The 114,658-nt window shown below is 54.1% G+C and carries 104 protein-coding genes, 1 tRNA gene and 17 pseudogenes (1 of these 122 running past the window's edge); 60 read left to right on the top strand and 62 right to left on the bottom strand.

Annotated features, from left to right (window positions below; translation table 11 throughout):
* The first annotated feature begins 41 nt into the window (after positions 1–41).
* The 8 genes from V6L79_RS13770 (at position 42) to V6L79_RS13735 (ending at position 8,390) form a co-directional block, all read left to right on the top strand.
* Entirely contained in the window at positions 42–1,154 is a 1,113-nt protein-coding gene (locus tag V6L79_RS13770) for a polysaccharide biosynthesis/export family protein (RefSeq protein ID WP_338580321.1), read from the top strand.
* A gap of 13 nt (positions 1,155–1,167) precedes the next feature.
* Entirely contained in the window at positions 1,168–1,827 is a 660-nt protein-coding gene (locus V6L79_RS13765) for a YjbF family lipoprotein (RefSeq protein ID WP_338578966.1), read from the top strand.
* Positions 1,828–1,859: 32 nt separating this feature from the next.
* Positions 1,860–2,606, top strand: a complete 747-nt coding sequence (locus V6L79_RS13760) for a capsule biosynthesis GfcC family protein (protein WP_405046646.1) — start codon at positions 1,860–1,862, stop codon at positions 2,604–2,606.
* Entirely contained in the window at positions 2,603–4,684 is a 2,082-nt protein-coding gene (locus V6L79_RS13755) for a YjbH domain-containing protein (RefSeq protein ID WP_338578965.1), read from the top strand. The genes V6L79_RS13760 and V6L79_RS13755 overlap by 4 nt, the downstream gene beginning before the upstream one ends.
* Positions 4,685–4,740: 56 nt before the next feature.
* Complete coding sequence (locus V6L79_RS13750; RefSeq protein WP_405046645.1) at positions 4,741–5,076, top strand: VanZ family protein; 336 nt, start codon at positions 4,741–4,743, stop codon at positions 5,074–5,076.
* A gap of 193 nt (positions 5,077–5,269) precedes the next feature.
* On the top strand, positions 5,270–5,974 hold the full coding sequence (locus V6L79_RS13745) for a helix-turn-helix domain-containing protein (protein ID WP_338578963.1): 705 nt from the start codon (positions 5,270–5,272) through the stop codon (positions 5,972–5,974).
* 89 nt (positions 5,975–6,063) lie between these two features.
* A complete protein-coding gene (locus tag V6L79_RS13740) occupies positions 6,064–6,720 on the top strand; it encodes a helix-turn-helix domain-containing protein (protein WP_338578962.1) in 657 nt (218 codons plus the stop codon).
* Between the two features lie 353 nt (positions 6,721–7,073).
* On the top strand, positions 7,074–8,390 hold the full coding sequence (locus V6L79_RS13735) for an undecaprenyl-phosphate glucose phosphotransferase (protein ID WP_338578961.1): 1,317 nt from the start codon (positions 7,074–7,076) through the stop codon (positions 8,388–8,390).
* A gap of 166 nt (positions 8,391–8,556) precedes the next feature.
* Here the strand turns inward: V6L79_RS13735 and V6L79_RS13730 are convergent, their stop codons facing one another.
* The 4 genes and pseudogenes from V6L79_RS13730 to V6L79_RS13715 form a co-directional block, all read right to left on the bottom strand.
* Positions 8,557–8,961: a hypothetical protein gene (locus V6L79_RS13730; RefSeq protein WP_338578960.1), complete on the bottom strand. Its 405-nt coding sequence runs from the start codon at positions 8,959–8,961 to the stop codon at positions 8,557–8,559.
* A pseudogene (locus V6L79_RS13725) lies at positions 8,949–9,668 on the bottom strand (agmatinase); the annotation flags it as partial. The pseudogene V6L79_RS13725 and the gene V6L79_RS13730, both read right to left, overlap by 13 nt.
* A gap of 206 nt (positions 9,669–9,874) precedes the next feature.
* A complete protein-coding gene (locus tag V6L79_RS13720) occupies positions 9,875–10,261 on the bottom strand; it encodes a cupin domain-containing protein (RefSeq protein ID WP_261742004.1) in 387 nt (128 codons plus the stop codon).
* A gap of 33 nt (positions 10,262–10,294) precedes the next feature.
* Entirely contained in the window at positions 10,295–11,158 is an 864-nt protein-coding gene (locus V6L79_RS13715; protein ID WP_261742003.1) for an AraC family transcriptional regulator, read from the bottom strand.
* 223 nt (positions 11,159–11,381) lie between these two features.
* Here V6L79_RS13715 and V6L79_RS13710 point away from each other — a divergent pair.
* A pseudogene (locus tag V6L79_RS13710) lies at positions 11,382–11,518 on the top strand (hypothetical protein); the annotation flags it as partial.
* Between the two features lie 6 nt (positions 11,519–11,524).
* On the opposite strand, the gene V6L79_RS13705 reads toward V6L79_RS13710, so the two are convergent.
* The 8 genes and pseudogenes from V6L79_RS13705 to V6L79_RS13670 all read right to left on the bottom strand — a co-directional run bounded on the left by V6L79_RS13705 (position 11,525) and on the right by V6L79_RS13670 (position 20,927).
* Positions 11,525–12,739, bottom strand: coding sequence for an aldose 1-epimerase family protein (locus tag V6L79_RS13705; RefSeq protein WP_261742002.1), 1,215 nt, complete (start codon positions 12,737–12,739; stop codon positions 11,525–11,527).
* 374 nt (positions 12,740–13,113) lie between these two features.
* Entirely contained in the window at positions 13,114–13,542 is a 429-nt protein-coding gene (locus V6L79_RS13700; protein WP_321836285.1) for a MarR family transcriptional regulator, read from the bottom strand.
* Entirely contained in the window at positions 13,539–13,964 is a 426-nt protein-coding gene (locus V6L79_RS13695; protein WP_321836284.1) for an SRPBCC family protein, read from the bottom strand. Before V6L79_RS13695 ends, V6L79_RS13700 begins: the two co-directional genes overlap by 4 nt.
* A gap of 365 nt (positions 13,965–14,329) precedes the next feature.
* Positions 14,330–14,653 (bottom strand): annotated as a pseudogene (locus tag V6L79_RS13690) (citrate-proton symporter); the annotation flags it as partial.
* Positions 14,637–15,794 carry a tricarballylate utilization 4Fe-4S protein TcuB gene (gene tcuB / locus V6L79_RS13685; RefSeq protein ID WP_261741998.1) on the bottom strand — a complete coding sequence of 386 codons (1,158 nt, stop codon included), beginning with the start codon at positions 15,792–15,794 and terminating at the stop codon, positions 14,637–14,639. The gene tcuB and the pseudogene V6L79_RS13690, both read right to left, overlap by 17 nt.
* Positions 15,781–17,235, bottom strand: coding sequence for an FAD-dependent tricarballylate dehydrogenase TcuA (gene tcuA / locus V6L79_RS13680; RefSeq protein ID WP_338578959.1), 1,455 nt, complete (start codon positions 17,233–17,235; stop codon positions 15,781–15,783). The genes tcuB and tcuA overlap by 14 nt, the downstream gene beginning before the upstream one ends.
* Positions 17,236–17,402: 167 nt before the next feature.
* Positions 17,403–18,341 (bottom strand): LysR substrate-binding domain-containing protein, encoded by a 939-nt coding sequence (locus tag V6L79_RS13675; protein ID WP_261742414.1) that lies wholly within the window; start codon positions 18,339–18,341, stop codon positions 17,403–17,405.
* Between the two features lie 1,626 nt (positions 18,342–19,967).
* Complete coding sequence (locus V6L79_RS13670; RefSeq protein ID WP_338580319.1) at positions 19,968–20,927, bottom strand: helix-turn-helix domain-containing protein; 960 nt, start codon at positions 20,925–20,927, stop codon at positions 19,968–19,970.
* Positions 20,928–21,023: 96 nt separating this feature from the next.
* Between V6L79_RS13670 and V6L79_RS13665 the strand changes: the two genes are divergently transcribed.
* From V6L79_RS13665 to V6L79_RS13650, 4 genes are all read left to right on the top strand, one after another.
* A complete protein-coding gene (locus V6L79_RS13665; RefSeq protein ID WP_338578958.1) occupies positions 21,024–21,395 on the top strand; it encodes a tautomerase family protein in 372 nt (123 codons plus the stop codon).
* Between the two features lie 392 nt (positions 21,396–21,787).
* The gene (locus tag V6L79_RS13660; RefSeq protein WP_321836275.1) at positions 21,788–22,378 is read left to right on the top strand and encodes a TetR/AcrR family transcriptional regulator; all 591 of its coding nucleotides are present in this window, start codon (positions 21,788–21,790) and stop codon (positions 22,376–22,378) included.
* A gap of 121 nt (positions 22,379–22,499) precedes the next feature.
* Positions 22,500–23,699: an efflux RND transporter periplasmic adaptor subunit gene (locus V6L79_RS13655; RefSeq protein ID WP_321836274.1), complete on the top strand. Its 1,200-nt coding sequence runs from the start codon at positions 22,500–22,502 to the stop codon at positions 23,697–23,699.
* The gene (locus V6L79_RS13650) at positions 23,696–24,274 is read left to right on the top strand and encodes an efflux RND transporter permease subunit (RefSeq protein ID WP_338578957.1); all 579 of its coding nucleotides are present in this window, start codon (positions 23,696–23,698) and stop codon (positions 24,272–24,274) included. Before V6L79_RS13655 ends, V6L79_RS13650 begins: the two co-directional genes overlap by 4 nt.
* Before the next feature lie 179 nt (positions 24,275–24,453).
* Here the strand turns inward: V6L79_RS13650 and V6L79_RS13645 are convergent.
* The 4 genes and pseudogenes from V6L79_RS13645 to V6L79_RS13630 all read right to left on the bottom strand — a co-directional run.
* Positions 24,454–24,573: pseudogene (locus tag V6L79_RS13645) on the bottom strand (glycoside hydrolase family 19 protein); the annotation flags it as partial.
* Between the two features lie 196 nt (positions 24,574–24,769).
* Entirely contained in the window at positions 24,770–26,896 is a 2,127-nt protein-coding gene (locus V6L79_RS13640) for a TonB-dependent receptor (RefSeq protein ID WP_338578956.1), read from the bottom strand.
* Between the two features lie 198 nt (positions 26,897–27,094).
* A pseudogene (locus V6L79_RS13635) lies at positions 27,095–27,172 on the bottom strand (integrase); the annotation flags it as partial.
* A 37-nt stretch (positions 27,173–27,209) separates the two neighbouring features.
* Positions 27,210–28,079 (bottom strand): annotated as a pseudogene (locus tag V6L79_RS13630) (LysR family transcriptional regulator); the annotation flags it as partial.
* 99 nt (positions 28,080–28,178) lie between these two features.
* Here V6L79_RS13630 and V6L79_RS13625 point away from each other — a divergent pair.
* Both V6L79_RS13625 and V6L79_RS13620 read left to right on the top strand, forming a co-directional pair.
* Positions 28,179–29,435 (top strand): FAD-dependent monooxygenase, encoded by a 1,257-nt coding sequence (locus tag V6L79_RS13625; protein WP_338578955.1) that lies wholly within the window; start codon positions 28,179–28,181, stop codon positions 29,433–29,435.
* Between the two features lie 109 nt (positions 29,436–29,544).
* Positions 29,545–29,805: pseudogene (locus tag V6L79_RS13620) on the top strand (transposase); the annotation flags it as partial.
* A gap of 67 nt (positions 29,806–29,872) precedes the next feature.
* Here the strand turns inward: V6L79_RS13620 and gstA are convergent.
* On the bottom strand, positions 29,873–30,502 hold the full coding sequence (gene gstA, locus V6L79_RS13615) for a glutathione transferase GstA (protein ID WP_338578954.1): 630 nt from the start codon (positions 30,500–30,502) through the stop codon (positions 29,873–29,875).
* Between the two features lie 150 nt (positions 30,503–30,652).
* Here gstA and V6L79_RS13610 point away from each other — a divergent pair, with 150 nt between their 5' ends.
* Positions 30,653–31,042, top strand: a complete 390-nt coding sequence (locus V6L79_RS13610; protein ID WP_338578953.1) for a helix-turn-helix domain-containing protein — start codon at positions 30,653–30,655, stop codon at positions 31,040–31,042.
* Here V6L79_RS13610 and V6L79_RS13605 read toward each other — a convergent pair.
* Positions 31,005–31,226 (bottom strand): annotated as a pseudogene (locus V6L79_RS13605) (transposase domain-containing protein); the annotation flags it as partial. The gene V6L79_RS13610 and the pseudogene V6L79_RS13605 sit on opposite strands and share 38 nt — an antisense overlap.
* 448 nt (positions 31,227–31,674) lie before the next feature.
* On the opposite strand from V6L79_RS13605, the gene V6L79_RS13600 reads away from it, so the two are divergent.
* Positions 31,675–32,685, top strand: a complete 1,011-nt coding sequence (locus tag V6L79_RS13600) for a proline dehydrogenase family protein (protein WP_338578952.1) — start codon at positions 31,675–31,677, stop codon at positions 32,683–32,685.
* 131 nt (positions 32,686–32,816) lie between these two features.
* Here the strand turns inward: V6L79_RS13600 and V6L79_RS13595 are convergent.
* Positions 32,817–33,123: pseudogene (locus V6L79_RS13595) on the bottom strand (transposase domain-containing protein); the annotation flags it as partial.
* 145 nt (positions 33,124–33,268) lie between these two features.
* Here V6L79_RS13595 and V6L79_RS13590 point away from each other — a divergent pair.
* Positions 33,269–33,985, top strand: a pseudogene (locus V6L79_RS13590) (class I SAM-dependent methyltransferase).
* 80 nt (positions 33,986–34,065) lie between these two features.
* Here the strand turns inward: V6L79_RS13590 and V6L79_RS13585 are convergent.
* Both V6L79_RS13585 and V6L79_RS13580 read right to left on the bottom strand, forming a co-directional pair.
* Positions 34,066–34,950 carry an SMP-30/gluconolactonase/LRE family protein gene (locus tag V6L79_RS13585; protein ID WP_338578951.1) on the bottom strand — a complete coding sequence of 295 codons (885 nt, stop codon included), beginning with the start codon at positions 34,948–34,950 and terminating at the stop codon, positions 34,066–34,068.
* A 1-nt stretch (position 34,951) separates the two neighbouring features.
* The gene (locus V6L79_RS13580; protein WP_321837695.1) at positions 34,952–35,797 is read right to left on the bottom strand and encodes an SDR family NAD(P)-dependent oxidoreductase; all 846 of its coding nucleotides are present in this window, start codon (positions 35,795–35,797) and stop codon (positions 34,952–34,954) included.
* 225 nt (positions 35,798–36,022) lie between these two features.
* Between V6L79_RS13580 and V6L79_RS13575 the strand changes: the two genes are divergently transcribed.
* Positions 36,023–36,961, top strand: coding sequence for a LysR family transcriptional regulator (locus V6L79_RS13575; RefSeq protein ID WP_338578950.1), 939 nt, complete (start codon positions 36,023–36,025; stop codon positions 36,959–36,961).
* A 360-nt stretch (positions 36,962–37,321) separates the two neighbouring features.
* Here V6L79_RS13575 and V6L79_RS13570 read toward each other — a convergent pair whose 3' ends face one another.
* The 6 genes from V6L79_RS13570 to V6L79_RS13545 form a co-directional block, all read right to left on the bottom strand.
* Entirely contained in the window at positions 37,322–38,515 is a 1,194-nt protein-coding gene (locus tag V6L79_RS13570; protein ID WP_338578949.1) for an MFS transporter, read from the bottom strand.
* Between the two features lie 131 nt (positions 38,516–38,646).
* Positions 38,647–40,194: a diguanylate cyclase gene (locus tag V6L79_RS13565; protein ID WP_338578948.1), complete on the bottom strand. Its 1,548-nt coding sequence runs from the start codon at positions 40,192–40,194 to the stop codon at positions 38,647–38,649.
* A 233-nt stretch (positions 40,195–40,427) separates the two neighbouring features.
* Positions 40,428–40,739 carry an AAA family ATPase gene (locus tag V6L79_RS13560; RefSeq protein ID WP_405046592.1) on the bottom strand — a complete coding sequence of 104 codons (312 nt, stop codon included), beginning with the start codon at positions 40,737–40,739 and terminating at the stop codon, positions 40,428–40,430.
* Between the two features lie 1,101 nt (positions 40,740–41,840).
* On the bottom strand, positions 41,841–42,632 hold the full coding sequence (locus V6L79_RS13555; protein ID WP_321837691.1) for a hypothetical protein: 792 nt from the start codon (positions 42,630–42,632) through the stop codon (positions 41,841–41,843).
* A gap of 313 nt (positions 42,633–42,945) precedes the next feature.
* Positions 42,946–43,206 (bottom strand): hypothetical protein, encoded by a 261-nt coding sequence (locus tag V6L79_RS13550; RefSeq protein WP_261741973.1) that lies wholly within the window; start codon positions 43,204–43,206, stop codon positions 42,946–42,948.
* Between the two features lie 496 nt (positions 43,207–43,702).
* Positions 43,703–44,059: an MmcQ/YjbR family DNA-binding protein gene (locus tag V6L79_RS13545; RefSeq protein ID WP_261741972.1), complete on the bottom strand. Its 357-nt coding sequence runs from the start codon at positions 44,057–44,059 to the stop codon at positions 43,703–43,705.
* A gap of 529 nt (positions 44,060–44,588) precedes the next feature.
* Here V6L79_RS13545 and V6L79_RS13540 point away from each other — a divergent pair.
* Positions 44,589–45,158: a MepB family protein gene (locus tag V6L79_RS13540; protein ID WP_338578947.1), complete on the top strand. Its 570-nt coding sequence runs from the start codon at positions 44,589–44,591 to the stop codon at positions 45,156–45,158.
* Positions 45,159–45,273: 115 nt separating this feature from the next.
* Here the strand turns inward: V6L79_RS13540 and V6L79_RS13535 are convergent.
* A pseudogene (locus V6L79_RS13535) lies at positions 45,274–45,472 on the bottom strand (hypothetical protein); the annotation flags it as partial.
* Between the two features lie 124 nt (positions 45,473–45,596).
* On the opposite strand from V6L79_RS13535, the gene V6L79_RS13530 reads away from it, so the two are divergent.
* On the top strand, positions 45,597–46,094 hold the full coding sequence (locus V6L79_RS13530; RefSeq protein ID WP_338578946.1) for a lysozyme inhibitor LprI family protein: 498 nt from the start codon (positions 45,597–45,599) through the stop codon (positions 46,092–46,094).
* Positions 46,095–46,508: 414 nt separating this feature from the next.
* On the opposite strand, the gene V6L79_RS13525 is transcribed toward V6L79_RS13530, so the two are convergent.
* Positions 46,509–48,032 carry a diguanylate cyclase gene (locus V6L79_RS13525; RefSeq protein ID WP_338578945.1) on the bottom strand — a complete coding sequence of 508 codons (1,524 nt, stop codon included), beginning with the start codon at positions 48,030–48,032 and terminating at the stop codon, positions 46,509–46,511.
* Positions 48,033–48,399: 367 nt separating this feature from the next.
* Here V6L79_RS13525 and V6L79_RS13520 point away from each other — a divergent pair.
* Positions 48,400–48,620 (top strand): annotated as a pseudogene (locus tag V6L79_RS13520) (hypothetical protein).
* Here the strand turns inward: V6L79_RS13520 and V6L79_RS13515 are convergent.
* Positions 48,583–49,476, bottom strand: coding sequence for a LysR family transcriptional regulator (locus V6L79_RS13515; RefSeq protein WP_321836260.1), 894 nt, complete (start codon positions 49,474–49,476; stop codon positions 48,583–48,585). The pseudogene V6L79_RS13520 and the gene V6L79_RS13515 overlap by 38 nt on opposite strands.
* A gap of 128 nt (positions 49,477–49,604) precedes the next feature.
* On the opposite strand from V6L79_RS13515, the gene V6L79_RS13510 reads away from it, so the two are divergent.
* Genes V6L79_RS13510 through V6L79_RS13500 form a run of 3 tightly spaced genes read left to right on the top strand, consistent with a single transcriptional unit; the run spans position 49,605 to position 52,377 of the window.
* Entirely contained in the window at positions 49,605–50,792 is a 1,188-nt protein-coding gene (locus V6L79_RS13510) for an MFS transporter (RefSeq protein ID WP_338580318.1), read from the top strand.
* A 27-nt stretch (positions 50,793–50,819) separates the two neighbouring features.
* Positions 50,820–51,323 carry a cyclophilin-like fold protein gene (locus V6L79_RS13505; protein WP_338578944.1) on the top strand — a complete coding sequence of 168 codons (504 nt, stop codon included), beginning with the start codon at positions 50,820–50,822 and terminating at the stop codon, positions 51,321–51,323.
* A gap of 25 nt (positions 51,324–51,348) precedes the next feature.
* A complete protein-coding gene (locus tag V6L79_RS13500) occupies positions 51,349–52,377 on the top strand; it encodes an alpha/beta hydrolase (RefSeq protein ID WP_338578943.1) in 1,029 nt (342 codons plus the stop codon).
* Positions 52,378–52,799: 422 nt separating this feature from the next.
* On the opposite strand, the gene V6L79_RS13495 is transcribed toward V6L79_RS13500, so the two are convergent.
* Positions 52,800–54,332, bottom strand: a complete 1,533-nt coding sequence (locus V6L79_RS13495; protein WP_338578942.1) for an MFS transporter — start codon at positions 54,330–54,332, stop codon at positions 52,800–52,802.
* Positions 54,333–54,504: 172 nt separating this feature from the next.
* On the opposite strand from V6L79_RS13495, the gene V6L79_RS13490 reads away from it, so the two are divergent.
* Entirely contained in the window at positions 54,505–55,392 is an 888-nt protein-coding gene (locus tag V6L79_RS13490; protein WP_261741963.1) for a LysR family transcriptional regulator, read from the top strand.
* A gap of 363 nt (positions 55,393–55,755) precedes the next feature.
* Here the strand turns inward: V6L79_RS13490 and V6L79_RS24750 are convergent.
* The 3 genes and pseudogenes from V6L79_RS24750 to V6L79_RS13480 all read right to left on the bottom strand — a co-directional run.
* A pseudogene (locus V6L79_RS24750) lies at positions 55,756–55,860 on the bottom strand (transposase); the annotation flags it as partial.
* A 184-nt stretch (positions 55,861–56,044) separates the two neighbouring features.
* Positions 56,045–57,676, bottom strand: coding sequence for a sensor domain-containing diguanylate cyclase (locus V6L79_RS13485; RefSeq protein WP_338578941.1), 1,632 nt, complete (start codon positions 57,674–57,676; stop codon positions 56,045–56,047).
* A gap of 442 nt (positions 57,677–58,118) precedes the next feature.
* Positions 58,119–60,518: a membrane-bound PQQ-dependent dehydrogenase, glucose/quinate/shikimate family gene (locus V6L79_RS13480; protein WP_338578940.1), complete on the bottom strand. Its 2,400-nt coding sequence runs from the start codon at positions 60,516–60,518 to the stop codon at positions 58,119–58,121.
* Positions 60,519–61,397: 879 nt separating this feature from the next.
* Between V6L79_RS13480 and V6L79_RS13475 the strand changes: the two genes are divergently transcribed.
* Together V6L79_RS13475 and V6L79_RS13470 are read left to right on the top strand one after the other, a co-directional pair.
* Positions 61,398–62,690, top strand: a complete 1,293-nt coding sequence (locus V6L79_RS13475) for a carbohydrate porin (RefSeq protein ID WP_338578939.1) — start codon at positions 61,398–61,400, stop codon at positions 62,688–62,690.
* A 93-nt stretch (positions 62,691–62,783) separates the two neighbouring features.
* Positions 62,784–63,299, top strand: a pseudogene (locus V6L79_RS13470) (tyrosine-type recombinase/integrase); the annotation flags it as partial.
* Positions 63,300–63,513: 214 nt separating this feature from the next.
* Here V6L79_RS13470 and V6L79_RS13465 read toward each other — a convergent pair.
* The 4 genes from V6L79_RS13465 to V6L79_RS13450 all read right to left on the bottom strand — a co-directional run bounded on the left by V6L79_RS13465 (position 63,514) and on the right by V6L79_RS13450 (position 67,590).
* A complete protein-coding gene (locus V6L79_RS13465) occupies positions 63,514–65,373 on the bottom strand; it encodes a DUF3732 domain-containing protein (RefSeq protein WP_338578938.1) in 1,860 nt (619 codons plus the stop codon).
* A complete protein-coding gene (locus tag V6L79_RS13460; protein WP_338578937.1) occupies positions 65,370–65,828 on the bottom strand; it encodes a three component ABC system middle component in 459 nt (152 codons plus the stop codon). Before V6L79_RS13460 ends, V6L79_RS13465 begins: the two co-directional genes overlap by 4 nt.
* A 2-nt stretch (positions 65,829–65,830) precedes the next feature.
* Positions 65,831–67,045, bottom strand: a complete 1,215-nt coding sequence (locus tag V6L79_RS13455; protein ID WP_338578936.1) for an ABC-three component system protein — start codon at positions 67,043–67,045, stop codon at positions 65,831–65,833.
* 410 nt (positions 67,046–67,455) lie between these two features.
* Entirely contained in the window at positions 67,456–67,590 is a 135-nt protein-coding gene (locus V6L79_RS13450) for a hypothetical protein (protein WP_007968539.1), read from the bottom strand.
* Between the two features lie 714 nt (positions 67,591–68,304).
* On the opposite strand from V6L79_RS13450, the gene V6L79_RS13445 reads away from it, so the two are divergent.
* Complete coding sequence (locus V6L79_RS13445; protein WP_338578935.1) at positions 68,305–68,514, top strand: hypothetical protein; 210 nt, start codon at positions 68,305–68,307, stop codon at positions 68,512–68,514.
* Between the two features lie 54 nt (positions 68,515–68,568).
* Here the strand turns inward: V6L79_RS13445 and V6L79_RS13440 are convergent, their stop codons facing one another.
* On the bottom strand, positions 68,569–68,778 hold the full coding sequence (locus tag V6L79_RS13440) for a hypothetical protein (protein WP_322151346.1): 210 nt from the start codon (positions 68,776–68,778) through the stop codon (positions 68,569–68,571).
* A gap of 503 nt (positions 68,779–69,281) precedes the next feature.
* Here V6L79_RS13440 and V6L79_RS13435 point away from each other — a divergent pair.
* The 3 genes from V6L79_RS13435 to V6L79_RS13425 all read left to right on the top strand — a co-directional run bounded on the left by V6L79_RS13435 (position 69,282) and on the right by V6L79_RS13425 (position 71,366).
* A complete protein-coding gene (locus V6L79_RS13435; RefSeq protein ID WP_338578934.1) occupies positions 69,282–70,163 on the top strand; it encodes a DUF2971 domain-containing protein in 882 nt (293 codons plus the stop codon).
* Between the two features lie 72 nt (positions 70,164–70,235).
* On the top strand, positions 70,236–70,757 hold the full coding sequence (locus V6L79_RS13430) for a hypothetical protein (RefSeq protein ID WP_338578933.1): 522 nt from the start codon (positions 70,236–70,238) through the stop codon (positions 70,755–70,757).
* 60 nt (positions 70,758–70,817) lie between these two features.
* The gene (locus V6L79_RS13425; protein ID WP_338578932.1) at positions 70,818–71,366 is read left to right on the top strand and encodes a hypothetical protein; all 549 of its coding nucleotides are present in this window, start codon (positions 70,818–70,820) and stop codon (positions 71,364–71,366) included.
* A gap of 247 nt (positions 71,367–71,613) precedes the next feature.
* Here V6L79_RS13425 and V6L79_RS13420 read toward each other — a convergent pair whose 3' ends face one another.
* The gene (locus V6L79_RS13420) at positions 71,614–74,136 is read right to left on the bottom strand and encodes a DEAD/DEAH box helicase family protein (RefSeq protein WP_338578931.1); all 2,523 of its coding nucleotides are present in this window, start codon (positions 74,134–74,136) and stop codon (positions 71,614–71,616) included.
* 50 nt (positions 74,137–74,186) lie between these two features.
* On the opposite strand from V6L79_RS13420, the pseudogene V6L79_RS13415 reads away from it, so the two are divergent.
* Positions 74,187–75,040 (top strand): annotated as a pseudogene (locus tag V6L79_RS13415) (IS5 family transposase).
* Here V6L79_RS13415 and V6L79_RS13410 read toward each other — a convergent pair.
* The 11 genes and pseudogenes from V6L79_RS13410 to V6L79_RS13360 form a co-directional block, all read right to left on the bottom strand.
* On the bottom strand, positions 75,024–75,458 hold the full coding sequence (locus V6L79_RS13410) for a DEAD/DEAH box helicase family protein (protein ID WP_338578930.1): 435 nt from the start codon (positions 75,456–75,458) through the stop codon (positions 75,024–75,026). The pseudogene V6L79_RS13415 and the gene V6L79_RS13410 sit on opposite strands and share 17 nt — an antisense overlap.
* Before the next feature lie 183 nt (positions 75,459–75,641).
* Positions 75,642–76,169, bottom strand: a complete 528-nt coding sequence (locus tag V6L79_RS13405) for a lysis system i-spanin subunit Rz (RefSeq protein WP_338578929.1) — start codon at positions 76,167–76,169, stop codon at positions 75,642–75,644.
* Positions 76,166–76,711, bottom strand: a complete 546-nt coding sequence (locus V6L79_RS13400) for a glycoside hydrolase family 19 protein (protein ID WP_338578928.1) — start codon at positions 76,709–76,711, stop codon at positions 76,166–76,168. Before V6L79_RS13400 ends, V6L79_RS13405 begins: the two co-directional genes overlap by 4 nt.
* Before the next feature lie 56 nt (positions 76,712–76,767).
* Positions 76,768–77,379 (bottom strand): annotated as a pseudogene (locus V6L79_RS13395) (phage late control D family protein); the annotation flags it as partial.
* Positions 77,357–77,542, bottom strand: a complete 186-nt coding sequence (locus V6L79_RS13390) for a holin (RefSeq protein WP_338580317.1) — start codon at positions 77,540–77,542, stop codon at positions 77,357–77,359. The pseudogene V6L79_RS13395 and the gene V6L79_RS13390, both read right to left, overlap by 23 nt.
* Before the next feature lie 580 nt (positions 77,543–78,122).
* Positions 78,123–78,506, bottom strand: a complete 384-nt coding sequence (locus V6L79_RS13385) for an antiterminator Q family protein (RefSeq protein WP_338578927.1) — start codon at positions 78,504–78,506, stop codon at positions 78,123–78,125.
* A gap of 2 nt (positions 78,507–78,508) precedes the next feature.
* Entirely contained in the window at positions 78,509–79,804 is a 1,296-nt protein-coding gene (locus V6L79_RS13380) for a site-specific integrase (protein ID WP_338578926.1), read from the bottom strand.
* Entirely contained in the window at positions 79,801–80,010 is a 210-nt protein-coding gene (locus tag V6L79_RS13375) for a hypothetical protein (RefSeq protein WP_338578925.1), read from the bottom strand. Before V6L79_RS13375 ends, V6L79_RS13380 begins: the two co-directional genes overlap by 4 nt.
* Positions 80,003–80,698, bottom strand: coding sequence for a replication protein P (locus V6L79_RS13370; protein WP_338578924.1), 696 nt, complete (start codon positions 80,696–80,698; stop codon positions 80,003–80,005). Before V6L79_RS13370 ends, V6L79_RS13375 begins: the two co-directional genes overlap by 8 nt.
* A complete protein-coding gene (locus tag V6L79_RS13365; protein WP_338578923.1) occupies positions 80,695–81,468 on the bottom strand; it encodes a DnaT-like ssDNA-binding domain-containing protein in 774 nt (257 codons plus the stop codon). Before V6L79_RS13365 ends, V6L79_RS13370 begins: the two co-directional genes overlap by 4 nt.
* 233 nt (positions 81,469–81,701) lie before the next feature.
* Positions 81,702–81,923: a Cro/CI family transcriptional regulator gene (locus V6L79_RS13360; RefSeq protein WP_086797730.1), complete on the bottom strand. Its 222-nt coding sequence runs from the start codon at positions 81,921–81,923 to the stop codon at positions 81,702–81,704.
* A gap of 96 nt (positions 81,924–82,019) precedes the next feature.
* Between V6L79_RS13360 and V6L79_RS13355 the strand changes: the two genes are divergently transcribed.
* The 7 genes from V6L79_RS13355 (at position 82,020) to V6L79_RS13325 (ending at position 87,355) form a co-directional block, all read left to right on the top strand.
* A complete protein-coding gene (locus V6L79_RS13355) occupies positions 82,020–82,775 on the top strand; it encodes a S24 family peptidase (protein WP_338578922.1) in 756 nt (251 codons plus the stop codon).
* Positions 82,776–82,801: 26 nt separating this feature from the next.
* Positions 82,802–83,890, top strand: coding sequence for a type I restriction endonuclease (locus V6L79_RS13350; protein WP_198822801.1), 1,089 nt, complete (start codon positions 82,802–82,804; stop codon positions 83,888–83,890).
* A 602-nt stretch (positions 83,891–84,492) separates the two neighbouring features.
* Positions 84,493–84,876, top strand: coding sequence for a LuxR C-terminal-related transcriptional regulator (locus V6L79_RS13345; protein WP_338578921.1), 384 nt, complete (start codon positions 84,493–84,495; stop codon positions 84,874–84,876).
* 387 nt (positions 84,877–85,263) lie between these two features.
* A complete protein-coding gene (locus tag V6L79_RS13340; RefSeq protein WP_338578920.1) occupies positions 85,264–85,602 on the top strand; it encodes a hypothetical protein in 339 nt (112 codons plus the stop codon).
* Between the two features lie 81 nt (positions 85,603–85,683).
* Positions 85,684–85,932, top strand: a complete 249-nt coding sequence (locus V6L79_RS13335; protein WP_095031176.1) for a hypothetical protein — start codon at positions 85,684–85,686, stop codon at positions 85,930–85,932.
* 385 nt (positions 85,933–86,317) lie between these two features.
* Complete coding sequence (locus V6L79_RS13330) at positions 86,318–86,443, top strand: hypothetical protein (protein WP_338578919.1); 126 nt, start codon at positions 86,318–86,320, stop codon at positions 86,441–86,443.
* A 579-nt stretch (positions 86,444–87,022) separates the two neighbouring features.
* On the top strand, positions 87,023–87,355 hold the full coding sequence (locus tag V6L79_RS13325) for a hypothetical protein (protein ID WP_338580350.1): 333 nt from the start codon (positions 87,023–87,025) through the stop codon (positions 87,353–87,355).
* 40 nt (positions 87,356–87,395) lie between these two features.
* On the opposite strand, the gene V6L79_RS13320 is transcribed toward V6L79_RS13325, so the two are convergent.
* Positions 87,396–87,602: a hypothetical protein gene (locus tag V6L79_RS13320; protein ID WP_338578918.1), complete on the bottom strand. Its 207-nt coding sequence runs from the start codon at positions 87,600–87,602 to the stop codon at positions 87,396–87,398.
* An 88-nt stretch (positions 87,603–87,690) separates the two neighbouring features.
* Between V6L79_RS13320 and V6L79_RS13315 the strand changes: the two are divergent.
* Both V6L79_RS13315 and V6L79_RS13310 read left to right on the top strand, forming a co-directional pair.
* Positions 87,691–88,100: pseudogene (locus V6L79_RS13315) on the top strand (DUF4406 domain-containing protein).
* A 221-nt stretch (positions 88,101–88,321) separates the two neighbouring features.
* Positions 88,322–88,759, top strand: coding sequence for a hypothetical protein (locus tag V6L79_RS13310; RefSeq protein WP_338578917.1), 438 nt, complete (start codon positions 88,322–88,324; stop codon positions 88,757–88,759).
* A 213-nt stretch (positions 88,760–88,972) separates the two neighbouring features.
* On the opposite strand, the gene V6L79_RS13305 is transcribed toward V6L79_RS13310, so the two are convergent.
* Positions 88,973–89,410 (bottom strand): hypothetical protein, encoded by a 438-nt coding sequence (locus V6L79_RS13305; protein WP_338578916.1) that lies wholly within the window; start codon positions 89,408–89,410, stop codon positions 88,973–88,975.
* Between the two features lie 121 nt (positions 89,411–89,531).
* Here V6L79_RS13305 and V6L79_RS13300 point away from each other — a divergent pair, with 121 nt between their 5' ends.
* The 5 genes from V6L79_RS13300 to V6L79_RS13280 are packed head-to-tail and all read left to right on the top strand — an operon-like array spanning position 89,532 to position 91,888.
* Positions 89,532–89,864, top strand: coding sequence for a hypothetical protein (locus V6L79_RS13300; RefSeq protein ID WP_338578915.1), 333 nt, complete (start codon positions 89,532–89,534; stop codon positions 89,862–89,864).
* A complete protein-coding gene (locus tag V6L79_RS13295) occupies positions 89,861–90,010 on the top strand; it encodes a hypothetical protein (protein WP_338578914.1) in 150 nt (49 codons plus the stop codon). The genes V6L79_RS13300 and V6L79_RS13295 overlap by 4 nt, the downstream gene beginning before the upstream one ends.
* A 56-nt stretch (positions 90,011–90,066) precedes the next feature.
* Positions 90,067–90,552 carry a hypothetical protein gene (locus V6L79_RS13290; protein ID WP_338578913.1) on the top strand — a complete coding sequence of 162 codons (486 nt, stop codon included), beginning with the start codon at positions 90,067–90,069 and terminating at the stop codon, positions 90,550–90,552.
* Positions 90,553–90,594: 42 nt separating this feature from the next.
* Entirely contained in the window at positions 90,595–90,837 is a 243-nt protein-coding gene (locus tag V6L79_RS13285) for a DUF4224 domain-containing protein (RefSeq protein WP_338578912.1), read from the top strand.
* Position 90,838: 1 nt separating this feature from the next.
* Complete coding sequence (locus V6L79_RS13280) at positions 90,839–91,888, top strand: tyrosine-type recombinase/integrase (protein WP_338578911.1); 1,050 nt, start codon at positions 90,839–90,841, stop codon at positions 91,886–91,888.
* A gap of 99 nt (positions 91,889–91,987) precedes the next feature.
* Here the strand turns inward: V6L79_RS13280 and V6L79_RS13275 are convergent.
* Together V6L79_RS13275 and V6L79_RS13270 are read right to left on the bottom strand one after the other, a co-directional pair.
* A tRNA-Cys gene (locus V6L79_RS13275) sits at positions 91,988–92,061 on the bottom strand.
* Positions 92,062–92,255: 194 nt separating this feature from the next.
* Positions 92,256–92,819, bottom strand: a complete 564-nt coding sequence (locus tag V6L79_RS13270; protein ID WP_321836240.1) for an XRE family transcriptional regulator — start codon at positions 92,817–92,819, stop codon at positions 92,256–92,258.
* Positions 92,820–92,834: 15 nt separating this feature from the next.
* On the opposite strand from V6L79_RS13270, the gene V6L79_RS13265 reads away from it, so the two are divergent.
* The 7 genes from V6L79_RS13265 (at position 92,835) to V6L79_RS13235 (ending at position 100,108) form a co-directional block, all read left to right on the top strand.
* On the top strand, positions 92,835–93,842 hold the full coding sequence (locus V6L79_RS13265) for a DMT family transporter (protein WP_405046591.1): 1,008 nt from the start codon (positions 92,835–92,837) through the stop codon (positions 93,840–93,842).
* Between the two features lie 169 nt (positions 93,843–94,011).
* Entirely contained in the window at positions 94,012–96,954 is a 2,943-nt protein-coding gene (locus tag V6L79_RS13260) for a monovalent cation/H+ antiporter subunit A (RefSeq protein WP_261741951.1), read from the top strand.
* Entirely contained in the window at positions 96,954–97,298 is a 345-nt protein-coding gene (locus V6L79_RS13255; protein ID WP_003446102.1) for a Na+/H+ antiporter subunit C, read from the top strand. Before V6L79_RS13260 ends, V6L79_RS13255 begins: the two co-directional genes overlap by 1 nt.
* Positions 97,295–98,980 (top strand): monovalent cation/H+ antiporter subunit D, encoded by a 1,686-nt coding sequence (locus V6L79_RS13250; RefSeq protein WP_261741950.1) that lies wholly within the window; start codon positions 97,295–97,297, stop codon positions 98,978–98,980. The genes V6L79_RS13255 and V6L79_RS13250 overlap by 4 nt, the downstream gene beginning before the upstream one ends.
* Positions 98,977–99,465, top strand: a complete 489-nt coding sequence (locus V6L79_RS13245; protein ID WP_261741949.1) for a Na+/H+ antiporter subunit E — start codon at positions 98,977–98,979, stop codon at positions 99,463–99,465. Before V6L79_RS13250 ends, V6L79_RS13245 begins: the two co-directional genes overlap by 4 nt.
* Positions 99,462–99,740, top strand: a complete 279-nt coding sequence (locus tag V6L79_RS13240) for a K+/H+ antiporter subunit F (RefSeq protein WP_261741948.1) — start codon at positions 99,462–99,464, stop codon at positions 99,738–99,740. Before V6L79_RS13245 ends, V6L79_RS13240 begins: the two co-directional genes overlap by 4 nt.
* Complete coding sequence (locus V6L79_RS13235) at positions 99,737–100,108, top strand: Na+/H+ antiporter subunit G (protein WP_338578910.1); 372 nt, start codon at positions 99,737–99,739, stop codon at positions 100,106–100,108. The genes V6L79_RS13240 and V6L79_RS13235 overlap by 4 nt, the downstream gene beginning before the upstream one ends.
* 136 nt (positions 100,109–100,244) lie before the next feature.
* On the opposite strand, the gene V6L79_RS13230 is transcribed toward V6L79_RS13235, so the two are convergent.
* The 6 genes from V6L79_RS13230 to V6L79_RS13205 all read right to left on the bottom strand — a co-directional run bounded on the left by V6L79_RS13230 (position 100,245) and on the right by V6L79_RS13205 (position 108,467).
* Positions 100,245–101,735 carry a DASS family sodium-coupled anion symporter gene (locus V6L79_RS13230; protein WP_338578909.1) on the bottom strand — a complete coding sequence of 497 codons (1,491 nt, stop codon included), beginning with the start codon at positions 101,733–101,735 and terminating at the stop codon, positions 100,245–100,247.
* Positions 101,736–101,945: 210 nt separating this feature from the next.
* Positions 101,946–102,716, bottom strand: a complete 771-nt coding sequence (locus V6L79_RS13225; RefSeq protein WP_261741945.1) for a TonB family protein — start codon at positions 102,714–102,716, stop codon at positions 101,946–101,948.
* Positions 102,713–103,159 (bottom strand): protein TolR, encoded by a 447-nt coding sequence (tolR, locus tag V6L79_RS13220; protein WP_261741944.1) that lies wholly within the window; start codon positions 103,157–103,159, stop codon positions 102,713–102,715. The genes V6L79_RS13225 and tolR overlap by 4 nt, the downstream gene beginning before the upstream one ends.
* Positions 103,160–103,173: 14 nt before the next feature.
* The gene (tolQ, locus tag V6L79_RS13215) at positions 103,174–103,884 is read right to left on the bottom strand and encodes a protein TolQ (protein WP_261741943.1); all 711 of its coding nucleotides are present in this window, start codon (positions 103,882–103,884) and stop codon (positions 103,174–103,176) included.
* A gap of 47 nt (positions 103,885–103,931) precedes the next feature.
* Positions 103,932–105,848 (bottom strand): phytase, encoded by a 1,917-nt coding sequence (locus tag V6L79_RS13210; protein ID WP_338578908.1) that lies wholly within the window; start codon positions 105,846–105,848, stop codon positions 103,932–103,934.
* An 84-nt stretch (positions 105,849–105,932) separates the two neighbouring features.
* Positions 105,933–108,467 carry a TonB-dependent receptor gene (locus V6L79_RS13205; RefSeq protein ID WP_338578907.1) on the bottom strand — a complete coding sequence of 845 codons (2,535 nt, stop codon included), beginning with the start codon at positions 108,465–108,467 and terminating at the stop codon, positions 105,933–105,935.
* A 417-nt stretch (positions 108,468–108,884) separates the two neighbouring features.
* Here V6L79_RS13205 and V6L79_RS13200 point away from each other — a divergent pair, with 417 nt between their 5' ends.
* Both V6L79_RS13200 and V6L79_RS13195 read left to right on the top strand, forming a co-directional pair.
* The gene (locus V6L79_RS13200) at positions 108,885–109,805 is read left to right on the top strand and encodes a GGDEF domain-containing protein (protein WP_261741940.1); all 921 of its coding nucleotides are present in this window, start codon (positions 108,885–108,887) and stop codon (positions 109,803–109,805) included.
* Positions 109,802–110,836, top strand: coding sequence for an AraC family transcriptional regulator ligand-binding domain-containing protein (locus V6L79_RS13195; protein ID WP_321836235.1), 1,035 nt, complete (start codon positions 109,802–109,804; stop codon positions 110,834–110,836). The genes V6L79_RS13200 and V6L79_RS13195 overlap by 4 nt, the downstream gene beginning before the upstream one ends.
* Positions 110,837–110,902: 66 nt before the next feature.
* Here the strand turns inward: V6L79_RS13195 and V6L79_RS13190 are convergent, their stop codons facing one another.
* The gene (locus tag V6L79_RS13190; RefSeq protein WP_321836234.1) at positions 110,903–111,913 is read right to left on the bottom strand and encodes an Ldh family oxidoreductase; all 1,011 of its coding nucleotides are present in this window, start codon (positions 111,911–111,913) and stop codon (positions 110,903–110,905) included.
* Positions 111,914–112,046: 133 nt separating this feature from the next.
* Between V6L79_RS13190 and V6L79_RS13185 the strand changes: the two genes are divergently transcribed.
* The 4 genes from V6L79_RS13185 to V6L79_RS13170 all read left to right on the top strand — a co-directional run.
* Entirely contained in the window at positions 112,047–112,922 is an 876-nt protein-coding gene (locus V6L79_RS13185) for a MurR/RpiR family transcriptional regulator (RefSeq protein ID WP_338578906.1), read from the top strand.
* A 13-nt stretch (positions 112,923–112,935) separates the two neighbouring features.
* The gene (locus V6L79_RS13180; RefSeq protein ID WP_261741936.1) at positions 112,936–113,691 is read left to right on the top strand and encodes a transporter substrate-binding domain-containing protein; all 756 of its coding nucleotides are present in this window, start codon (positions 112,936–112,938) and stop codon (positions 113,689–113,691) included.
* A 104-nt stretch (positions 113,692–113,795) separates the two neighbouring features.
* A complete protein-coding gene (locus V6L79_RS13175) occupies positions 113,796–114,515 on the top strand; it encodes an ABC transporter permease (RefSeq protein WP_261741935.1) in 720 nt (239 codons plus the stop codon).
* Positions 114,512–114,658, top strand: partial view of an ABC transporter permease gene (locus V6L79_RS13170; protein WP_261741934.1) — the 5' portion only. It continues 564 nt past the right edge of the window; 147 of the gene's 711 nt are visible here — the first part of the coding sequence; it begins with the start codon at positions 114,512–114,514; its stop codon lies beyond the right edge, outside the window. The genes V6L79_RS13175 and V6L79_RS13170 overlap by 4 nt, the downstream gene beginning before the upstream one ends.

Here is a 114,658-nt window from a genome sequence, read left to right as displayed (position 1 = left end):
CATTTGATTTTGATGTGTTTCCTTTACAAGTGTCCTCAATGATGATTCGTAGTTTGTCGCTCGCGGTACTTGCAGGGTTCGCCCTGCAAGGTTGTATGTTTGCGCCCGGTCAATACCTGGATACCAGTGCGATCGGTCAAGAGGGCTCGCCTGAGAGCAGTCGGGTCGAGCTGATCCCCATCACCCCCAAGCTGATTGCGCAAAACGCGGCGACATACGTCTCAAGCTCGGTGCCAGCAGAACTGCTGGCATTCAAGCCTGCGTCTTACCGGATCGGCGCCAACGATGTGCTGTATATCACCGTTTGGGACCATCCCGAATTGACGGCACCCTCGGGCGCACAACAACAGATTGATGCCAACGGACGCCTTGTGCGTCCGGACGGCACGATCTTTTACCCCTATATCGGCCAGGTCGATGCCGCGGGTAAAACCATCGAAGAGCTACGCTCGACAATCGCTGAACGCCTTAAGCAATATGTAGACAGCCCGCAGGTTGATTTAAGCGTTTTGCGCTTTGCCAGCCAAAAGGCGGTTCTTGCTGGTGCCGTGCTAAAAGCAGGGCCGATGCCGATTACCACGTCACCGTTAAGTGTGGTCGAGGCTATTGGAGCTGCTGGTATCGAACCGGGGAATGCCGATCTGTCCGGACTGACTCTGACCCGCGATGGTCGTGAATTTGTACTGGATATAGACTCCCTCAACACCTCCGGATCGCAGTTGCAGAACGTGTTTTTGAAAGACGGCGACCAACTGTACCTACCTTACAATGATCGTAAAAAAATCTATGTGATGGGCGAAGTCCTGATTCCTCAGGCAATCCGCTTTAAGACCAAGAACATGAACCTGGCAGATGTAGTCGGCTCGGTTGGCGGTTTGAATCAAACCACCTCAAACGGCAATGCACTGTATGTCATTCGTGGCGCCGATAACTTTGAGACCGAACCGGCCAAGGTTTATCAGTTGGATGCCGAGTCACCAGTGGCCTTTGCAGTTGCCAGCCACTTTCGACTGAAACCACAAGACATCGTTTATGTAGGCCCGGCCCAGGTTACCCGCTGGAACCGTCTGATCAGTCAGTTGCTGCCATCGGCAACTATTTTGGGTACTGGCGCCGCCGCGGGTAACAACCTCAGTGAAGCCAACAGCCGATAAGGTTTGAGCCGTTTTGAAAACTCTTCGTAACCGCTCATGCCTGGTGGCGTGCCTGCTGCTGTGTGGCTGCAGCCCTCTGATGCAAGGCTCCATCGACACCCTCAAGGCCGCCGTCGACAACACCGAACCGCTGCAATTAACAGCAGCTGATGTTGCTGCGGTGCCTTATGCACAAATTTTGGTCACCACGCCCTCCAGCGAGGGGGTGATGGCCAAGCTGCGTCAGCAAGGCGATCTGCAGTTCTGGGTTGCCTCTGGCAAGCAAGTACTGTTGATCCGTGACGGACTGGTGGTGCGCTCGGTAGGGTTGGAGCCCAGCCTGGATGGCACGCGTTTTGATGGCGATTCGCCTTTTAAACGCGGCCTGCAACAAATTACCGACGGTGAGACCAGCACCCGCTGGATCGACATCTATAAAGGTGAGCAGATAGGCCTGGCGTTGAATAGCCGCTTTCGCCGCAAGGGCCTCGAGACCGTGACCATTCTCGGCCAGCCCCACGTGCTACAGCGCATAGATGAAGCCATCGAGATCCCGGCACTGGGGTTTAGCGCCACCAACCGATTTTGGGTCCGCCCAGACAATGGCCTAGTGCTGCAGAGCGAACAACACCTGACACCGGAGCTTGCGTTGAAGATTGTGCATCTGCGCCCAGACTGGGAGACCGCACGGTGAGCCATTTGAAGAAGCTGAGCGCCTGCCTATTATTGAGCTGCTCAATACTGTGCCTGAGCATAGAAAGCCAGGCAGCTGTGACAGTGAGCGGTGACGTGGGTAAGCCTGGCAACCTGGCATATACCCCTGGCATGCGCATGCAGGATGCTATCAACCAAGCCCTGCCAAACCCTGAAGGTTATTGGCTGGCTGGCGCGTGGCTGCACACGCCGCTGCTGGAACAGCAGATACGGCTCAAGGCCGGAGTACTGTTTGATCTGAAGATGCTGCAACGTGGTGCCTTGCTTAATAATAATGACGCCCTTGCCGCCTTGGCTGCGCGCCTGTTTGATCAGGTCAACCAATTATCCGTTACCGGGCGTAAAGTCGCCGTGCTTGACCCGATTGCACTGGAAGTCGGCTTTGCTCGCAACTATCTGCTGAGCGATGGCGACCAGCTGATTTACCCTGCTCCGACTAACAGTATCAAGGTACTGGGCGCAGTGAAACAGCCCTGCACCCTGCCCTTTCGCGCCCAGCAAGAAGCTCGCGACTACCTCGATAGCTGCCCGCGATTGGCCGAAGCCGAGGCCGACTTTTTATGGCTTATCCATCCCGACGGTCGCTACCAGCGAGTCGCAATTGCCGCTTGGAATCGACAGGACGGCGTATATGCGGTCGCCGGCAGCACGATTCTGGTGCCGGTGCGTAACGACAATGCTGATTTGCCCACACCCGATTTAAATGAGCAGCTGGCCCAGTTTCTAGCCACTCAACCGCTGGCCGAGGTTGCCCCTTGAAGTTACGTTTTGCTGCTGTTGTATTACTGCCCTGCAGTCTGGCCCATGCCGAGCCGCGCTATACCCAGAATGATTTTGGTGGCGTCGGGTTGCTGCAAACCCCGACGGCACGTATGGCGCCTGCTGGCGAGTTGAGCTTCAATGCCAACCGTACCGATCCGTATTCGCGCTATAGCATTTCGTTGCAACCCCTCGACTGGCTTGAAGGAACCTTTCGCTACACCGCTATCAGTAACGTCAAGTACGGCTCCGAAGCGTTGAGCGGCAACCAAAGTTACAAGGACAAGGCGGTCGACGCCAAGGCCCGGCTTTGGCAGGAAAGCCACTGGCTGCCTGAGGTTGCGTTAGGCTTCAGGGATATCGGCGGTACTGGCCTGTTTTCCAGTGAATATTTTGTTGCCAACAAGCGCTATAAAGACCTGGATTTCAGCCTAGGGATTGCTTGGGGTTATATCGGTAATCGTGGCGACCTGAATAACCCTTTAGGTTATATCGATGATCGCTTTGACACCCGGCCACAGATAACAGGTACAGGAGATGTCAACACAAGTTCGTATTTTCGAGGTAGACCAGGACTGTTTGGCGGCATCGCTTATCAGACACCCTGGGAACCCTTGAGCCTTAAGTTTGAGTACGATGGAAACGACTATAAACACGAACCAAAAAATAATAATCAGGTCCAAGACTCCCCGATCAATATCGGCGCAGTTTACAAGCTAAACGAAAATATCGACCTGACAGCAGGCTGGGAGCGCGGCAACACCGCCCTGTTCGGCATTACCCTGCACACTAATTTCGTCAGCCGCAAAGCACCGGCCAAAACCTACGACCCGCCCGCCCAGCCATTGCCAACTAATACGCCAACCGTAGGGTTGGACCAGGTTGACTGGGCTGAGGTGTCGAAAAAACTGGAAAGCAATGCCGGCTATAAAGTCGAGCGTATTGCCCAGCGTGATTCCGAGCTGATGGTGTATGGCGAGCAGTCCAAGTATTTCTACGCAGCCAAAGGCGCAGGCCGGGCCAGCCGAATTCTGGACAATAGCGCCAATGATGAGATCCAGTGGTTTACCATGGTAAACAAGCGTTATGACATGACGGTGGAAGAAATCAGCGTGCCCCGCGCAACCTTCCGCAATGTGGTCAATAACGAGCAAGATCTGGTAGATCTGCACCGCGCCACCGAGGTCAACCGCGCGACCGCACACGTTGATAAAACTTTGTATCAACAAAAGCCAAATCCTTTCACCTATGGTTTTGGCCTGGGTTACCAGCAAAACCTGGGTGGCCCCGACGGTTTCCTGTTGTATCAGGTAAGCGCCTATGCCGAAGGGCAATACCGCTTTACCCCTAATACCTGGGCGAGCGGTGGCGTCAGCGCCAACCTGTTCAACAATTATGACAAGTTCAAATACGACTCAGCGAGTAATCTGCCGCGGGTGCGTACTGACTTGCGCCAATATGTCACCACCTCAGACGTGACCATGCCAGCCTTGCAACTGAACCAGGCCCGCAAACTGGACCAGGACCTGTATGGCATGGTCTATGGCGGTTATCTGGAACCGATGTACGCCGGGGTCGGCGGTGAACTGCTGTACCGCCCGATGGGTGAACGCTGGTCGGTGGGTGCCGACTTGAACTATGTGCGCCAAAGGGACTTTGACCAAGGTTTTGGCCTGCGCGACTACAGAACAGTGACCGGCCATATTACCTCCTATACAAAACTGCCCTTTGATCTGGACGCGGCAGTCAGTGTGGGCCGTTATCTCGCTCGCGACTGGGGTACCACCATCGATATTTCCCGCGAATTTACCAATGGCGTGAAGTTCGGTGGCTGGGTGACTCGAACCACTGCTTCAGCAGAAGAGTACGGCGAGGGCAGTTTTGACAAAGGGATTTATATCTCGATTCCGTTCGACGAAATCATGAGTGTGTCAACCATGAGCCGAGCCAATATCGCCTGGGCTCCGCTGACTCGAGACGGTGGCGCTATGCTTCATCGTCAGTACTCACTGCATACCATGACCGAGGGCCGCAACCGCGATGCGTTTTATGAGAACTTCGAGAAGATCACCGAGTGAGTCTACTGATCCAGCGCCTTGTTGAACTGCCATCCTGGCTGCGCACCCTGTTGTTTATGGCAGTGTGCGCGGGCCTGCTGACCGCTGGGCTGCGCTCTCGGCCGATTCCGCAGTTTTTTGTCCAGGAAGATAAGCTGCATCACTTTATTGGCTTTTTTGCCCTGTCATTCAGTTGCCGACTGACATTTTTGCAGATCAAGTTGTGTTGGATCGCCAGCGGATGCGTACTGGCAGGGGTGCTGATTGAATATGCTCAAGCGCTAATGCCTTTACGCACCGCATCGTTTTACGATGCGCTGGCTAACACGGCTGGGGTGACTCTGGGCTTGGTAGTGGCATGGTATTTCACTCGCAACCAGAAAATAAATCTTGAACAAAAAACCGTCACGTGATCTACCCTACCTTAAGCAAGCCAGTTATTAATACACGCAAAACCCAACCTCATAAAAATCGATCTTCGATATCAGAGAGTTGATAAGTGCTAGATCTGATGACATCACATGTGGAAAATGTTACAAAATGTCCGATTCCATATATTCTTGTATGGCAAAATCCAATAGCCTTTAAGTATTTGGGTTAGGTGATATGCTTTTCGCAGGATGCAAGACCGATATTTTGGCCCCAAAAGCGCTCAATTTTGTACACAGCAAAGCGCTGGCCGACGATATTGAACAGCTCATCACTTCTGGCGTGAGGCATCTTGATGCCTGCGACGCCAAGACAAACCTGACCTGCGATTTTAATCAGGTAGAGGCTGTTTTTATTGAGGTTAATTCTCCAGAAGCTATTAACGACAGCCTCGAACTGGTAAAGCACATCCGCCTGATCAATCAGGTTGCGTGTATTTTCATATTGGCCACCCATAACAAGTCATTTACCAGTATCAACTATTATCTGGCAGGCGCCGACCACTGCATAAAGTTGCCTGCCGACCCACTAGATAAATCGAGATTATTATCGCGTACTCTCGAAGAGTCACACTGGAAAACAACCACCAAATTAACTCTTGACCGCACACGTCTTTTATTATGCGGCGCCGCAAAAAAACTTGAAATTTCATATACCGAAATGACAATTATCGATGCCCTGATACATGCACCACAGCATGTATTAAGCCAGGACAGTATTGCTAAAACCCTGGACCCTAATATTGTTTTCTATGACCCGCGAGCACTGGAAAAAACCATTAGCCGCCTGAGAACAAAGATCAAAAAAGCCTACGAACTTGAGTTGATTTTTAGTGTTCGCGCGTTTGGCTATCGCCTGCGCCGAGGGACGATTAGCGAATAGGCATTACCTGACTTCATGCACTGCTCTGCAGACCGCTGTAGTTCGCCAACTGGCACCAGCCTGACACCGACGAATGGAGACGTTGAAGCATGAAGGTAACACTCGGACATTCCAGTTATATGGCACCTGCAAATGATCATTCGTCTGCACCAAAAAATAGCCTGCTACAAGATAAAATCAAATATCACCCAGCAAACCAACATGCTACCCAATGCATAGATCAGCAGTGGCGCGCTACACACGCTGCTTCCTGGGCACGATGGGCAAGTGACCAGCCAGGCTTTGCACCGGCAAACAAGTGCGCCAGTGAGCTATCCAGCTTGATAACGGTAAAAAAAGCTCAACCATTGAGCATCCATTCATGCTCCTCGGACCTTACTGCCAGTCTAACTTTGGAAACAACCTCGACTCTTCCTGCCCAAGCAGCAGATTTACTGTATTCGGAAAGCCCTGATATCTGGTTATTTTGCTCTGCAGCACAAAAACTGTGCAATAACAGCATCTGCATTCAGCTTACAACTATTGAATCGTTACTTATCAAAACACTAACACTCAGAGAAGAGCGCATCTGCAGCAAGCAAGAACTTGTTATCGGTATAAATAAAGATCCGCACAATTACAGTGGCCTGGAAATGTGCCTGAGCCGACTTCAGAGTAAATTCAGAGATGCTTTTGGTGAGCGCCTGTTTCGTTCAGTACGCAATCGCGGGTATTGCCTGGTTCAGGATGTTCGAATCGCGAGATAGATGGCACTTTACAATCATATGAGAGCAATAACCGGACGCGACGCTATCACTACGACATCACGGCACCCTTTAGATTATTATTCTATTGAAAATAGCACCTCCCGCCTCACTGTTATAAAACGTCGAACCATTATTGCTGATAACCCTTATTATCAGTGTTTCGTGCGGCAATTACCTATTCCAGCAATAGCGCCGCTCGACGCCTGCACATGGAAGAGTGCTGTGACCTATCCCCTCCAGCCGCTCCCCTATAGTCAAGTACTTATCACAAGGCTGCTACCTTGATACATACACGTCTAGATCGCAAAACCGTAGCCAGAGGGCTTACTTTTTGGGGGCAGTGGTCCGTTGCCATGACCTTTGTCATCGCATTGTTATTAGCACTGGTCTATACCAAATTCGGCACCATTGATTTCCATTACCGCATGCTCGCCATTTTGACCATGCTCGTATCAGTACCGGCCTATTCAGCCACCCACGTTTATTATAAAAGACACAAGGCTTTTAACGGCTCCATCCGCTTGTTTCTCGGGTGGACACTAACACTGACATGCCTGAGTACCATTGGATTTATTACAAAATCTGGTGAATTATTTTCTCGCGAGACCCTTCTCAGCTGGGCCTTCCTGGGTTACCTGATTCAAATCCCTCCTTATTTGATTTTGCACCGACTCTCCAAGTTCTATCACCAGCGTAATAACCATCATTACAACAGCCTTATTATTGGCTCCGATGGCGTCGCTCTCAAGCTGGCTGACAGTTTTATTCAACAAAACCAATTCCCGCTCATTGGCGTTGTCAGTGCTAGCCCCTTTGAGGATTCAACTAATTCGCCACTTATCGTCGGAGAACTGCCACAACTGCGCTCGCTGATCGCCGAACATAATATACGTCGACTTTATATTTCGCTGTCTCTGCAAGAAGCCCAACGCATTGAAGCGCTCTATATCGATCTGCTTGACTTGAACGTGGACGTCGTCTGGGTGCCAGACCTGGATAGCATGATGCTGCTCAACCATTCAGTTAGCGAAATTGGTGGCCGGCCGGCCATCCACTTGAATGAAAGCCCCCTGACAAGCTACCCCACTGCAGCTATTAGCAAGGCATTGATGGAACGCTCGCTGTCACTTGCTGCCATTATCTGCCTGAGCCCCCTACTCGCAGCCATTGCGCTGGCAGTAAAACTCTCGTCACCAGGCCCGATCCTGTTCAAGCAGCATCGCCATGGCTGGAACGGCAAGGTTATTAAAGTTTGGAAATTTCGTTCGATGCAGGTGCACGACGACAAGCAAGTGAAGCAGGCAAGTCGCAATGATTCACGAGTAACAGCGGTAGGTCGCTTTATTCGACGCACATCGCTGGATGAATTGCCGCAACTTTTCAATGTGCTACATGGCGATATGGCTTTGGTAGGGCCACGGCCTCACGCAGTTGCCCATAACGACTACTACACCGGCAAAATACACGCCTATATGGCTCGTCACCGCATCAAGCCCGGAATTACAGGTCTGGCACAAATCAGTGGTTGTCGCGGCGAAACCGACACCATTGAAAAGATGCAGAAACGGGTTGAGATCGACCTCGACTACATCAACAACTGGTCGCTGTGGCTCGATATAAAAATCATGATCAAGACCCCGCTTACCTTGATCTCGAAAGACATTTACTGACGCCAAAGCCCCCTCCTAGGGGGCTTTTACGTAACCTACGACTATATTCCCCTAAATCGAACCGGCAGAGCGGCATTACAGCTCTTGGTAATTCCCTTGTAAATCAGATGACTATTTTTTCAGGGAGGCCACAAGCTTCCTCGAAATGATCATTCGTACCCGTCAACTAGAAGGCTGTAGGAGAGATGTCCTGAGCCCCACCAGTAATGACAGAAATTCTTCGCCTAACAACTTCTCCAGCCTTCACTTCGATCTCGCGCTCTACGACGCTTCCGCCGCCGCACGCCCCGCTATAGGTCGAGCTCAAAATGTGTCGTCCTGCTGACAAGCCAAACCTGGCCACTTCACCCGCCGCGAACTCAGCGGCAAGCGTACCGTCGATATAAAAGCGATAATTACAACCGGCCCCGTACAGACCGCCATCACGGACGACAATTAGCTGAGCATCACTTTGCCCCTCATATGCATACAGTCTTTTCGCTGGAACGGGGTCCGCTCGGTCAGATGACACAGGTGAACTTCCACAACCGGCTAAAATTACAAACGCAAAAGCTCCAATCAAAACACGCATGTATAGTCCCTTAGTGGCAAATCTCTGGCTGCGTCAGCGTGAAAAAAACTGTTGATACCGCGCAAGCCCCGCAGGATTTCCAGCGCCTGATGGGTGGTCAACCCACCGCATACCGGGGTGCCTATGCCAGGGGCGAAGGCCGGGGCCAGGCAATCAATATCGAACGTCAGGTAGACCGGGTTATCCCCTACCCTGGCGCGGATCATTTCGGCAATGATTTCTGGCGTATTGCGATGCACCTCACGCGCTTCGATCACCTGGAATCCCATGACGTCGTCGTTGGTGGTGCGCAGGCCGATTTGCACTGAGCGCGACGGGTCGATCAGGCCTTCGCGGGCGGCGTGGTAGAACATGGTGCCGTGACTGATGCCCTGCTGGCTATCATCGGCATCAGGCCAGGTGTCACTGTGGGCATCAAAATGCACCAGGGAGATTGGCCCGTGTTTTTTAGCGTGGGCCTTGAGCAATGGGTAGGTGATGAAATGATCTCCGCCCAGGGTCAGCATGGCGCAACCCGCGTCGAGGATGCGCTCGGCATGGGCCTCAATGGCGGCCGGGGTCTTTTGTGGCTGACTGTGGTCGAAGTCGCAGTCACCGTAATCGATCACGGCCAAATGGTCGAAGGGGTCAAACATCCAGGGATAGTGGCGCTCCCGGGCGCTCTGCACTGATGCGGCGCGAATGGCCCGAGGGCCACATCGGATACCTGCCCCGCCACATTGCCGCACCCTGGCATGCACGCGGCCATGTGCAACCACTTGGTCCGGAAACGCTGGGTTTTAATGTGCAATTTCATTTAGCCAACCATCGCGGGCGCGAGTCGAGTGAGGCACAGCTCGCCTTGGTGGAAGATTTGAAGCTAGCGTTTGCCGATAACCCAGAGACACCACCAAGGTCTTGAAAACCGTAGGACCTAGATCCAGACGTCGCTGTCGGCCGTACGCTCCCCCCCCTCATGGCCGGTATTCAGTATCCCGCGAGGTTCGATCATCATGAGCTTGGTTTCGCTTTCGGCAGCTGTTCTGTGTTCGACCCCTCGCGGCACTACATAAAGCTCTCCCGGAGCGACATACACGCTGCCATGGGGTAGATCGATGCGCAGCTTGCCCTCTATTACAATAAAGGCTTCATCGGTTTCCGGGTGTGAATGCCAAATGAACTCCCCCTCGATGCGTACCACCTTGAACTGGTACTCGTTCATTTCGGCGATTACTCGAGGGCTCCACTGCTGCTCAATGAGGGAGGCTTTTTGGGCAAGATTGATGGCGTGTTCGCTTGGTTGCTGTTGAGTGTGGCGCATGACGGATTCTCTATACATTAGGGAGCCATCACACTAACGAACGGGCGCGGGTCCCGGCTTGTACGATCCTGCAAGCTGACGCTGGGCTCGGATACGCTCAAGCCAGCGCATCGGTGGTACTCCGTAACATATGGTGAAATGCCGAGTCATATGACTTTGGTCATGAAACCCCGCTGCCAGTGCCGCATCCACGAGGGTGAATTGATCAAGGATCAGTGCGCGAAAAAGATCGAGGCGACGCAACGTAACAAAGCGGTAAGGGCTTGTACCAAATAGCGCCCTGAAGTCTCGCGACAGGCTCCATCGTTCTCTGCCACTGGCATGCTCAAGCATCCCCAGAGTGATAGTCATATGAAGATTGGCCATGATGAAATCCCGCGCTCGCTTGGTAGCCTGGTAGTCCAACATCTTGCGCCCGCGCGGTTTGCCTGCGACAGCGCGCAGCGCCATGGCGAGGTCAAACAAAGCGTCCTGTTCCTCAAGGGAGTCGAGCGGGTGGTCCATTGCCTGCACGAAAGGTTGGCTTGCGTTATACAGGCGTAAATCGTCCGACAGCCCACCCGGGACATAGGGCAGTGACTCACCTCCCAACACCTGCTGAATCAAGGCAGGGTCCACATAGGCCATCCTGTAGCGGAAGCCCGCTTCGGTCCCGGCCATGCCGTCATGCAACTCGTCCGGGTGTAACACCAACGTATTCCCCGGTATACCGTGGCGCATAGAACCTTTGTAGTGAAAGCTCTGTACCCCCGACATCGTCCGACCGATGGAGTAGGTATCATGGCGGTGCGGATCGTAGCCATGCCCCCCGAACCATGCCTCGATTCGTTCTATTCGCCCTGGTTCGGTATTACGCAGAACCCAATCTCTAGCGGGCAAAGATTTATCCCGATCCATGAATAGATTTCCGATAGACCTTGGTGGGGTGATGGTCCGTTCTGGACTTGAGTGGAAAACTGTACCTGCGAATGTAGAGAGGCGCAGGTGACTTTAACAGCGGCAAATCACGATTAATGCTTTGATGACGCAATGACAAGAGCTGCACGATATACAAGCCCATCTGACGCACCAGGCTTGTAATGCAGATCCAGGGTATGAATAACAGGCAGGTATCCGCCACGAGGGTTTAACTCTATCGTTGCGAGCAGCCATCGCCTACTCAAGGTCGCGCACACGCTGGCGGACCTTGAGCAAACCGATGTGACTAGACGCAAGCATATGCTCGATACACTGCAATATCGGCCGACAATGCTCTAGCCGGTGTTACCCCTTGGTCAGATCAACCAACGGCGTCTGCCGCACCTCAGTCTCCCGCCCACCCTGAATCTCGCTCACCTGCTTCAAGGCCTTATCCACAGCCGCCTTGTCTGCTAACAAGCTGTAGCTGATGCGGAACTGCTTGTGCTCCTTCGGCCCAATGGTCGGCACCAGGTTCAGTGGTCGCTGATAACGGCGGTTGTAGGAAAAACTGGTCCCTGGTTCCAGACCCGTGACATAGCCCTGCCCTTGGGTATCGGTGTTTTTCCACAGAGAAAACACCGGCAGCGTCTGAGTGTTGAAACCGACCGAAACACCCAGGCTGCCGGCCTTGTTATGCAACACGGTCAACGTATCGCCTTTGGCATCGGCATACGGCACCACGTTGTAAACCGTTTCGTCGTAGTCCTTGGTCGGTGCGCGGTAGGTTTGCCAGTCGGGCAGATCGCCCTTGGCCTTGTCGTTGAACGGCGACACCTGTTTCACCGGCGCGGCGAAACGAGCACCCTGCTCCAGGAACGGAGTGCTGAAGTTACTGTGATACAGCGCCTGGTATTCCTTCGGATAATCGCCGTTGTTGGTCAGGGTGTCGTTGAGGGCGAACACTACGCTGCCGGGTTCGGTGACCAGCTCGGTCGCGACGGAGAAGTCGACCTTCTTGAACGCCTGCTCTTTCAGTTCGCCGCGCAGGGTGATGGCATACGGTGGTTTCTCATCGATGTGCAGGGTGACTTTGTTCGCAGGAATGTTGGCGGCCCGACCGTGCAGGGTCAGCAGTTCGCCGTTGTCGAGGCCGGGGTGGCCAACCCATTCGTATCCGCAGCGGGCGACCAGTTCATTGAAACCTTCCAGCCAGCCCAGGCCACCGCGGCCATTGAGTTCGACGAAGGACGGATTGACCACTTCCTTGACCGGCGAATCCCAGCCCATACGCACATTGCCGACCGAAGCCTGCAAGACGTTCATTCCGCGAGTCGGTACTACCGACAGTTTCATCGTACCGTTGTCGATGTCGACGATGCTGACACCCTCCTGCCGCCCACCGTGCAAGGTGCGCAGGGTGACGCTGAAGGGTTTGTCGGTTTTTACGCCGAGTTGCTGGCTGGTGATCTGCCAGTTCTGGGCGGCATGATCGGTGTCGAGCAGAACGTAGTCCCAGGCCATGGCGTGGGAAGCAGCGGACAGTGCGCTGAGGGCAACAAAGAGTTTAAGCGGGGTCATGGCAGCAGCCTTTCTTGGAGTTGTTCCGCTTTATAAACTTGAAGAAACGTTTCAGCAAGTTTAAACAGTGACATCGATACGGAAAGTGCCACGAAGGATTTAGCTTATCTGTTGCGTTGACCGGTTAAATCCACAGCCGATTGCTTCCTGTCACAAGGGGCTGCAATCGACATGATCCGGTGATACGGAGATTATGAGGCCGGTGCTCAGAGGTTTGGACGACTTCAATCGAACCTGGCATCAAACCCGGACCGTATCCTGGGGTAATCCAGAACCGCTCAAACACGTCGAAGGGTTCATCCTGCGCCAAGCGGACACAAAGCCCCGCACTAGGCGAGGCTCGGGGGTATCACATAGGGTTCTGAAACAGGCATTCAGCTGTCATGTTTTAGAAAAAACTCTCTGTCGAATGCTTCAACAACAGGCATAGCCGTACACAATCGACGGTGGCCCTCTTCGCTAAGTGACACCAAGTTTGCTCGCTGGTCTTGCGGGTTTGTTTGCTTCCCAATAAGCCCATCTTTCTCCAAGCGAGATATGATTTGCGAAATATGCATGCGATCCATACCGGTAAAGCTGGCGATGCCATGCTGAGTGATCTGCTCGCCCTCTCTCGTCAGCCAACCACTGACAGCCAGGATCGCGAATTGCGGCTGAGTAAGCCCCAAAGGTTTCAAGCGCGCATTGAGTTGACGCTGCCAGTCTAAAAAATCGCGCCATAGTCTGAATCCAGGACTCTCGCTCGGCCCCGCGAAGGCCGAACCACTCCAGTTCTTCTCGACGCTATCCTTGTTCGCACTCATGAGCAACTTGCCTGGGCTTCACTGAACTTTTTGAGCCCCTGCATCGTGTTGGGTAGCGATGCCTGAATGGATCTACCAACCAGGTATCGAAACAGAAAGCTCAGTGGCCCGGAGAATTCAACCCAGTGGGTTGCGACCGTCCCCCCCTCTTTTTCCGTTAGCAAGTGCCCGAATTCCATACGGCATAACGGCAAACGGCTTTGCGCCGAAAAAGACATGCCCTCGGTCATTTCGACAATCTGAATGTTGGCTTTGGGTCCGACCCTTGGTTTAAGCCAACCTTTCGCACCCAGCTCAAGACCACCAGGCAAGCTTGCACAACTCACCTCTGGGTCCCAATCGGTCCAGCGCGCCGCATCCCTATACAAACGGAACACCTGCGCAGGGGTCGATCTAATTTCAATAGACTCTTTGATTTCCATGGCCTTTGCCTTACGTCAGTAGCGTCGGAATAATTGTAAATGCATTTACAATATAAAACCACGCGCCAAGCACAGCTCATAAAAATCGCTACTTACTCGATGCCCAGTGGTCCAAATAGTTGTGCAAGTGATCGTCAAATCGCAGGCAATAAAAAAGCCCGTAGACCTTGATCTACGGGGCTTTTGAATGTGGAGGACGGAGCCGGAATCGAACCGATGTGGGCGAATTTGCAACCCGGTAGGTAAATTCAAGAAAGCCTTGGGCTGTAGCGATATTCCTTTCCGAAACTCTGGCTGATTGGGTGCTGCGGCCGCTACTCACGCACCGTCGCTACCGAGTAGTAGCGACGGCTATCGAGCGGGAACTAGACGAGTTTGACCGCTAATGTTTTTTGCTTGCGATAGAGAACCGTTGTCGCCGTAAACCCGCACACCGCCGCGAACATAAGCCAGTAAGCTGGCGATGCTTTATCCCCTGTGGCCTGGACAAGCAGGGTCGAGATTGCCGGGGTGAAACCGCCAAACACAGCAGTTGCCAGACTGAACGCCAGCGAGAAGCCAACCACACGTACGTTCTGAGGCATTACCTCAGTTAATGCTGCGACCATAGCGCCATTGTAAATACCGAAAAAGAACGAGAAGTACAGCAGGACGGCAAGTAATCGCTCGAAGCTAGTCGTTGCCGGCAACGACCGGGTTGGGTTGGCGTTTCTCGATGGCGTGTTTGAGCAGCGCTGCGCTGCGGAAGATTCCATGGGCGAACTTGCTGTAGGGCATGGTCAGGAAAAACGCCATGACCAGACCGAGATGAATAGCCAGCATCAAGCCCAAGGCGCTGGTTTCTCGAAGCGCCAAAAGCGCCAGGCCGCTTGCGCTAACCAAAAACAGCAACGCGATGAAACCGCGATCCATAGGTTTCTGATTCTCGTCACCGTGCGCGGGGTTGCGGCGCAGGTTCAGCCAGAGCAGACCTGCCGGGCCGATCAGCAAACCGATACCACCGACAATGCCCAACATCACCGGCAAGCTGAAGATCGGATAAGGGGCCGACCAATTCAGCAAATAGTGAAAAAGCGTGGCCACACCCGTGGCGGCGAAGCACAGCATGAAACCGTAGAAGGTGAGATGGTGGAAGCGACGACGCCAGAGGGTGAATTGATCGTCGGCGTTGTTGCAGCCCTTACCGTGGCCACCGTCCAGATATTTGAGTTTCGCGACGTTGGCCGTAGCTTCCAGTGCCGCGGACGCTCTTACTGGCAGAGACGCTGCCACTGGTGAGACGTTGCGCCAGAAGCGTCGCACTCCAATGGTTAGCGCGAGTACCGAAAAGCCGAACACTGCGCCGAACATCAACGCCAGGGTGTTGTGCGGGAAAATTTTGTAGAAGTTACCTCCCGGAATCGTGACGAAGAGGTTTCCCATGATCAACAGGGTGAGACATAGAAACAATGCCAAGCCTGCTCCCGAAGCCAGCGCCAGGGTCATACCGTTTCGCTGATACAACTTGCCCATCACCCGTGGCCATGCGTATTCGGCGTAAGTATCAAGGCGCACCTTGGCCATTGCCTTCGGTACATTGACCTCGAATTCATGGGGGGCGGAGTACTGACAGGCGTGCAAGCACGCACCGCAGTTGTGGCAAAGGTTCGCCAGGTAATGGATGTCCGCCTGATTGAACTCCAGGCGCCGGGTCATTGCCGGAAATACCGCACAGAAACCTTCGCAATAACGACAGGCATTGCAGATGGTCATCTGCCTCTCGACTTCACTTTCGTCAAGATTGAGCACCGGGATCAAGTCGCCCGAAGCTTTGGGATCAAACAGTTGCATGTGAGGACTCCGTATTCACTGATGAAGCGTCAAAGCCCACAGCGGCGGCCGCTTGTGCACCGGCTATACGGCCGAACGCTGTACCGATGGCCATGCCGATACCTGCGGTGTAGCCCTTGCCCAGAACATTGCCGGCCATCATTTCTCCGGCTACGAACAGGTTGGGGCTTGCCTCTCCGTTGAAGTGCACGGCGGCGGTTTCGTCGGTGGCGAGGCCGAGGTAGGTGAACGTGACACCGGGTTTCAGCGGGTAGGCGTAGAAAGGCGGTTTCACCAATGGCCGCGCCCAATGAGTTTTGGCCGGGGTCAATCCGTGGGTGTGACAGTCGTCCAGTACCGTGTGATCGAACGTACCGACGCGGCAGGCGTTGTTGTAACCCTCTACGGTCCTTACGAATTGATCTTCGGGTAGCTTCAATAGACGGGCGAGTTCTTGCAGGGTATTCGCGGCAGTCCCTGGAAAGACGGGAGGCATGAAGCGCCCGATGGCTTGTTGATCGATGATCGAGTAGGCCTGCTGCCCTGGTTGTCCGGCGACCAGGCGCCCCCAGATCGCATAGCGTTTAGGCCAGAAATCCTCACCTTCGTCGTAGAAACGTTCGCCGTCGCGATTGACCACTACGCCCAGTGATACGCAGTCGATTCGCGTACAGATACCGCCGTCGTAGAGTGGCGCGCGGGCATCGATTGCCACCATGTGTGCTTGCGTCGGATCGCCGATCACGTCAGCACCAAGATCAAGCATGCGCCGCAGCAAAATACCGGTGTTGAATCGGGTGCCGCGGATCAGGAAGTTGTCAGCAGGCCATTCACCGCGTTCGTTCTGGCCCCAGGCTTCGCGTAACCACTCACGATTGGATTCGAAACCACCAGCAGCCAACACGCAGGCCCGGGCTTCAATACGCTCTGCGGCTACGCGCTGACCGTCGACTTGATGCTCGCCAATGTGGGCCGCGACGAACTTTCCATCGTCCAATTCAATGTCGGTGACCTGGGCGTTGTAGCGGATTTTCACACCCAACCGTTCGGCGCTGCGGAAGTACGCATTCACCAGCGCCTTGCCGCCACCCATGAAGAAAGCATTGGTACGGGCCACGTGCAGCGCACCTGACAGAGGTGGCTGAAAATGCACCCCATGTGAGCGCATCCAGTCGCGGCAAGAAGAGGATGCCCGAATGGCAATGCGTGCAAGCTTCTCATCAGTCAGACCGCCGGTAACCTTCAACAGGTCTTGCCAGTATTCCTCTTCAGGATAGGCGTCGATCAATACATCCTGCGGCTGGTCGTGCATGCACCGCAGGTTACGCGTGTGCTGGGAGTTTCCACCGCGCCAGATTTTCGGAGAGGCTTCCAGCAGCATCACGCTGGCGCCAGCTTCTCTCGCCATCAGAGCGGCGCATAAGGCTGCGTTGCCGCCCCCTATAATTAAGACATCGATCATCATCGCTCCTCGATCTGCAAGGAGGCTGGAACGAACTGCTCCTTGCGTGTGGGGGAACGATAGAGAGGGAGCCCGATAGTCGAAAGGCTGCTTTTGACACGGGGTGTTTAGTTTCCCTAAACACTTTGAGTCCTTCCGAAGCGCATACGGCCGTGATTGAGCGCACGCTATTGCACGTCTAACTCTTCAATCCAGGTTGCGCCTGGCCACTGTTTGTCGATAACCAGTTGGCGTGCGACATCGACGATAACCAACCGGGTTGCCAATGCCGCTGGAGACAGTTCGTCATCAGCCAACGTCGCCAGCAAATTGCGCCGGCCCACATGTGGATCGGTAATTTTAACCAGTGAAAGTCCTGACTCGTCCTTCAATGCAGCTGCTGCCCCGGGTTGTATCGTTGCAGCATGACCGGCGCGCACGGCGTTCATCAGTACCGCGAGACCATCCACTTCCATGATGACATTGGGGGTTAATCCGACCCGCTCGAATGCGCTCATCAATGCCGAACGTAAACCATGCTGGGCACTGGGCATCACTAGCGGCAAGCCGCCTAGGTCGGCTAGCTGCACACTGTCACCACGAGGCGCTTGCGGTAGTTTTGGCGAGGAGATAACAAACAGCTTTTCATCCAGCAAGGGAGTTACGCTCCAACGTTTACCTCCTTCGAGCTGGAACAGAATTGCTAGGTCAATCTGCCTGGCGTTTAGCTGGCCTGCCAAGTGTCCGGAGAGCATTTCCACCAAATGGAGTTGGATATCCGGATAACGGCTACGCATGGCGTTGATCAATGGCAGAGCGAGCACCGTCGCGGTAGTAGGTGGCAGGCCGACACTGACATAGCCACTCATGCGCCCGCGATGGGCTGCCATGATGGCGTTCTCTGCTTGGCGCAGGGTCAGCTGGGCATGGTGTAAAAATGCGAATCCAGCGCTGGTAGGCGTTACGCCCGTAGTGGTGCGATTCAAGAGGCGGGTGCACAACTCGCTTTCGAGCTTGGAAATCTGCTGACTGAGGGCCGACACGCCCACGTCCAACTCGAGTGCCGCCCGCCCTAGACTGCCATGCTCAATGATTTTTACGAAATAACGTAGTTGTCTTAATTCCAATGCTGTCGCTTCCCGCAAAAAGGCTAATCGAAACTTGAATGTTGTCACGCAAATACGCAACGACAAACCTGATAACAGCTGTTCCTTCCTGCTCAAGTTCAGGCGAAAGCCTTGGGCAGCGACGTGAATATCGGCGGGTGGCGTGATGCCGCACATTAGGCAGCTGGCCCAGTGCCTAATGGCCTCTTCCAGGTGCGTCCCTCTCCTCGACGTGACGGGGCCTCACTCAATTCCAGTCATTTCTCATAGGCGGGGGATATTACAATGCCCGACTCTGCCCTATCGCCACCGTCAACTATGGGCCGAAGTGGACAATCCTGAAAGGCTGCTTCTGGCCGAACTCCAAACTCAGATGAGGCTCCCCTCTCAGTTGTGACCCGTCCCCAGCAGGAGGGTTTTATTGTGCCTGCCAGGCTTTTCTCATTATCAGAGGAAACACGACGGCCGCCCTTCCCTACGACCCAACACCGGCCCTGATAGCTGGGTGTTGACACCGTTTTTGGGCGACTCATTTAGTGGGTACCTGAAGTCTCTCTGATGTAGACCTGAAGCGCGATCAGTCCTTGATCGCCGTCGCCGGTGATTCCGATAATTCAATGAGCATTCGCTGGGTCAAGTTGGGCTCTACGGGGCCCACAGGTACTGTAAGACAGCAATACCAAACAGATAAAAATCGAAATATTTTTTAAAGCATTCATCTATATTCCCTACAACAAAAGGCAATTAAAAAACAAAAAAAACGCTACAAACACCTCTTATATCAAAATAACCAATACGGAAAATCCACAATCTCGATTCGATATCAAACCTGGCCCAGGATAACTTGCGAACTTACCATCTCAGGGCTAAGTTAAGCCCTATTGGTAATCACCAACAAATACTCAGGATGAGGCTATTGTGATGAGCGACTGCACTTGCAAGGAACATAACAAATTAGCATCCAGCGAACATATCCCTGATTACACGACTGTCGGGTTCGGCGTTACGGCTGATTCCCCCCCGACATTTGAGGGTGTGCTAGCGCTGAGGATGTCAGTCTGTGTTGGGGCCAGCTATAATCAGGCAACCAACAAAATCTGCTTTACCCTCCCGGTTTTCGGTGACTACTGTGTAAATTCACCGATTTCAATCCCGATCAGTGGCCAGTTAAAAGTTTGCGCAGAAACATGCGGTACATTTATGCCTACCGGCCTTAAAGCAACGATATACCTAAACGGTAGTGTACTCCTCACTGTGATGCTCTTTGGACTATGCTAAGCACTACGGCATAACCAGCGGATTCCGAAGAGACACTACAACCTGTATCTCTTCGGATTATTACCAGCCGCTTATTCATAGACACAAACAACATCTCCACTGTCAGCCCCTTAAAACAAATTTATTACATCGACATATCACTATCAAAATCTTTTTAAACAAACCAGTATCAAGAACAACTATCACGTGAGCTCGAAAGCGCATGTCACTGCCCAGCGAAGTGATACTCAGGGTCCGATTTCTTTCAGAGGTCAACTCACACACATCGACGATGTTTGACGCGCCCATCAGCACTGGGAGCTGGTAGCCCCACTCCTCACCTGGCAAGTGCCACAGGCTCACTGCTTATTGGGCGACTGCTTTGTCGACTTAACGCAATTGCCGAGGTGTGGCATTAAGCATTTTCTTCATCAATCGCCGCAAAGATGTGGCATCCCGGTATCCGACGCGCTCGGCAATAGTATCGACCGAGTATTTACTGTTTGCCAGCAACTCACGGGCCTTATTGGCCTGGACACGCTGGATCAGCCGTAACGGGCTATAACCGGTAGCCTTGTGTATGTGTCGAGATAACGTTCGCTCTGACAAGCCAAAGTCGAATGCAAGTGTACTGACGCTAATGGTCGCGGGTAGCGAGGCTTCGATATGAGCCGTCAGCTTTGCGATCAGTTCATTTCCCTGAGCCATCATTGCCGGGACCATGAAGGGCGATTGCAACTGTCGGGCGTCTATCAGTAGCGTTCGTGCAACGGCATCTGCCAGCGCCGGGGAAAAATAACTGCGCAGAAGTTGCAGCATCAAATCGCTGTGACCTAACGCTGCGCCTGCGGTAAGCAACGGGGGATCAGAGATGACCATGCGATCAGCATCTACCTGGCACTCCGACGCCCACTGCTGAAGCAAGGGTGCCATCCACCAGCAAGTGGTAACGCAGCGCCCAGCGAGCACATTCGCAGCCTGCAACACGAATACTGCAGAACATGAGGCAGCTACGGTACCCCCAGCCCTTATATGAGCCTGTAATGCCGGTACCAGCGATGTAATGTCCGGCTGTTGCAACCGCTGCTCAATCAAGGCTACGTCCGCTATGCCGATGCCCGGAATGATCCAGCATGAGCGGTCATCAGCGTCGGTAACCAAAGGCTGAAGAAAAATGTGCATGCCTTGGCCGAGCGGAACGCGATCCGTACTCAGTCCACAGACTTGCCAACGTGGGGTGGCAATGCCCAATCGCTTGGCGAGGATCGCTGCCGTCGAAAGGATATCCAGGGTCAGTGCGACACTGGAGGCAAAGGCGCCTTCAACTACAACAATTTTAAAATCATTCATTGGCTGATTATGCACGAAAGATGTCAATTCGGTCGCTGGCTGCGGCGCTTCAGTGCTGGCTCAATAACGACTCCATTTCATTGAGCGTTAATCTGTATGCCCAATATTCTAATCAAAGTGCCTCAAGGTTCATTTACTTACGAACAACAGGCACTGCTTAGCGAAGCGATTACGAAAGAAGCAGTCGAGGTCGAGCAAATGGGCAGCGATCCACGTCAACGGAGCTTGTGCTGGACGCTAATTGAAGAAGTGCCTAGCGGTTCCTGGAAATGTGGTGGGGTGGATGTCAGCGCTCAAGCCATTCCTTGCATCATCCAGGTCAAAATCCCCAGTGGAGTACTTAGCAAGGCCATGCGAGACGACTACGTCCAGCGCCTGCATCAAGCGGTAAGCCAAAGCGTACCCGCCAGGAGTAATCCATTGGCTTCGAATGAAAAAGGCTCGCTTACTCTGCGATCCAGACCATAAGTATCAAGCCGCGAGAGAACAAAAAAAGCGATAGCCATGACGAGACAAACAATGGAAATCAACCATCCGCGATAGCGCTTCATCCAGATTACTTTATGCATAGTCACTACCTTTCAGGTTTCATGAGCTGCAGCCAATCGAGCCAAATTGTCAGTACCGGATCAAGCCGAGCTTATGGTTTGTTACGCCGCGCCAGGGCTGCGTATTGCCATGGGCAACCATGCGTTGGGCGGCCGCAATAGATGGAGCCTTTGCCAAATATGGGATGTCGCCTGTCGGCTTACAGAAAGATCCTTTTGCTGCATTGCTTGACTCTGCGTGGGAGCTGCCAAATAATAGACTAAGTAGTCTATCTAGTAAATAAAGATACAGCCCTGCACCGCGGAGATGACATGAGAAAAGTTGATCCTGATAAATACCAGGCCAAGCTGCACCAGATCCTCGAGGCAGCTGTAGTGTGCTTCGCCGAGAAAGGCTTTCGCGGCACTTCGACCAACCAGATCTGTTCAGCTGCGGGTATGAGCCCTGGCAACCTGTTTCACTACTTCCCCAGTAAACAGGCAATCATTGAGGCCATAGCGGAGGAAGATCGACGCGAAATGAGCGAGCGCTTCGCCCAACTTGCCGCAGAACCCGATGCAATCGTGGCGATTGAGCGCTTGGTCAACAGCCTCTTGCTGCAGTGCGCCGATCCGGTCTACGCCAAGATCGGCGTTGAGGTGGTCGCCGAATCCATGCGCAACCCTGAAATAGCAACGCTGTTCGCTGCCAGCGAAGCAGCAATCAAAAACGATCTGGTCGCGCTTCTGCAACGGGGCATCGTCCAGGGTCAGATCGATGCCACCCTAGAGCCGAAGTTTGCCGCCACTTGGCTAATAGCCCTCATTGATGGTGCAGTCACCCGCTCTGTGCTGGATCCGGACTTCGAGCTCAGTACCTATACGCCAACGCTGATGCGCATGATCAGACGATTTCTTGAATAGGCCATTTCTCTAGGTTCACTGCCTGCTTGACGCCCCTTCTCCAGTAAACGCTGGGGCGGCACGGGTGCGCGCGTCAAGCCCTACTCTCCGTCATTGCGACGTGCTTTTTCGGACTACCTCAATGAAAACTCCGATGAACCCGAACCTCGCCCTTGCTAGTGCGTCACGCTCTCACCGCTTGTGGCTTTGGGCGGGTGTCAGCCTGCTGCTGGTCAGCTTGGGAGCATGGCTCCTCTGGCCTTCCTACGAACCAGCGGCATCGGTAATACCTCCACTGCGCGTCAGCACAGTCACGGCAGGCCCTGCGATGCTCGATAGCTCTTTGCTCCTGAATGGAACGCTCGCTGCACGCGAGGAAATTGCGATCAGTTCCTCCTTGCCGGAGCAGCGTGTGGCAGAGGTAAAAGTAGAGGAAGGAGACAGTGTCCAGGCTGGTCAGTTGCTGGCGAGGCTGGAAACTCAAAGCCTGGACGCGCAAGTTCGTCAAGCCAAAGCAGTGTGGGCGCGTGCCTGTGCAATAGTCGCCCAGCAGGAAGCTGTCAAAGCTGAGTCAGAAGCCAGCTTCAAACGCATCGAACTGCTGAGCGGAAGCGGAGCGGTCAGTGAGCAGCAGGTAGATCAGAGTCGTGCTCAAGCGTTCACTGCAGCGGCTAGTCTTCGTGCAGCACGCGCCGAAGTTGAACAAGCGTTCGCGCAACTGGTCGACGCTCGCCACCAGCGGAGCAAGGCCGACATCCAGGCGCCCTTTGCAGGCGTTATCGCGGAGCGCACGGCACGTGCAGGCTCGTTGAGCGGTGGCGATCCCCTGTTCCGCTTGATTAGAGAGGGGCTCATCGAATTCGAGGGTGAGGTGGCGGAAACCGATCTGATCGACATTGAACCAGGACAAACGCTTCACGTTCAAATTACCGGGATTACTTCCCCCGTGAAGGGAACCCTTCGATTGGTCGCCCCAAAGGTTGATGCCAGATCCCGGCTCGGCCGCGTGCGCATTGCGTTGAGCGACTCTCAACTGCTTCGCGTCGGCACCTATGCTCAAGCGACGCTAGGCCTGGAACGACGCAAGCTCGACGTGACATTGCCGGCTCGGGCGGTTTCTGTCATCGATACCAATCTTGCCTCCGTGATGCAGGTCGATGACAAGGGGATCATCGTGCGCAGGATGGTGACAACCGGTCGGCGCAGCGGTGCCTTGCTGGAAATCACCTCGGGCTTGCAGGCGGGCGAGCGGGTAGTGGCAAATGCGTCCGCTTTTGTGCGCGAAGGAGATGTTGTGACCACCTCCGACGCCGATGCACATCTGACCGAGGAAACACCGTGAATTTCCAGATGTCATCTTGGGCCATTCGCCAGCCCATTCCCACGCTGGTTCTGTTCTTGTTATTGGCTGTCGTCGGCATAAGCGCATTCATCGACTTACCCAGCCGAGCATTGCTCACGACACCCGGCGTACAGCGGGTACAGCGCATGGGAGGCGTGAACCGTGAAATCCTGATTGAACTCAAGCCGGATCGTCTTGCAGCACTAGGCATCAGCGCCGAACAGGTCAACACACAATTGGTGCAGAGCAATGTGGATGTACCTGGCGGACGCATCATTCTTTACGGCCGCGAACAAACCATTAGAACGCTGGGTAGCGCCGCAAGCGTAGAGGCGCTCGCGACTCGTCCAATTTCTCTACCAGGGGCGCGGTGGGCCACCTTGGGCGACCTTGCGACCGTGCGCGACGCCAGTAGCGAGAGCCGGGAACTTGCCCGGTTAAATGGCCGGGAAGTTGTCGGCTTTCCGGTGGTGTTCACTTATATGGACGACTTGCGAATGTATCTCGCACAAAAATTAACCCGATTGACCTCGGTCACCGAGATGGATCGCAAGGAAGATGATTCGTTAGTGTAATGATGGACCACTTGCGTATTTCATCGACCTGGAGTTGGCAGTCTTGGACGTTACTATGGCGCATCTGTGTGGCTAATCGCAGCAGGCGCTAGCCTGCCACGCCCGTGCAGCCCATTCGCTGCCCGCCATCAGGGCCAGGATGATCAGCAGCACCCCGCCCCACTTCACCGCATCGATCTTCACGCCAACACCTTAAGCGCTCTGGCATACAGCGCCTGCCGATCGGCCGCGCCGTTCTGGCCACCGTTGATACGCTGGGTGATCTTGTCGAACTGGCCAGCGTCAGCAAGCATGTTCAAAGCAATGGAACACTTCACTTTCCTGCGCTCAATAAAAAGCCCCGTAGAACAAGGTCTACGGGGCTTTCGAATGTGGAGGCCGAAGCCGGAATCGAACCGGCCTTTCGAAGGGCAATTTCGCTCAAACCGAAATTACCCGGTCACAACAGACTCAATGAAGCCGAGGGGTGTTTTCTCGACGCAATGACCTATCAATTTACAACGTGTACGAGATTCCGACCTGCACGGTTCTCGGCGACCCCGGATAGGCGTAAACGTTGCCGAACGAACCCTCCTCATAGTCCTCGTCAGTCAGGTTTTTAACATCCAGATTAAGCCTGATCTGGTCGTTGACCTTGTAGTAGCTCAGCAGATCGACGACGGTATAGCTGCCCATCGAAAAAGCTATGTTGGCCGTCTGCCCCGCACGCTCATCGACGTACTTCAGGCCGGTGCCAAGGCCAAGGCCCTTCAGTGCGCCATCCTGGAACTCATAGACATTGAGCAGGCTGAAACTGTTTTTCGGAATGTTCGCCAGGCGGGTACCGGACTGGATGACGTTGTCCTTGGTCACCTCGGCATTAACATACGCATAGCCACCGATTACTCGCCATTGCGGGGTCAGGTTGCCGGCAATGTTCAGGTCGAAACCACGGCTGCGCACCTCGCCCGCTGCCACGCTGAAGGTCGAGACCACAGGATCGGTGGTGAGCACGTTGCTCTTTTCGATCTGATAGATCGCAGCGTCGACACTCAACTGATCGTCCAGCGCTTCCCATTTGATACCAAGTTCATACGACTTGCCCTTTTCCGGATCAAAACCACCGCCCTGGCGACTGGCACCGGTATTGGGTTTGAACGAGCGAGCCGCGTCGGCATAGATGGCCACGGTGTCGGTGAGGTCATAAGTCACTCCCACGCGCGGGGTCACGGCATTACCGCTGGCTTCCCAGCTTTTGCCGTCCTGCACGAAGGTTTCATAGTCATGATCAAAGCGCTCGAAACGAGCACCGGCCAGGAGTTTCAAGCGCTCGGTCAAGACCACCTGATCCTGAAGGAAAGTGGCGTAGGTCTTGAGGTTTTCCTTGTCGTTCGTCGGGGTTCGGGTCAATGCAGGACGAGGTTGACCATACACCGGGTTGAAGATATCAATCGGGTAGGCACTCACTTCCCCGCTGGAGCGCTGGATGATCGACTTGTAGTCGTAATCTTCGTACTCGATTCCTATCAGCAACGTGTGATCAAAGCCGCCTGCGGTGAAGTGCCCGGTGAGGTTGAGCTGGGTGTCCTTGTCCGTCCACTCCAGCTTGCGGTAGTTGAAGTTACGGCCCAGGGTACGTCCGTCTGGGGCCACACCGTTGGCTTCAATGGCATTCCCCTTCAGGGTGCCGTCGAGCCATTGGAACCCACCGCCCAACGTCCAGTTATCGCTCAACACGTGCTCGAAACGCAGCTGCGCCATGTTGTTGTCGTTGTGCAATTTGCCAACGTCTTTTTCGCCGAAGAAGGTGTCGCGTGAAGCGGTGCCGATTTGATTGGGATAGCGCGTCACACCGCGATCCAGCGGGTGATTATTGCGCATGAAGTCGCCTTCAAAAATCACTTTGGTATCGTCAGTGGCCTGCCAGGAAATGACCGGCGTCACGCCGTATCGTTCGCCCTCGACATGATCACGAAAGGTGTCACCCCCCTCACCCACCACATTCAAGCGATAAGCCAGACGCCCTTCTTCGTCGAGCGGGCCGGACGCATCCAGCGTGCCACGTTTCATTCCCTGGTCATCGAGTTGGCTACCCAGGGTGACCGTTGGCACCGCCAGCGGCTGTTTGGAAATGACGTTGAACGTACCGCCCGGATCTCCACGGCCATAGAGCATGGTCGCCGGCCCCCGGAGCACTTCGAGTCGCTCGATAGTGTTCGCATCCGGCATGTTTGGGTAGCCACGGTTGATCGGGAAACCGTTGCGATAAAACTCACCGGTCGTAAACCCGCGCACCGTAAACGTGGTTAGGCCCTGGCCACCAAAGTTGTTGGCACGCCCCACTCCGCCTGCATAATCCAGCGCATCCTGCAATCGCGTGGCACTGATGTCCTCTACAACATCTTTGCTCACCACGCTGATGGACTGCGGTGTCTCATGGATCGAAGTGTCAGTACGCGTGGCGCTCGCCGAACGGCTTGCGCGATAGCCGTCCACTGGCCCCAGCGCGGTTTCAAAGTCTGGTGTGCCGACGACTTCAGTGGCCTGCAACTCCAGGCTGGGTTTATCGGCTGCAGGTTGCTCTGCCCAAGAGGAAGCGGAAAACGCCTGAAGCACACAGATGGAAACCAGAGTACGACGCATCGAGGGAACCTTGTGATATAGCCATATAGGACGGCATACGTGCCAATTTAACGCGGCGTATGTTATATCCAAACCACATGTACTGATACGCATTTGTATTTGATTTTTTCTGAATAGGTGCTGTTGCGGTCATTCTTGGGCAACAAAACACAACTCTTCATTCGTCAATCAATGCAACTGCCCGCTATGGGTCGGCTAGCGAGTGGATAGATGGTCTGAGGTATGCAGCCGGCTAGGGAAAAGGCAGTTCTCGCTGCGTAGCTGGGCCTGTTGCACCGCTCCCAACTCGTTCCAACCGCAGCTGTATAAATTCCAGCAATGCCCGAACCCGCGCCGTCACGGAATGCCGGTGGCTGTACGCGCCAAGCAATTGCAGCGGCGCTGGGCGCAAGTCCAGCGACACTTCCCGCAATCGGCCCGCGGCAAGATCTTCCTGGCATGGATGGGCTGCTACTATCGCGAAACCGATGCCTTGCCGCGCGCCTGCCAACGCAAGTTCTCCGCTGTTGACACGATAGCGACTACGCACAGATACCTTCACGATTTCACCTGTGGCGTCGAGAAACATCCAGGGCTGGCCCTTCAATGCGCTCAGAGTAGTAATGCACGGCAAGGACTCAAGCTCGCGCACTTGGCGCGGAGTTCCCGTTTTGGCTAACAGAGCGGGCGCCGCAACCACAATGCTGGGTAGCGTAGCGAGTTCGCGGGTGATGATGGTGCTGTCATCCTGGCGACCACGATGGAAGACAATGGAGAGGTCCACGTCTTCCCGTAGCGCTTCTATACCGGTCAGGCGCGTGTCGCACTCCAGTTCGACGCCGGGATGGAGGCTACAGAATTCGGCCAGGATAGGGGCTAGTAGCCTTGGCGCTTCGCCTGGCATGCACATCCTTAAGGGCCCCCGCAGTTCACGCTGCACCGCACCAAGCTCTTCCTCAGTGGAGAGCAAGGAGTCGAGCAAAGGTTTGGTACGTTCGTAGAGAAGTCTGCCGGCTTCAGTCATGCGCAGGTGACGAGTACTGCGCTCCAGCAAGCGGACGCCCAATCTGCGTTCCAGCGAGGCGACGTGGCGGCTGACGTTAGAGGATGGCAGGGACAGTAGGCGCGCCGCACCGGCAAAGCTTTGTGCATCGACGACCGCCACGTATACACGGACGGTGTTCAGGTCGAGGGCATTGCGCATGATTGTCCCGATCAAGGTATTAAAGTCGCCCATTTTTACATAATAGTTCTCCACATTGACGGAATCTAAGATGCCGTCTCGTCCGATGGGTTGTCGCCGATGACGCGTCGGGACGGATTGAATAGGAGATCCAGCGTGGAAATCGGAATACTTGGCGGCGGAATTGCGGGGTTGAGCGCGGCGCTTGCCTTGCGCAAACGGGGACACAGCCCCCGGGTATATGAGCGCCGGGCCGGGCCAGCAACTATGGGGGCTGGCGTGACGCTCTGGCCCAACGCTGGCCTTGTGCTGGAGGAGCTGGGCCTCCTCCAGGACATCGCGGCAGCGGGTGGCCGGCCAGTGGTAGTGCGCCGCCAGGACGCTGCGGGCAATTCGTTGGGGGGCATCGATATCGCGCTGCTGGACCAGACAATGGGATATCCGACTCATACCATTTTGCGAAGGGACTTGCAGGCAGTGCTGCTGAACCATGCGGCACAGGCCGGAATCCCGGTGGAGTTCGGGCATCGGGCGGTGGGGATCGATCTGGAGACAAATGGCAAAGCGGTGGCGCGCTTCGAGAACGGGGTGAGTATCCGTCCAGATCTGCTTATCGGCGCCGATGGCCGTATGGGGTCGGTGGCACGCGAGTTCGTTGCGGGGGATAACACGCCGGTTTATCAGGGATTTGTGAACTGGATCGGGGTGGCACAAGGAGAGCGTGCGTTAGTGAGCGATATGGCGATTCAGGATTATTGGGGTTCGGGCAATCGCTTCGGTTGCGTGGCGGTCCGGCCGGAGTTGGTCTACTGGGCAGCGGCGCAGGCGCGGCCATTGTCAGGGGCGACGCCCGCAGACGATATGCGCAAGGAGATCGAGGATCTGTTCGCGGGATGGCCAGAGCCTATCGCCCGTATCATCCAGGCGACGCCGGCGCACGCCATCCGAATGATTGCCGTACACGACTTGGAGCCGCTGCACACATGGAGCCGAGCCAATGTGCTGCTAGTGGGAGATGCGGCGCACGCGCCGTTACCGACATCGGGCCAGGGCGCTTGTCAGGCGCTGGAAGACGCTTGGCATCTTGCCAGGTGCCTGGAAGGAACGGACGGCCTTGATGAAGCCTTGCAGCGCTTCGCGGAGATCCGCGGGCCGAAGACAGCCAAACTGGCCGAGCAGGGTCGAGTCTTCGCTCGCGGTCTGTTTGCCACTGATCCTGAAACCTGCCGCATTCGAAATGAACGCGCCAAGGCGTCCGATCCCTTGCGTGACGTGCAAGCCTTGGCGGCAGGATGGTCACAGGGTTTGCCGATGACGGGCTGCACGGACAGCACGCCGATGGATGGCGCTGACTTAGGCAGTCTGTACCGCCTCTGAAAGACTGTGGCAATCTGGACACCGCATGGCGTCTCCGGCCCCGAGACGCCTCACTGTAAACCGAGCCCCATGACGTTGCCCACCGCGCTGGAACGCCAAGTTTAGCCTGGCTTACCACCCCGCTACTCTGCTGAAGATCTGTATCTACGGTTATCTGAACCGCCTTCAGTCGAGCCGGCGCCTGGAACGAGAAGCCCAACGCAACGTCGAGCTGATGTGGCTGACCGGACGTTTGATGCCCGACTTCAAGACCATCGCCAACTTGCGAAAAGACAACAGCCAAGCCATCCGAGGCGTCTGTCGACAGCTTGTTGTGCTGTGTCAGCAGTTGGGATTGTTTGGGGAGAATCCTTGTCACGTTCATGGCAGCTATCAACTACGAGCGGACGTTAGCCCTTCCATTGTCGATAACCCTCTCAATCAGCACGCATCTGCCGTCACACAAGACCCTCTTCTCGCAGCGCTTTCTGAACCGAGGGACGAACTTTAACCCGTTCATACCATGCACGAAGGTAATGCAAATCGTCGAAGTGTATGTCGGCCTTGTAATAGCTGGTCAACCAGTCGGCCTGACCCCAGCCTATTAATGCGAACAGATAGGCGTCAGCCACAGTGAAGGAGTCACCCATGAGATATGGTCGGGTAGTCAACTGTTCGTCAATCCAGGCGAAACGCTTCTCCAACTTTGGCTTGGCAGTGTCTACGTACTTACCCGCGAGTGTTGAGTACTGCAAGGGAATGTACCCCTTGTGTATTTCAGACGTCAGGAAGCTCAACCATTCTTGAAGTCGATATCGATCAAGGGTGCCATGAGTGGGAACAAGTCCAAGCTCCGGCTTCAGGTCACCCAAATACTGCACGATTGCTGGCCCTTCACGCAGGAGAGTGCCGTCGTCCAGCTCGATTGCAGGTACGTAGCCAAAGTTGTTGACCTCAAAGTAATTGGCGCCCAATTCGGTGAGGTGCTTCTTGTGATCGACTTTAATCAGTGTGGCATCTAGACCAAGCTCATTCAGGACGATATGTGGCGAGAGGGAGCAAGACGCGGGGATGTAGTACAGCTTCATTTGCAGACTCCAGAGCATGAGTAAGCGCTGTCAATTCCAATTGAGAGACGGCTTCAGCTCATTCTAGATATCCGGTATAAAATAGGAAGAAGGCACTATTTTGTAGTATAGGTACAAAAAGTATACCTAAACCAATGCAGGACTCTGACCATGAAAGACAACATCTCAGGCTGCTCGGTCGAAGAAGCGATGCGTTTGCTAGGTGGCCGTTGGCGCCTGCTTCTTGCATCCTACCTGCTCGATGGGCCAAAGCGTTTTAATGCGCTTAGGCGGGACATTCCCGCTATTTCGCAACGAATGCTGACCATTGATTTACGCGCCCTTGAGGAAGCTGGACTCGTAAAACGTACAGTATTTCCCACCGTGCCCGTCACGGTTGAATACGAACTCACCGTTGACGGACGGCGGTTAGAGCCTGTTGTTGAGGTAATGAAACAATTTGGGCTATGGGTCAAGAGTCGCCAGCCCCTTGATAGCGTCTGTCCAGCTCACCTTGCGTCAGTTAGCGGGGTTTCCTCCGATGCCGCAGTAGCTGGCTGATATCACTCGCGCGCTGCGTAGGCAGTCGCGTGAGAACATCCTTTAGATAGGCGTACGGGTCATGCCCGTTGAGCCGCTCCAACTGGATCAAGCTCATGATCGCCGCCGCCCGTTTGCCGCTGTGTAGCGATCCGGCGAAGAGCCAGTTCTTGCGTCCAAGGGCCCATGGTCGGATCTGGCTCTTGTTCGTTGCGTGCAACTCGAAGAACTTGGGGACGAATGCAGGTGTCAGCGCCGTGCTTCTCTGCGCGTGAAACCGAATCCATTAGTGGACGAGGTTTGCGTTGAGGCTGAGCGCGATACTGGCAATCGAAGCGCCGGGCTGGACGCACTCTTGAATGACCAGGGCCTTGAAGGACTTGGAACAGGAGCGGCGTGTTGGCTGCATGAAATACCCATTTGAAAGTAAGCGTACGCCCAACTCGCCTTGCTTTTTTTTGTGGTATGGATCAACGTTCAGCACCCTTCAAGCTCTACAAATAGCTTGGGCAATACTGGGGCAACAACATTTGACGTTAGCAAACACCTAGAGAAGAAAGCATGCACGCCGCCGCCTGGCCCCCATCGATGAACTGAAGTTCGCAGTAGACGCTGCCGCTATGTACTGACACATACGGTTGTGACTCTGCTTCATGCTGCTCCCCAAAGGAGTGGTGGCTTTGCTTCGTCCGTGGTTTTTCGACGCTTTGGCTCGAAGAAATGGAAGTTGGCTGCTTTTCGTCTCAGGTATTGATATGCAAATTTTTAACGCTTTGATGGCTCGTGCCATCCCTTTTATTCCTCGCGCAATTATCCAAAAAATCTCCCGCCGCTACATTGCTGGTGCCACGCTAGGCGAAGCCCTTGCGCGAGTTCAACAGCTAAATGAACAAGGTTTTTGTGTGACCCTCGACGTGTTGGGCGAGACTGTTTCGACTCCACAACAGGCTGAGAATACGGCGATCGATTACATTGATTTGCTTGAGGCGATTCAAGCCAACGGATTAAAAGCCAATATTTCGATCAAGCCATCCTCGCTTGGATTACTCCTCGACATGCAGCAATGCGCACGTCTCGCAGAGCGCATTCTTGAAGCCGCAGAGGGTCATCAAAACTCTGTTTGCATAGATATGGAAGATGTTAACTGCACCCAAAAAGAAATCGATCTGTTCCGCCAGTTGAGAATAGGCCATGACAATGTAGGGCTGGCATTGCAGGCTTATTTGAAGCGTACTTATCAGGATATTGAGGCGCTCACATGTGAAACAAACACGTTTCGCATCTGCAAGGGTATCTATGTGGAGGAACGATCGCACCTTGTAAACGGCTCATGGAGTGACCGTACCGCCATCAATACTCATTTTTTGAATCACGTTATGCGCTGCTTTAACACCGGCAGCTTTGTCGGTGTGGCCACGCATGACGCTGCATTGATCGAGCAAGTTATTGCGCTGGCCCGAGACAACGGTATCGATAGCACCCAGTTTGAATTCCAGATGCTGCTAGGTGTTTGCGAACCCTTGCGTGACAAGGTGTTGAAAATGGGATTCAGCGTGCGCATTTACGTACCTTTTGGGATGGACTGGTACGGTTACAGCACGCGCAGACTGAATGAGAACCCTAGTATCGCGGGCCATGTCGCCAAAGCGCTTATCGGCCTCTGACGAGCGAGTAAAACGACAGGGTCGCTGCATTCAGTAAGTGCGATGGGATGCCTCCCTCCAGTGAAAACTGGAGGGAGACATCGCTTTTCGTGAAGGCTTTTTGTGAGCATCTGCCCATCACGCCAGCGTCATTAAACGGGCATCCACTTATGTGGCAAAAGCTCGGTGATCTCACTAGCCCGCTGTGTCGGCAGGCGCATGAGAACGTCCTTCAAATAAGCGTACGGGTCATGCCCGTTGAGCCACGCAGACGGGATTAAACTCATGATCGCCGCCGCCCGCTTGCCGCTACGCTCCGAGCCTGCCAAGAGCCAGTTCTTTCGCCCTGGCGCCCAAGGCCTGATCTGGTTCTGCGCCCAATTATTGCCAATGTGTACGGCCCCGTCATCGAGAGTGCGATAGCGCCGTCCAGCGTTTCAAGCTGTAATCCAGCGCTCTCCTGATAGAGGTCATCTTTCGCCCCATAACTGTCTATCGCGAAGGCGAGGCAAGCATTCCCCTGAGGAATGCATACCATAAAACTAATGAATTTTTATTATGAAACTCTCTGGCGTAACTTAATTCAAGGACACGGAGAAGCGCCTTGAAATCATCCCATCTAAACGCAGCTGAAAAATTTGATACCTCACGGGCCAATGAGTACGGACGACAGAGCCGTATCGCATTAGCTGGGTATGACGCCTGCCATGATCTTGCTGCATGCATGCTGTCGGCAAGCCTCGGCAATGCACGCTCCGCAAAAGTGCTAGTCGTTGGCGCTGGCGGTACGGCTCAGGAAATTATTGCGATGGCAATGTTGGAGCCAACATGGCGCTTCACTGCCGTTGATCCATCCGAGCCGATGCTGGAGGTTGCGGCGCAGCAGCTGGGGGCAAACAATTTGCTCGAAAGAACAAGCCTGCATCTTGGGCATGTTGAAGACCTGACAGCGGACGAGTCATACGACGCAGCGACCTTGATCGGTGTGCTCCATCATCTCGATGGGGAGGTTGCGAAGCGAAAAATTTTACGATCGATTCGGGCTCATCTAAAACCGGGCGCGCCGCTGATTGTGGCTGGCAATCAATATGCTTATGCCAGCCAACCGTTATTGCTGGCCGCTTGGGGGCAAAGGTGGCGACAACATGGCGCCAGCCCGGATGAAGTGAAGACCAAACTAGGAAAAATTCTCCAGGGAGCTGACCCGCCACATTCCTAGGCAGCAGTTCAACAATTGATGCATGACTCAGGATTCGGAGACGCTACTCGTTTCTTCAGCAGTCTGTTCTGGGGAGCTTGGCTAACGCAGAAGCCCCTTTAAAACGGAACCGATAGACTGCTCACGCCCGTTAGCCGGCGGAGCCTCGGACCAACCGCCAACGCAAAAGAGCCGTAAACGCCTCAAAGCTCCTTGAACCGGTGCCGGGGCACGCCAGGGATCGGCAGTCGGATGCTGTAGATATTCCCGGCTGCGGGGAAGTCGGCCTGCTCGGCGGGCGACATCCCGAATTTGGCACTGGTGATGAACAATGTGCGCATGTCGGCCCCGCCGAAGCAGCAACTGGTGGGGCGCGGGACCGGCATCTCAATCGTCCGGGTCAGCTCACCGTGGCGATCGTACCTGAGCAGGCAGCCGCCATTGAACTGACACACCCAGATGCCCCCTTCCGTGTCCATTGCCAACCCATCCGGGCGGCCGAGGTCTGGCGGTGTATGGGCAAACACCGACACCTGCTCCAGATAGTTGCCGGTAGCCGGATAGCGGGCGCGATAAATCGTGCGGGCCACCGAATCGACAAAAAACAGTTCACTGCCGTCGATTGACCACACCAGGCCGTTTGGCAGGCCGATATTGTCCAGCACTACCGAGGCATTCAGCCCTGCATCATATCGATACAGTTTGCCGGTGTTTTTGCTGTGAGCTTCGTCCATCAAACCGGTGATGAAGCGTCCTTGAGGGTCGCAAGCGCCGTCATTGAAACGATAGGACGAGGGCGTGATGGCTAATTTCGTGTTGTTGCTCACCTGAAGGCTGGAGCGATTCAGAATGGCGACGCCGGCATTCCGGGTAAAAATCAGGTTACCGGCATTGGTCAATGCCAACGCGCCGATCCTTGATGGGGACTCGTAAAGCCGCGTAAGGTTGGCCTGTTCGTCCAGGACGTTTATCTGCCCACCTGAGATGTCCACGAACAATAGGGAATTACAGGCTTGGTCCCAGACCGGGCTTTCACCCAGATCAGACTGACACGGTGAAAAAAGACGCAGCGCTTCCTGAGCAGGCATATCAACACTCCTTGATGTGGTCCCACAATTGAGCAATCTGCTCGGCGCTGGATGCCTTGACCCGAGCCAGGTCGACGGGATAGTCGACGCCCTTATTCTCGGCAAACCGCGTAGCGGTGAATTGGCCATTGCTGGCCCGCAGAATGTAGCCGGTGTCCTGACACAGTTCCGAGGCCAGAAAGATCACACCGGGAGCCACCCACTGAGGCTTCAGGTTGTCCGGTTCCCCGGTCACGCCCCACATTCTGGTTTTGGCGACCGGCGATACCGCGTTGACCAGAATGCCATCTGTCGCGCCTTCCATGCTCAGCGCATTCATGATGCCCAGTTGCGCCATTTTGCCTGCTGCATAAGCCACCAGGCCCGGCTGAGCATATTGCTGATACATCGCCCGATCCGAAGAGGTCAGTACCACGCGCGCAACAGCAGATTGCCTGAGGTATTTCCAGGCATGCTTACACAACCAGATGGGCGTATAGATATTGATATCGAGCGCGCGTTCAATGAATGACGACTCCGCCTCTTCAATCGATTGATAACCGACCCAACCGGCGTTGTGAATCACGATATCAAGTTGCCCATACGCCTCGATGGCCGTCTCGATCAATTGCCGGCAACCCTGCTCGCTGGCCAGATCGCCGTGATGACCGACAACGCTATACCCCTCGGACTGGAGCGTTCGTGCGGCATCGAGGGCAATGGATGTATCCGCACCATCGCCGATGTTGTCCGCCCCGATATCACTGATCACGACATTCGCGCCCAACCTTGCCAATTCCCGTGCATAGATGAAACCCAGGCCTCGGCCAGCGCCCGTTACAATTGCAGTCTTTCCTGTAAAGTTCATTGATTTTTCCTCTTGATTGCCACCTCACCTTAACAATGAATATGTGGGTTGTTTAATACTAATCAGGACCGAAGTTGATACCCTGCTCATATCAAACTATTGCTTAAATCCCGTGACCTGTTTAGGGAACATATCCCTTGATCAACCACGGAGTTCGATATTGACCAAGTACATGCCGCCCCTCCACGGGTAACACAGATCAGTTCAAATGAAGGAACGGAAGAAATGATCGAAACCCGACTGCTCAGGCAGTTCATCGCAGTGGCTGAAGAACTGCATTTTCACAAAGCCGCGATTCGCCTGCACATGGCCCAGCCCCCCCTGAGTCAGGCCATCAATCGCCTGGAAGGTAAACTGGGTTTCAGCCTGTTCACGCGTAACAAACGCGAGGTGAAACTGACACCCGCAGGCAGTGCCTTTCTGAGCGCCGCCTATAGCACACTCAAGGAACTGGAACTGGGGATGGAACACGCCCGCCAAGTGTCCGAAGGCATCGCCGGCAAACTCACTGTCACCACGGTGTCCATCGCTTACTACGAGTCGTTGCTCAACACCCTCAGGCAGTTTCGCGAAACCTTTCCCAAGGTCCAGTTAATCATCAAGGAAATGCCCTCCTCCAGCCAGGCCAAAGCGATTTTGTCCGCAGAGGCAGATATCGCCTTCATGCGCAGGCTGCCCATTTCGGCGGAAAACGTCGAATCGCGCTTGTTGCTCGATGAAGAAATAGTAATGGCGCTGCCCACGCATCATCCAAAAGCACAGACCGGGCAAATCGACCTGCGGGATTTCGCCGGCGAAGACTTCGTGTTCACACCCGAAGCCCTGGGCCCCGGCTATCACAGCCAGCTCATTGCCTTGTGCGAAGCCGCTGGCTTTTACCCAAAAGTGGTGCAGGAAAGCGCGCAGATCCATACCTTGATCGGCCTGGTGGCCTGCGGCTTCGGCGTAGCCCTGGTACCCGAATCCATCGCCAACTCGATCATGCTCGACAAGGTTCTGATTCGCAGAATTTCCCCTGTGACAGAGTCTCCCAACCCTGCCATCGGGCTGTACATGAGCTGGCATACCCACAACGAATCACCGCTGATAGACAGTTTCATTTCCATGCTCGACTTCAGCAGAGGGCCTCAGGTCGAAGGTGCTCTGGCCGAACAGGTTCGCTAGAGCGCAAGGTTGTAGTGCTTGCGCCAAGCCCCCGGGAGAACCACTGAATCGGTGGTCGCTATCGGCCAATTTCTGTTTGCTGCGACTGACCGGTTTGGGTCGCTCGTAGCCGGTCGCGAGAGACCGGAACCGGCCGAGGCTGTGTAAAAACGTTTTTGAGCGCGACATGCAGTCAAAACCGAACGGGGAATCGCGCGGCTACGCAAAATCTACATATGCTGACGTGCCGATAAATTTCAGATTTAACGTAGACGCGTACACCTCATTTTTGGCGAACCGTTTTTACACACTCGGGGCCAAAAGCAGCCTCTCAAAGGCGTCTACGAAACTAGGGGCGATTCAGTAATTAGCAGACGTTACCTAGCTTGTTCGTTCCTGAGTTGAATATCTGACGCGATGCTCGCTCAGTATCAACGTCGCCATAGCAACCAGTACAGGTACAGAGGCAAGCGCACAGATAACGGTCCAACCGTATCGATTCAATATACCTCCCGATGCAAACGAGCCGAGCACCACGGCGCCAAAGACAATGAAATCATTGAGCGCCTGGACACTGTTTCTTTCGCTTGTTTTATGGCACTGAAGGACGAGCGCAGAGGCGCCGACAAAACCAAAATTCCAACCGATCCCTAGAAGCACCAAACATAGATAAAAGTGAGAGGACTGCATGCCGGCAAGCCCGACAGCAATAGCAGCGCCGGTTAGCATCATCCCCATAAACACAACGCGATTTGCCCCAAAACGGCGGATCAGATTTCCAGTGAAAAAACTGGGTGCGTACATTGCAATTATATGCCACTGCAATGCCAGATTCGATGACTCTTGTGAAAGACCCTCATTCTTCATTGCTAGTGGGGCCGACGTCATCAGGAAGTTCATCAAAGTGTAAATTACGACACCAAAGAGCATGGCCTTGATGAGTCGAGGCTGCCGAACAATCACCGCAAGCGGACGACCTGAAGTACGAACAGCCGCCTCATGGCGTGGAAAATCGACACCTAGCAGCACCGCCGCCGAAACCACCGCCATTAATGCGGCTGCAACATAAGTAACGACAAACAGGTGGGACTCCCATAGGTCCATCGTATAGGTGACCGTCTGTGGACCAAGTACACCTGCTACTAGCCCGGCAGCCATGACGATTGAAAGCGCCCAGGGTTGCCTGTTTTCTGGAACGCATTCTGCGGCGGCGAAACGAAACGTCAGCACCACTGCGGCATAAGCGCCACCAAACAGCATCGCAGCACAGAAAATGAAGAAGGAAGACAAATAAATGCCAATCGCAGCCAGCACTCCCATCAGGATGCCGCACAACGCTCCCAGCATAAATACGAGACTGCGCCCATGGCGCTGCGCAATGGCGCCGGCAGGTAGCGTGCAGCTCGCCATGCCCACGACAAAAATGGAGATAGGCAGCGTCGCCAATGCTTTATCCGGTGCAAGCATGTCCCCCACGATAGCGCCGGTTGCGTAGACGATGACTGAGTTACCGCCCGCCAATGCCTGGGCGGTTGCCAGTCGAAAAATGTTGCTGTTTCCAGATGTGGCTGACACGACTTCTCTCCCTTGAATTATTTGTCCCTGAATACAGGTGCAGCGTGCCGATCATCAATGAAAACTAACGGCCGCGCCGCCCCTGACGATATTCAAGCGCCGGCACCGGCTTGCGTCATTTCTGGTGATAGTTAATGCTGTATTTTAAAAACCTTGTAACAGTTTCGTCCAGAAGCTTTTGCCTCATACATTGCCTTGTCAGCCGCTTCAATTAACATCAACTCATTCCTTATCAACTCCCCCCCCTCCATACAGGCCACGCCGATACTTACAGTAACCCTGCCAAGCGGGCTCCGGACATGGGCAACACCCAATCTGTACACTGCATCAAGGGCATTTTTAGCTATTGAAATAGCGCCCAGAATATCTGTATCAGGCAAAATAATTGCTATCTCTTCACCTCCATATCGCGCAACAAAATCAAGCTCTCTAGTTGAACATCGCTTAAGCACCAGGCTAATTTTTTTCAAACATTCATCACCAAGCAGGTGACCATAAAAGTCATTAAAGCGTTTAAAATAATCAACATCTATAATTAGTAGAGAGAGTGAACATCCATCTCGACATGCACGCAGAGAAGCCTTTGAAAGAGCCTCATCAAAAGACCTACGATTAAACAACCCTGTCAAATGATCGATAGAAACAAGCTCTTCCAACTCATTATTGACCTTGAGTAACTCCTCACGCGCATCAATCAGGTCGCTTTCCACCTCATCCCTATTCTTTACATTTACAATCAACACAACATTTATTAGCCCAACAAACAGCATCAATATCAGTACAGCGCTTGCTATGCGCTCAGCGTCTAAACGCCAAGATGCAAGAGACTCTTCCACACCAACAGCAACCGTCACCACCAAAGGAAGGTTTCTATTTTTACGGAATGCATAAATACGCTCTACTCCATCAACACTTGAAACCAAACGTGTTGAGGCAACCATGCTATCAACAAGATACCCAAGGTGAATTATGGACTCCGAGAAGCTCCAGCCTACACTCTGCTCATAGAGCGGATAGCGAACTAACGTTCTGCCGTCACCATTAGTCAGCACAACAACACCATCACTGCCCAGATCAACAGCTCCAAAAACACCCAAAAAATCCTCGACTGCTAAAGTAATTACAACCACACCCGCAAAACGTCCATCCTTATCATTAAATCGTTTACTTACTGTAACCACCCATTGAAATGCAGTGAGCCGCTCAGCAGGAGGGCCAATAAATATATTCTCTGTACGATTATTTAGATGGTATGAAAAAAATTCCCGATCACTGCTATTTACCTCCTTGAGCATTGACCCAGCTGAGGACATAACCCAGCCCCCTTTCTCATCATAAATAGTCACACTACTACTGGGTGCCATTAGATGCTGTCGATTATCCACCAGATCCCGCAAGCGAATTATTTTTTGAAACTCAACTCCATCTTTTTCCAGGTGATCCACCAAATCATAAAGCAACAAAGAACTTTTGTTAATAACACTTTCTGCGTAGCTATCAAGCGCCTTAGCCAAATTCAGAGCGCGAAGCTCAGCGTCATTTAAAACCCGACCACGAGATAACCAAACACTCCAAATCGACAACATAGCCAAAGAAAGGCAAGCAACAAACAACAGAAAGACAACCAAGTTAGTTTCGCGCTTACGACTTGTCTTTTTAAAAAATACATGTGCCGCCATCCTTACAGCCCCCACACTACATGACGGTTTTTCTCAACCCATTTGTATAATGCTAGCTTTTGACTGTCCTAAACCGCAACACCAACAAAAAGCCGAGTTTAATTAATTGCATAGCGAACGATAGCAGGCCAAATGTAACTCCCAGTGTTAGTGAATAACAGGACGATATCTCCACCCTCATACACCGAAAAAATTAGCCTTTAGACCGTCCAACAAGTCTTACTAAAAAAACTCTAACTGCGTAGACGACAAATGCGACGAACTCTGCATACCTGATGCCGACTGAGCAATGCCCCCCCGCCAGGACCTCGTACTAGTACATCGGACAATTGACAGCGACTCTCAATTAAATCGACAAGCGTGTATTTTGAAGTAACCCCCAAAAGAACACCTATATTCGGTAAACCCGGATCAGCTTCTAGCAATATAAGTCGTCTCCAGAGCTCCGGCAGCGCCAGGGAGAGATTTATGGCTACAGCTGTCTTCCCCACCCTGCCTTTGCCGTTGGCTACTGCGACAACTTGTACTAAATGCCCATGTTCCATATTCCTGCTCCCTACCGCTCGCGACTTGAGATCATCCCCGCAGACCTGGAGACAATCTACTACGTTAGCGGACACACCTAAGTTATTCCGTTAGCTCTTGAGGAACTAGAAATCCATTCAAGACAAATAGCCATTGATCCTAATTGACAAGTAAATCAGAGAAAAGTCCCAAAAAAAAATAAAAAAATACCAACCTTAAACTTGCCAACCTAATGGCGCCAACAACCAGTCAAACAAACGTTTCAAAGAAGTAATTACTGTATAAAAAAGGGACACATCGTGCGCACCAACAAGCCAAACATATGACGCCAATAATTGGTCACTCTAAAGACTCTTAAGAGCACACCTCTAAAATCGATCAAAAAATAACTGCCCCCATCATTGTCAACTCCAACGCTCCGCCTCTGAATACGCAAATATGTCGACTTCTAGTTTTACCCTCCCGCCGGAACGTCGATACTAAAAACAAGACGCGCTCTGATAAATTCAATACCGCGGCCCGGCGCGCCGTTTTATGAAATATTTGCGGGCCAGCGCCATCGACTTAGCGCGATTGAAGAAACTTTCGACACTCATCAGGTTTACTTAGCCGCAGAAATAACCAAGGGCTTTGGCGACGCTCTAGAAGCGTTCAGTGTGTTGAGTCAGGCTGACAGGTTCAGGATTTATCAGATGATAGACAACAGTGACTCAAGCCCGAACCATGGTGCTAATGCTGTGATCTGTAATGTTCTTCTCAACGACGCGATGAATTACCCAGTTCAGTAGGGCATCGAGGAAAAACATCATGTACAGCAAGATGTATGCTCCCGCATACAGAAACGTTCCACCTCTTCTCCTGCATCGTGCGACCAGACACAATCGCCCTATCGCAGTAGTGAACAATTGACACGTGGCCGCTAATCTCTGTACCAGGTTCGCCAGACATAAAGAAATGGAGGCGAAAATAGAAGCCCTAGAATCGCGAAACTCCGGGGTTTTGCTTTTCTGTCATGTCCTCAAACACTCAATCAGTGCTATTAGAAATCCAAGCCAAACAATTCCAAGCACACCCAATAGTAGGCAGTTGTACCCTGCACACAAGATAGACAGTTTCATCAACTACAAAGTTAGCCCCCCATGCTTCAGAGTCAATACGAGAGCCCTCAAATTATCGGGCGATACTTGTATAAGGCCTTTCCCTGGAACATCAATTTCCGCAATCATAAATAATGCCAGCGCAGTAAAAACCGGCATAATACAAACCAGCGTATTACCCCTCGAACTTCCTCTGGCATTGTAACCAATTAAAAAATTAGAACACGCAGCACATAAAACCAACAACACCCACGCCACCCCGGGTATTTGACGCCGCCAACTAGACATCGTCTTTTGTTGTGATACATACAGCTCACCACTTGCATTAAGAACGCTTAGAATTACCGAGCCCGACTTCTCTTTTGCGATCTTGCTGATTAAAGCCCACATATGTGATTGCGCTTTAATTGATTCCATTCGGATAGCCGCTCTTTTGCTGTCATCGTTCGTCTCAAAAAACGAAATACGCAGCGCCAAATAGTCCTGCAACATTATCTCAGCTTTTTGTTGCTGGGACTCACTAAGCAACGTCGTACGCTGGAATGCATTCCCGATTGCAATCGCTTCATTTTCTTCTGCAACCACGCGAGTATTTAGCCCGCTAATTGCAAACGAAAGAATAAACCCTATAAGTAAACCAAGCATAGACAACGTACCACCCAGCACTACTTTTAACTCATCATCAAAATCAACATTACGACCAGTTTTAGCCCCCCATGTGATTTTCCCTGCAAAAGCTGCCAAACACAGACCCAGCAGCAGAGAGATCAACAGGCACCAAGAGTAGACATCAATAGAATTTAAGATAGAAAGCATATGTCACTTTTGATTGTGATTTTGATTTAAACCCTTATAGCACGACTACAACTGCACCAGCATGCTTTGTACATCATAGATGATACTGGAACAGCTATCACTACTGCCCCCCTCAAACCGAACGAACGGCTTTAAAACTATAGCTCAAGAGGAGGTTCTTGCTCATGGAGATGAAGTTGTATTAACGAGAAGAGAGTGGCATCTCATGCGAGACCAACGGCGGCGAGATTTATGGCAAGGCTCGTGAATCCCAGCCCCTCCTCCGCAAAGCATGGACGGCTACCTAAGTGACGTAGCCGTCCAACGCCCTCCGTTACTGGCCTTTTTGTGAGTTCACAACATCCTGCAGCGCTTTGTTGGTCAGACTGATGCATTTCTGCGTATCACCTTCAGCCTGTGCTTTTTGTGCCTCAACTCTCGCGTCGTGGATCTGTCCAAGCAGTGGCTGCCCCAGAGTGCTGGCCGTGGCCTTGTAGTCGGACAGCTTCTGCAGATTTATGGTGCACATATCATCAGCAGCAAAAATTGGAGTCACGACAAAACCTGCTAAGAAAAACAAAACTGAACGTTTCATAAGACACTCTCTTATTAGGGGGAAGCTTCACTATAGCCGCGGATGAACGTATCTGTGATGCCAACCGTAAGGCCGAGTATCAACCACTACATTTTACGGCCCATACCTTCAGAGCCCGGGCATTTCCAGCCGCACACCTGCAGTCGAGCGGTTGAACACCGCTAAACGCGCCTTGGCAGCCTGTTCGGCGGTGGTCAATCTGAACACCAATTCTGGCCAGAGTGTGTAAAAACGCGTCGCCAAAATTGAAGTGGGCGCTTCTACGTTAAATCTGGAATTTATCGGCACATCTGCAGATGTGGATTTCCCGTAGAAGCGCGACTTCCAGCCTGGTTTTGAGTGCCTGGCGCACTGAAAAACGTTTTTACACCGCCTGAGCCATAAGCAGACGTTCGTGCAAGGTTGCAGCCGGTCAAGACAGCCAAACACCACCCGATGCGGGGGGTGCAAATACAATCTGTGGAGCCGAATAACTATGATTCGTCAGCTCGAGCCGCTACTTGGTTAACTCGTAACTATCTTGAATGAGTTCGTGTATGTGTTCGGTTGCGACAGTGCCGTCCAAAACCACGCTTATCCAGTGCTCTTTGTTCATGTGGTAACCCGGAAGAATACCCTCCATTTGACGAAGTGAACCCACTTTGCCCGGATGGCATTTCACATCCAAAATATCAAGCTCCCCCTCGCCTGCAAGACCTAGCTTTTCCTTGGGTACGTTCATCACTATTCCAAACCATTTCTCAGACCCCGCGTGCCTTAGGACGGCATATTTGGGGAATTTAGCCCAAGGGTAATCTGGCTGAATATCGAACTCTTTCGCAACATAGCTCAATACGGCTTTTCTAGATGACATGGGGCTCTCCTTGCTCATTGATTATTTGGTGGCTGAGGAGCCATCTGGCATTCGGCAGTGTGGCAAGCTCGGCTGGAAAGAATTCCTCTCAGAGGCTGATGCCTTAACCGTGAGATTACAATCGCGGCAGCAAAATACCGGAATTGTTCCTGACGCTGTACGACGCTCCCGACAACGTTCAATTTCTTGCCCTGCTCGGCTATACGTCGCACACCCTGCTCCAGCGCCTGCGCACTTATATGCCCAGAGTAATACCCAAGGTGTAGCTCATCCGAACCTAGCACAAATAGCGCGTCCTTTAGCTCCGAGGCCTGCACGGCGATAGGTGCCTCGCTGGAATCGAAACTCACCATTTCGCGTGACTGGATTACTCCACAGCTCGCCCTTGGCGAGTGCGAGCCATTCCTAACCGCCTGGCTATCCCACCTTGCGTTCACGAGATGTCGTAGTCCGCTTTGGCATGTCGAAGGGAGTAACATATGCTCTGGAATGGATCGTGTGGTCATGAGTCGTTAAGGAGTTGTTCCCGTTGAAATCCGTTTTAACTGAACTAGACACAAAATATTCAGGCGCGGCAGACCCTGCCCTCGGCCATATTCCGAGCGAATTGATAGCTGCTATCCAGGATGTGTACAAGCCGGCGGGAATGCAATTGACGGATCTGCCTCTACGCGAGGCTGAGAGTGCCGAGTATGGTGCCTCCCGCTTTGGCCTGGACGGACACACCATTGTCTTCCGCGTGGCTAAAACAACGCCGACGAAGATTGGACAGTTCGTCACAATATGGAAGCGCCCGAGCTCAGGCAGCACCATTGCGCCTCTCGATGTCGATGACGGTGTAGCTTTTGTTGTTGTGAGTGTGTCCGATGCAACTCATCGCGGACAGTTTGTTTTCGACCATACGATACTGGCAGCAAAGGGCATCATGGCGATTAACGGTAAAGGCGGTAAGCGCGCCATCCGCGTTTATCCACCTTGGGTCAAACCACTCGCCAAAGAGGCCGTCAGGACACAACAATGGCAACTACGATACTTCCTTTCTCTTGAACAAAGCGCAAGCGCCGATTCCGTGCAGGTGCGTCGGCTATTTGAAGTTTAAGACCCTTATCCGTCACTCATGAGGTTCTGGGTAAGGTCGATGTTGTCCCGTATTTTTAAGTGGACAACATCGACCTTATCGCTGGGATCAGCGCCAACCATACCTCGATGACTCACTCGGCAAAGGCGTCCAGGGACATGACAGCCTTGATGACGGCGCACGAGTCGCGGCCCCATTGCTTGGCGTCGATCAGAGCTTGGCCGATGCACCCATCCAGCCCCCCTTAGAGATGATGTATTTACCGGACGCCAAAACTGTTGCTGATGCTTGTTCTTAGCGGTGTTGAACAGTTTGCCCTGTATGCAGTCAAACAGGCGCTGGGACTGTGAGCCCTATAAGACTTCAATGGGCCTAATCATGCGCACCTAGCACACAATTGGCCTAGCACTCAAAGCTGTTTCTGCTCCTCGAGAAAAACTTTCCAAAGGATAGATAAAAATGAGAAAACTCATTTCTGTGGTCGTTGTAGCGACTTCATTTGCTACTGGTGCGGCATTCGCTCAAGTACCCGCGAAACCTGATGTGAATCCAGTTACAAACGGCGCGGTCAATATGGCATCTACACCTACTACCACCACAGCAAAAACTGCGGTGACCAGCGACGCTGGAGCATTGAAAGAATGTTACGACGCCATTGGCGATGATCAGCCACGGACAGCGTTGCAGCCTTGCCTTGAGCGTAAGACTCGCGAAGTCACGTCACAAATGAATATCGCCTACAAAAAACTGGAAGCCCAGACAAAGGAAATCGATTCAAGTGCGACGCCCAAAGCCCTTGCCTCGCTACTCGCCTCTCAGAGAACTTTCGAGAAGTTCAAGGATGCTCAGTGTCAATGGGAAGCCGACTCGGCGATGGGGGGCACAGGCGCTGGAGATTTTTTAAGATCCTGCGAAGTCGATTTGATGCGCTTTAGAACTAAGCAACTTTCCGATTAATTTTATTCACATAGACAACCGGCTATCCCACTAACGAGAACCAGTTCGCCATTGAAGCAGCTATCGTAGAGCTATCGAGCAGGGTTGAGGCGCGCGGTTAGGCCGACGTCGCCAATAACGTGCACGGCGCCCCGGACACCATCGACAAGAACGAAGAGGTCATCAAAATGACGCTCGCTGCTCCGATGGCACCGGAGTGCTGGCTAGAGCTCATCCCCTGGTCCTCAATGGCAAAAATAAGGTTCTTCACGGATTACCGGGAAAGACGGCAATGGGTCGCCGCCATCGGCCATAAGCAGTCTCTCAAAGGTGTCAACGAAACCAGGGGCGATTCAGTAGCACCCCGATGATCTGAGAAACTCCGTGCTATTGATTTAAAAGGATCTGCGGGAGTCGATATGTTGCTGCGATGCTTTATGTTTCGAGGACTTCCCGCAATTGATGCTCAACTCGGTTGCGCCCCATTTTTTTTGCGCGATACAGAAGGCTGTCGGCCTTTTCCAGCAAATCAGTCGCCTCAATTATGCCATTCTGGTGGTTGGAAGCGACACCTGCGCTGATGGTCACAATACCTGCCGTACTGCCCCTGTGTTCAATTTTTGCGGTCTCTATTGCTGACCGCATTTCCTCAGCGATCTTTATTGCTCCCGCTAAGTCCGTCTCAGGAAGCAGGATTACAAACTCTTCCCCACCATACCGGGCAGCCAGGTCGGTTGGGCGATTTATATTTTTGCCTATTAACTGTGCAACTTGCCTTAGACATTCGTCACCCAGAACATGGCCATAATGGTCGTTGTACTGCTTGAACCAATCTATATCGATAAGTATGAGCGCTATGCTACTTTCAGTGCGGCATGTTCTCGACCACTCTTGTGCCAGTGTAGCGTCGAAATACCTACGGTTAGGCAACCCCGTAAGGCTGTCTGTTTTAGCAATATGCTCTAAATCGTGTTGCGCAAGACGCAATTCTTCTTCTGCAACCAACAAGCGTTGAATTTGTCGGTAAAAAAGAAAGCCCAAACTGGTCAGCACAATAATTACAAGCACCACCATAATCGATGTTTGATAGACGTACGTCCACCATGTTGCAAATACTGAATCTAACGATAATCCTGCTGCAGCGACTATCGGGAGCCCCTGTATGCGGCTGTAGGCATAGACTCGCTCTATCCCATCCACGATGGACGTCAGGCTTGCTATGCCGTCGTCGCTGCTTACTAAATATCGACTAAACAGCTCTCCCTTTGCGATATTAGTCGTCATTAGCCCGTCAATCATTGGTCGGCGGGCCAGCAAATCGCCGTTATTGAGTGCAAGCAGTATCACCCCTTGCTTGTCTAGGTCTAAACGCTCAAAGAAATGTTGAAAATACGCGACAGGCAACGTCGCCAAAACCACGCCGCTGAAACTGCCATCTGGGTATTGAGTGCGGCGGCTGACAGGGATGATCATTTCGCCGGTGGTACGGCTCAAAATGACCTGGCCTATATGGATGGCAGAGTCAGGGTGGTTCTTGTGGTAGATAAAATAAGAGCGATCACTATTATTCTTTGCGACCGTCTCTTCGGAGAACGAATTGACTATCCAGTCGCCATTCTTGTTATAAATGAACAACCCTTGAATTCCGTCGGTTGCCTCAACATTGCTAGCCATTATTTTGAATAAACGAGTTCTCTGTTTGGCGTCAAGATTGTCATTTTCCACGCGCTCTGCAAGGTTGCTTAGAATGCTTCCAGCCTGACGTAAGGTATCTTGAGCCTGCTGCTCGGAAGCCCGAACAATGTTGCTGACAGCAATTTGGGCATTCATCAATCGTTCGTCCGCCGATTGCTTTAACTGCCAAGCAATTGCGGAGACTAGCGTGACACAGACCAAGAAGATGAAAGCTATCAGGCCCACAGAGAGGGCTTTAGGTGTTAATCGACCAGACACGAGCATTATCGTTTTCATTGAACTCATCATAGCGTGGGTGTGCGGAGCCTTCCTGTGAATTTTCTATAATTAATAATATCCAGATTGAGCGTAGTCACAGCGATCAGATTACCGGGTCAATATGGGCTTAATAATCTCAACGCTCACGCTATGAATCTACGCGAGATCAACGTTATGTAACCGCTTCACAAGGCACGCCGGTGTCCACGATACTCAATGGGCTTCAAGGGTGTCGGACGTAATGCTCAAAATTTCAGGCGTTAGGTTCAGGGCAATGCCTTCGACCAGCTCGGCGGTGGCGAGTAGATAGCGTGCGCAGGTCGCGCAAGCTGCGCCCAACGCAGCTAAATTGATCCTGCACAGAGGATCACATATGCCAAATTCAGATCTAGTTCCGCCCTCCTTTACAAATTCAACGAAAACCAGCTTGCCCTTGAAGCAGCCATCATGGAACTAACGATTTGGATTGAGCAGCGAGGGTCATCTGAGGCAGGGAAAAATGTTCGCGGTGCGCAGGCTTCAGACCAACTGTATCTACACCAGAAGTTCGTCTCCTCTACCCCGCTTTGCGCAATGCATTGGCAACCAGCGTAAATGCCGGCGAGGGTTGTCGACGGCTGGGGTAATACAAATAGTAACCAGAAAACGGTGGGCACCAATCCTCCAGCACGCGCTCCAGCCTGCCTTCGCGCAGATGCGGTTCAAACTCTTCTTGTGGCAGGTACGCAATGCCGAGCCCGGCCAAGGCCGCATCCACGATATGGCTCGACGTATTGAAAATAAGCTGGCCGTCTACGCGCACGTTCACCTGCTTGCCTCGCTGCTCAAAGTCCCATACATAGAGCCCGCCTGATGTCTGCATACGCTGGTTGATACAGCGATGGTTCATCAGGTCGCGCGGGGTTTTGGGCATGCCACGGCTGGCAAAGTAAGCGGGCACAGCGACGGCAGCCATCCGTAATGACGGGCCTATTGGGACTGCGATCATGTCCTTGTCGATGGTGTCACCCAGTCGCACGCCTGCATCAAAACGATCCGCCACAATGTCCCTGAACCCGTAATTGACGTCGAACTCAACGTTGATGTCCGGGTATTCCTGGAGCAGCGCAGTGAGTTTGGGTAGCAACGTGGTGCGCAGAACATGATCGCCGCAGGTGATACGTACGGTGCCCGCAGGCTTATCGCGCATTTGCGTCAGGTTATCCAGCTCTGCCTCGATCTCATCGAAGCGATTACCGATCGCTTGCAGCAGTCGCTCACCCGCGACAGTCGGCGAGACGCTGCGGGTGGTGCGCGTCAGTAACCTGATTTGCAGGCGCGCTTCCAGACCACTGATGGCCTGGCTCAGTGCCGACTGGGTAACGCCCAGCACCCCGGCGGCACGGGTGAAGCTGCCTTCGCGCGCCACTGTCACGAATGAAAGCAGATCGTTGAGGTTTCCTCTGACCATGGTACGCAGCACCTTTTACAGTTATTAATTAGCTGAGCTTATAGCCTTGTTAAGCATTCATTAGCTAGTCGCGTGAGTATTCGTTCGTCACCATTACCGGTATGAATACTATTAACCGCGAGGCCCCGATGGCCACTGTTTCAACCAGCAATGAGGCTCCTGCCTACTGGAGCGGTGTCTTTGCAATGACGCTGTGTGTTTTCGCCCTGATCGCTTCTGAGTTCATGCCTGTCAGCCTGCTGACGCCGATGGCCGTTGATCTTCAGGTTAGCGAAGGGATGGCCGGGCAAGGCATTGCGATTTCCGGGGCATTTGCCGTGCTGACCAGCCTGTCGATCTCGTGGATTGCCAGAACCCTCGATCGCAAGCTGCTCTTGTTGGCACTGGCCGGGTTGATGGCTGTCTCGGGCTTGATCGTCGGGCTGGCCCCCGACTATCAAACTTACATGGTCGGCCGTGCGCTCATCGGTGTAGTCATTGGCGGTTTCTGGGCGATGTCCGCGGCGACGGCCATGCGCTTGGTACCCGCCCCGCAGGTGCCGAAGGCGTTGGCCATCTTCAATGGCGGTAACGCGCTGGCTACCGTAGTTGCCGCACCGCTGGGCAGTTATTTGGGCTCCATTATTGGCTGGCGCGGGGCTTTTTTCTGTGTGGTGCCCGTCGCGGCGATTGCTCTCGTCTGGATGCTCATCAGCCTGCCACCCATGCCGGTGGAGCCGCGCAAACCAGGCTCCGGGAATGTGTTCAAACTGTTGAAGAATCGATCAGTGGCGCTGGGCATGGTCGGTTGCGGAGCCTTCTTCATGGGGCAGTTTGCGCTATTTACCTACCTGCGGCCCTTCCTTGAAACGGCAACGCGCGTCGATGTATCCACGCTGTCGTTGATCTTGCTGGTGATCGGTGCGGCAGGCTTTATCGGCACCCTGATCATCGGCCGTGTTCTGAGGCGCAGCCTGTTCCAGACGTTGATAGTCATTCCGGTCTTGATGGCCTTGATCGCTCTGGCACTGATCCCTTTTGGCCACTCGATCATCGTTGTTGCTGCACTGCTGGGCTTATGGGGGCTGTTGGCGACTGCGGCCCCAGTGGGCTGGTGGAGCTGGATCGCACAGGCCATGCCAACTAATGCCGAGGCTGGCGGCGGCCTCATGGTAGCCGTGATTCAACTGTCCATTGCTCTGGGCTCAACCGTGGGTGGAATGCTGTTCGATAGTCACGGCTATCAGAGCACGTTTGTCGCTAGTGCAATCGTTCTGCTGCTGGGTGCAGCGGTGACCGTACTGACGTCACACGCTACCCCCTCTCGAACCACTTGAACCACGCAACGATCCAGGAGACGGGTTATGACCGGGAGCATTCACCCCGCCGCAAATGCCGAGCAGCGCGAAGGCTGGGGCAAGCGGCCATCTCGTTGGCCTGGCGTGCTGTATTCAGCTCTCGTGCTTGGCAGTTACATCCTAATGAATGATGCCGCGTCGGCGTCCTCGATCACGGAGAAATCTCGCATGTGGATGACAGTCGGCGAACAACGCTTCGCCATCACCTTGGCCGACAACGCAGCCGCTCGTACGTTTGTCACGCTCCTGCCACTAACACTGGAGATGAGCGATCTCAACAGCAATGAAAAATACGCCAGCCTTCCTGGAGCCCTGCCTGCCAATGCGAGCAAACCGGGAACGATACACGCGGGTGATCTGATGCTGTATGGCACGGATACCCTGGTTGTTTTCTATTCAACCTTTGAATCGACATACGCATACACCCGCCTTGGGCGTGTGGACGACAACGCGAGCCTGGCACAGGTTTTAGGTCGTCGTGCGGTGAACGTGATGTTTTCCCAAAACTGACTGCTCTGCATCGATAGGAATTCCAATGAAAAAGATCATTGTTTTATTAACGCTTCTTGTCAGTTCACTCTCAGCAACAGGAGCCGATATGTCCAACGGCGCGGATAATTTTTATACCAGCGACAAAGTGACCGTGCAGAAGGTCAATTTCAAAAACCAGTATCAAATGAACGTGTCGGGCAATCTGTTCATCCCCAAAAACCTCGATGCAAAAACCATGAGCCCTGCAATTGTTGTTGGCCACCCGATGGGCGCGGTCAAGGAACAAAGCGCTAATCTGTATGCCACCAAAATGGCCGAAAAAGGCTTCGTGACACTGTCCCTGGACCTTTCATTTTGGGGCGAAAGCGAGGGGCTGCCACGCAATGCAGTCTCACCGGATATTTATGCTGAGGACTTCAGCGCAGCGGTGGATTTTCTCGGCACCCGGCCTTTTATAGATAAAGAGCGGATAGGCGCACTCGGCATCTGTGGGAGCGGCAGCTTTGTTATCAGCGCGGCCAAGATCGACCCACGCATGAAAGCCATCGCAACGGTCAGCATGTACGACATGGGCGCAGCCAATCGTAATGGCTTGAAGCATGGGCAGACGCTTGAGCAACGCAAAGAGACCATCGCGCAAGCCGCACAGCAGCGGTATGTAGAGTTCACGGGCGGTGAAACCCTCTACACCAGCGGCACAGTGCACCAACTGGACGAAAACACGCACCCGATCCAGCGAGAATTCTATGACTTCTATCGCACGCCACGGGGCGAATACACGCCAGCCAGTTCGTCCAAAGCGCTGACCACGCACCCGACACTGACGAGCAACATCAAATTTATGAACTTCTACCCGTTCAATGACATCGAGACCATTTCACCTCGTCCGATGCTGTTTATTGCCGGAGCCGATGCGCACTCGAGAGAGTTCAGCGAAGAAGCCTACAAACTCGCGAGGCAACCCAAGGAGCTGGTCATCATTCCTGGCGCTGGCCATGTTGACCTTTATGACCGCGTCGACCTCATTCCTTTTGACAAGCTGGCGAGCTTTTTCCAGAGTAATTTGAAGTGATTATTGTTAGATCGAATTAACCATTTCGGTTTAAACGGTGTTTGTTTAACGTCCGCTTCTGGCCCTGAGTGTGTAAAAACGCGTCGCCAGAATTGAAGTGTGCGCTTCTACGTTAAATCTGGAATTTATCGGCACATCTGCAAATGTGGATTTTCCGTAGAAGCGCGACTTCCAGTCTGGTTTTGAGTGCCTGGCGCACTGAAAAACGTTTTTACACAGCCTGGGCTAAAAGCAGCGTAAGCGTCCGGCGAACACGGCTTGGCGAGTCAATAACACATGTCTCCAGCGTGGGCACGGAGAACTCCGGGTAGCCTTCCATTGGGGTGATGAAACCGAAGATGGGCCGAGCCTTCCCCGCTGGATACCCGCGCATAGCCGATGAAATGTGCGGTCGGGGGGCCGAGAGCCTGTCCCAATCGGATTCATGCCGCGGCTCCCACTTCTTCATGCGCACGCCATCGACCCAGCAAGGCGAACACTAGCAACGCAGTCAGTGCTGAAGATGCAGCCAAGATGTACAAAACCCAGCGGAATGCCTGATCGTAGGTCGCCAGCAGCAAAGCACGCTCGCCGCTGACCAAAGCACTGGCATGCGCCAGATCGCCGAGCGCGACGCGATTGGCTGCCTCGATCACAACGGTTGGATCGGTCGCGGATAAAGTGCCAAGCAATCCGCCCTGAATTAAGAACGCCAGCAGCGCGCCCGCCACCGCGATGGCAATCCCGTCAGCCGAAACACGCACGCAGTTGAAGATGCCGGTCGCCATGCCTGCACGCTCTGTTTCCACTACGCTCACGGCCATACCATCCATCAACCCCCAAGGCAGGCCAATACCTACGCCGATCAGCACCAAGGGGGGTATCAGCGCAAAGCCTGCCCCACCGGACAACACCTGGGCCACCCAGACCAATCCAGCCGCCACCAGCAGCAGTCCGATGCCAGACAGCATGCCGGAGGTGAACCAGCGCGATAACAACGCGGCAAAAAACGGCACGATCAACAGCGGCGCAGCCAGGGCTACCATCATTTGCCCCGCTTCCAATGCGCTCAGACCGTCGATACCGATGAAGCGGCCCGGCAGCATCACGATCAGCGTGACGAAGAAGAAGGCTGGCGATGCAGCCAACACCTGCACGCCGACGAATCGGCCACTGCCGAACAACGACAGGTCGAGCATCGGACACGCAACGCGGCGTTCGATGCGTACGAATGCGATGAATAGCACTACTGATGCCAACAACGTGCCGAGCACCGAAGCACTGCGCCAGCCCTCTTCCGGCGCCAGCAGAATGCCGTATGTGAACAAACTCAGCGCGGCGGTGAAACTGAGGGCGCCTGGCCAGTCCAAGCCGGTAGAGTCAGGGTCTCGGGACTCAGTGGCGCAGACCCACACCAACAGGAAACCGGCCATGCCAATCAGCGCTGTCGCCAGGAACACCCAGCGCCAGCCCGCCACCTCCACCAGCCAGCCTGCCGCCAGTGGCCCGAAGGCCAAGCCTATACCAAACGTGGTACCGAGCAGGCTGAACACGCGAGTACGTATCGGGCCGCGAAAGGTCTGTGCCAGCGAAGACATCGCGCCCGCGAAGGCCGCGGCGCCACCGAGCCCTTGTGCCAGGCGCAGCCCGTCGATCCAGCCCACTGTCGGCGCCAGCGGGATTAAGAACGTCATCAGGACGAATAGCGCCAGCCCGACCAGCCACACGCGCTTGCGACCATAGGTGTCGGTCAGGCTGCCCGCTGCCATCATGGCGCTGCCGTAGGTCAGGATGTAGCCGTTGACGACCCAGTTAAGTTGTACCGCGGTCCCGCCCAGCTCCTGACTGATGGCAGGTAGCACGACGGCCGGCCCGGTGAAGCACAGCGGGATCAGGATGCCGGTAAGGCATGCGGCTAGCAGTTGCAGCCAGTCGCGTCCGGTGGAACCGCTTGTGGCGGTCAGGGCTTGTGTCATGGGAAGCATCCGCAAAGAGTGATTAGAAGGTCAGGCAGCCGTCCTAAATCTCGAAAACCAAGCAGACAGCCGGATCTAACCTGTGCAGCCGTCAGCGTAAGTGCGGGCCCGCTCAAGAAAAATAGGCTAAGGTTCCGAACATATCGGACAAATTTTCTTATATCGGTGAAGAATGGACTCCCTCAACGGCATCGCGTTCTTCGTGCAGGCGGCGGAAGCCCGTAGCTTTTCGCAAGCCGGGCGCGTGCTCGGCGTCTCGTCTTCCGCTGTGGGCAAGAGTGTGGCCCGGCTGGAAGAGCGCCTAGGCGTGCGCCTTCTCCACCGCAGCACTCGCAGCATCACGCTGACCGCCGAAGGCACGCTGTTCCTGGAGCGTTGTCGACGCATCCTCTGCGAGGTCGAGGCGGCGCAATTGGAACTGTCGGAAACCAGGCAGTCCCCTCAAGGCAAGCTGCGCGTGAGCATTCCGCTGGTCAGCAGCTTGGTTATGCCGGCGCTGACGGCCTTTATGCACCGCTACCCCGCCATCGAACTGGATGTGGATTTCTCGGATCGGCTGGTTGATGTAATTGAGGATGGATTCGATGCCGTCATTCGCACCGGAGAACTGGCCGACTCCCGGTTGATGTCCCGCACACTGGGCACCTTCAAGCTGCTATTGGTTGCCTCGCCCCTATACATCACCGCACGCGGCACTCCGCGCGTACCCGCCGACCTGAGTGGCCACGCTGGCTTGCAACATAAGTTCCCGAGTACCGGCAAGCTCGAGCCGTGGCCCTTGTGCAGGCCGGAGGGCGAGGCAGAACCCGTCCTCTTGGCCTCGATGGTATGCAACACCACCGAGGCCCTGCTTCACGTCGCCCGCGATGGCCTTGGAATCGCCTGCCTGCCGGACTTCATGGTGCGTGATGCCATTGCGGCCGGCGAACTGGTGACGGTGCTGGACGACTTCAACCAGCATCAGGGCACCTTCCGCATGCTTTGGCCATCGAGTAAGCACCGGGCGCCGAAGCTGCGCGCGTTCATCGACTTCATGGGCACGGAGCTTTTCAAAACCTGATCCGGACTGGGCCACATAGGCGCCGATGCCCATCACCTGCGCCTATCCAGGCACTTCGTCGCGATGCGCTGACGCCTGCCGCGTCTGCTAAACCATCAGTGCGATCCCCAGGCCCACGGCAACCGTCAGCGTGCCGTCAACGCACTTTGCGAAAGTCAGAAGGCACCCACTGATGTGGCAACAACCGCAACCACCCGCGCCAGTGCGGTTTCAGTGCCGGCGCGCATATCCATGGGCTCGGTGGCGAGCCAGATTGAGTCGATACGGATCATCGCAACAGGTCTCGAAGAAAGGTCGCGCAAGCGGCTGCATGGTTTTCTGCGTTTGCACTCGAATCCATTTATGGACGAGGTTCGCGTTGAGGCTGTGGGTCAGCGCGACATTGGCAATCGAGGCACCGGGCTGAGCACACTCTTGAATAACCTGGGCCTTGAAGGGTTTGGAGTAGGAACGGCGTTGTGGCTGCATGAAAAGACCCGCTTAAAAGGCTAGAACTGGTGTCCACTTAAATTTAAGTGCACACCATGTCTTGGCTTTGCAGGCCGGGATAGATGACTTCGCCGGACGGATACAAAGCAGCCGCTCAAAGCTGTCAACGAAAATAGGGACGATTCAGGGTTGTAATTGGATATATCTACGATCAAGGGGCGATTCATTCGGATCCAGATTGAGGACTCGACTCCACGCGATTACGCCCCCCTTGTTTGGCACGATACAAGCATTCGTCCGCCCTCTTGAGTACAACCTCTGAGGTAGTAGATACGTGTTCACAAGTCGCGACACCGATCGAAGCCGTGATATGTCCAACACCAGAAATGTCGCATGTAGCGATTGCCTGGCGAATTCGCTCGGCAATTATGCTCGCCGAATCGACACCGGTCTCCGGCAAAATCAGCAAGAACTCCTCTCCACCCGCTCGGCAAGCGAAGTCACCATTGCGTGAATGACTGAGGAGTGTTTCCGCAACCTGCTTTATCGCCACATCACCTTTGTCATGGCCGAAGGTGTCATTTACCCTTTTGAAATGGTCTATATCCAGTGACAATATGGAATAAGTTCGACCTGCCTGCTCCAGCCCCCGCAACTCATCATTCATCGCTCGACGATTCGCCAGACCTGTCAGAGGGTCAGAAAGCGCCTGCTGGCTTAGACGCCCCATCTTTGCTTGTAATAGGTACACACCGGCCAGCATCGCTTGACGGATAGAAAAGGCCTCCAGATACCATGCCTTCACGTTTCGAAGTTGCTCAGAGGCTTGCGTTGCAGCCAATTGCCCTGCGATCGTGGAAAGCTGGTGCAATGGCCGACAGATCATCAGAGCACCTATCCAAATCAGTACAAAGCCGATCAATGCAGCAGGTAGCATCCCAAAAATCATGTCGTGCATCAACGTGTTCAAGGGTGCAAGGCTAACCTCGCGAGGCTGCTGTACGACGACGGCCCAACCGGCTCCAGGCACCTGAGCATATCCAGCAAGCATCGGTATGCCCTTATAATTAGGCACGGCCACGGACCCGCTTTCGCCACGTAAAGCCGCATCCACGGTCTTGCTCCATCCGAGGGTCTCACCAATACGCGACGCATCAGGATGATAAAGTAGTTGACGATCCTGATCGGCGATGAAGGCAAATGTACCTTCATGGTTAAAGTGCCGGCTGATTAACGTGTGAAGTACACTATCCTGCTGCAGGTAAATCGAACCGCCTATGATTCCAATGTAACGGTTTGAGGAATCATAAATAGGTTCTGAGACGAATACGACCAGATTACCAGCTGCTGATTCATAAGCTGAGCTAATGTAAGGACGTTTCACATCGATGGCTTTTCGAATCGCATCCGATCGCAAAGTTGAACCATTGATTTGCAGTGTGTCTGGGTACGCTTCCAGAACTTTGGCATTAGTATCGACAATCGCTATCGAGTTAAAATCTGCATCCTGCTTTTGTAGGCGTACAGCTTCGGCCTGCAGTGCCTTGGCATTACCCCACTCCTTGCCCAACTCGTCGGCGCTATAACGCAGATGGCTTTGTGCAGAATGAATGAATTCAGAGAGGCTTGAAGCTACTTTTGACGCGTAAGCACTGTTTGATTGCAGCGCATGGTCCATCAAAGCATCCCGCTGCACTCTATATGCCGTGATGAGACTATTGCCCAACGTAGCCAGGACAGATAACAGTACGAGGGTGAGAATGAGCCAACGTAAGTCCAGAATGACTGCGGGCTGCCTCGTGCTCACGTTCTCATCGGTGGACGAATTCTTGGGGTTGCCTGCTCTTTCCGTCATTGTCTACCGTGACACCTCTATTGTTGTATTCCTGCTGCGAATAGCAGCTCTGCCAGTATAATCTCTGAATCGCCCCTGGTTTCGTAGAAACATTTGAGCGACTGTTTATGGCCCAGAGTGTGTAAAAACGAGTCGCCAAATTCGAAGTGCGCGCTTCTACGTTAAATCTGAAATTCATCAGCACATCAGCAGATGTGGATTTTGCGTAGAAGCGCGGTTTCCAGTCTGGTTTTGAGTAACTTTCGCACTGAAAAACGTTTTTACACAGCCTAGGTCGAAAGCAGACTACCGGATCTATGAGATCAGTCGAAGCCCTCTCCTCGTAACAAGCACCAAATTTAAGGCGTTATTTAGGCCGAAGCCGAACAACAACTGGCATTGAACAAAAAAGCCCGCCTGTTGGGGAGCAGGCGGGCCATTTCAGTTAACGTCAATCAAGGCGTTATTTCTGGATGATGCTGTCCGGCAATGCATAGGCAATGATGTAGTCACCGACATCAGGCGAGTGGCTCATGCCACCTGCGGAGATGACCACGTACTGCTTCCCGGTGGTGGGTGATTTGTAGATCAGCGGGGCTGCAACCGCGCCAACCGGCAGGCGGGCTTTCCAGACTTCTTTACCGGTGGCCGAATCCAGCGCTCGCAGGTAGTAGTCCTGGGTGCCGGCGAAGAACACCAGGCCAGATGCCGTTGAGGTCGGGCCACCCAGTGTTGGCATGCCCAGCGGGATTGGCATATGCGTTTTGATCCCCAGAGGGCCAGTGTCCTGGACGGTGCCCAACGGAACCTGCCAGACCAGTTTCTGGGTGTTGAGGTCAATGGCGCTCATGCTGCCGAAGGGTGGTGAGTTGCACGGGACGCCCAGTGGTGACTGCAGAATGTCGATTTTCACACCGCCATAGATACCGGCGACTTGTGGGCGAATGGTTCCCATGAAGCCCGGGACTTCATCGGTCGACACGTTGAACTTCTTGGTGTCTTCCTTTTTGACCAGTGACATCCGCAGCGGCATGCGCATGTCATTGACGAACATCATGCCGGTGTTTTCGTCGATGGAGATGCCACCCCAGTTCATGCCGCCCAGCAAGCCAGGCCATTCGATGTACGGTTTTTCACTTGGCGGTGTAAACGGACCCAGGTAGACGGAGTCTTTGAACATGATCCGGCAATACAGTTGGTCAAAAGTCGTCACGCCCCACATCGACTTCTCGGTCAGCGGGTCGACACCAATGGTCGGCATCCCGACCGAGAACGGCTGGGTAGGCGACAGGTGCTCGCCTTCTGCTGCTGGAGAGGTAGGAACCGCGCGTTCTTCAACTTCTGTAACCGGCTTGCCGGTACGGCGATCCAGCACAAAAATGTTGCCGGTCTTGCTGGTCTGGATCAAGACCGGAGTCTTCTCGCCCTGGGCGTTTTTGATGTCATAGAGCACAGGCTGCGAAGGCAGGTCATAGTCCCAGACGTCGTGGTGAACGATCTGATAAACCCATTTGGCTTTACCGGTTGATGCATCGACTGCAACGACGGCCGTGCCAAACTGCTCTTTAACCTGGTTGCGATCACCACCCCAGTAGTCGGGCGGGCCATTGCCCGTAGGCAGGTAGACCAGATTCAACTCTTTATCGTAGGTCGGAATTGTCCAGACGTTAGGCGTCTCCAGAGCGAACTGATGATCGTCTGCCGCTGTGTTCTTGCCCTCGGGTGCACCTACATCCCAGGCCCACACCAACGCACCTGTCAGAACGTCGAATGCGCGAACGGCGCCGGAAGGTTCGCCCGCCACAATGTCCCGTACCCAGCCACCGACCACGGTGAGGTGGCCCATGACAACCGGCAGCGAGGTGGGGTGATAGCGCTTGCTGTTTTCAGTCGGGCCCATGCCTTTCTTGAGATCGACATAACCGTTGTCGCCAAAGCTCGGACACAGGGTGCCGGTATGCGCATCAAGCGCAAACAAACGGGCATCCACAGACGACACCAGAATACGCTGGCGGCACTGCTGCTCATTGCCATATGACGCCTTGACCTCAGCGCTCAGACTGTCGTCTTTATCGATGTCGTAATAGCCCACGCCACGGCAGGTCACGTGCTCTTCACTTTTGGCTTTGGGATCGAATTTCCAGAGCGGGGTCCCGGTATCACCGTCCAGCGCGGTTATCAGGTTTTCCGGTGTGCACGAGTACAGAACATTGCCGATCTGCAACGGTGTGTTTTCATCTACACCCGCGCCGGCACCTGTGGTGCGACGACCTGTTCTGTAGGTCCAAGCAACCTGCAGGTCCTTGACGTTGTCCGGGGTGATTTGCGTGTAAGGAGCAAACCGTGTTCCCGAGGCATTACGCCCAAAGAACTCCCAGTTTTCAGGTGCGTTGGAGGGCTCTTCGGCCTTGGGGGCGTCAGTGACGGCGACCGGGTTCGAGATCCCGCCGTGCGGGTAGAACGCAGCAATAAATGTCGCGACCAGTGCCAGGAATACGGCAAACCCGAACCGGTTAGCGGCGCGCCGGGTGCTCAGGGACGTGTCCGGCAACGCGGCGCCGACCCACAGACTGAGTGTCAGGATGATGGCCGGAATGACCAAGCGTGGCAGCAGTTCCCAATAGCTGAACTGACCCACTTCATAAAAGGCCCAGGCACAGGTTGCAAAGAATATGGCAACAGAGAGGGTAATACCCAAACACTTGCGCAACAGAAAGAGTGCCGCCAGTGCCAGATAAGCCAAGCCTGCGATCAAGTAATAACTTGACCCGCCCAGCGCCACTAGTTTGATCCCGCCATAAATCAAAGCCAGTGCCACGGCAAATACAAACAGGGAAAACAGCACCCTCGCGATAGTGCTCATTGAGCGTCTTGAAGTTTGAGATGGTTGGTCATTCGTCATTTCGTGAATGCTCTATGGGTGAATACAAAACTGCCCGCACGCTGTGCGAACAGCTGGGTCGAATGTTCAGTTCGACCCGTAAAGGGCTGGGCATAGCAGGTGTCGGAATCAGAATTACCGCCCTGCCGACAGCAAGCGAGCACCGGCAATCAGCGCAGCAGGTTGTTGCAGTCGCAATGAATACGCCGAAGGCTCTACGAAACGCGGGGAGGTGTTTGTCCGGGCACTGCTGGCTCGACATTCCGAGAGTGAGCTGGAGACGCTGAGCTATTTTATACGGGCACTTCTTGGGATAAATCCAAAGGTTTGAGAAACATTGTTGGTGAAACAGTAATAATCCATGGCAACGAGGGGGGTGCAGCCCCTTATGTTTTCTCTTCTTTTTGACGTGCGAGTGATCTCAAAAGCAATAAGCGTTGAACACTAAGGATCGCCGTTTCTGCAAGCGAAAGTCCGGATATCGCCACCGGATTATTACTATCTCTCCAATAATGTTTCTTAGTTCCCTGGATTTATCTGAAATAAACATCGGCATAAACTTAGTCTTACGGCTCACACAGGATGACATTCACCAGCCCTGCCACTTTCAGGCCCTATTAGTCGTGTGAAGCGAAGATCCGAACGGCTTCGAGCACCTGCACTGCAACCCCCCCGTCATAAACCCGCTCATGGACACCCCCTTGCACACCCAAGGAGGGACTAACTCGGCCCGGGATCAGGTACTAACACCGCAGTTCTCGAGACGGTATCAGGCCAGAAAAGCTAGAGCTGGCCGGTTCCTGCCGTGCCAGCGTGTCGTTGAGCGATACACCAACATTTTTTGCAACGGAGCACACCCCAATGTTTTTTTCTTTCCGCGCGCTGCTGACCTCCAGCCTGTGCAGCGGTCTGTCGCTGTGTATCTTGAGTCCGTCTTCAGCACTGGCTGACACTTCCGACCTGATGAGTCGTTCGACACTCACCGGCGATTGGGGTGGTGAGCGCCAAAAACTGGCGGACAGGGGCATCACACTGACCGGTGACTACAGCTCTGAAACGATTTCCAACCTGCATGGCGGGATCAAGCGCGGCGCGCGCTATGCGCAACAAATACGCATGGGCGCCAAGTTTGATCTGAGTAAACTGCTGGACACCCCGGACGCCGGATTTGTGCAAATTCTGGTTAACGACCGTCGCGGCCATAGCGCCACGGAAGACTTGCTCGGCAACCGCCTGTCTGCACAAGAAAACTACGGTGGCGAATACACGCGACTGACCGAGTTCAGTTACCAGCGCAATCTGTTTTCTCCGGACGTGTCTGCCAAAATCGGCTACATGGTGATGGGCACCGATTTTGGTGGCATGCCGATCCTGACCAACTTTGTGAGCGCCGGCTTTTGTGCGCACCCATTGACCATGTCCAGCGGCAGCGGGTGGGGCAACTACCCGACAGCTCACTGGGGTGGAGAGTTGCGTTACGGCGTCAACGCTTCACTGACGCTGCAAACCGCGGTATTCCAGGTCAACCCAGAGCACAACAGCCTTCCCTCCGAAGCGTTTTCCATGCCCAGCCACGACTCCACCGGGGCCATTCTGCCGCTGGAAGCCATCTTCAATAACAACGCCTTTCTCAATGGCCAATACAAAGTCGGCTGGTACTACGACAGCTCTGACTCGCAAAAAATTGGTAGCACAGAAAAAAGCAATAACCGCACCGGGGCTTACGTGTTGATGGACCAGGCAATCTGGAGGGATGAGCAAGACCCTGAAAGCGTGCTGCGCCTGTTCGGCCAGGCGGCCACCAGCAACGCAGCCACCTCGCCAATGCGTCGCTGGTACTCGGTCGGCCTGGTCAAGCAAAAGCCTTTTGCCAGCCGCCCGCATGACAGCATTGCGTTGGGTTATGGCCGGGCCGTACTCAACTCCCGTACGCGGGATGCACAAGAAGCAGCGGCGACCAGCTTCGGCGAATCCGAGATGATCGCCAACCTCGACAATGGTGAGCAAATGATTGAGCTTAACTATGGCGCGCAAGTCACCCCCTGGCTGCTGCTGCGTCCTGACCTGCAGTACTACATTGAGCCTGGTGCGTTCTCCGGCAAAAAAAGAGGCAACGCTTTGGCCGTGGGCTTACAGATCAAAGCTACGTTTTAAACAGATGGATTGTGTGTGGTTTCAGCAAAAGCCTACGGACATTCACGATATCTCTATCTAAACTTCAAAGCTCCATGACCAAAGTACCCCTCATCAGAGGCCGCACAAGAACTGAAGGATGCAATGGACTTGGCATATCTGACTGGGCAGCGCCCTGCAGATGTACATAAGATTGCAGCCACCGACTTGAACAACGGCTTTCTGCTGATTGGCCAAGGCAAAACTGAAAAGCGCCTGCGCCTTCGGTTGGAGGATGCAGGCATCCAATCGGGGTTAAGCACCTTTATCGATGAATTGCTGGAGCGCAGAGCTCTCAGCGGAGTTAAAACGTCGACGCTGATCACCAACTCGTCCGGGCTACGTATGAGCCAACAGATGCTACGCAACCGCTGGGACGATGCTCGGGAAAAAGCAGCAATCAAAGCCGCGACAAACGGTGATCCAACACTTGCTGCCAACATTCGGCAGTTTCAGTTCAAGGATATTCGCCCCAAAGCAGCTAGCGAGATTAAGCTAACGCACGCAAGTCGATTGCTGGGGCACTCCACCGAGGAGATGACCAAGAAGGTTTATCGGAGGGTTGGGGAGATTGTTAAGCCAACAAAGTAACCCATATGTTTGACACTAATTAACAGGTGCCACCTTTCCATCAATAAACTTTAAAAAGTTCCTTTACCCGGTGCAACCCTAATGACCGAAGGGCCGCAAAACTCCCCCCGAGATTAGACTAGATTAAAAGCGGACAGATTTAATTTTGTATATGGCATACAAAAACTAAATCCGCCCCCTTTCTACGGGTCTCGGGTGACCAGGCAGCTCACAATCAGCTTCGTGCTCTATTTTTCCACTCCATTGGAATTAGAGCATTCGCCTCTCGGAACTCTGGTAACACATGCACATTTTTCATACCTGTAAAAACATCGACTGGTACATGCTCTAGTACAATCATTTGAAATTCAGTATCGTGTTTCGATTGCATACGACTTATAAAACTATCGAGCATCACAAAGGCTTGACTTACCCGCGCGGCATCTGAACTTTTTAGATGAGTTTCATCCTTAACTTTCTCCTCACCGTAGTAAGGCCGGCTAGGTTGATCCATGAACAGGAAATTCGGCACGAAACGTGACTTATTTGCGGCTGATGCTTCATGCAAAGCGAGGAATAAAATCAGATGCATGAACATATGATTAGAGCTACTACCAACGTTTTCGACGAGTGATGACTGTGGCTTCCTAAGTTGCAGGATGTTGTGTTTAAAGCTGAATGCTGGATGCCATGTAACGTAATTATCCATGACGAAATCGGCTTCGGTCAACAGCGCTTGTGCAATATCGTCAATTTGACGATTTACGTTTTGCCGGACCTCCGCGACATCGTGCACACTTATTTCATCAGCAGATTCTTGCAAATCAGCAATTTGCCCAGTATAACTGTCTCGATTATCACTCGAAACCTCATGATACGACTCGAGCTTGGCTTCTATTCTTCCGAGAAATCGAGCGAGGTCAATCGCTGTTTCAAACGACCTTGGTTTCTTAGGAAGGGAATCTATGAAATCTTGCTGTTCCTTCCTTTCATTTTCATAACTTCGCAACATACTTGCTACTTGCGTATCCACAGGTTGCTTCGTAGCAGTTGCCAATTTCAATGCCCGCAAGTCAGCATTTAGACCAATCATCAAGTCTTCGAAAAAATCAGATTTGACTAACTGGCCTGCCTGACCCAGCAGTGTTTCTAATGGCTTTAAGCTATCGAGCGTGACTTTTAGTGTCGTTTTATATTGTTTATGTTCATCAGAGAACTCTCTTAGCTTCCGCATTTTTCGGTTGAGTTCAAACATCTTCGCCTTAGCGTCGGCAAAACGCTTAGCGTCTTGACCTGTTGCTTCGGGTGTAGGACAGCTCTCAACGATTCCCTTCAAGAAAGCAATATCTACGACTTTTGGAATCTTCTCAATTAAGCCGTATTCAGCTGCAGTAGCTGCAATCTTTCTCGCCTCCCCCTCAAACAAACTCTTTCCGCTTGTCAGTTTTTCTTTCTTTTTTTCGAGGTTATCGATTTGTCGCTGAATATCTTTTTTGCGTTCTCGAGCAGAAATATTTTCAAGAGTATCAATACCTAAGCTGAGATCCAGAACTTGGGGGAGCGCTACTCGGTAGCGGTCTTTTTGCTGATTGTCAAAATAGACTTCACTATTGGTTATCGTATTTTCCGACATGGTATTCATTAACATGAAGTACCGAAACGACATCTGAGTCCCTTGCTTGAGACCGCGCCCGCCCCAAAGCACAACACTACTATCCAACCCAAACTCCGCTTGAAGAATGGTCTTAATATCGTCGCTCTTTGCATTAGCCTCGGGGAAATCAGGCAATGTGCCGATACTGGAAAAATAGAGCTGATCAGATACGTGCTGAGCAGTTGGACTTTTTCTAGCAATTGTCAGCGTCTTATCATTGATATAGAACTGAAGACCATACCATGAAACATTGTCATTAATGACATCATGCGGTAGTTTATGCTCACTAGACAGAAGACAATAATCGATGATATGCAACAGCGATGTTTTACCGCGACTACTGCCACCAGTCAGAACGTTAACTTTTCCACGCTCAAACTCAACATCACGAATTTCACCATGATTGGACCATAGACGAATCTTATATATTCCAAATTTCACAATTGCACCCGAAAATTTAAATATAACTCTTCTTCAGAAGACTTTAGAAGGTGAGCGATCTCTCGCGAGGCTGCCGTAATAAGTTCGACCCGCTTTCCAAACTCGGGCCCGACCTCAAGCTCTTTAGCCTGGAAAATAACATCATCGTAAATTATCAGGCCCAGACTATGTAATAGTTGCAATCCATTGATCGTGTGAATTAAGCTAGCATGATATCGCTGACTGAAATTATGAACAAAATCTGGACGCACAGCAGTTAGCGAGGAAATTTCTCGTGAACGAGTATTTCCATTTGCTAAATATTTGACTGTCGGAGCATGCATTACGATTGGCATTATAAGAAGTACTTTAGGCAGGGTAAGGGAATGACAATGCTTAAGTGTCATACCAATAGCAACAGCCGCAATACCTGGATTATTGTATCCATTCCAAGTCAGGGTATGCTTTTCACTCATGCTCACATTTTCTCCCAGTCTTGATGCCAACCAATTCGACCTATATCTGAGAGTTCATAAAGCTCGCCATTAGAGTACTCAGTACTAAGTTCATCGCCGCCCAGCTTGTATTTTTCTTGGCGCATCGTATTGATAATGGACTGACCCTTTTCCTTAACTTGCTCCGGCTTACAGCTTCGATATGCCATGCGATAATTATTTTTCCATCTTAAATGAACTTCGCCATGTAATGCTTGGATTTCATCATTAACAACCTCTCCATTCTGCTCCCACTGCTCTAAGCTACGGGCCAATCTTAGTTTATGAGTTGTGTATTCAGTGATAATTTCCTCTTCGTGACTGTAGATATCATCAATCGCAGAGAGTTGCTGAATAAATATTTGGCTTAGGAGATCATCTGGAAGCGAGGGTTTAAAACGTAGACTGGAGAGTTTATTATCTCTGGCATCCTGAAAAATACTCCAAAATCTGGAATAAAAATCATCAAACTTTACGACAAAAGCTTTGCCATCCAATATTGACAAATAATTACTATCTCTTATGTTAGAGTTAAGGCGCTCATAGACTTCATCAATTCTGCTAGGCTCAATAAATTTCTCAGCAATTGCGTTTTTAATTTTTTGAATGATCTCCGTTTCAGAAAGTTCAAAATGTATTTTCTTGAAGAACTCCCGCTTCACGGCTACTGCGAGGCCTGCCACAGCATTTATGTATTCTTTCATAGCAACATCCGAGGTCGAATCCTTTAATTCTGACATCCTAGAACTGACGCTATCTAAGTTCTCCGAACTGTGATCATCGACGTAAGCTATTAGCAACTTGGCGAATTCGTTAGAGCCACTAACACTCTTATTAGTTACAAGATGAAACTCTGTCTTAGTAACAAAAACCAACTGAGCAACTTCGGTTGAGCGACCATCATTTTCATCAGAGATGACTTTGGCCCAATTATGAAGAGTTTTCCAGAGGTCGGCATCGAGCTCCGTGAGCGCAATAGGTTTTCCGCCAGCTTGCTTTTGGATCGTGTGCTTCAATTGAAATAAGAGCTGCAGATCATTATCAATGTCAGTGTGAACGTCGTCCTTGATTTCTAGACCGACAGACTGACCTTTTTTTAGGTTTAATATTTTGTAGAGAAAATAATAGTACTGGTAGTCAAAACCGGCGCTAGCACCTGGCGCAGCGGTCTTCTCCATAAATGTTTTCGGCGTGCCCATTTATATGTCTCAGTGTGATCATTTTGCCATTCGGACATGATTGGCAATTACTGAGAATGCCATCCATGACTTTTCGTGGGGGGCATAAAGCCATGACCGACCCGGCTATGCAACTATTTTGATATCACACTGGCTAGTAATAATACATTTCGTAGTTTTGCCTAGTTATTTTCTTTTGAAAAGCTGTACATACGAACAGGACCAATCAAGTTGTTGTATATACATACAGCCCTACGCCGTAAAAACTCCTCCACTAATTCATTGCTTTCGATACTAAAAAAGACAAGTAATCAGGCGAAAAAACGTAGCAATGGTAGATGTGACGGCTATATGCGCGGGGAAATGAGCTAGTGCTTGGCTAATTAAAAGCCCTCTAGAATGGTCAATAAAAGAGGGCTGTCCATCTGCAGTTAGTCTCCAGGCTTGTGCTTATGGATAGGCAATGTCGGGTGTTTTTTATCGTTTGGCGGGTTCACGTGCCGCCTGCGGTCTTCCTTGCCGTCTTCACGCTTGGGTTTAGGACCAGGTTTAATATCTGTAAACATGCGTACTCCTGTAAAGAACTGTAAATGAGAGGCTATGAAAAAGTAGCACATAGCCATTCATGTAGTTCATTTAGCTGAAAGCCCCCCACCCAAACCGAGCCCCAACGCTTCGAAGGCACCACTAGAGAGATCCAGCCCATATATGCGCCCAAATCAAGAGATTTTCGCTTTTACAGTAATTTCGACACCATTTACGGAGTCGTGACCAACTCAGGGATGCTGTCTGACCGCTTCTGACCTGAAGCAGTCCATGCGCGAAGACCCTCCCCTAATTGACCATAATTGGAATGCCCGCCCCATACCCCGGATGATCAATCGCGGCTATCCACGCGTCTAAAGAGATACCAATTTACAGCTTGTAAAAAGGGTACTTGCAGAAGCGATCCAAAAAGTTGCGGAATTCATCGTCAAATCGCAGGCATAAAAAAACCCCGTAGACCAAGGTCTACGGGGCTTTCGAATGTGGAGGCCGAAGCCGGAATCGAACCGGCGTGGGCGGATTTGCAATCCGATATGAAAATTCAAGCGGGCCGTGGCTTGTAGCGATATTCCTTTCCGAAACTCTGGCAGTAGCGGCCCTCTGCAAGCCCCGTAGAATGCGGCCTCTATCTTTTGTTTAGGAACTGTTTTTCAGTCTTCTTCCGGCGTCCTGCCTACGTACGAAAATCCATTTCCCCCTCGCCTGCTAGACTGTTCCTTCATAGAGGATCACATATGTTGAACTCAGATCTGATTCCCGCACTGCTTTACAAACTCAACGAAAATCAACTTGCCTTGGAAGCTGCCATCATGGAGCTAACGATATGGGTTGAGCAGCAAGAGTCATCTGAGGTGGGGGGAAATATTCGTGGCGCGCTAGAGGTCATTACGCTGAACGAAAAGTTCATCAACGCTTCACTTACTGAGCTCATGCCTCTTGAATGAGTAACCGGACAGATGTGGACATATATTTCTCCACAGCAAATTGCTTGAAAATGATTAGTGACGCGTGATGGCATTAGCTTCGTCCGCCAGAAGCTGATAATCAGTTACCGCCTGGACAAGCGAGTCAGCCAATATCCGCAGACGCTCCACTTCTTCAGTTGGGCGCCCTGCTTTTTTGGCCTCTCGATAATGATCCTGTGCCTCTAGAGCCGCTGAGATCAAAACCTCCCCGGCTTCGGCCATTCCCAAAATCGTCCTCTTCATAAGCACTCACCAACTTGGTATTAACATCAGTCTAGCTGCTGGCTACTAAGTGTTGGCTTCTACAAGATGGTTTCCGTGGCCTCCTAGCACCCCATTCAGGCTTGTACCTCTACAGGCCCCTAAATTCAAGGCTTCGCGCTTGGCACTCGCTGCAACGACGCCCAACAGTGCTGAACCGTGAGTGACAACATCACTCGAAAAGTCACTCGACCTTTTTTGCCCCTCACCATATTCCTGCCGACCGAACAATTTTCCAAAGCTACCGGCATGAAAACCTATCCAGTCGCATCATCGTAACCCGATGATGGATTGCTAAAGAGCTTAATTTAGAGGGGTTTTAGGACATACCTGACGCGCTAGTGCCATTTATGTTCGATCTATACGAGCCTGTTAGGCTGCCCAAGATTTGGACTGAATGGTCTATGCATCGCGCCTCGGCCCCATTGGCTCGGTGGAAAAGACATGGTGGCATAATGCCCCCTAGTCCGTCAGAGTCCGAGACAATGTCTAAAGCATTTTATAAGTACATGACTTATAACACCGCAAAAATTGTGCTTGAAAATCAAACGCTTCGATGGACTACTCCTGCGACCTTAAATGACCCATACGACATCCAGTTCGATCTTCGCATTGATTTTGACCGTGAAAAAGTTCTCAAAAATGCACTGGAAAAACAATGGAGGGTATTTACTGGCGAACTCAAAGGTTATCCAGGCAATCCAATATCAGTCATGATGGACAAACTGAGACCATACCTCCGACAAATGCCCAAAGATTTTTTTATGGAAAAAATGGAAGCAGGGATCAAAAAATCATTTGAAGCGCTTGATAAAAACATCCAACAGACACGCCAAATTACAAGAGAGAAGCTTTCCACCTGCAAAATATTGTGTTTAACGGATTCACCTACCAATCAACTTATGTGGGCATACTACGCAGATAGCAATAAAGGTGTAGTACTACAATTTCAAAATGAGCTAGGAGAAAGCAGCCCATATCAACTGGCAAAGCAAGTATCCTACACGTCTGACATGCCAATGCTATTTGAGGAAGACGAGCTTTCCGACTTCCTGGCGGGGCTAACTACTTTCGATCAAAAAAAACCAACTGATGCGTTGATTTATACTAAATCGGATGCATGGAAACATGAAAGCGAGTGGAGAATTTTCGCTGGAAGCGGGCGCAGCAAAACTGCTCCTCATGAAGATAAGGCATTTGGCTCCAGAGAGCTTACAGGTGCAGTATTTGGCTGCCGCATGCCACCCGAACAGAAAACTGCCTTATCTTTAATAATTACTAATCTATATCCACATGCAGAAATCCTTCAGGCCGCCCCAGCCAATCACTCTTTCCAGCTTGAGCTTTCTCCTTTTAATGAGGCTTAAGTAAATGCGTTGCGGGGGCATGGATATCCCAGGCCCAGCAACAACTCAGATTTATGCTTAAGGAGCCCCCCCTTGATTCCAAATATATTTATGATGGACTTTGAAAGAACCGAAAATTCAGATGAGCTGCACGGGATTTTTGGCAGAGCACTTATAATTGCTACGCGTTTTGACTCTATGTGTGCAGCTGCCGCAGACACTGCCAACTCAAGGGCGGACCTAATTGCAAAGAAGCTACTCGACGAAGCCGAATATAAAAAATTCGTATTACAAACCACCAAAAACCACACAAATTTAAACAATAGCATTTTAGCGCTGGGCTTATCTGCTGACGCTTCAGACATCCTGCACTCGGCAAGAATGGCCAGAAACTATATTGCTCACGAGCTTTCAATAGGATTAACGGGGTGCCTAGACACCAAAATAGATGACAACACTATAACAAAAGATATTTCCGAATTGATTGAGAGGATAGCTAATGGCGACATTGTCATCTCCGCTTTAATTTCACTACGAAACAATGACCCGCTACCAAGAATTCAATCCATCACTAAATATAAAGAAGAAATAATTAAATGGGCAGTAAAGAGATGACAAACAACCCCCCCTTAATCACAAACATTTCTTAAATCCAATAGAGGACAACACAAGATTATGAATTACGTCGGCACTGCGTTCAGTCAGCTCGCATTTGCGTGGAAGCTGTATAATTATGCTCTTGAAGGGAAAATCAACCTAGCAGAGCTAGATCGACCACTGACTTTTCAAGGTGGAGGAATGGTGTTTGTACTGCCGGACAAGGTGCTCGATACGCCTGATGATATGATTCTGGCGCTCCAAAACAATCTAGTGATTACGTTCGGTGCTGCTGCGATCACTCTTAACCGTTGTCGCGAGGAAGCTGGGTACTTGCTTCCAACCCAGATTGAGAGTGAAACAGATCAGTTTATCGGAGCGACCTATCAAATCCGGAATGCTTTCGCGCATGATATAGCCGAACCGCGATGGAACATGACCAACCAACGGTATGCTCGAATCTATGCATTTGGCGGCATACATATTGACTTAACCAACGTAGGCACGAAGATATTCGAGTACCAGGACATAGGAGGTCCAGACGTACTCTTTCGAATGAAAGAGTATGCAGAAGCCCACCTTTGGCATTCCAGTGTTATGCCAGGCAAACAAACCAAAAATATTTAAAGCCACTCAGGAGCTTAAACACCGCGACAATTCGTGATTTTGTAAATGCTCAACAGCGGCCTGCAGGGTAGGGTTTTTTCGGAATTTCTAGCAAACCTTACCCCTAAGGACCACTGCCTATCACACAACCTGAGGCTGAACACCTACGAAAACCCAAGTTCTATGAAAGCTTTTGTTACTATATTTCTTCGCTGACCAAACGAGAATTTCGTTAGAGCTCATAAATCTAGGCAAGAGAGCCTGCGACTCATGCGCTTACGATGACTTTAAGTTCAGTTCCAGAAATTGCTTTTACATATGAATAGCTTGTTCCCAAAACCGCTAGCATTTCATCAGAGATTTTTGCTTTCGAGATAGCAGGCTGCACTATATAAAAACCCAATCTCAGCTCCAAATCCCTGCATTTATTTTTCAAGATATCAAGCCGCACTGCATCGCCCTTCAGCAGCCGATTGAAACCGCTTTCTAACGAATTACTGTACCTAAACAATAACTGGCCAAATAACTCCTCCCCATTATGAAGCCATTTTGCAGAGCGACTTGCCTGCCCAGAGATCACATATGTATCTTCAACCCGAGCACCAGGTACATCCCCTTTCCTGCAATACTTGCAGTGATAGAAATCCACTTGTATATGATCGGCGTTTTCACGAATCGCTACTAAGTCCGCAACCTCACCTGCCCCATCATCATTAAAAACTATGTCGTAGCCATCTTTTATCTTAGTAAAGGTAAACCCTTGTACCGTATCAAGCTCTCCAAGCTTGCCCATAGACTCCTTATTTATCCGTACGCCTTTCCAGTCCCAACTACTTAGTAGCTTAGCGGGTAGCAATACATTGAGCGTTTTCGGACAGTAATTTCTATAGTTCCCTAAAATTACAGAGCCATCGGTCTTCAACAATTTCAGCGGGTTACTTTCTAGGTAGTCAGAAAACCTCATCCCACCCTTGAGTATTATTTCAACATTATTGCAAACAACCTGATAGCCATCCTGCACAAGCACTAGCTTTATGGAGAACACCTCAACATCTTCTTTCAATACAGGAATGGATAACTCTTTCTCGCCAACATATACAGGCGCACCACAAGAGAGATCCATGAGACTATACTTAACCCCTTCTACGACAACATAAGTACGACGTTCATTTTCTATATATATAGTCTCAGGCCAATCCGCAAAAAAAAGCCCCTTCGGCCATTTCCCGACAATTGGCTCCGTGCGAACCACATATTCAAGAATATCTTTAGTATTTATCTTATCATCATTGATTTTTTTTGATACAGCATCACACCAACTTGTCCAACCATCAATGGAGTCAGAATCCATTTTCCAAATTTTACCTTTCGCAGAACATCCAGCAGTACTTTTATCACCGTTCTCAAATCCAATACCAAAAATATTAGATTTAATTGCCGTACCGTCTTCCAAATCACCTAGCACAGCAGTAACATCCCGTCCTACGTGCATTGTAAACCTTAGATCACGCGTACCACGGGTAAGTCCAATATTTTGGAACTTCAAGAGCTCCATATTATGCAAGACTCTAAACGTCTTATCACCAGTAACTTTTACAGCCTTACGGGAAATTCTATTTTTAAATTTTAACGCTTGCCTTTCATCCCCAGAGCAGTTAATAAACAGCGTACCTGTTTCTCTTTTATAGTATGCAAGATACAAATACCAATTAACTGAAGATATTTCTTCTGTATTAGCCCACGCCACAGAGCACTCTTCGCGCGTAACTGCCATCACCAGGTCTTGTTTTTCGCTGACCGTATAGAGTCTAACCTCTTCACCAGCAGAGTTCATTTCCTTTGCGCCAAAGGGTAGCCAGTCAACGGGCAAAACTGAATATGCAATTGCACTAATATTAGGCGCAGGATTTAAGGCAAGTATTTGACTTCCATCTTCAACATCATCGAACTGAGCATTGAAGGCCTCACGCTGCAACTCTCGAGATATTTTTTTCTCACTTACATCTTTAATTACGGAGCTCCAATCCGCGCTTTCAGAATACAAGGCTGACATTTGACCATCTACATTTTGATTGGCAATATTAGCGACAAACTTAGCAGCCCCCAGCTTTGCATCCACTCGCGTTAAGCGACCAATAAATTGCAGCGTAATGGCTGGACTACAATGTTGATCATGCAAAGCGGCTATCTTTAATTCTGGAAGATCAAACCCTTCTCCGAGCATATTTACGCAAACGATGATGCGGTGCTTTTTGCCTTTGATATCATTTATCAATCCATCAGCAACACCACTTTTACTATGCACAAGCACAGGACTTAAATCATCATGCGCTTTGTAAATACTAAATATCTGTTTGGCCTTTGTGATTGTTTTGGCGCGAGCCATCAAAATGTGATCTTTCCCCTCAGCAAGATCCTTTCGAAGCAACTCAATTGCCTTGTCGGCAATTGCTTGATCGGCAAGACTAGATTGATACTCTCTTACAGGGTGAAACTCTATATCTTGGAAATATCCATCACTCTGAGCATCTTTAAGTGGGTAATTGTAAATTATATCTCCTTCAAGAGCAGCTTTATCCTCTCGAAAAGGAGTGGCCGTAAATTGCAGACATGGCTTACCATCAAAAGCACGTTTAATCTTAGACCAGGTTCTCGCTGCTACGTGATGAGCCTCATCGACAACTAGATTACTAAAAGCAGCCACTAACTTGGCTAACGTTGCGTCATCGCATAAATCCAGAGCGTTTGGAGTAGAGATAACAATATTACTAGGCTCTGTACGTAAACCCAAGAAATACGATTTTCTGTAAAATACACCGCCATTAAAGCCAGGAGGCCAAGATGGCAAAGCGGTATGAACTCCCCGACGCAGCCTGGGATCTGGTTGCAGATATCTTCACCAAAAATCAGCGCACCGGGCGCCCTCGGGCCGATGATCGCCTGATGCTAAACGGTATTCTCTGGGTGCTTTGCTCTGGCGCAGCCTGGCGAGACATGCCCGAACGATTCGGCCCTTGGTCAACGATCTATCAACGGTTCCGGGGATGGCGTGATTGCGGAGCTTTTGATCAGATGCTCAAGCGTCTTCATATCCGATTGAATGAGCAGGGTTTGATTGACTTGGAAACATGGATGATCGACTCCACTGCCGTACGAGCAACCCGGGCCTCATCAGGTGCCGGGAAAAAAGGGGATTTGAAGAACCGCAAGACCACGCGCTCGGGCGCAGCCGGGGTGGCCTGACGACCAAGATTCACATGCTGTGCGACGCCAATGGTGTGCCTCTGCGTTTCCTGTTGTCAGGCGGACAAGCCAGCGATATAGCCTATGCCCAACCGCTACTCGATCAGGCTTGCATACCCAGCCTGCGCGGTCGCCCACGCAAGCGTTGCCGCTGGTTGCTGGCTGACAAGGGTTACGACGCTGAAGCGCTGCGCCAGTATTGTGATCGTTATCGCATGCAGCCAGTCATTCCGTTGCGAAGCATGAAGCGCAAAACCAAGCCAGGATTGCCTCGACTTTTTGATCGCCCCAAATATCGGCAGCGCAACATCATCGAACGCATGTTTGGCTGGCTGAAGGAGAACCGTCGCATCGTGACGCGCTTCGACAAGCTCGCAACAAGTTTTGCGGCGATGGTCTCATTGGCCTGCGCTATGCGGTGCTTGCGACAATACTTTACGTACAGAGCCTAGCAATGATTTTGTCAAAATCACCATCATCCAGTGAGCCACTCATTAAATGAATTACAGGAGCTAGTACAGCATCCCCGATAGCCCCCATTTTGCGAAGGTTTTTCAACTCAAGAAATTTATCCGCTGTCTGGCGCCGAAGTGCATCAGATGGTACGACAACTAGTGTTCTTTCGAAACAACCAGCTAAAACTATTGCAATAATAGTATCTGTTTTTCCAGTGCCTGTAGGCATCACTACCGTGGCCGGCTTTGCCGGAGAAGATATCAGGTGCGCAAGCGACGTAAATACTGCAGCCATTTGAGGCTTTCGAAAGCCGAAATTATTATTAATTGCGCTTGGAGCAATTACTTTTAATGGATTATCTACCCAGCTTTTATAAACTAGGTTATCAGCATACATATCTAGGTTGAGCGTCATAGAATCCTTTCATACTTCCAGTTGAGGAAAAGTTTTCCCCTCTCTCTGATGGCTAAATACCATCACACCCAGTAACAGTCAATTGGCCAAAATACTCAGTCTGCAGACAACGCAGGCTTGATAAATTGATCTTTGGGTCAGGATGCAAGTCGGAATGTTGACGTATTACTACAGCTGCGCCTTTTATTTCATGCCTGAGACTTCTTTTGCGTAGGTCTGACAGGCTTGCAGCGCGATCAGTCCTTGGTCGCCATCGATGGTAATTCCGATAATTCGTTGAGCATGCGCTGGGTCAAGTTGGGCTCTACGGGCGTCATGAACCACACCGCCGGAGCTGGGGGTGGCTTGCATTCCGTCGCAACCAATTGCGGGGCCGGCGTCGAGTTGGACTGACAACCGCAGGTCAGCAGTAGCAAGGCGATCACGCAGGCGGGCCTGTTTCGTTTTCTCATCAGTCAGGGCTCGGTAATGGGATTGGTCACTGGCTGCCAGCCACTGCTCCAGGGCGAGGCGCTTACCCTCTTCTGCCAGAATTTGCGCAGAGTTGGCATTGGCCAGAAGGGTGCGCTCGGTTTGGTAGGCAGCTTCATGGGCAGCCAGTTGCTGCCCGTAGGCGTTGGCCTGCCACTCCCATGCGGCCCACGCGCTGCCCGCCATCAGGGCCAGGATGAACAGCAGTACCCCGCCCCACTTCACCGCATCGATCTTCACGCCAACACCTTAAGCGCCCGGGCGTAAAGCGCCTGCCGATCGGCTGCACCGTTCTGACCACCGTTGATGCGCTGGGTAATCTTGTCGAACTGGCCCGCCTCAGCCAGGGTGCTGAGGCCCTTGGTCCCCCAGAACCATGCCGCTGACATGCAGGCATGCTGTGGCTTCTCCAGCAGCTCGGGCTGCGTGATCAGGTCAAGGCCCAGCGCTTCGCCGCACGCCATGTAGTTGGCCCGGCCGGTGATCTGGATCAGGCCACGGCCGCGATACTTTTGGCCGTCGCCGTCAGCCTCTGGCGTGTTGCCCAAGCGCTTGGCGAGTGAACCTGTGTCGTACTTGCTCAGGTACTGGTCGCCGCCCAACTCGCGCACGTAACGGAGCTGGCCAGACTCATGGCCAATCTGCGCGATAAACGCGGCTACGCGCTTCGGGCCAATGATCTGGTAACGCACCATCGCGGCGTTGAGTACCGGCACATAAACGCCAACTGACTGGCCAGCATTGGGAAGGATCTGCAGCAGTTGTTGCTGGGTAATCGACATAAGTTGTCCTCACGAAAAAGCCCGCACAAGGCGGGCCGGGAATGGGTTTGTTCGGGTTAGAGCTGAATGATTTTTAGGGTCTTAGCGGGCTTCTTACCTTTGGCCTTGGCCTTGCCCTTCTTGCCAGCATTGCACTCGATCGTCGTCGACCAGCCGGACTGGGTGAATACCTGCTCCCTGGAGTCCACCAGATACTCGCCATCGAGCCCGTCCTTGAACCCCTGCGCGTTGATCATCCGTTCCGCGAACAGATCCGAGCGCCCGGGCATTTCCAGCCGGACACCGGCCGTGGAGCGGTTGAACGCGGCCAAGCGCGCCTTGGCGGCCTGCTCGGCGGCGGTCTTGTTCGGGTGGATATGCCGATCGGTATGCACCGGCGGCAGGCCATCCGGGGCGTCGTCATTGTTCAGATTGACCACCGCCAGTTTGCCGGTGGCTTTGTCCTGGTACTTGGTGCTGACGGCCTTGTGGGTCGAGCGGTCGCCCAGACGAAAGCTGTAGCGGCTGACGTCCGTTTTGTTGATGGTGACGACGCCCAGCGTCTTGCCGCTGGCCGTGACACCGCCCTGACGTGGCATAACGATCAACTTGCCGTCAGCGACCTTGGCCGTGCAGTCGTGCTGCCGGGCCAAGCGGGTAATAAAGTTAAAGTCCGACTCGCCCAGCTGTAGCGAATGACCAAGCTATGCTGAGGCCGAACTCTTTAACTGTAAGACCAACCACCATCACGATGAGTGCTCCTAGGGTTGCTTCAATGAACTGACGCCATGGGGTTGTCTCTTTGGCGTCGTATTGAATGCGCAACCAGGTCAGTGCAAATGTAAGGACCATGGCGAGGCCGTTCTCTCTCAAAGCAGTCATTACCAACACCCAGAATGACGGGTCTTTTTCTGGCATGTGGGGCATCTCGTGTTCCTCCCTCTTTGGGAGCTTTGAATATAAAAGGTCGTACAATGATGAGGCAGTAGCGATATGCCGCTGTCATCACTGACATCGTAAGCAAGGACGAAAACATGGACAGGACAAGGATCGTAAACACGGATCAGTTTGAGGTTAAAAGCATCACGGGGAGGATCTACGAGATATTCGAACAAACTACCCAAACCAAGACCACGTTTGGGTATGACTCAAACACGGGGTGGATTGACGGGGCCAAGCATTACAAAGTGAGAAGCGGCGGATGCGCGAATAAACTCAGTCAAACCGGGTTTCACATACTTGCGTCAGGAGAAGACGCTACTCGTATTTGAAATAGAGCTGCGGGACATTGAAGAAAGCCTACATGAGTTAAGGCATTGCTCAGAGGCACAAAAAAGCCCAACGCAATGGCTGGGCTTTGTCAGAGGTGTCCCGCTGTAACAGCTAAACACGGTGCTATGAAAACAGAGCTATTCCATATGGACAACTCTTTTTACGCAGCTTCGCGCAGGGTATCCAGAACACAGTCGATCCAAGCTACGCCTGCCTTGATCAGCTCTCTCGCCTTCATCTCGCTCACCTTAAAGTAGCGACCTACACGCACTGCAGGCCACTTGGAGCCGTAGTAAAGCCATACCATGTCCCCCATCTGCTGGTCACGCTTGCATAGCCTGGCCAATGCCCCATCAACAGCACAGGCAAGCTCATCAGTGATGGTGTACGACTTCGTAGTGGAAGGTAGCGCGTCACGCATCAGAGCCAGCATCGGCGAGGCATAACTAGGAATCCCCATCCCGTCCATACGCCACCAACCCCACTGTTCAAGCATGTGTTCGGTATCGCCCAAAGGCCGGTGCAGCGGTTTGCGAATCATCATTTTTAATCCTCGCCCTTAACAAATTGTGGTTCTGGCTCGCAGGCCCCGCCGTTCAAGGCGTCTACGAGGTTTTGAGAATCTTCATATCTAACACCTGTCTGCTCGTGAATCACTTTGAAGCCACGGCTATCTAACCAGTTGTGCCACTTCACCAAGGCCAAGCGACGCTGCTCTGTGGCCTGCGTATTGATGTAGGTCGAAGCGATCTTGCCCAGCGAGTGGTTGAGCAACATCTCGCCGATATGCCCGTCAATACCCAGATCAGTCCAGGCAGTACGAGCCACTTTGCGCAGATCGTGACTGGTCCACTTGCCCTGCCCAAGTCGCGTAAAAATCGCGCTAGCTTGGTTGTCACTCAACGGCAGCCCTCGGCGGGACGGAAACAGGTAGGCGCCCTCGTACCCCGATGCCACCTGAATCGCCCGGTACCGAAGCAACAAGCTGCACACCTGCTCGGTCAATGGCAGGCGATGCTCGGTCCGGGTCTTGGCGTGTTCAGCTGGGATGAACCACTCACGCTCAGTCAGTGTGATATCGGCCCAGCGGGTCATGCGTGTTTCACCAATGCGTGTGCCGTGGCACAGCATCATCAACGCCAACATGGCCTCGGGCGGAGCCCAAACAAAGCGATGGGCCAGCAAGTTCAGAACCTCGGGAATTTGCACGCCACGCAAACGCGCGGCCTTTGGTGAGATGCGCGCTGTGGTGAAGTCACTGAACTTCATCCCGGCCATAGGGTTTGACGCGATCATGTCCAGCTTATGAGCCTGACGAAACGCAGCCGCCAACAAACGGTAAAGCTGCTGCACGTAGGACAGCGAAAGCTCTGCCTGCGCAGGCCACATCAAGTGCTGGTCGAGTGTCTGAGCGTTGACTTCACGAATCAGCAAATCGGCAAGCCGTGGCTTGAGCTGGCAGGTGATAGCAGACTTACCGGCGGCTTTGCGCTTGCCCGACAGCGAACGCGCGAGGGCCATACGACCACCAAACCAGTCAAGCAACTCACCGACCGTAACCCAGCCCGAAACGCTGGCTGCGCCCTCGCCTGCCACGCGCAAACGTACAGCCGGCAGCGCAGCAATGACTTGCTTTGTACTCAAATCAGGGAAGGCACCAATGCGATGCCAATGACGCTTGTTGAGCAAGTACCAGGAGCCACGGGTGCGGTTCTTGGAAAAGCGAAAGTGCAGCGCCGGATGACCGGCATCCCGCAGGTCGCGCACATGTTCAAGCTTGGCATTGCGACCAATCTCAGCGTCGGACAGCTTCACGGTCAGGGTTTTGATTTTGGAGTTCATTCCCCCGCTCCTACAGGTGATTGCAGGTCCACCACTTCGAAGGTGCTTGGCCACATCAGACCGCCGAAGTGTTTTGCAGCGCTTTCATGCTCAAACAGGGCCACGGCACGGTCGGGATTGTGGCTCAAGCCGAACTTGTAGGAGCAGCAGTGAACAGCCCATCGGTAAGCGCTCGGCTCCACCGGGGCCAGGTGAGGGTTAGGCATGTGCAGTACCTCCCGAACGCATCGCCCGCAGCGCTGCCAGAGCCTTTTTGCCCACTTCGGGCGCGCTGCGCTGGATGGCTCTTGGCGGCAAAGCCAGTGGCATTTTCTGCAACGGCAGACCCGCCAGAATACGGCGCACAGTGATCGTGTAATTGCGCTCAAACAGCTTGATGCTCAGGTCGTGGGACAGCCGATTTAGGCTTTCAAAGCCGCACTCTTTGGCCGTATGCCACACCGCGTCATGGGTCCACTTGGCCTGACCAGCCATCGACGGATGCGCGTTACGACAAGCCTCGCGGTGGGCCGCAGCCAACCTCGGCAAGCCGAGCATTTCCGCTGTCGGCGTACACCAGCCGATAAACACACCCACGTTCGGCACAAAGTCCTTGGCGGCTTGGCGCGCCTGCATCAGGCCGAAGCGCAATTGCTCGGTACTGCAGATCCCCGCTTCGAGAAAACCGCGCATCCACTGCTGCTTGGCCCCCTTGTAGGTCGCCATATCCGGCCATGCTTGCTTCCACGCCGGGAAGATCGAACGCAGTTCGCGGAACAAGCCGTTGATGACCTTGGCCGTGGCCTGGGACAGCTCGGCGGCGGGCTGGATGTTTTCGCTTTCACCGGCAGCGATGAACTGTCCGGTCTGAACCTTGGCCCATAGGCCGGTGGCGATTACTGAAACTTGATTCATTGGGTGGCCTCCTGATGCAGCCAGTCGGTATCTTCGTCGTCAAAGGATTCGTCAGTACGGGGCTTGCCCGGGAAGCCGCTGACGTTAGTTCCGGCGGTCTTGACCTGATCACGCTGCACCCACTTGACCAGCATGCTCACCCACTCGGCCTGGGTGTTGATCACACCCTTCGGCTCGTAGTGGCAGGTGAACAGGGCAATCACCGCTGGAGTGAACAGAGCGCCAGACAGGCCAACATGAACGGCATAGGTTTTTAGGGTTTCTGGATCTGGCAACCAGTCCAGGGTCATGGCGACCATTTCGCGTGGGTCGAACGACTCGTGCGCGTTGGGTGGGTTTTCTCCCTTATATTCCCCTTCCCTTCCGGGGGTGAGGGCTCGTCTAGGCTCTGGCGGTTCCTCGGCGAGGGCTCGTCGAGCATTCTCCGAGTCAGCGTCGATAGTCAGTCGATATGCAGGGTGTTTAATTGTCGGTCGGTCGATCTTTTGATGCTTCCAGCCGTTGACGTGTAGGTACTCTTTGCCCGACACCTCGTAGAGGTCGATGAGCCCATTCGTTGACAGCTCGACGAGCAGTTCACCGACCTTCGCCGAGGTGATGTCATCGCCTGGGAACACCAGTGCCTTCAGAGTCTTGGCCGACATGGGGTGGTTGCCCGCGTCGTCGCAGAAATTCCACACGCCTATAAACAACAGGCGCGCCAAAGGGCTGCATTCCATGACCTGTTCACTGGTCCAAAACTCGGGTTTTATCGTGCGGATACGGGCCATTACACGGCCTCCTGTGCGGTGGCCATGGCAAGTAATGGTGCAAGGCGAGGTATCACGTCAGCTGTATTGCGTGATGAACAAATGGTGCACATAATGGCCCCCGAAATATGTTGTGAAGAAGCCGGTCTAGCCACCGGCTTTTTTTTGCCTGCTATTTGGCAGCTGGATGGATTAACAGCTAATCCGAGGTGCTGTTGCCTTGAGCCAAATAGCCTGACAATAGAATCTCTGGACTACGCGACCATCTCGGACCAGGGAAACGATGGACAAAGGTCACCGCGCTTTACTTGGCCTTTTGTCAAAGCTTCGATTTGCAGAGCTCTTGGTGGGGGAATTGGCCGGTCGCCAGAGCACCACTGACTGACAGTCGGGGCTGAGACGGCAAGGCGCTTTGCCAGATCGGTCTGGCTCCCTACGATGCGGGCCGCCTCCCGAGCTGCTTGTGCTGGCGTCATGGATGTTCTCCGTTAGATCACCGGGCAAATATAAGGCATTAGCTAATCTCTAACAAGCTATTGCCTACTCAACCTGCGGATAGGCTTAATTAGGCAATGCTTACAGGTAAAGAATTAGGCGCAGCCATCGAGCAAGCTCGACTCGCCAAAGGTGTTTCAAAAAAGAAGCTCGCCGAGGATTTCGGCGTGGCGCCTCCGTCTGTCCAAGGCTGGGTAAAGACTGGGCGAATAGACAAAGCCAAGCTCATGGAGCTCATGGACTATTTTTCGGATGTAGCTAAGCCCTCGCACTGGGGCCTCAGTGATCGAGTGTCTGAATTTCTAGCTGCATCAACACCTGCTGCGATGGAAGCAGCAGGTGTTGATCAAGAGAGCAACGTGTTTGCCATTAACTTTCGTAGAAAGAGTGCCGACATTAACTTCTTCACCATCTCCCATCTCGATGTAACGGCATCAATGGGGCCTGGCAGAAGCCCTCCTGATCACAACACAGAAGTCATACGGGATATCACTGTTCACGTTGACTGGCTAAAAAGCCAAGGCCTTAATTACTCAAGATTAGAGAACCTCGCCATCATTGATGGTGATGGCGACAGCATGGAGGGCACCTTCCGTAATGGTGACTCTTTACTCGTTGATCGCGGCATCAAAGAGATTCGAACTGACGCGATTTACGTCTTCACCCTGGATGGCGACCTGTTCATCAAGCGGCTGCAGCGAATGACCGGCGGCTCGCTGAGAATGATTTCTGACAACCCGATTTATCCGGCAATAGTGATTGAAGGCGCACAACTCGAACGCGTCCATATCCAGGCAAGGGTTCTTCTCGCATGGAATGCTCGCAAACTGTAGAAAATTTTTCCCTGTGGAGGGGAATCATGGAATTTGAAGAAAAGCTCGCAGGATTAGCGGCAAAAATTCGACAACAGAGCGCAGCCATTCAAACCGAAGAAGCAACTAAAAATGCTTTTATCATGCCCTTTATCCAGTCAATTCTGGGTTATGACGTTTTCAACCCACTTGAAGTAGTCCCTGAGTTCACCTCCGATATCGGCACGAAAAAAGGCGAAAAGGTTGATTACGCCATCCTGAAAGATGGTGCCATTCAGATCCTCATTGAAAGCAAGAAGATCGGCGAGCCGTTGAATATCAACCATGCTGGCCAGCTCTTCCGCTACTTCCATGTCACAAGCGCACGCATTTCCATTCTTACAAACGGCCAGGTCTACAAGTTCTTCACCGACCTGGACGCCCCGAACAAAATGGACGAGAAGCCCTTTCTAGAACTCGACCTCCTGAACATCGACGAACACGCCATCCCTGAGCTGCAAAAGCTGACCAAATCGGCGTTTGATGTGGACTCCATCATCAGCGCCGCAGGCGAGCTCAAATATGTCGGCCAGATCAAACGCATCTTGGCAGCTCAATTCAATGAGCCTGACGATGATTTCGTAAGGCTTTTCGCTTCACGAATTTACGATGGCGTCATTACTCAAAAAGTCCGCGAGCAGTTCGGCCACCTGACCAGAAAGGCCACAGCGCAATTTCTGGGTGACCAAATTAACGAACGCCTCAAGTCCGCTATAAGCGGCAATACTCAACCGTTGTTTTCAAGTCAGCCTGTGACGCCCTCTCTTACACCAGAGGTTGAACTCCCGGCAGATGAAGAGAAGGATCTGATTGTTACGACTGAAGAAGAAACCGAAGGCTACAACATCGTCAAAGCGATTGTGCGTACCGAGGTTGATGCTAAGCGCATCGTTGCTCGTGACACCCAGAGTTATTTCGGCATTCTTCTTGATGATAACAACAGAAAGCCCATCGCCCGCCTCCACTTCAACCGTGCGCAAAAATACCTCGGGCTGTTCGATGCTGATAAAAAAGAAACTCGGCATCCTATTGAAACCTTGGACGATATTTTTCTACATACCGACGCCTTGAAGTCGACAGCCAAACTGTACGGCTAAAGCCCGCCTGGCGGTGCAAACCAGCCAACCGAACACCTGTTTCCAGCAACAAACCGAAGCCCGCCTCTGCGGGCTTTTTCACGTCCACAGGAAAATAATTAGCCAATGCCTATTTACACAAAATAGGCATTGGCTTATCTTTGCCTCATCGAGCAGCCAAACTGCCTCGATAGGCCCCCAACAGGGCTCGGGTAACCGGAACGCTCTTTAACAACCAACAGCTACAAAACGCCGGACGGGAAAGGTCGTTAGCGCACTCACAGGCTTGAGCCTCCCTGAGTGTGCCGTATCGACCTCGGTAAGACGGCGTGCAACAACACACATCAAGCAAATGGAGGACTTGCAATCATGCACAAGTGAGCTCTTCTCCTGCGTGGAGCGGAAAGCCTGAAGGCCGCTCCCAATACATGGTCAGGCAGCGGATAGCGGGGCTGACGATGTGACCGCGCATCAGCCGAAAGGCAGGCCCACCCCAGCGTACAAGGCAAACTTGATGCAGCAACCCCAGGCCGTCGCCAGTAGCGAGCCTGGGTACTTCACGGACACTTTCACTGCTGCACCTGGCTTGCCGGGTGCATCGGGAAAACTACCGAGTAGACATCATGGAATCGACAATCGTAGACGGTGCATGGAAAGGCCACCTCGGCCGAGGCCTTGCGCCGCGGGAACTGCAATTCGTGCTGTCAGTTGCCCAAGGGCTGACGGCCAAAGAAATCGCCAAGGTATTCGACATTTCACCAGGCACCGTGGTCAAGCGACTGGCATGCGCCATGTTCAAACTCGGCGTTCACCGCCAAGGGGCGATGGTTGCCGAAGCAATGCGTAGACAAATCATCACACCGATATGCCTGCTGCTTGCCGGGTTGATAACGATGCACACCGCTACGGACGGAGAAATGGCACGCCGTGACCGTCGCCCCTCGGAGCGTCGTTTTGCCGAAATGCGCCTGATGCGCCGCGCCGAAGCACTAGAGCTAACCGCTTAACAACAACGGTTCTACGACAGCCTGTCGCTAACTGCCCGAGCTCCTGGTATCCCCCAGCACCAGGCTGCATCGGTCTGATCTCCGGCTTTCAAGCCTGAGTACAGACCGATGCGGACGCCAACCCAGCGGACGCTGGACACCTGCATCACCCCTTCCCTGCTGACGAACAAAACGGAGGATTCAGCCATGCACAAGTAAACAAAGACGGGCACGCCCGCACAGCCAGGCTCTTACATACGGTGGCGTTTTAAGAGTGCAACACAGCCCAGTTTCGACTGGGCTTTTTCATACCTGCGTTTACTCGTCAGCACTCCATTGCGCGCCCATCGGCAAACAGCGCGGTGCCTGAATGCTGACGAATAACCGTAACCCTGTTGAGGATCGACCATGACTCCACCTATCTCAGAGCGCATATCCCGTCTTGAAGGGTTGCGCAGACTTACACGCAAGGCCACGGCCGAGTTCTACCAGAAACCCGGCATGACAGATCGCTTCAGGGTTAAAGCTTCTGGCTTCAACTGTTTTGAAGTAGTCGAGCGCACCACGGGTAAGGTAGTCACCCCAACCCCGTGTTTCGGCTATGGCAACGCGTATCGCCAACGGCAGGAACTGGAAGCTAAAACGACGCGGTTCAGCATCAAAGAATTCGGGAAGGTCATGCGTAACTGGGCATTACGCGTCGGCGCAATACTGGCCGTATTTGCCTTCTTAGGCAGTCATCTGTGAGGAGTGTCAATTCCTCAGCGCAACGCCGCCTTCGCCAACCCCAACACCACCTGCCACCAAGCGGACTTGAAGAGATAGATCATGGCCAAATCTGCAACCGAACGGAAACGCGATCAGCGCGCCCGGGACAGGTTGAGTGCACAAGAGAAAGAGGCTCTCCTGTTATCCCGAAAGATTGTGACAGCTCTTTATCACAACGATGACGCGGCACTGAAACGAACCATGTCGCGCACCGGGATCGATGAAGAACAGGATCTGATATCGCGCTTCATTCGCGGCGCTGACCGTATGAACGACAAGCAACTGGCCGAGCTCATCCGCCTTCAGTGACTGTCACGCAGACATGTCACAAGTAACAAAATAACTACGCAACGCATTCAATCAAGAAGGTCCGCGCCTAGGAGCGCATGCCGTCAATGATTCTTCTTGCATCGTTACTTATGTCAGCTTTGGCCTGGTCTTGATCGCTCCAAAGATCATCAGCGTAATCAAGAGGTGGAAGCCCATCGATTTCCAGCCTGGAGGTCAAGCATTTCGGGTAGACCTTAAAGTAGATTGTGAACACGCAGCCTTTGTGAACACCCCTGAAAGAATGAAGCATTACATCCCTCCTTGAACCTGCTCCATGCCGGTAACCCGTAATACTCCATTAAAAATCATATTGCCACTATGCCGCATCCGGATACGGACGGCGGCACCTGACTGGAGATAATCCATGAGCACATTTGCCGTGTTCGGAATGACCCGCGATGTTGCACTGGCCGAGGCCAAAAAGCGCACCAAAGGCACCCGCAAGAACGTAAAAGCCCCCTGGCGGCGTCGAGCCTGTTCCGCTTGCTGAATGGCTGGAATTCGTCGAGAAGAAGGCTGCGCAGATTATGGGGGGGGTACGGCTCGCCAATTGTCGCCCCTATTCGATGCCCCGCAGTACGCAGAACAGTTCATAGAGCTGGCCCGCAAAACCGTCCAATTCCGGGATCTGCACATCAGGGCAAAGCGCGTAATGACTGACGCCGAAGGCAAACCAATCATCAACCCGAAGACGAAAGCACAGCGGGTTGGGTTTTGTGAGTGGCAGCCAGAAAATCGAATACAGACTGCCTGATCAATTAGTGCATCACACCGAGTGAGCGCACAGATCTACCGCTTCAAGTTGATAACCCCTCAGTGCCTTCATTAGCCGAAAGTAATAAAAGCTGGCTTCTGCAGCTGACTTCGTATCAAAGAGCTCCGCTTGGTCTGAAGTCTTACAGCGATACCGACAACCATCACGATCTACCGCTTCACCATAAAAAGCATCCCCAGCAGGACTTGTAAGCATCACGACCCAGGCCATCTCAAACCTCCAGCCGGATCGGGTACCCGGTACTCCACCAATACTCCACCTCAGTTAGTAAGGCCACCTTGGCGAGGATCGTCTATGTCCGCACATCGGAAAAAACACCCTTTTGACTTCAAAACCCAGTACGGCCTTGGCTTCTACCAGCAAGACGACGAGATCGTCGTGGACTTCTTCTGCGGCGGTGGCGGCGCCGGCACCGGGCTAGAAATGGGCCTTGGTCGAGCTGTCACTGTCGCCAAAACCCAGCTGGTTCACATGTGCGGGAATAGCGTCAGCCCCCCGCCGATGGCAGCACTGGCTCGGGCAAACGATCCGTGGCGTGCAATTCTGGGCTGGGCTGTCTGGCCAGTCATAGCCAGCAAGACCGGTCGGCGCTACCCAATGTCGTGCTTAGGCGCGGCAACAGTGTGAATGCCGCGCTAACAAAGACTTACCTGAAGGTGCGGTAACGTCACCCTCGAATCAAGTTTTGCTGATCTGCTTCAAAAGTAGATAGCCTTGGTATGCCGCCAGAGGTTTTGTTGATGCCAATCCAAAGTCTCGTTTGCTCAATATCTAGCCATCTCTTTGTAGCCGCAAGCTCAGCAAGGAGAGTTCCTGTTATCTGGTAACGACCGCAGTCATTGCACTCTCTATCCTGATAGTCGTCAATTGACATAACTGACGTGGCAGCTCCTTTGCAAATTAAGCAGGTCATTTCCTTAATCCCTTGTTGGCTAAACAGAAACTGTAGCTGAACCTCTCGCATCCACCACCCGAGCATAGCCCGGCAGACTCCCCACGAACAAAGTTACCTCAGCAGCCCTATGACCGGCCTACCCAGTCTCAATTTCACTGCCTTCCACACCATGGCCACCAACTTGCACGCCAGCGGCCACACCGTCACCACCCGGGACCGTTTGGCACTGGTCAGTGTCACCATTAAGGGCACGCCTTACGTGACACCTGCCTACGGATGCTTCAACCGGCTGAGCTGTACAAAGCCCAGGGCTTCCCAAGCGACTACATCATCAACCACGGCGCCGATGGCAAACCATTTACCAAAACCCAACAGGTGCATATGTGCGGAAATAGCGTCAGCTCGCCCTCGATGGCTGCGTTGGCCCGAGCAAACGACCGGCGGCGTGTGGTTGAGCATCATGCGGAAGCAGCATAAATCAAGACCAAGGTACCGCCTCCGCCCACTCGGCAAGACGAATCAGCAACTGACTCAATAGCTCGGTCAGGACGTGGTACATCAGGCCTGCAATAAGTCGCTTCATTTGGCAATGCCTCGGTTTGGTTTGAGACATTGAGCCACTGCCCCTGCATCCATTTCCTCTTGGGCTTTTTCCACACTCTCACTACCGCCCGGGCATGGCCCGGCAAGGACTCCTCTTGCCTACAGAAAACAAAACCATCGGACAACTGCGCCTAGACCGGATCATCGCTGCGAACGAATTCATCAGGGTTATTGCTAATTGCGGCCGGCGCTTCTTTCGTAACACGGGCGCGGGGCACGATGCGCACCTAACCCTCAACGGTCGCCGCAACATCGTCTGGCTGTTTGACGACTACACCGGTGCCCGCATCAACGTTGTAAAGGAAGGTCGCTGGGATGGTTTTTCGCACGGCGGCACCCTCAAGAGCCTGGCCGGATCTATCGGTGCATTCGTACTCAGCGGGAAGACGATGCGCTACGGATATTTCCAGCCAACCATGGATAACGGCTTCGAGAATCCTTGGGGCTATGGTGACGACATCTTGATTGTTCGCGATGAAGGCGTTCGCCTTGGACTGATCCGAAAGCCGGATGTCCAGCAGGAGGCGGCGTGAACGCTCTGCGCCGAACAGTCAGGATCAACAGCGGCCCTATGAGCCCGCTCGACCTACAAACAGCCTGCGATCAATGCAACAAGTCTCGCACCCACGGCAACCACACCAAATGCAGCAAGTTGCGCCAGGCCGAAGCGGCTGAGCGTCGCGCACGAGAGAAGATATAACTCACCACCCTTAAAGCGCAGGCGCCCAAGGCAAGGCAGTTATCGCTCAACTACCACTTGCAGCGCAGCCCACATTCCTTTCCCGGCCATGAGCCCAGACAGATTCGAAGTCGAAGACTTCACCCGACATCGTGTCGACGCAGGGTGCTTGGATGATGAGCAAACTAAAGTCATTATTACCGTCTACACCGATGTATTTAACGTTACCTGCAGAAATAACCTTGTCAACTTTGAGCTGTCTGCCCTGTAAGTTTTCAGGCGTTATCCAAGTCAATATCTCTTCATTGGCTTTGATCGTCCAGAACGGCTCATTACCTCTTGCGACAAACTTTTTAACGGTTTCGTTCGACTCATTTTTTTGGGGCGAGCCTGCCTTGAATGTTTGGGTTTCAGCTACATCGCCAACAAGTTGAGGCTGGTTACATGCCGTCAATACCAACATTAAAAAAGCGCCCCCGAGCACCGAAAATATTCTGTAACTCATGGTGATACATTCCTTATATGTGTAGCGATCCAACATAACAAAATACATTCACATTACCAGCCCTGTCAGTTCTCCCTCACTTCAATTCAAAGTCAGCCGCTATAGCGGCAAGGACGAAGTCATGCCTGAAGAAAATGTTTTTACTCAACCGCTCCCCGTCAATCGCGATGCTGATGGTTGGTGGTCGCATCCCGATTACCTGTCAGAGTTCGACGACGAAATCACCGAAGCGCAGTTCAACGATTGGTGCGCGCGCCACCAGGTGGAAACGAAGATCACCTACATGGAATCCGATGTAGAACCCGAGATCTTCGACACCTACATGAGTGACGGGCAGGTCAATTGCTCAGCCTGGGAGATCCAGCATCCGGCAGAGCCGGGCTGGTTCATTCTCTCGATTCATGACGCTGAAGATGGGCCGGTCTGCATCTGGGGTCGGCAGGTTATGCCATGAGCCACCACCCCAAAGGCGGCATGTGCTGCGCTTGCCAGCACGCCCGCCGAGATTGCAGCGCCCTTCCCTTCAAGGCTATGCCGCCGATCCAGCGCGATACCGGCACGGTCATCGTGCGCTGCACTGACTTCAAGCGGCAGCTCTAAACCCAAACCCTTATAACTCAACCACCCTGCCGGTGATCGGCGGGCGAGGTATCCCTATGTCGGCAATCCTTCAGCGTTTCCACCAGGTAGCAAATGACGCGCTCGTAAAGGTCAGCGCTCACTGCCTACCCGGCGCCAAGATAGCACTGGTGATTTACACCCCAGGCAAGCCCGAGGAAGACATCATCCTCAAAGATCAAGGTCTCGATGACAACGAAGTCGTCAGCTCTTTGCGCCGACGCGGCCTAAGCATCGACGGCGACAATACCTACAAGCGCGACCTCTGCGACGCGATTGTTGGGGCCTTGGCCATGGGCGCCCAGAACAACAACCCGCCGCCACAGGGTCACTGGGGGAAGCGCTTCTGGGATATCGGAAGAGAGGAGCGGGCTGAATGCGAAGAGCTGGTCGCGGCCCTGAGTCTCGCCGTGAACCGCTGGACTCTGCTGGCAAACGAGTTCAAGCACACCACGCCTGAACATGAGCGAGAACTCGTCGAAATTTCGAAAGCAAGCAACGCAATCGCCAAAGCCTCCCGATAACCAACCCTCTACTGCCAAGCGCGGCGGCACGGAGACACACCTATGGAAACTGAAATCCTCTCCGAGGATGAACTAGCTGATTTGACCGGCTACAAACACCGCGGCTACCAACGCCAATGGCTTAAGGACCGCCACTGGATTTTTGTCGAGAGTCGCGGTGGTCGCCCTCTCGTTGGTCGGATGTTCGCGCGCATGAAGCTCGGAATAATTTCGCCATCTCTCGCAACCCCGAATCCCCCGCCAGCAGCCCCAGCCTGGACACCCGACTTCTCTAGAGTGAACTGATATGCGCCCCCGCAAGACTGAAAACAGGGATTTGCCGCCAGGGATGGTGCGGCGCAATCGGCCACGAAAAAACGGTACGGTTTGGGTTGGTTACTACTACAGGGATGCAAACGGGAAAGAGATAGCGCTTGGCGGGGATCTTGATAAAGCCCGGATTAAGTGGGCCGAACTTGAATGCAAGGCGAAGCCGGCAGATCTAAAAATAATGAAGGGGATTTTTGACAGATACGAGCGGGACATAGTCCCGAAGAAGGCGCCACGCACTCAGAAAGACAACAAGGCTGAATTCAAACATCTGCGTCAGGGCTTCGACAGTGCGCCAATTGATGCAATCACGCCATCAATGGTGGCTCAATATCGTGATGCTCGAACAGCCAAGACCAGGGCCAATCGAGAAATTGCACTCCTGTCTCATGTGTTCAACATGGCCAGGGAATGGGGGTTTACTGATAAAGAAAACCCCTGCGCGGGTGTACGGAAGAATAAGGAAAAGGTCCGCGACTTCTATGCCAACGATGCGGTGTGGGCTGCGGTGTATGCTCAGGCACCGCAAGAGCTGAAGGACGCAATGGATTTAGCTTACCTGACAGGACAACGTCCAGCTGACGTGATCGCTATGAATGCAGGCGACGTGGAAGGTGACTACCTCACCGTCCAGCAGGGTAAAACAGGGCGAAGACTCAGGATTTTGATGCAAGTCGATGGCATAAAAAACAGTTTGGGCCTGCTGATCGAAGAGATACGCATCAGGAACAAGCAACACACTTCTTCTCGCTTTATTTTGAATACTTCCGGCAGACAGGTCTCTCAGGAAATGCTCCGCAATCGCTGGGACGATGCCCGTGAGAAAGCCAAACTACAGGCAATCAGTGAAGGCAATCCGGCCGATGCTGAAAAGATTGCTCAGTTCCAGTTCAAGGACATTCGCCCGAAAGCTGCATCAGAAATTACTGATATTGGCGATGCCAGCTTGCTGCTTGGGCACTCAAAACAAGAGATCACCAAGCGCGTCTATCGTCGAGTTGGTGCCATCGCTAAACCGTCAAAATGAAATAGTTTCGGAACTCCACCCCCTAAAGTTTCGGAACTCCTCACTTTCCTGCGCCCAATAAAAAACCCCGTAGACCTTGATCTACGGGGCTTTCGAATGTGGAGGCCGAAGCCGGAATCGAACCGGCGTGGGCGGATTTGCAATCCGCTGCATAACCATTTTGCTATTCGGCCAATTGTGCTTGAGGTTTCGTTAGAAGCCTCAAAAACAAGAGTTTGTTACTGCGATGTTATCGCTACAAGCATTTGATTCTTCAGCACTTCAGGTAGTTGCCCCCGGGCTGATGGCGCGCATTATGTACTAGAAGGTTGAAGCTGGCAACCCCCTGAATTCTAATAATTTTTAGTTATTCTCAGGTTACCGGTTTTCAGATCACGACATTGCGCATAAAGCGCAATATCCCGTCGCCTTCGTTGCGGTACACATGGGGTCTGTTGCTGGGGTACATGTAGAACTCTCCCGCGCTAAAGCGCAGCGCCTGTTCGTCGATCACCAGGGTCAGGCAGCCTTCGAATACGTACAACTGTTCGCTCCAGCCTTCACCATCTGCCTGCGAGTGGTATTCATCACCCGGCTCCAGTGTCCATTCCCATAGTTCCACTTCGCGTGTAGCCGTGGCTTTGGACAGCAGTACCGCTTTGCTCCCCACCTGGGTGCCGCTCCAGGCCACTTCGTTGATGCGACTCGGGTCGGGCGAGCCAGGAGCCTGGATCAGGTCGCTGAACCCTACGTTCAAGGCTTCCGCAACGCGGTCAAGGGTGCTGAGGCTGACGTTTTTTTCCCCCGCTTCTATGGCCACCAGCATCCGGCGACTGACGCCAGACAGTTCTGATAAAGCGCTTTGGCTCAGGTGCGCGAGCAGCCGGAGACGGCGGACGTTCTGGCTGACGTGTTGCAGGACTGACGCACGCTGTGAATTTTCTTTGGGCACTATATTGCTCACCTTGTGGGGCTGCGCAGTATACTGCCCAGCTTTGGCGCATTGTGCGTCTCCCTTCACGTAGCACGCAAGGTTGCGACGCCATTGAAACTATCCAGACTGTTGTCTCTGACTTCTCGCTTGAGTAAAGCGGAATGCGTGCTGATCCTTATCACTATGGTGTGGGGTGTCACCTTTCTATTGGTGCAGCACGCGTTGACGGCGAGCGGGCCAATGTTTTTTGTGGGCCTGCGCTTTGCTGCGGCAGCGGCAATTGTTTCACTGTTTTCGATTCGCAGTCTGCGTGGCATTACCTTGTTCGAGCTTAAGGCAGGCATGTTTATCGGGGTTTCGATCATGCTCGGCTACGGCTTGCAAACCATTGGCCTGCAGACCATACCCAGTAGCCAGTCGGCGTTTATCACTGCGCTGTATGTACCCTTTGTACCATTACTGCAGTGGCTGGTACTGGGACGCAGGCCAGGGTTGATGCCCAGCCTGGGGATCATGCTGGCCTTTACCGGGCTGATGCTGCTGTCCGGTCCGAGCGGCGCCTCCCTCGATTTCAGCCCTGGCGAGATCGCCACGCTGATCAGCGCGATTGCGATCGCCGCCGAAATTATTTTGATCAGCGCTTATGCAGGCAAAGTCGACGTGCGCCGGGTCACGGTGGTTCAGCTAAGTACTGCGTCGATTCTGGCCTTTTTGATGGTTATTCCTACACAAGAAGCCATTCCTGACTTTTCATGGCTATTGTTAGTCAGTGCCGTGGGCCTTGGCGCCGCCAGTGCAGCGATACAGGTCGCGATGAATTGGGCTCAGAAAAGCGTTTCACCGACCCGCGCAACCCTTATTTATGCTGGCGAGCCGGTCTGGGCCGGTATCGCAGGGCGCTTGGCCGGCGAGCGGTTGCCCGCCATTGCATTGCTGGGCGCGGCGCTGATTGTGGCCGCGGTGATTGTGAGTGAGTTAAAAACCAAGACCAGGAAGCTCGATGAACCTCAAGAAAAGCAAGGCGATGAGGCCTGCGATTGAAAACAGCAAGACGATTATTCTTAATTAAAAGTGCTCATACAGAGATCAGGCTGAAGGAAACATTTACCGGTGGTCGATGGACTTTGTAGGATTCAGCCACAGGTTCAGTGTTGGTGATCTGCAACTCGCCACGTATGATCGTTTACAAACTCCTGCAGATTAGAAGCCTATGTCCCTGATAGTTCTACTGCTTCTGCCCTTTGTCGGCAGCTGTCTGGCGGCTGTTTTGCCGCATAACGCACGTAACAGTGAATCACTGTTAGCCGGTCTGATTGCATTGATCGGCACTGTTCAAGTAGCCCTGCTCTATCCGCAAATTGCCCACGGTGGGGTCATTCGCGAAGAGTTCATGTGGCTGCCCAGTCTCGGCTTGAATTTTGTCCTGCGCCTGGACGGATTCGCCTGGCTGTTCTCGATTCTTGTGCTTGGCATCGGCACGTTGGTGTCGCTGTACGCCCGCTATTACATGTCACCCGAAGACCCGGTGCCGCGTTTCTTCGCATTTTTCCTGGCATTTATGGGCGCCATGCTCGGCCTGGTGCTGTCGGGCAATTTGATTCAGATCGTATTTTTCTGGGAGCTCACCAGCCTCTTTTCATTTTTGCTGATTGGTTATTGGCACCACCGCTCGGATGCCCGACGCGGCGCTTATATGGCGCTGATGGTCACGGGCGCCGGGGGGTTGTGTCTGCTGGCGGGGGTCATGCTGCTTGGCCATGTCGTCGGCAGCTATGATCTGGATGCTGTGCTCGCCGCGGGCGACAAGATCCGCGCCCACAGTCTGTATCCGATCCTGCTCCCTCTTATCCTGATCGGCGCCCTGAGCAAGAGTGCGCAATTCCCGTTTCACTTCTGGCTGCCCCACGCAATGGCGGCGCCAACTCCCGTATCGGCTTATTTGCACTCGGCAACGATGGTCAAGGCCGGGGTCTTTCTGCTGGCCCGCCTCTGGCCTTCCCTGTCAGGTAGCGAGGAGTGGTTCTGGATCGTCAGCGGCGCCGGTGCCTGCACCCTGGTGCTGGGCGCTTACTGCGCAATGTTTCAAAATGACCTTAAAGGACTGCTGGCCTACTCGACAATCAGCCATCTGGGCCTGATCACCCTGCTACTGGGCCTTAACAGCCCGCTGGCAGCGGTTGCCGCAGTGTTTCACATCCTTAACCATGCAACGTTCAAGGCCTCGCTGTTCATGGCGGCCGGGATCATCGACCACGAAAGCGGCACGCGGGACATCCGCAAGCTCAGCGGTCTGTTCAAACTCATGCCCTACACCGCAACCCTGGCCATGGTGGCCAGTGCCTCAATGGCCGGGGTGCCGCTGCTCAACGGGTTCCTGTCCAAAGAAATGTTCTTTGCCGAAACCGTGTTCATCAACTCCACGGCCTGGGTCGAAATAGCCCTGCCGGTGATCGCGACCATCGCCGGTACGTTCAGCGTGGCTTATGCCCTGCGCTTTACCGTGGATGTGTTCTTCGGCCCTCCGGCGACAGACCTGCCGCATACCCCGCACGAGCCGCCACGCTGGATGCGCGCTCCGGTTGAGCTGCTGGTGCTGACTTGCCTGACGGTCGGTATCTTCCCGGCACAAACCGTAGGCCCGCTGCTCGCTGCAGCCGCGCAACCGGTGGTAGGAGGAGAGCTGCCCGAGTACAGCCTGGCCATCTGGCACGGCCTGAACGCACCGATGATCATGAGCCTGATTGCCTTGTCAGGCGGCATCCTGCTGTATGTGTTGCTGCGCAAACAGCTCAAGCTCGAACGTTTCCCGCTGCCGCCACTGGTCAAGTACTTCAACGGCAAGCGTTTCTTCGAGCGCAGCCTGGTAGTGATCATGCGCGGCGCACGGCGAATCGAGCGGCGCATCAGCACCCAGCGCCTGCAAACCCAGCTATTCCTGTTGATTCTGGTCGCCGTCATCGCGGGGCTGATCCCGATGCTCTACAGCGGCCTGAGTTGGGGTGATCGGCCAAAAATACCGGGGTCGATTGTCTTCATCACCCTCTGGCTGATTGCGATTGCCTGCGCCCTGGGCGCCGCCTGGCAAGCCAAGTACCACCGTCTTGCAGCCCTGACGATGGTCAGCGTGTGCGGCCTGATGACCTGCGTGACCTTTGTCTGGTTCTCGGCGCCGGATCTGGCCCTTACCCAACTGGTGGTTGAAGTCGTGACCACGGTGCTGATCCTGCTGGGCTTGCGCTGGTTGCCTCGACGTATCGAAGAGGTCTCGCCATTACCCGGCACCTTGCGCAAGGCTCAGATCCGCCGTTTGCGTGACTTGTTGCTGTCCACTGCGGTCGGTGGCGGCATGGCGTTGCTGTCGTACGCGATGCTGACCCGCCAAACCCCCAACGATATCTCTTCGTTCTACCTCAGCCGGGCCCTGCCTGAAGGCGGCGGCAGCAATGTGGTGAATGTGATGCTGGTGGATTTCCGGGGTTTCGACACCTTGGGCGAAATCACTGTTCTGGCCGCCGTGGCCTTGACGGTGTTTGCCCTGCTGCGACGCTTCAGACCCTCCAAGGAAAGCATGCAGCTGCCTGCCCAGCAACGCCTGCTGGCCAAGGACGTGATGACCGATCTGGTCAACCCGCGCAGCGCCAGCGACACCGCACTGGGCTTTATGATGGTACCCGCAGTGCTGGTGCGCTTACTGCTGCCAGTGGCCTTTGTGGTGTCCATGTACCTGTTTATGCGCGGGCACAACCAGCCGGGCGGTGGCTTTGTCGCAGGCCTGGTGATGTCGGTGGCGTTTATCCTCCAATACATGGTTGCCGGCACGCAGTGGGTTGAAGCTCAAATGAGCCTGCGACCCTTGCGCTGGATGGGCACCGGCCTGCTGTGTGCAACCCTGACCGGCCTGGGCGCAATACCTTTGGGCTATCCGTTCCTGACCACCCATACCGTTCACTTCAGCTTGCCGCTGTTGGGCGATATCCATGTGGCCAGCGCCCTGTTCTTCGATATCGGCGTGTACGCGGTGGTCGTTGGTGCAACCCTGCTGATCCTTACGGCGCTGGCTCACCAATCGGTACGAGCCCATCGCCCGAGTAATCAGCTTGCCCCGCAACCTCCCCTTCAATCCGCTCTTGCAACCAAAGAAGGAGCCGCCTGATGGAAGAAGTCATTGCCATTGCAATCGGAGTATTGGCCGCCTCGGGTACCTGGCTGGTTCTGCGTCCGCGAACCTTTCAGGTGGTCATGGGCCTGTGCCTGCTGTCTTACGGGGTCAACCTGTTTATTTTCAGCATGGGCAGCCTGTTTATCGGCAAGGAGCCAGTGATCAAGGACGGCGTACCCCAGGACTTGCTCAACTACACAGACCCGTTGCCCCAGGCACTGGTGCTGACCGCTATTGTCATCAGTTTCGCCATGACCGCGCTGTTTCTGGTGGTCTTGCTGGCCTCTCGGGGCCTGACCGGTACCGACCACGTAGATGGCCGGGAGCCTAAAGAATGAATTTGATGCCGCACCTGATCGTCGCGCCTATCCTGTTACCGCTGCTGACCGCGGCCTGCATGCTGATGCTGGGCGAAAAACACCGCCCGCTGAAAGCCCGGATCAATCTGATCTCAACCCTGCTCGGCCTCGGCATCTCAGTGATGCTGCTGCTGTGGACCCAACAACAAGCCGTTCCGACTTCGATTGGCGTGTACCTGCCGAGCAACTGGCAAGTGCCTTTCGGGATTGCCCTGGTAGTTGATCACTTGAGCGCCCTGATGCTGGTCTTGACCGGGATCATCGCCAGCTGCGCCCTGCTGTTCGCCATGGCCCGCTGGGACCGCGCCGGGGCCAGTTTCCACGCACTGTTCCAGATCCAGCTGATGGGCCTGTACGGGGCCTTCCTGACCGCCGACCTGTTCAACCTGTTCGTGTTTTTCGAAGTCCTGCTGGCCGCCTCCTACGGCCTGATGCTCCACGGCTCGGGCAAGGCACGGGTGTCTTCGGGGCTGCATTACATTTCGATCAACCTGCTGGCGTCTTCCTTGTTCCTGATCGGTGCGGCCTTGATCTACGGCGTCACTGGCACGTTGAACATGGCTGATCTGGCACTGAAGATTCCCCTGGTGCCCGAAGCCGATCGCGGCTTGCTGCATGCAGGCGCGGCCATTCTGGCCGTGGCGTTTCTGGCCAAGGCCGGCATGTGGCCGTTGAACTTCTGGTTGGTGCCGGCCTACTCGTCGGCCAGCGCCCCGGTGGCAGCCCTGTTCGCGATCATGACCAAGGTCGGGATCTACACCGTGCTACGACTGTGGACCCTGCTGTTTTCCGGTCAAGCCGGAGCCTCGGCGTACTTCGCCGGAGACTGGCTGATTTACGGCGGCATGGCGACTATTGTCTGTGCCGCCATTGCCATCCTCGCTGCCCAGCGACTGGAACGCATGGCCAGCCTGAGCATTCTGGTCTCCGCCGGTATCCTGTTGTCGGCCGTGGGCTTCGCCCAGCCCAACCTGACCTCTGCGGCGCTGTTCTATCTGATCAGCTCCACCCTGGCCCTGAGCGCACTGTTCCTGCTGGCCGAGTTGATCGAACGCTCGCGTTCTTCCAGCGACCTGGTGCTTGAGGACGATGCAGAACCACAGCCCAGCCTGGCCGAACCTTGCGCCCCGCCCCGCGGCAGCAACCTGGATGACGAGCAGAAAGTGGTTGTCGGGCAGATCATCCCCTGGACGATGGCCTTTCTGGGATTGAGCTTTATCGCCTGCGCCCTGTTGATTATTGGCATGCCGCCGCTCTCCGGGTTTATCGGCAAACTGAGCCTGCTCAACGCCCTGCTCAACCCGATGGGCCTGGGCAATGCAACTGACGAGCCGATTTCAATGGCGGCCTGGAGCCTGCTGGCGTTGTTGATTCTCTCCGGGCTGGCATCCTTGATCGCCTTTTCACGCATGGGTATCCAGCGCTTCTGGACACCGCTTGAGCGTCCGTCACCGATCTTGCGCCGTATCGAATGCCTGCCCATCGTGCTGCTGCTCGGGTTGTGTGTAGTACTGACATTCAAGGCCGAGCCGGTGTTGCGTTATACCCAGGCAGCTGCCGATACCCTGAACAATCCCGAGCGTTATGTAATGGCCGTGATCGGCACACGCCCGGTGCCTAGCCCGCAAGCCAAGGCCGCAATGCCGGAGGTACTGCCATGAAGCGTCTTTTTCCAGCTCCCTGGTTGTCTCTCGCACTGTGGGCGCTGTGGTTGCTGCTCAACCTGTCGTTGAGTGCCGGCAACCTGTTGCTGGGTGCAGCGCTGGCCATTCTGGCACCACTGATGTTCGCGCCATTGCGGCCGCTGCCAGTGCGTATTCGTCGTCCGGGAGTGATCCTCAAACTGTTCTTTCTGGTGGGCCGCGATGTGGTGATGTCCAACATCGCCGTGGCTTTGGGTGTGCTGCGGGCAGGTTCCAAGCCCCCGCGCTCGCGGTTTGTCAAAATCCCCCTGGACCTGCGTGACGCCAACGGGCTGGCGGCCTTGTCGATGATTACCACCGTGGTGCCTGGCACCATCTGGTCGGAACTGGCACTGGACCGCAGCGTGTTGCTGTTGCATGTCTTCGATCTGGATGACGATGCGCAGTTTATCGAGCACTTCAAGACGGCCTACGAACGCCCCCTGATGGAGATCTTTGAATGAGTGCCCTGCTCACCAATGCCATCCTGCTCAGCCTGTTTATCTTCAGCCTGGCAATGGTTCTGACCGTGGTCCGGCTGTTCAAGGGCCCCTCGGCCCAGGATCGGGTTCTGGCACTGGATTACCTGTACATCCTGGCCATGTTGATGATGCTGGTGCTGGGTATCCGCTATGCCAGTGACACTTACTTTGAAGGTGCACTGCTGATTGCCCTGTTTGGCTTTGTCGGCTCTTTTGCGCTGGCCAAATTCCTGCTGCGTGGCGAGGTGATCGAATGAATAGCGTCGGCGAATTGTCGCTTTGGATTGAAATACCAGTGGCCGTGCTGCTGGTACTCAGCAGCCTGTTTGCCTTGTGCGGTGCCATCGGCTTGCTGCGCCTCAAGGAATTTTTTCAACGCATGCACCCACCGGCACTGGCCTCGACCCTTGGCGCGTGGGGCGTGGCACTGGCGTCGATCGTGTATTTTTCAGCGCTGAAATCGACACCGGTACTGCACGCCTGGCTGATTCCGATTTTGCTGTCGATCACTGTGCCCGTGACCACTTTGCTGCTGGCCCGGACCTCGCTGTTCCGTAAGCGCATGGCGGGTGAGGATGTACCGGTGGAAGTCAGCAGCGGTGGGCGCAGCGAGAACGGTAACTGAACCCTCGAATGATCTGTAGCCGCTGAGGAGCGGAGCGAGGCTGCGATAAGGGGCGAAGGACCTTCAAGATTTCAGGGTCGCTGCGTAACCCATCGCAGCCTCGTACCTCGTCAGCCGCTACCGATTTGGATTGGAATTACATCCAGCCCAACCAACTCCAGTACGTCGCGCCAAACAGCAGCATCAACAAATACCCGATTGCCGTAACGATCAGTCCGACCTTGGCGAACTGTTTGGCGGTAAAGGTTTGCGTACCCAGGCACACCATGTTTTGCGGGGCGTTGATCGGCAGGATAAATCCGTAGCTGACCACAAACCCCAACAACATGGTCATGCCCAGGCGGTTGAACTCACCCGGCAAGGTTTGCAGCACCGCGATCAAAATCGGCAGCAGTGCCGAGGTCAGCGCGGTGGCACTGGCAAAGCCCAGGTGAATCAAAATCAGGAACGCCCCCAGAATCGCGAATATCCCCAGCGGCCCGACCTGATCCAGACCGGTGTTCTCCACCACCTGCGCGCCCAGCCACTGCCCGGCCTGGGTGGTCAGCAAGGCCGTGCCCAGACTGATACCGACCCCGAACACAATCACCGTGCCCCACGGAATCCGCGACTGCACATCTTTCCAGGTCATCGCGCCAAAGCGTGGTAACAGCAAAAATACCAAACCGGCATAGGTGGTCGACGTGGTGTCGAAGCTGTGTAACTTGCCCTCGGTGGCCCAAGCCAGCAGCAATGCGATGGACACACCCATCAGGCGTTTCTGCGGCCCGGTCATCGGGCCCAGTTCAGCCAGTGATTTCTCAACCGCTTCCTTGCCACCGGGAATGCTGTCGCTCTCGGGCGGGAGCATCTTCAGTACCACAAACAGCAGTACCGCCGACATGATAATGGCCCACGGCGCACCGGCGATCAGCCAGTCGAGCCAGTTCACCCGGGCCCCGAGCATCTTGTCCATAAAGCCCACGGTCAGCAGGTTTTGCGCGGCCGCGGTTTGAATCCCGACGTTCCAGATACTGGTGCCCTGAGCCACCACGATCATGATCCCGGCAGCGATGTTGGAGCGCTTGTCTACGCCAAACGCCATGATCACCCCCATCATGATCGGCACCACACAAGCGCTGCGAGCCGTGGCGCTGGGCACCACCAGACTGAGCAGGATGGTCACCGCAATCGCCCCCAGCAGTATGCGCCGGGTGCTGGTGCCGATACGGGACAGCGTGACCAACGCAATACGCCGGTCCAGGCCGGTATGGGTCATGGCTGCGGCAATAAACAACGCACCCGCTACCAATGCCAGGGCGGCATTGGAGAACCCGGTCAGGGCCATGGTGATACCAGCGGAAGTGCCGTAGAGCTTTGACGGATCGGCCAGGGTAGGCGCCATGCCGATCAAAAACGCCATAAGCGAGGTGATCATGATGGCACTGGCTTCGTACGAGACGGCCTCGGTGATCCACACCACCACGGCAAACGCCAGGATCGCCAGCATGCGGTGACCGGCCACGGGCAAGTCGGCAGGCAATGGCAGCAGCAAGATGCCGATCATGACCAGCACCGCAATCACTAGGCCTATGGGGAGTTTCGCTTTGGCCGTTGCAGGCGTAGGGGTGGTTGCAGGCGCGTTCATGGCCATTTCCTTGAGCTTGAAATCGCATGCAGCATAGGTCAAGTGCAGCCTATGGGTCTTGATGCCTGTCAATCATGCGCGTAGCCGCTGAGGAGCGAAGCGAGGCTGCGATGGGTTGCGCAGCGACCCTGAAATCTTGAAGGTCCTGCGGCCCTTATCGCAGCCTCGCTTCGCTCCTCAGCGGCTACAGGTAATTCGGGTAATTCAGGTTTACTGGATCTTGTAGTGAAAGGTATTGCGCACTCCCGGGACTGTCACCGGTTGGCCATCGACCAGCCGTGGCTGATAACGGAACGTCGCCGCCGCCACCAGTGAAGGCCGGATAAACGCTGGGTGACAGTTACCCACCACCTTGGGGTTGTCGACTTTGCCCTGGGGTGTCACCGAGTACTCCACCGTACAATCACCTTCAATGCCCTTGTCCAGCGCACGCTGCGGGTAATCGGGAGCTTGTTTGCTGATGGGCAGGTACTGGCGCACATCTGCTGCCGCAGCGGCCTGTTGTGCTCGCCGGGCATTATCCGCCGCTGCAATCCGGGCCTGTTCCGCCATTGCCTGCTGGCGCTGAGCCTCAACCTGCGCGGCTTCCCGTTGCTCCGCTTGCGCCTGTTTCTGCGCCTCCACACGCTTGCGCGCCAGCACTGCCTGCTCCAGCTTGCGCGCCTGTATCTGCGGGTCGACCTTGGGCTTTACCACCTCAGGTTTCACCTCGACCACCGGCGCCGGTGCCACCACCTGCACCGGCTCGGGTGCCGCTGGCGCCACGACCGGTTCGGCCGGCAACATCACCAGCCGGGTTTTCAGGGTCGAGGGCGTAGGCTCCGGCAACGATTGCTCCATGCTCCAGCCCAGTACCAAAAAGGCCACGACGGTGCTGTGCAAGGCAACGCTGACCACCAGCGCCTGGCTGTTGTGCCACATCCGGGTCCAGGGCATCGGCGGCGCCTGCGCCAACTGGCCGTGCATCAGCGCGGCACTCATTGCGGGGCCTCGGTCACCAGCCCCAGGTTGCTCACTCCACCTTGTTGAAGGGCAGCCATGGCCTTGACCACGCTGCCGTAACCCGCCTCGTTGTCAGCACGGATATAGACCTGGGTGTTGCTGTCTTGCGCCACCACCTGGCTGACCTTGGCTTGCAACTCTTCAAGGCTGACGGCGCTGTCGGTCTGGTTCCTGGTGTCCAGTTCGCTGCCCAGATTCCAGTAATAACCGCCCTCGGCCTTGACCGACAACGTCAGGATTTTTTGCTGACTGTCATTGACCAGCGCTTCGCTGGCAACTTTCGGCAGTTCGATTTTTACCCCCTGGGTCAGCATCGGCGCGGTCACCATAAAGATCACCAGCAGCACCAGCATCACGTCGATGTAAGGCACTACGTTCATTTCGGCCTTGGGCCCGTGTTTGCGCTGTGGTCGAGCAAGCATGTTGATACTCCCTTTCAAGCGACGGCAGACATGTTCCGCGAACCGGTATGCAGGTTGCGGTACAAGCGCATCTGAACTTCATTGCCGAGGCTGTAATAACGGGTCAGCAGGGTCTGGCCACGGGCCGAGAAACGGTTATAGGCAATCACTGCTGGTATCGCCGCAAACAGGCCAATGGCGGTAGCGATCAGGGCTTCAGCAATACCCGGAGCGACGGTGGACAGCGTTGCCTGTTGCACCTGGGACAAACCGATAAAGGAATTCATGATCCCCCACACCGTGCCAAACAATCCGATATAGGGGCTCACCGAACCCACGGTGGCCAAAAACTGCAGGCCTTTCTCCAGGCGAATTTCCTGCTCGCTGATGGCCACATACAGTGCCCGCTCAACGCCCTGCATCACACCTTCGGCATCCACTCCGGGCTGCTGTCTGAGTTGGGCGTATTCACTGTAGGCGGCGCTAAACACCTGCCCGGCCCCCGCATCTGCATCGCTGGCGTCACGGCTTTCCCGGTACAGCGCATTCAGTTCGCCCTGAGCCCGCAACCGCTGCGCGAAGCTGTCCATATCGCGTTCGCTGCGGCGCAAAATGGCGCTGCGGCGCACGATCAAAAACCAGCTCAACAGCGATGCCACCAGCAAGGTCAGCATCACGCCCTTGACCAGCAGGCTCGCGTCGCTGATCAGTCCCCAGATTGTCATGTGTTCCATGGTTGTGTGCATGTTGTGACTCCAGTAAGGGGTATTTATAAGCGACTTAAATGACCGGCTTATGGCAAGTGCAGCGCCTTGGCCACTTCGCTCCAGGGGATGTACTTGAAGTTCTGCGCCTGCTCGGGCATTCGCTTGCGGCCGTCCTGCACCACCAGCAAGCCTTTGCTCCAGGGGCCGCCGAGGTTGGCCGAAGTCACATCCAGGCCATCGGTCTCCGACGCGCCATCAATCCCCGCGGCGGCATTCACCCCCACCCGAAACGCGCCACGCAGGGCGTAAGGCGGCTCGGCATCGACCACCACATAGCTGTCGTTGCCTTGGCTTGAGATCACCAGGTAGTTGTCTTTTTCGGTCTGATACAGGCCCATACCTTCAATATCGTCGTGCACCTGCTCACCGACCTTGATCACATGAGTGAGGGTCGCTGGCTGGTCGGGACGGGCATCCACTGCCCATACCGCAACATCCTCTTCGCCGAGAAACAGCCGCTGGTTGCGGTCATCTGCCACACAGCCTTCGGGCTGGGTTGCAACCTTGAACTGGCGCACCAGTTCGCCATCGACCTTGTCACCCTTGGCGAACAAGCGGTGCTGCACAAAAGTGCCGTCCTTGTCGTTGGCAAAACTGTAGATCTCGCCCGTTGGCGCCTTGAACAGACACAGCCCGTAGATGTCCTTGACCGGGGTGGCTATCTCGCCAGCCTCCTGCAGTTCACCGGTGGCGCGATCAATGCTGAACACGCTCAGGCTGTTGTGATCACGATTGGTCGCCACTGCCAGGTCTACGGTGCGCGAGCCCAAGGTGAAGCCCGGGCGTATATCGACGTTATTCAGGCGCCCTACCGGCAAATGCTGCACACGCTTGCCTTGCAGGTCGTAGACTTCAAGGCCCTGCTGTTTATTGGTGCCCAGCACCCGACTCAGGGCCGGAGTATGCGGATGGACCCAGATCGCCGGGTCATCCGCCGCATCGCCCTGACTCATCACCACCTCGGTTTGCACCCCAGGCCTTACGCTCGGCAATACCGGCGCCAGGCTCACCGGCGTGGCTTTCCAGTCCAGCGCGCCTTCGTACAGCTTGCCGCTGGCGCCGTCCTGTACCAGCAGTTCAAGACCTTGCGCAGTCTGGCGCAACGCCAGGTGCTCAGGCTCGACCACACCGGCCAGCGCCAGGCTGGCCGCCGGTGCCCAGCCTTTGCCCTGCTGCTGATAGAGCTGCAACTGCGCTGCTTCTGGATCAAGCCCAAGCATCCCGCCCGGCACCAGCGCCATGGCCCCGGCCGTTTTTTTCACATTGCCGAAGGGCTCGACCAAGGCCACAGGGGTGCGCTTTACATCGGCCTCGGCATGCGCCGGATAGGCCCACCAGCCGACATTCTCTTCGTTGACGAACAGGTTCTGCGCGCCGTCATCGACTTGGCAGAACTTGGCTTGCGGCGGCAATGGCAGGCTGCGTACCAGCAGCGGTTGTTGCAGACGCTGACTGTCGGCGGCGACCAGCCACTGCTCACCCTTGCCCTCTTCGCCCACGGTAAACAAGTAGATATTGCTTGCGTCGTCCTGATACAGGCACACGCCATTCACCGCATAGTCACGGGCGGGCAGATAAGACGGCGCCTGCCATTCATGGCTCTTGGGGTCGAGGCTGAACAGCGCGACTTGCTGCTTGTCCTTGTCATTGCTGGCGACCAATACCTGAGCACCCAGCGCACGGCTGTCCAGCCCGGCAAACGCGCCCGGCACCCGGCTCAGGGTTTTACCCTGCTTATCGAGCAACAGCAGACCTTCGCGCTTGCTGACCGCCAGGCGTTCGTCGCCTGCGCCATTCGGCAAGTAGCTCAGGGCCTGGGCCTGGCTGGTGGACCATTGCTGCAATGTCGGAGCAACCAATTCGGTGGCCGCCTGGACGCTACCTGCGCTCAGGCAGATCAGCAGGGGCAGCAGTCGAGGTTGGCGTTTGAATAGATGAGTCATGGGTGATGCCAGTCCATATAGAGATGTGAGACCGCGTTGCCTGTATCGCGAGCAAGCCCGCTCCAACAGGAGGCCATCGAGCATTTAAAAGTGGGTGAAGGTCAGGCCCAGCGAGTAGGTCGGGCCGTATTCTTCGTACTGGTTGTTATAGCGACGGTTGCCGCTGTAAACGAAGTACGGCTGGTCAGTCAGGTTCTGGGCGTCGAACTTGATCTGCAGATTTTTGGTCAGCGAGTAGCGGGCGCTGAAGTCGACAAAAGTCTGCGCATCGACATGGGTGTCGTGGGCCTTGTCGTTGACCCCGGCCAGCTCGTAGAGGTAGTCCGACTTGTAGTTGGCCGACAGGCGCAGGCTCAGCTTGTCGTCTTCCCAGCCGAGCATCAGGTTGCCGACGGTATTGGACTGGTTCGGCAAATCGATATCGCGCTTCATGTGGGTCCCGGTCGCCGTATCGAACCCTTTGATGCTGGCGCTGGAGCGACTGAAGGTGCTGTTGGCCCCCAGGATCACGCCGTTCCAGGGTGCTGGCAGCCAGTCAAATTTCTGCGAGTAGGCCAGCTCCAGACCGTAGAGCTTGGCACTGTCGCCGTTGGCGTAGCTGTGAGCCTCGGTGAAGTCGACCCACTCGCCACTGCCGGCCAGGTCGTTGTTGTAGACGAAGTTCTTGATGTCCTTGTAGAAGAGGAATGCCGATACCGTGCCCGCCTGCCCCATAAAGTGCTCGATACCGAGGTCGAAGTTGCTCGACTCCAGCGGCTTGAGGTTAGGGTTACCGAACTCGGCCTTGTCATCTTCGATCACAAACCCCGGTGCCAACTGGCCAAAGGTCGGACGCACTACGGAGTTGGTCCAGGCTGCTCGCACCTGGGTGTTTTTCGCCAACTGGTAACGGGCATGCAGCCCCGGCAACCAGTGATGGTAGTTGCGCTTGGTGTCTTGAGCTTCGAAGGCGCCATCGCGCACGCCAGTGCCCTTGGCCTCGAATTCAGTGCCCTCGTAGCGCATGCCCGCGATAAAGCGCCAGTCGTCGATATCGACGGTGTTCATCAGGTAGGCCGAGTTGATGTCTTCACGCATGGCGAAGTCATTGGCCCGAGATGTTTGCTCATCGTAGAAATCGTTTGGGTTCAAGCCGCCAATCAGGTTCTTGATTGCCCCGCCACTGATACCTGGGCCGTACTGGCCGAGGTTGTAATGCAGGTTGCCCTTGTTGAACTGGCTGAGGTTCAGCTGTTCGTCGCTAAAGCCCAAATCCGAGAAATTCTTGTAGGACCAGGCTTCGAGGTCGTTGTCCTTGTTGCGACGGCTGACCTTGCCGCCGAATTTGACCTGGGAGGCATAGCCCTGCACGTCGTAGTCGCGGGCCAGGTCGAGGCGGATATTCTTCTCGGTGTCTTTGGTGTGTTGCTCCTGCCAGTCCACCTTGTCGAGGCTGAAGTTGGCGGGGTCATAAAAGCCTGCTCCGATGATGGGCCGCGGCTTTTCGGTGTCATAGAAACCACCGTTACCGACGCTGGAATTGCCTTTGAAAGTGGCCCCGGAAATGCCCCCCGGATTGTCTTCGCTGGATTCGCTGTAACCGGCCTGCCCGCTCAGGGTCCACAGGCCCATCATGCGCTCACCACCGAAGACGTAAGACTGGATTTTCTGGGTTTCTTCGCGCTGTTTAAGCTTGCGTTTGGTCTTGGTCTTACCCACCTCGCCCTCGGCCTGTGGGTCGGCAAATTCGAAGGCGGTAGAGTTGCGGGTTTCACTGTCCTTGAAGCGGCTGTATAGCGTGCGCAGGTACAGGCTGGTGTCGTCATCGGGCTTGTAGTCGAAGTTCAGGCCGCCGCCGGTGCGCTCGCGGCTGATGTCATACACCCGCTGCTCGAAACTGTTGAGTTTTGCACCATCGCTGAAATCCCAGTCGCCCCCGGTTTCGACGTTGTCCGAGCGAAAGTCGCGTTTATTCCAGCTCAGGGCTGCCGCTACACCGAAGTTGTCGATGCCGTCACCGAGGCTGAAACGGTCACTGATGGCGCCCGAAACCTTGGGGCTGGTTTGATGGCTGTTCTTGTTGTACCCGGCTTCGGTGCTACCGGTGTAGAACAGACCTTTATGGTCAAACGCCGACAGGCTTTGCACATCCACCGTGCCGCCCAGGGAGTTGGCGTCCATGTCCGGGGTCAGGGTCTTGATCACCGACAGCGACTGCACCAGTTCGGATGGCAATACGTCCAGCGCCACGGCGCGGCGCGCACTTTCCGGCGACGGCACCAGCGTACCGTTGATGGTCACGCTGTTCAGATCCGGCCCCAGACCACGTACGCTGACGAAACGGCCTTCGCCCTGATCGCGTTCAATGCTGATGCCGGGCAAGCGTTGCACCGCTTCGGCGACGTTGGCGTCCGGCAACTGCGCTACGCCATCGGCATGCACCACGCTTTCGATATTGTCCGAATTGCGCTGTTGCTTGAGCGCCTTGTCCAGGCTTACCGCCTGCCCGACCACTTCAACGTGCTCGGTGGCGCCAATACTCGATGCCTCGGCGGCGCTCAGACGCTCGCTGGCAATTGCCAAGACCAATGCACTGAATGTAAAGCCGACCCACTGCGCCCTGCTGCGACACTTGTACATGTTTGCCCTCCCCCAAATACGCACTACAGGCCGGGCAAATGGCCCGACAACTTGGGAGCGAAAGCTAGGGCCAGCGGATGACAGCGCTGTGACAGCGTTCGGCGTAACGCCCGGAACAGAGGGTTTTCAGCGGGGTTTGGCGGGGAAATGAGCTGATTTGACTCCTGCACAGATGACCCCCAAACCTGTAGCCGCTGCCGCAGCCTGCGACAAGGTCCGCAGGGCCTTGCCCTTCCTGTCAATAAACAGAGGGACGCTCCGCGCCCCATCGCAGCCTGCGGCAGCGGCTACAAAAACAGAGTCCGTGTTTGACTTTTTTACACAACACACCTGAGCTGATTCGACCCGCAACCCCGGTCATACAGCTGTCACACACCTCTGTTGTGCTGAGCGGCAATCGCTTTTGGCAGACACTTCATGACCTGGTTCAACGTGCTTAAACACCATCGCTGGAAACTGTTATTGCTGGTGCTGGCCGCCAATATCGGCGTGTTGCTGAACCTGGCATTCGGCACACCAAAAGCCTTCAGCGAGTGGCAATGGCTGGATATCGTCGGCGAAGGCGGGACAGCCCTGTTTATGCTGTTCTGGCTGGGGCTGGTGCTTAAAAGCCGACCCACCGGGCGGGTCACCAACTACTTGGCGAGCGGCTTGTGCTTTATGTTCTTTTCCTGGTGGATGGACGCGCTGGACGAACTTATTCGTCTGCCCAAACACCTGCACTGGAACCACTGGCTGGAGTCAGGTCCCATGCCCATCGGCATGATTCTGCTGACCATCGGCCTGTTCCACTGGCACCGCGAGCAACAGGCGATCAACCAACAAATGGAGAAACGCGAGCGGGTGTTTCGCGAGCATCGGCTGTTCGACAAACTGACCCCCCTGGGCGGTGCCGAATACCTCAAGCGCCAGGTCAGCGACTGCCTCGCGCAAAGCCTTGAGCAGCAGCAACCGCTGTCACTGCTGGCGCTGGATATCGACGACTTTGCCTCGATCAATCAGCACTATGGCCATGCTGAAGGTGACGCCGTGCTGCAAGCTCTCAGCCAGTTGCTGCTGCTCAACCTGCGCCGTCACGACCTGCTCTGCCGACTGGCCGGTGACCGCTTTGTGGTGCTGCTGCCCAATACCGGAGAAAGCCAGGCCCGGCTGCTGGCCCTGGAGTTGCAACAGGCGGTGCAGAGCCTGGCCCACAAAACCCGGCAGCATGGCGAACGGGTGCATTTGTTGGCCAGTACCGCCGTGATCATGGCAGTGAATGAGGCCCCCGATGAGCTGCTCAAGCGCCTGAACCTGGCACTGGCGCGAGCCAAGCCGCCACGGAGCAAACGCGCATGACGCTGGAGAGCCGCTGGTACGAAACCGACAGCCGTTTTATTGCCGGGCATTACCAACCCGCGACACTGATCGATCTGGCGTTATCCCGGGACATCGACAGCCATCGCCTGCTGCGCGGCACGGGGCTGTTTTACGACGATATTGTCGCCGGGCACACCCGCCTCAGTCCGCAGCAATGCTTTGGCTTGATCGCCAACACACAGCGCCTGCTCGAAGCCGATGACAGCAGTTTTTTGTTTGGCCAACGCCTGTGGCCCGGGCATTACGGACCGGCCAGCCACGCCCTGCAACAGGCGCAAAACCTGCATCAGGCCCTGGAAACCCTGATCCATCACCGGGCCTTGCTCAGCCCCCTGCTGACCCCGCGCCTATTGCTGGACGACAAGTACGCCTACGTGTACTGGCTCGACAGTTGCGGGGCCGGGGAGCAATTGCGGTTTGTGCTGGAAGCCAGCATGACGGCGTTAAAGGCCATGAGTCAGTGGCTCAGCGGCGAGCGCCTGCCATGGGAATGCAGCTTCAGCCACCCGGAGCCGCGTTATGTGGAGCAGTACTGGGTGCATCTGGGGGAGAACACCCAGTTCGGTAGCCAACTGGACATGATGCGCCTGCCCCGTGAATACCTGACCCGGCTCTGGCCCAACGCGTCGGCGATAGCCCGGCAAGTGGCGTATCAGCAGGCGCAAATTGAGTTACACAGCCTAGGGTTCCGCGCCAGCTTGCTCGACCGGTTGTATGTGTACTTGCGCAACAATGCGCAACAGACCCCCGGCCTTGAGCAGGCGGCTCAGCACTTTTCAATGAGCCAGGCCACCCTCAAACGCAAGTTGAACAAGCACGGCACACACTTTCAGGCGCAGCAGGATCAAGCGCGCAAGCATATGGCGCTGTACCTGTACCAGATCAAGGGCATGAGCAACGAAGCGGTGGCCGAGTACCTGAACTTCAACGACCCGGCCAACTTTCGCCGAGCGTTGAAACGCTGGACGGGGTGTACGCCCAACCTGATCAGGCAGTTTTTGGCGTTATAAGCCGAGTACGACTGCTGCTCAATTCATGTAGCCGCTGAGGAGCGAAGCGGCTACGAGGGGCCGGGGTTACCCCGCCAATTCGCGCAATTTGGCCAGTTCTTCAGCACCCAGCGGGATACCCTCGCTCAACGATTTGGCCCGTTCGATAAAACGCCGATCACCCGGCATGCGCTCAAGGCCGACCGCATGCATTTGGCGCACCAGTTCGGCGCTGCGCTGGGCGAAGCTGTTGCCGCCGGATTTGCTCGGGTCAATCACAATCAGCAACTGACCAGTCCACGGGGTCTGCGCGCCCGGATGTTTGGACCAGTCGAATTCAAACGAGAAGTTGCCACCGGTCAGGGCCGCTGCCAGCAACTCGACCATCATCGACAGCGCTGACCCCTTGTGCCCGCCAAATGGCAACAAGGCGCCGCCGTCGAGAATGGCTTTAGGGTCTTGCGTCGGCTCACCCTGCTTGTCCACTCCCATGCCTGCAGGCAGCGAGTGGCCCTTGCGTGCGGCAATTTGCACATCGCCGTGGGCAATTGCACTGGTGGCCAGGTCAAATACGATCGGGTGGCCGTCTGCACGCGGTGCGGCGAAAGCAATCGGGTTAGTCCCGAACAGAGGCCTTTGCGCGCCGTGGGGCACCACGCAGGTCATGCTGTTAACCACGCTCAAAGCCACCAGGCCTTCCTCGGCAAACGGCTCAACATCAGGCCATAGCGCGGCAAAGTGATGTGAGTTACGAATCGCCAGTACCGCAATCCCGGCGCTGCGGGCTTTTTCCACCAGCAATTGACGGGCGGACTCCAGCGCGGGCTGGGCAAAGCCACCGGCTGCATCGACGCGGATAAAGCCCGAGGCCACGTCTTCAACCACCGGAACGGCCTGGCCGTCGACCCAATGACTGGCCAGCGATGACAGATACCCCGGAATGCGGAACACGCCATGACTGTAGGAACCATCGCGTTGCGCCCGTGCGCAGTTGTCGGCCAGTACCCGAGCAACCGATGCCGAGGTGCCATGACGCTCAAAAATCCGTTGCAGCAATGCGGTCAGTTCAGCGAGGGAAAGCGACTGCGTGGAAGACATTCTGGCGCTCCAATCTGATTATTTTTATCTGAGACAAACTATCCTTCGATGACAGTTCTCTGTCAATTGTTGACTTAATGACAGAAAACATTCACTTTCTGCTTCGCGCTGAAATAAAAACAGGAATGCAGTCGTGAGCCAGCCGATTAAACAACGCCTTGAAAGCAGTCTGTCAACCGCCGCCCCTTCGGGTCGGGCGATTGCCAGCTACATGCTGGCCAATCTTTACGAGCTGCCTTTTCAGACTGCCGCCGACATCGCCAGCAAACTGGGGGTCAGCGAATCCAGTGTCGGACGCTTTTGCCGCTCGTTGGGTTATAGCCATTTCAAAGACCTGAAAAATGATCTCAAGGACGACCTGGGCGATGGCCCGTGGCTGGTCGGTGATCGCTTGCAAGAATTCCGCCAGCAGTCGAGCCACAGCCCGCAAGCTTTACCGCGCAGCTTTGAGCTGGAAGTCGGTGCGCTGGTCAAGGTCTACGAATACAGCCTCACGCCACAGTGGCATACCGTCAGCCAGCGCCTGGCCACCCGGCGCAAGGTGTTTGTTGCAGGTTTCCAGACCGAACGCGGGATCGCCGCCTCGATGGTGCACTTGCTGCAATACCTGCGCGATGGCGTGCAACTGGTGGACGGCGCCGCCGGGCATTACGCCGACGTGCTGCTGTGCCCGCCAGAGGATTGCGCACTGGTGGTGTTTGAAGCCCGACGCTACTCGCGCCACGCCCAGCTGTTGTACCGCAAGGCGCGCGAAGCCGGAATCGACGTCACGCTGATCACCGATACCTTTTGTGACTGGGCAGACCAGGCCGCCAATGAGGTGTTCCGCGTGCCCACCGAGTTCAACCTGTTCTGGGAGTCCACCGCGGCGATGCTGTCGCTGGTGCATTTGTTGATAAATGAAGTGTGCAAACAACTGGGACCAGACGTTGAGAAGCGTCTTGAGGCAACCGCGGCCTTACACAATGAGTTCGTGGGCTACACATCCTCACCCGGATCAAAACAATAAAACGAGGTGCTAGATGAAATACGTCATTCGCTTTGCAAGTGCATGTGCACTGGTGGCCGCTGTTGCAGCCAACGCTCACGCCGATACGCTGACTATCGCCACCGAAGGCGCCTACCCTCCATTCAACACCACCAACTCGGACGGCACGGTCTCGGGTTTTGACGTCGATATCACCAATGCCCTGTGCGAACGCATGAACGCACAATGCAAGATCGTTGCCCAGGATTGGGACGGCATCATTCCGGGGCTGATGGCGAAAAAGTACGATGCCATCGTCGCATCGATGATCGTGACCGATGAACGCAAAAAGAAAATTGCGTTTACCAATCACTATTACCGCACCCCTCTGTCGATCGCCGTGCCCAAAGACTCTGACATCACCGATGCCCAGATCAACTTCAAGGGCCGCACCATCGGCGCCCAAGGCGCAGCAACCCAGGGCATTTATGCCGAAGATCACTACGAGAAAGCCGGCGCCAAGCTCAACCTCTACCCGACCCTGGACGAGGCCAATGCCGAGCTGAAAAACGGCCGCGTCGATGCAGTGATTGCCGACAAGTTCCCCCTGCTGGAGTGGATCAACAAGGCCAGCGACGACTGCTGCAAGATCATCGGTGACGTAGACGGCACCAATGCCGATGCAGCGATTGCAGTGCGCCAGAGCGACACGGTGCTGCGCGAGCGCTTTAACAAGGCACTGGACGAAATCGTGGCTGACGGCACCTATAAAAAGATCTCCAGCAAGTACTTCGACTTCGACATTTACTGAGTCGCCTGCCCTCGTTTGAGGGCTTCCCTGCCAATGACCCTGCCCTGCGCACATAAGGTGCGCAGCGGCTGAATTTCGGCCCAATTTTGCCCGGGGATTCGAGCATGCTCGATCAACTCTCACTTCTTTCTTTCGCCAGTGGCGGCTGGGGCTCGGCCTTGCTCGCCGGGGCTATGGTCACCATTGCACTGGCCTTGAGCTGCCTGCCCATCGGTTTGCCACTGGGCCTGGCCGTGGCCGTAGCGGCACGCTCCAAAAACCGCTGGGTGCGGGCCTGGGCGACAACCTTTTCCACCGTCTTCCGTGGCTTGCCGGAACTGCTGACGCTGCTGATCATTTACTACGGTTGCCAGATCGCCGCGCAAAAGATCCTCGCCATGATGGGCTACGACGCGCAGGTCACGATCAATACCTTCGTTGCCGCGATGGTTGCCTTTAGCCTGGTGTTTGCCGCCTTCTCCAGCGAGATTTGGCTGGGCGCGTTCAAAACCATTCCCAAGGGCCAGTTTGAAGCCGCCTCGGCCCTGGGCCTGAGCAAATTCACCACATTCCGCAAGGTGGTGCTGCCACAACTGGCGCGCATCGCCCTGCCCGGCCTGTCGAACAACTGGCTGTCGCTGCTCAAGGACACCTCGCTGGTGTCGACCATCTCCCTGGTGGACTTGATGCGCCAAACCAACCTGGCCGTCAGCGTGACCAAGGACCCGATGCTGTTCTACAGCGTCGCGTGCCTGGGCTATCTGTTTTTCTCGGCGATTTCCGGGCGGCTGTTCAGCTTCCTTGAACGCTACTTCAGCCGCCATCAACGGAGCGCGCAGCCATGAGTCTGGCGGATCTGCAAAACATGTTTCTCAACCCCGACCTGCTGGAACGCTACGGCCCGCGCTTTATCGACGGGCTGCTGGTCACCGGCAAGCTGGTGGCGATTTCGTTCACCCTCGGCGCTTTGCTCGGCTTGCTGATTGCC

The sequence above is a fragment of the Pseudomonas sp. ML2-2023-6 genome (genome assembly GCF_037055265.1).
GTDB classification, from domain to species: domain Bacteria; phylum Pseudomonadota; class Gammaproteobacteria; order Pseudomonadales; family Pseudomonadaceae; genus Aquipseudomonas; species Aquipseudomonas kulmbachensis.
This window is presented reverse-complemented; position numbering and strand designations above follow the sequence as displayed.

Bases quoted from the DNA above. Each gene is read 5' to 3' on its own strand.
- V6L79_RS13770 (WP_338580321.1), top strand. From the start codon at position 42: ATGATTCGTAGTTTGTCGCTCGCGGTACTTGCAGGGTTCGCCCTGCAA.
- V6L79_RS13750 (WP_405046645.1), top strand. From the start codon at position 4,741: ATGGCAGTGTGCGCGGGCCTGCTGACCGCTGGGCTGCGCTCTCGGCCG.
- V6L79_RS13745 (WP_338578963.1), top strand. From the start codon at position 5,270: ATGCTTTTCGCAGGATGCAAGACCGATATTTTGGCCCCAAAAGCGCTC.
- V6L79_RS13740 (WP_338578962.1), top strand. From the start codon at position 6,064: ATGAAGGTAACACTCGGACATTCCAGTTATATGGCACCTGCAAATGAT.
- V6L79_RS13735 (WP_338578961.1), top strand. From the start codon at position 7,074: ATGACCTTTGTCATCGCATTGTTATTAGCACTGGTCTATACCAAATTC.
- V6L79_RS13730 (WP_338578960.1), bottom strand. From the start codon at position 8,961: ATGCGTGTTTTGATTGGAGCTTTTGCGTTTGTAATTTTAGCCGGTTGT.
- V6L79_RS13720 (WP_261742004.1), bottom strand. From the start codon at position 10,261: ATGCGCCACACTCAACAGCAACCAAGCGAACACGCCATCAATCTTGCC.
- V6L79_RS13715 (WP_261742003.1), bottom strand. From the start codon at position 11,158: ATGGATCGGGATAAATCTTTGCCCGCTAGAGATTGGGTTCTGCGTAAT.
- V6L79_RS13705 (WP_261742002.1), bottom strand. From the start codon at position 12,739: ATGACCCCGCTTAAACTCTTTGTTGCCCTCAGCGCACTGTCCGCTGCT.
- V6L79_RS13700 (WP_321836285.1), bottom strand. From the start codon at position 13,542: ATGAGTGCGAACAAGGATAGCGTCGAGAAGAACTGGAGTGGTTCGGCC.
- V6L79_RS13695 (WP_321836284.1), bottom strand. From the start codon at position 13,964: ATGGAAATCAAAGAGTCTATTGAAATTAGATCGACCCCTGCGCAGGTG.
- tcuB (WP_261741998.1), bottom strand. From the start codon at position 15,794: ATGCAACTGTTTGATCCCAAAGCTTCGGGCGACTTGATCCCGGTGCTC.
- tcuA (WP_338578959.1), bottom strand. From the start codon at position 17,235: ATGATCGATGTCTTAATTATAGGGGGCGGCAACGCAGCCTTATGCGCC.
- V6L79_RS13670 (WP_338580319.1), bottom strand. From the start codon at position 20,927: ATGAATGATTTTAAAATTGTTGTAGTTGAAGGCGCCTTTGCCTCCAGT.
- V6L79_RS13665 (WP_338578958.1), top strand. From the start codon at position 21,024: ATGCCCAATATTCTAATCAAAGTGCCTCAAGGTTCATTTACTTACGAA.
- V6L79_RS13660 (WP_321836275.1), top strand. From the start codon at position 21,788: ATGAGAAAAGTTGATCCTGATAAATACCAGGCCAAGCTGCACCAGATC.
- V6L79_RS13655 (WP_321836274.1), top strand. From the start codon at position 22,500: ATGAAAACTCCGATGAACCCGAACCTCGCCCTTGCTAGTGCGTCACGC.
- V6L79_RS13640 (WP_338578956.1), bottom strand. From the start codon at position 26,896: ATGCGTCGTACTCTGGTTTCCATCTGTGTGCTTCAGGCGTTTTCCGCT.
- V6L79_RS13625 (WP_338578955.1), top strand. From the start codon at position 28,179: ATGACGCGTCGGGACGGATTGAATAGGAGATCCAGCGTGGAAATCGGA.
- gstA (WP_338578954.1), bottom strand. From the start codon at position 30,502: ATGAAGCTGTACTACATCCCCGCGTCTTGCTCCCTCTCGCCACATATC.
- V6L79_RS13610 (WP_338578953.1), top strand. From the start codon at position 30,653: ATGAAAGACAACATCTCAGGCTGCTCGGTCGAAGAAGCGATGCGTTTG.
- V6L79_RS13600 (WP_338578952.1), top strand. From the start codon at position 31,675: ATGCTGCTCCCCAAAGGAGTGGTGGCTTTGCTTCGTCCGTGGTTTTTC.
- V6L79_RS13585 (WP_338578951.1), bottom strand. From the start codon at position 34,950: ATGCCTGCTCAGGAAGCGCTGCGTCTTTTTTCACCGTGTCAGTCTGAT.
- V6L79_RS13580 (WP_321837695.1), bottom strand. From the start codon at position 35,797: ATGAACTTTACAGGAAAGACTGCAATTGTAACGGGCGCTGGCCGAGGC.
- V6L79_RS13575 (WP_338578950.1), top strand. From the start codon at position 36,023: ATGATCGAAACCCGACTGCTCAGGCAGTTCATCGCAGTGGCTGAAGAA.
- V6L79_RS13565 (WP_338578948.1), bottom strand. From the start codon at position 40,194: ATGGCGGCACATGTATTTTTTAAAAAGACAAGTCGTAAGCGCGAAACT.
- V6L79_RS13560 (WP_405046592.1), bottom strand. From the start codon at position 40,739: ATGGAACATGGGCATTTAGTACAAGTTGTCGCAGTAGCCAACGGCAAA.
- V6L79_RS13555 (WP_321837691.1), bottom strand. From the start codon at position 42,632: ATGCTTTCTATCTTAAATTCTATTGATGTCTACTCTTGGTGCCTGTTG.
- V6L79_RS13550 (WP_261741973.1), bottom strand. From the start codon at position 43,206: ATGAAACGTTCAGTTTTGTTTTTCTTAGCAGGTTTTGTCGTGACTCCA.
- V6L79_RS13545 (WP_261741972.1), bottom strand. From the start codon at position 44,059: ATGTCATCTAGAAAAGCCGTATTGAGCTATGTTGCGAAAGAGTTCGAT.
- V6L79_RS13530 (WP_338578946.1), top strand. From the start codon at position 45,597: ATGAGAAAACTCATTTCTGTGGTCGTTGTAGCGACTTCATTTGCTACT.
- V6L79_RS13525 (WP_338578945.1), bottom strand. From the start codon at position 48,032: ATGCTCGTGTCTGGTCGATTAACACCTAAAGCCCTCTCTGTGGGCCTG.
- V6L79_RS13515 (WP_321836260.1), bottom strand. From the start codon at position 49,476: ATGGTCAGAGGAAACCTCAACGATCTGCTTTCATTCGTGACAGTGGCG.
- V6L79_RS13510 (WP_338580318.1), top strand. From the start codon at position 49,605: ATGGCCACTGTTTCAACCAGCAATGAGGCTCCTGCCTACTGGAGCGGT.
- V6L79_RS13505 (WP_338578944.1), top strand. From the start codon at position 50,820: ATGACCGGGAGCATTCACCCCGCCGCAAATGCCGAGCAGCGCGAAGGC.
- V6L79_RS13500 (WP_338578943.1), top strand. From the start codon at position 51,349: ATGAAAAAGATCATTGTTTTATTAACGCTTCTTGTCAGTTCACTCTCA.
- V6L79_RS13495 (WP_338578942.1), bottom strand. From the start codon at position 54,332: ATGACACAAGCCCTGACCGCCACAAGCGGTTCCACCGGACGCGACTGG.
- V6L79_RS13490 (WP_261741963.1), top strand. From the start codon at position 54,505: ATGGACTCCCTCAACGGCATCGCGTTCTTCGTGCAGGCGGCGGAAGCC.
- V6L79_RS13485 (WP_338578941.1), bottom strand. From the start codon at position 57,676: ATGACGGAAAGAGCAGGCAACCCCAAGAATTCGTCCACCGATGAGAAC.
- V6L79_RS13480 (WP_338578940.1), bottom strand. From the start codon at position 60,518: ATGAGCACTATCGCGAGGGTGCTGTTTTCCCTGTTTGTATTTGCCGTG.
- V6L79_RS13475 (WP_338578939.1), top strand. From the start codon at position 61,398: ATGTTTTTTTCTTTCCGCGCGCTGCTGACCTCCAGCCTGTGCAGCGGT.
- V6L79_RS13460 (WP_338578937.1), bottom strand. From the start codon at position 65,828: ATGAGTGAAAAGCATACCCTGACTTGGAATGGATACAATAATCCAGGT.
- V6L79_RS13455 (WP_338578936.1), bottom strand. From the start codon at position 67,045: ATGGGCACGCCGAAAACATTTATGGAGAAGACCGCTGCGCCAGGTGCT.
- V6L79_RS13450 (WP_007968539.1), bottom strand. From the start codon at position 67,590: ATGTTTACAGATATTAAACCTGGTCCTAAACCCAAGCGTGAAGACGGC.
- V6L79_RS13445 (WP_338578935.1), top strand. From the start codon at position 68,305: ATGTTGAACTCAGATCTGATTCCCGCACTGCTTTACAAACTCAACGAA.
- V6L79_RS13440 (WP_322151346.1), bottom strand. From the start codon at position 68,778: ATGAAGAGGACGATTTTGGGAATGGCCGAAGCCGGGGAGGTTTTGATC.
- V6L79_RS13435 (WP_338578934.1), top strand. From the start codon at position 69,282: ATGTCTAAAGCATTTTATAAGTACATGACTTATAACACCGCAAAAATT.
- V6L79_RS13425 (WP_338578932.1), top strand. From the start codon at position 70,818: ATGAATTACGTCGGCACTGCGTTCAGTCAGCTCGCATTTGCGTGGAAG.
- V6L79_RS13410 (WP_338578930.1), bottom strand. From the start codon at position 75,458: ATGACGCTCAACCTAGATATGTATGCTGATAACCTAGTTTATAAAAGC.
- V6L79_RS13400 (WP_338578928.1), bottom strand. From the start codon at position 76,711: ATGTCGATTACCCAGCAACAACTGCTGCAGATCCTTCCCAATGCTGGC.
- V6L79_RS13390 (WP_338580317.1), bottom strand. From the start codon at position 77,542: ATGGTCCTTACATTTGCACTGACCTGGTTGCGCATTCAATACGACGCC.
- V6L79_RS13385 (WP_338578927.1), bottom strand. From the start codon at position 78,506: ATGATGATTCGCAAACCGCTGCACCGGCCTTTGGGCGATACCGAACAC.
- V6L79_RS13380 (WP_338578926.1), bottom strand. From the start codon at position 79,804: ATGAACTCCAAAATCAAAACCCTGACCGTGAAGCTGTCCGACGCTGAG.
- V6L79_RS13375 (WP_338578925.1), bottom strand. From the start codon at position 80,010: ATGCCTAACCCTCACCTGGCCCCGGTGGAGCCGAGCGCTTACCGATGG.
- V6L79_RS13370 (WP_338578924.1), bottom strand. From the start codon at position 80,698: ATGAATCAAGTTTCAGTAATCGCCACCGGCCTATGGGCCAAGGTTCAG.
- V6L79_RS13365 (WP_338578923.1), bottom strand. From the start codon at position 81,468: ATGGCCCGTATCCGCACGATAAAACCCGAGTTTTGGACCAGTGAACAG.
- V6L79_RS13360 (WP_086797730.1), bottom strand. From the start codon at position 81,923: ATGACGCCAGCACAAGCAGCTCGGGAGGCGGCCCGCATCGTAGGGAGC.
- V6L79_RS13355 (WP_338578922.1), top strand. From the start codon at position 82,020: ATGCTTACAGGTAAAGAATTAGGCGCAGCCATCGAGCAAGCTCGACTC.
- V6L79_RS13350 (WP_198822801.1), top strand. From the start codon at position 82,802: ATGGAATTTGAAGAAAAGCTCGCAGGATTAGCGGCAAAAATTCGACAA.
- V6L79_RS13345 (WP_338578921.1), top strand. From the start codon at position 84,493: ATGGAATCGACAATCGTAGACGGTGCATGGAAAGGCCACCTCGGCCGA.
- V6L79_RS13340 (WP_338578920.1), top strand. From the start codon at position 85,264: ATGACTCCACCTATCTCAGAGCGCATATCCCGTCTTGAAGGGTTGCGC.
- V6L79_RS13335 (WP_095031176.1), top strand. From the start codon at position 85,684: ATGGCCAAATCTGCAACCGAACGGAAACGCGATCAGCGCGCCCGGGAC.
- V6L79_RS13330 (WP_338578919.1), top strand. From the start codon at position 86,318: ATGAGCACATTTGCCGTGTTCGGAATGACCCGCGATGTTGCACTGGCC.
- V6L79_RS13325 (WP_338580350.1), top strand. From the start codon at position 87,023: ATGTCCGCACATCGGAAAAAACACCCTTTTGACTTCAAAACCCAGTAC.
- V6L79_RS13320 (WP_338578918.1), bottom strand. From the start codon at position 87,602: ATGTCAATTGACGACTATCAGGATAGAGAGTGCAATGACTGCGGTCGT.
- V6L79_RS13305 (WP_338578916.1), bottom strand. From the start codon at position 89,410: ATGAGTTACAGAATATTTTCGGTGCTCGGGGGCGCTTTTTTAATGTTG.
- V6L79_RS13300 (WP_338578915.1), top strand. From the start codon at position 89,532: ATGCCTGAAGAAAATGTTTTTACTCAACCGCTCCCCGTCAATCGCGAT.
- V6L79_RS13295 (WP_338578914.1), top strand. From the start codon at position 89,861: ATGAGCCACCACCCCAAAGGCGGCATGTGCTGCGCTTGCCAGCACGCC.
- V6L79_RS13290 (WP_338578913.1), top strand. From the start codon at position 90,067: ATGTCGGCAATCCTTCAGCGTTTCCACCAGGTAGCAAATGACGCGCTC.
- V6L79_RS13285 (WP_338578912.1), top strand. From the start codon at position 90,595: ATGGAAACTGAAATCCTCTCCGAGGATGAACTAGCTGATTTGACCGGC.
- V6L79_RS13280 (WP_338578911.1), top strand. From the start codon at position 90,839: ATGCGCCCCCGCAAGACTGAAAACAGGGATTTGCCGCCAGGGATGGTG.
- V6L79_RS13260 (WP_261741951.1), top strand. From the start codon at position 94,012: ATGTCCCTGATAGTTCTACTGCTTCTGCCCTTTGTCGGCAGCTGTCTG.
- V6L79_RS13255 (WP_003446102.1), top strand. From the start codon at position 96,954: ATGGAAGAAGTCATTGCCATTGCAATCGGAGTATTGGCCGCCTCGGGT.
- V6L79_RS13250 (WP_261741950.1), top strand. From the start codon at position 97,295: ATGAATTTGATGCCGCACCTGATCGTCGCGCCTATCCTGTTACCGCTG.
- V6L79_RS13245 (WP_261741949.1), top strand. From the start codon at position 98,977: ATGAAGCGTCTTTTTCCAGCTCCCTGGTTGTCTCTCGCACTGTGGGCG.
- V6L79_RS13240 (WP_261741948.1), top strand. From the start codon at position 99,462: ATGAGTGCCCTGCTCACCAATGCCATCCTGCTCAGCCTGTTTATCTTC.
- V6L79_RS13235 (WP_338578910.1), top strand. From the start codon at position 99,737: ATGAATAGCGTCGGCGAATTGTCGCTTTGGATTGAAATACCAGTGGCC.
- V6L79_RS13230 (WP_338578909.1), bottom strand. From the start codon at position 101,735: ATGAACGCGCCTGCAACCACCCCTACGCCTGCAACGGCCAAAGCGAAA.
- V6L79_RS13225 (WP_261741945.1), bottom strand. From the start codon at position 102,716: ATGAGTGCCGCGCTGATGCACGGCCAGTTGGCGCAGGCGCCGCCGATG.
- tolR (WP_261741944.1), bottom strand. From the start codon at position 103,159: ATGCTTGCTCGACCACAGCGCAAACACGGGCCCAAGGCCGAAATGAAC.
- tolQ (WP_261741943.1), bottom strand. From the start codon at position 103,884: ATGCACACAACCATGGAACACATGACAATCTGGGGACTGATCAGCGAC.
- V6L79_RS13210 (WP_338578908.1), bottom strand. From the start codon at position 105,848: ATGACTCATCTATTCAAACGCCAACCTCGACTGCTGCCCCTGCTGATC.
- V6L79_RS13205 (WP_338578907.1), bottom strand. From the start codon at position 108,467: ATGTACAAGTGTCGCAGCAGGGCGCAGTGGGTCGGCTTTACATTCAGT.
- V6L79_RS13200 (WP_261741940.1), top strand. From the start codon at position 108,885: ATGACCTGGTTCAACGTGCTTAAACACCATCGCTGGAAACTGTTATTG.
- V6L79_RS13195 (WP_321836235.1), top strand. From the start codon at position 109,802: ATGACGCTGGAGAGCCGCTGGTACGAAACCGACAGCCGTTTTATTGCC.
- V6L79_RS13190 (WP_321836234.1), bottom strand. From the start codon at position 111,913: ATGTCTTCCACGCAGTCGCTTTCCCTCGCTGAACTGACCGCATTGCTG.
- V6L79_RS13180 (WP_261741936.1), top strand. From the start codon at position 112,936: ATGAAATACGTCATTCGCTTTGCAAGTGCATGTGCACTGGTGGCCGCT.
- V6L79_RS13175 (WP_261741935.1), top strand. From the start codon at position 113,796: ATGCTCGATCAACTCTCACTTCTTTCTTTCGCCAGTGGCGGCTGGGGC.